This is a genomic window from Nitrobacter winogradskyi Nb-255, from assembly GCF_000012725.1.
In the GTDB taxonomy this organism is placed as follows: Bacteria; Pseudomonadota; Alphaproteobacteria; order Rhizobiales; family Xanthobacteraceae; genus Nitrobacter; species Nitrobacter winogradskyi.
On sequence record NC_007406.1, the window covers coordinates 2653211 to 2766279 of the forward strand.

Sequence of the window (113069 nt, forward strand, 5' to 3'; positions counted from 1 at the left end):
TATCGGGGCGTCGACTGTGCCGTGGGAACGGTTCGGCAGTCCCCAGACAAAAGCCAGGTAACCGCGTCGCATTGCTCCCGTGCGTCCGTGATCCGCGAATTGCGCGCCCAGCGACTTGTGGGCGGCATCATTCTTGGCGGCCACCATCAGGCCGGTGGTGTCCTTGTCCAGCCGGTGCACGATGCCGGGCCGACAGACGCCGCCGATGCCGGACAGAGTTTCCCCGCAATGCGCAATGAGTGCATTGACCAGCGTTCCTGTGTGGTGGCCTGCCGCGGGATGAACAACCAGACCCTTCGGCTTGTTGATGACGATGAGATCATCGTCTTCGTAGATGATATCCAGCGCGATGGCTTCCCCTTGCGGTTTGGCCGATATTGCCGGCGGCACGTGGATTGTGATCGTATCTCCCGGAGCAACATGATAAGCGGGGTCGCGAACAGGGACCGGGCCTTCCGTCCTCTCCGCAACAGAAGCTTTTTTCACAATACTGACGTGACCCGCGAGAATCAGGGACTTCAGGCGTGATCGCGACAGATCTGGGCTATGAACGGCAAGGACACGATCAAGGCGCACTGCCCCCTCGTCGCCGGTGACAACAACGTCCAGCCTCTGATCCGATGGTGAGCCCTTGAGAGCCGAGCCTTGCATGACCGAGCCTTTAAACCCTGAACCGACGCCGGAACAGGCCGCGCTATTCGCGCGGGTGCGGCGGATGATGTTGATCGCTGGTCTGACCACGGCCCTCGCCGTTGGCGCCGTTCTTGTCGCCATCGGCTATCGCTTTTTCCGCGTCGAGGGAAGCAGGCCGGCGGCCGACGTTACCGCGACCCTGCCGAAGGATGCCAGGATCACCGCGACCGCGGTCGCTGGCGACCTGCTCGTGGTGACCCTCGATCTCGGCGGCTCCGTCCAGATCCGAACGTTCAACCTGCGCACGTTGCAGTCGGCCGGAACGCTGAATTTCGCACGCGAGCCCTGATATCCAGAGGCACCTTGCGGCGTACCGATTTCGAGGTTATTGCCTGTCCGGTACGCTCCCTTCGTCTAGCGGTTAGGACGCGGCCCTCTCAAGGCTGAAACAGGGGTTCGATTCCCCTAGGGAGCGCCAGCTCAACCTAGAGCATGATCCGATCAGGTTGAATCGGACCATGCTCTAGAAACGGTTGTCTGGTCGCATTTTCTTGCGGCGAACCGGTATCCACTTCGCCGGAAAATGCTCTAAGACATTGAAAAGCTGAAATCTCTGAGCGATCATAAGCTTAGAGAAGCCGCCCTGCTACACAAACGTAGTCCACAAGGGTGGTCCACAGATGGCGGTGATGAGCTACATCCGATGAGCTACATCCAGAGACGACGTTCCGGTGTCTATGATTTTCGAAGGCGAATGCCGCAGGCATTGGCTGGCAAGCCCGCTCCGGCGCACATGCAGGGTAGATTCCCGACCTCATCAATTCCAGGACGGGATGCTTCAAGCGCGAATACGTGCACGGCACGAGGTGGCCTCGCGGACGGGGCACGAGGGAAAATGCAGTTGCAGCCGTCACGTCGGACAGACACGTCGCGTTGGTGACCCGTGAAACAATGGCATCTCCCATGCGCAACGATCCTTGGCAAAAAAGCCAAACCAAGGTTGAATGTACACGTCACAATGGAGCGTGTGATGTTGTTGTACCCGTGGCCCTTGTACGCTGATGCGGATGTTTTAAGCGAGGCGCTCGATATCGTAATGCGCTATCTGCTCTTCACGGGGCAAGCGATTCGGCGTGTAGAGATGCGCCATGTCGCGGCGCACGCCATGCTCAACGCGTGGCGCTCCGGTGTCAGGCACAAGATACAATTGGCCAACTGCGGCATTGCAGCAGTGGAGAAAAGCTCTTCAGCAGAGGAGACGCTTCCGTCTTATTCTCGCCGGGCTGGGTGCTGACCGATAGAAACCCCGCCGGAGCGCTCTGGCGCATTCTGATAATGCGGGAAGCGACGTGACGCGGCGGTTGGTTTTTGAGCAGTAAAAGCGGGGAGGAAGCTGGCTTTCTCGCCTGGCATGTAGGACCAGCGCGTCCTCTCCACGATAGCAGGGAAGAATTTATTATCGCGGGAACGGCTCCTTCGTCTCGTTCAAACAAATACTCCAAAAATCAAAAGAGCAACCTGACCCCGTGGCTTTGTACTCCAGAGTTCTCGTCGCCAAATCGACCGAAATGTCCGTCGTCAGATAATTTGAGACTGATCAGACATTTCTAGAAGAGAGGCTCTGGTTCATCTGTGGTTAGAGTTTAAGCGGCCTGCAGCTGATGCTGCAAGCGACGGTTTGCGATGGTGTCGCGCTTGATGCGGTGTCGTTCGGCGAGGATTGTCTCAGCCCTGCCGAAGTAGACGTCGGCAGGTGTAACGTTGCCGATGCTCTCGTGGTAGCGGTCATGATTATAGTGTTCGACGAACGCGGCGACCTGACGTTTGAGGTCGTCCGGTAAATAGTAGTTCTCAAGCAGGATGCGGTTCTTCAACGTTTGATGCCAACGCTCGATCTTGCCCTGAGTCTGAGGATGATACGGCGCTCCGCGCACATGCTGCATGTCCTTGGCCCTGAGCCACGTGGCCAGATCATCCGCGACGTAACTCGAACCATTGTCGCTGAGAAGCCGGGGCCGCTGCCTGACGCTGACGTGATCCAGACCAGAGGCGGCCAGTGCCTGATCGAGCGTAGCCGTGACGTCGGAGGCACACATCGTGGGACCTAACCTCCAGGCGACGATGTAGCGCGAGAAGTCGTCGAGCACCGTCGATAGATAGTACCAGCCCCAGCCGGTGATCTTCAGGTAGGTGAAGTCGGTCTGCCAGAGCTGGTTGGCGGCGGTGGTCTTGTCCTTGAACTCGTTCGCCGCCTTGATCACTACATAGGCCGGACTGGTGATGAGGTCGTGCGCCTTCAGCAGCCGATAGACCGAAGCCTCCGAGACAAAGTACTTTCTCTCGTCGGTAAACCGCACGGCGAGCTCTCGCGGCGATAGTTCCGGAAGCTCCAATGCCAGGTCGATGATCTGGCCGCGGACGTCATCCGGGATACGATTCCAGACCCGATCCGGTCGAGAGCGGTGATCTGCCAGGGCCTCAATGCCGCCCGCGCGGTAGCGATCGTACCATCTATAAAACGTGGCGCGGGGGATGCCGAGCTTGTCCAGCGTGCGTTTGGCCGGCAAATGCGACTGCTCCACCAACGCGATGATCTCGGCTTTCTCGGACGCAGGATACCTCATGCCTCGTTCTCCCCATCCCCGTTCATGCTTTTTTTTAGCAGACGGTTCTCCAGGGTGAGATCGGCGACGACTTCCTTCAACGCCGAGGCTTCCCGACGAAGATCTTTCACCTCGCCAGAGGTTGCGGCACGTGCCGTGTCGCCCGCCAACCGGCGCTTGCCGGCTTCCAGGAACTCCTTGGACCAACCGTAATACATCGAGGCGGCGATGCCTTCGCGGCGGCAAAGCTCGGAGATGTTCTCCTCGCCGCGCAGTCCTTCCAGCACGATACGGATCTTCTCCTCCGCCGAATAATGCCGGCGCGTCTGCCGTCGGATGTCCTTCAGCACCTGTTCTGCCGGCGCTTTGCCTGGTCCGGATTTCTGCTTCATCTTCGCTCCTTGCGGCTACGATGAACCAGAAATCCTCCCTTCGGAAAGTCCCTCAATTTGTCTCATGCGTGCTGACGGCGAACAGCTCAGAGCCGGATTTCGGAAGGTCCAATAGCGCAAGGCGGGTTTGCGATTCTATCGGCCCGGGTGAACTACGATTTCTCAAAGAATCTCCAAGCCTCTTTGACGGCAAATAACCTTACTGATCGGCATTACTACGCGTCGTTGCGCTCCATTAAGTCCAGAAATTATCCAGGCGAACCGAGGAGTATTATGCTGACTTTGCGGGCTCGTTTCTAAATAAGCGTTGCTGTTTTCAGTCGAACTTGATCTTGTTGATCAAACGGTTCTGACCGTCAAAATAATAGGCTTCATACGAGACACCTTTCAGGGCGTACACCTTTTCGATATCGACTTTCGGGGCCCCGCCCTGCAAGGATCGGACATGGCGTTGTCGATCAAGCGAAAGAGATGACAGCGGAACGACCGTTTCGATCTCCAAGCCTTCGTCGTAACTCACCTCTGCAAAGTAGGTCGAGGTATTCCAGGTCAATCTGGCGTTTAGTTCTTTCGCCTCGATGGTCACGCGGAGATCGGGGTTGTTTGCAACTTTGATATCGCCCACCGCGCTGTTCAGCACCAGCACGCCAGAAACCACCATGGCGCCATATCCAGCGCGCATCAACAGTCCCCTGGATATTCCCGGTAAGGCGAATTTCATGAAACCTGACGACAGCACAGCGGCCAGCGCGACGAGCACGCCGATCCCTATGGTTTTCAGCTGAAATAAACCCAGTGATGCATACAGGGAGAGCTTGAGCACATGGAGGAAGGCTTCGTTCGCGGCTCTGGTAGCGATGAGTTCCTGATTGTCCAGACCACAGCGAAAATAGAACCTGTTAAACAGGACGCCAACCGCACCAGTCAGACCAGAAATGAAGCCGGCTAAAAAGCCGACCGATCTGATCTGCCATGATGGAATAGCAAGCGACGCGGATGAGGCAGGTTTGGATTTCTGCTTTCTAAAAAGTAAAGGAAGATTGGAAATCAGAAACAGGCCCATGCACAACTCTAGATACATCGGCTCCAGATAGCTCAGCAGCTTCGCGCCTAGAACCACTCCCACTATTGCCGTCGGCAAGAACAGCCTGGCCATATCCCAACGGATGGCGTTGAAAAATATCCAAATTCTGGAAATTGAGCTTGTTGCTGTTCCAAGGGTCAGCGCCGCCGGCACCTGGCTGACCGGAAGATAATAGCCAAGAAGCGGGATCAGCAGTAATCCGGCGCCGCCGCCACAAATGACACTGAGAGAAAACGCGATAAACGACGCGGCAAAGAGAAATAAATAGATCATGGGATCGTCGACCTGCGAACCGTAAAATTGTACGTCAGGGGCACGAGACCTTCAACAAGGCCAAACCTTCAACAAGACCAAACCTTCAACAAGACCATGGGTAAGGTGTAAGGACCTGGGTTACCTTCATCTTGCGACAGGCCGGACACCGGACACGATGGGTCGGTCCGGGTGCGGGTCAACGCCATCACCTTCGGCGGACAACCGGTTCGCGCGAAGAAAACGCGCTAAGCTAGAGTCTTTTTGGGTTGATCTGACTCGTTTGAGGATTCACGGAGGGGTTTTTCTGGGCCAGGGTTTGGCTGTCTTGATTCGGAGGCAGCGATGACACGGGCCTATTCGTCTGATTTGCGCGAGCGGGTGATTGGTGCGGTTGCGGGCGGGCTTTCGGCAACCTCGGCGGCCAAGGTTTTTTCGGTGAGTGCCAGCAGCGCGATCAAATGGGTCCGTCAGTGGCGGCTTGACGGACGAACGGCGCCGAGCGGCCTTCGCGGTCATCGTCGCGCGGTTCTTGAGCCGCATGCCGCGTGGCTGCTCGACCTGATTGGGGCACAGTCGGATATCACGCTTGAAGAAGTCCGGGTCCTGCTGCGCGAGCGCGGCATTACGGTCAGCGTGGCAACGGTGTGGAGCTTCTACGACCGGCGCGGCATCAGCTTCAAAAAAAAGCGTTTACGCGACCGAGCAGGATCGGCCCGACGTGGCGATGGCCCGCGAGGTCTGGAAAGCGCAACAAGGGCTGCTTGATCCAGCCCGCCTCGTCTTCATCGATGAGACCGGCACCTCGACCAACATGGCGCGATTGCGTGGCCGCTGCCGCCGTGGCCAACGCCTGGTCGGCAAGATTCCACACGGTCACTGGAAGATCACCACCTTCGTCGCGGCACTGCGCCACGACGCTATCACCGCTCCCTTTGTCATCAACGAGCCGATGAATGGCGAGATCTTTCGCGTCTACCTGCAACGATGCCTGGTCCCGACCCTGAAGCCAGGCGACATCGTGGTGATGGACAATCTGCCCGCCCACAAGAACGACGATGTTCGACAAATCATCGAGGCCGCTGGCGCGCAGTTGCGCTATCTGCCGCCGTACTCGCCCGACCTCAACCCGATCGAGATGGCGTTCGCAAAGCTCAAGGCCCATCTGCGAAAGGCCGCCGAGCGATCGATCCCCGCACTCTGGAACAGGATCGGTTCTATCCTCGATCTCTTCTCTCCAGACCAATGCATCAACTTCTTCAATCACGCCGGTTATGCGTAATCTCAATCCAAAATGGCTCTAACAGGCTTCGCTTCTGTTTCGATCAGAAGAAAAATGCTACAGGAGCGCCAGAGGTCGAGCGGAAGCTACCGTCCCGCCAGCTTATCGGCGAAGTAGCCGATGGTCCTGCGGTAGATCTCGGAACGATTCCACTCCCGCATCACTTCGAAATTGGGTGAACCCTGATGATAGTCGCCGCCGGCCTTCCAGCCGTTGACCTTCAGCAGGTTCGCCGTCGAGGCCAGTACATCCGGTACTGAATGACGCAGGTCGACATGGCCGTTGCCGTCGAAATCGACACCGTACTTGATGTACGACGAGGGCAGAAACTGGGTCTGCCCGATCTCGCCCGCATAGGCGCCGACCATGTCGCTCAGGCGCAGGTCACCGCGCTGCACGATCCTGAGCGCCGCCAGAAGCTCGCGCTGGAACAGTTCGGTGCGTCGGCAGTCATGCGCCATCGTCGCGAGCACCCGGAACACCGGCAGCTTGCCCATGTCGCCACGGCCGAAATCCGTTTCCAGCCCCCAGATCGCAACGATGATCTCCGGCGGCACGCCGAATTGCTTCTCTATCCGCGACAGCAGCGAGCCATGACGCGTCAGCATCGCCTTTCCGCCCTTGATGCGGCCGCCGGTAACGCGGGTCGCGACATATTGCTCGAAGCTCTTGCGGAAGGTGCCGCGCTGCCGCCGGTCGAAGCTCAACACGGCCTGATCCTGATGCACGCCGCCGAGCGCCTGCGAAATCACGCCCTGCGATACTCCATTCGCGGCGGCTTCCCGCGACATCTCCGCTACGAACGTGTCGAAGTCGCCACCGCATTGCGCGGCGGACACGGCGGTCGATGCAATAGGGGCGGCGAGAACGGCGGCGGCGAAGGCGACGGCGAAACGGATTTTCATTGCAAACCCTTTTTGCTGAATCGTCGCGCCTTATAGCACGACTTTGGCGCGGGGCGGCATGGGCGCGGAGCCCGCCTCGTTCGCGCCGGAGAACAATCCTCAACGTGTTCTTACCAGAACACGAATCCGCTATGCTCCCCCAATGATCGACCCCGTCCCCCCGCCCTCGGCCTCGACGGCCTTCGACCTCTACTACCTGCAAAACGGCAAGCGCTTCTTCTGGCGTAATCCCAATCATGGCGTATCGCTGATCGACGACGGGCACGAGTCGGCCATTCTCTGGCACAATGAGGGTAAAGCGATCCGCAGGCTCTGGACTGACATCGTCTCCATCAACATGACCGCCGGCACCACGGGCAAGGAGATCGTCAACAACTGCCGCATCAATTTCCGCAACGGCCGCTTCCTCGTTGTGACCGATGGCGGCGCCTCCGGCGAGGTCGATCACGATCGCACGCCGGTCTATCGCGACTTCGTTCGCGCGCTGCACCGCCGCCTTGCCCTCGCGCCTCCAGGCGCCATCCGCTTTGTCGCCGGCGTTTCGCAGACACGCCACACCGTGATGCTGGTGACCGGCGTGATCGCGGGGCTACTATTCATCGTCACGCCGCTGGTGCTGACGCTCTTCCTGCGCGACTGGCGCGCGCTCGGCCCGCTGGCGGCGGGCACGGTGTTCGTCTGGCCGTTCTTCAAGGTGATCGGCGCCAACAGGCCGCGCGACTACGATCCGCGCCACCCGCCCGGCGAACTGATGGATTAGACACTTTCCGCCTCTGATGGAATCAGACGCGATAATGCTCTAATTATCCAGGAAGCTCCGCAGCTTGCGTGACCGCGAAGGATGCTTGAGCTTGCGCAGCGCCTTCGCCTCGATCTGGCGGATGCGTTCGCGCGTCACCGAGAACTGCTGGCCGACTTCCTCCAGCGTGTGATCGGTGTTCATGCCGATGCCGAAGCGCATGCGCAGCACCCGCTCCTCGCGCGGCGTCAACGACGCCAGAACCCGCGTGGTTGTTTCGCGAAGGTTGCTCTGGATCGCAGCATCAATGGGGAGCACCGCATTCTTGTCCTCGATGAAATCGCCGAGGTGCGAGTCTTCCTCGTCACCCACCGGCGTCTCCAGCGAGAGCGGCTCCTTGGCGATCTTGAGAACCTTGCGCACTTTCTCCAGCGGCATTCCGAGCTTTTCCGCCAGTTCCTCCGGGGTCGGCTCGCGGCCGATCTCGTTCAGCATCTGGCGCGAGGTACGCACGATCTTGTTGATGGTCTCGATCATGTGCACGGGAATGCGGATGGTGCGGGCCTGATCCGCGATCGAGCGGGTGATTGCCTGCCGGATCCACCAGGTCGCATAGGTCGAGAATTTATAGCCGCGACGATACTCGAACTTGTCCACCGCCTTCATCAGGCCGATATTGCCTTCCTGAATCAAATCAAGGAACTGCAGGCCGCGGTTGGTGTATTTCTTGGCGATGGAGATGACGAGGCGCAGGTTCGCTTCCACCATTTCCTTCTTGGCCTGGCGCGCCTCGCGCTCGCCCTTCTGCACCCCCTGCACGATCTTGCGAAACTCACCGATCTCAAGCCCGGTCAGCGCCGCGAGCTGCTGGATCTCACCGCGCAGTTCCTTGATGCGGTCCTTCTCGTGGTGAACGAAATTCTTCCAGCCTTTCGCGGAGAGTTTCGACACCCGGTTGAGCCAGCGAGGATCGAGTTCGGAGCCCTGATAGTTCCTCAGAAAATCCTCGCGGGCGACGCCATGGCTGTCACCGAGCCGCAGAAGGCGCCCCTCGAACGAGACCAGCCTTTTGTTGATGTCGTAAAGCTGCTCGACCAGCGAATCGATACGCGCCTGGTTGAGGCGCAGCGATTTCACCTCGACGATGATCTCATCCTTCAGCTTCTTGTAGCGGCGCTCCTGGTTCGGCGAGAGCGACTCGTTCTGAAGCTGGTTGGAGATGTCGGCTTCCTGCAGGCGGCGCAGCTTCTTGTAGCTGTCGGCGATCTTGTCGAATGTTTCGACCACCTTCGGCTTCAGCTCGGCTTCAATGGCCGCAAGCGACATCTGATTGTCGAAGTCGTCTTCCTCCATCTCGCCTTCCGCGGCCGCACCCGGAATCTTCTCCTCCCGGTCGGCAGCCCCCGCCGGCGCGGCGCGCGCCGCACGGAACGGCGTCGGAGATGGCGGGGCCGAAGGGGGCGCGTTGACCGTGGCTTCAGCGCCGCCCTCGCCCGAGGCGCCATCGGAAGCGTCGGCCGACAACGGCTGGCCGCCGGGGCCGCCCGGCGCGCCGAGCAAGGCCGGGTTCATGCTGCTCTTGGCCTCGGGTCCGGCATAGGTCGCCTCGAGGTCGATGATGTCGCGCAGGAAGATCTTTCCTTCGTTGAGTTCGTCACGCCAGATGATGATGGCCTGAAAGGTCAGCGGGCTTTCGCACAGCCCCGCGATCATCGCCTCGCGGCCGGCCTCGATGCGCTTGGCGATGGCGATCTCGCCCTCGCGCGACAGCAGCTCGACGGTGCCCATCTCCCGCAGATACATGCGCACGGGATCGTCGGTGCGCTCGCCGGGCTCCGACTTCTTGACCTCGGTAACGGCCTTCTGCGTGACCTCGACCAACTCGTTGTCGGTCTCCTCGTCAGCCTCTTCCTTGTTCTCGTCCTCGCTGTCGGCATCCTCGGATTCCGACACATTGATGCCCATGTCGGAGAGCATCGACATGATGTCCTCGATCTGCTCGGGCGAGGTGGTGTCGGACGGCAAGACTTCATTGAGCTGGTCGAAGGTGACGAAGCCGCGCTTCTTCGCCTGCTTGATCATCTTCTTGACGGCGGCATCGCTGAGGTCGAGCAACGGCGACGGCGCGTCCGCGGTATCCTTTTCGGGAGCATCCGCGGCCTTGTCATCTTTTTCCTTTTCCCTGACCTGCAGCGTCTTTGCCTTGCTCGCCATTCACAGCTCCTGAAACGCACTCATCCGGAAGCGCGCCCGCTTCCCCGTGAAATCCCGCGCCGCGCCCGGCGCTCTTGATTTGCGTCACTCACGACGCACAAAGGGCGGCGCAAGCCTCTCGCCACCCCGTCAACCCTCTTTCGAATGATCGTACCGCGTTGGACTACGTGTCGGATGACCTAGGATATTTTCGCTTCTGATTGAATCAGAAGCGAGTTCTAGATTATTGTTTTGACGCGTTTTCTTCACGCGAACCGGTATCCACTTCGCTCGAAAACGCTATAGCCTGCCAGCCCTTGACTTTCAATTAACCCTGTTTGCCGCCTAACCCCGGATTTGGCGAGTCTTTATCACAGTTCCGAGCGTCACCATCCCCGCATCATTTTGTTATTTCAAGGTTCCGCGCGACGCCCCATCCGCGCAGGCGGCGTTCCCTGACCGGCGGTTCGGCGAAATCCGGCTCCTGGAGTATTTCCTAAGTAAGAAGCGCGGCTGATGATACAAGCCGGTCCGCCGCAACTGCGACGAAAACGGCGCAGATGCTCGGCCTTTTGTTTCCCGCAGGCTCAAATGACGCCAAGCGGCTGCTTTTACTAAGTATTTCCAGTCTTTTCGCGGAGCGATGACCCGGTTTCGTGCGCCGGGAGCGTCGATCGCAAGGCACCAGCCAATTCGTGAGACGGCCGGATGAAGGCGACCCCATCCCGCGGCCCGATCAACGGTGGAAACGGAACTTGGCCCAGCGCCTGCCAAGGAGTGGTCATCCCCATAGCTCGCTCGCCATGAAAGTCGTCATGATCGGGTGTCCTGGGCTGCTCATGCGGCAAGATGCATCGTCCCCCCCTTGGGAGCCCAGACGCGAATGATGTCTTCCGCCCACTCCGATAAAGCCACTCCCTCGGCGCTGATGGCTTCCTGCTCGGCGTGACCTTCCCGAACCAGATTCAGCAGCCGCGCGACAGCCGTTTCGTCGCCCTCCCCGGCGTCGAGCCTGGCCCGCTCGATGTCCTCTTCCAGTTGATGCCAAAGCAGGATCCTGATGAAGTGGTCCAGGCACCCTGAGACAAAATCAGACGGCGGATCGTTCTTCAGGACCGGAAAGCGCTCGAACAGCCGGTGCCCGCGCGGTTTTCCCGCTCCCGCGTCTCCGTGAACGGTTTGCAGCGTTTCGTAAAATTCGTGATCCAGTCTCTCCCAGATCACCGAGACCGACAGCTTCGCTTCCGTCACCAACAACTGAAAAAGATGCGATAAAAATTGATCAAAGGCATCAGGAAACTGGAGGCGCAGAACGACATCCCGCTTATCCTCGAGCAATTCAGGATATTGGACCAGCATTCCGAGAAGCACCTTTTGCAGCCCCGAACGCTGATCCTCGCCGCGAATCCTGAGTTCGTTTCGAACAAATTTGGAGCCTGCTTCCTTCTGATTGCGGGACGGCCCTCGATTGACCTGCCAGAAAAGGTTGGCAAGCTGCATCCGTGACGTTCTGAAGAACGCCGTGTTGACGGCCGGATCCTGGATCGTCCGGACCAGAGCATAGAGCCTCTGCTCAAGCGCGGCCTGCTTGTCAGGCGTCCGCACGTCCTGACCATCGGTCTCGCGCTGCCAGAGCACATCCCAGAGCGGCAAGGAGCCCGACAGAACGTTTCGGAAAGCCTCGACCCCCTTTTCCCGGATCAGGTCGTCGGGGTCTTTCTGTTCGTCCATGAACACGAAGCGGAAGGTTTTTCCGACACGAAGCAAGGGCAGGATGCGGTCGATGGATCGATAAGCGGCAGCGACGCCCGCGCGATCGGAATCGAAGCAGACCACGGGCTCGGGAGACAGCCGCCACAAGGTGGCGATCTGCTCTTCCGTGAAAGCGGTGCCCATGGTGGCGACCACGGCCTTGATCCCCGCCTGATAGACCGCGATGGCGTCCATGTAGCCTTCGACGGCGACGACCGAATTGGCCTCGTGCGCCGGCTGGCGAGCGCGGTGAAAGTTGAAAACCACCGATCCCTTGTGAAAGATCGGGGTCTCCGGTGAATTCAGGTACTTGGGCTGAACGTCCTTCCTGAGGGCTCGCCCACCGAAACCTACGAGACGGCCGCGCTGGTCATGGATCGGAATCATGATCCGGTCGCGGAAGCGATCATAAGGAACGGGAATGTCGTCTCCGGCGATCAGCAGGCCGGCCTCGATCATGTCCGCGACCGGGACGCCTTTCGATCCCAGATATTCCTTCAATGCGAAGCGATCGGCGGTGGCGTAGCCGATCCGGAACTCGACGATGCTGGACGGGACGATGGCGCGGTCCGACAGGTAGCCGCGCGCCTGCGCTCCGACGCGCGAGGCAAGGTTCTGCTCGAAATATTTGGCCGCGAGTTCCATCACCTCGAACAGGGATTTCCGGCGCTGCTCCCGCTGCTCGTCCTCACGCGAGTTGCGCGGAAGCGGCAGCCCCGCCATCGCCGCAAGCCGCTCGACCGCTTCGGGAAAGGAAACGCCCTCTGTCTCCATCACGAAGTCAAAGATGTTGCCATGCTTGCCGGTGGAGAAGTCGTGATAGAACTGCTTCTGGTCGTTCACGGTGAACGAGGGCGTCTTTTCCTGCTGGAACGGCGACAGCCCCTTGAATTCGCGCCCTGCCCGCTTCAGCTTCACCCGCCGGCCGACAACTTCCGAAACCGGAAGGCGGGCCTTGACCTCATCAATAAAGCTGGGCGGAAACCTCATGCGCCGTCTCACTCAATCCAGGCGGCGGGTATAACTGCCTGCCGAATCAGCTAGGCACTTCATATTAATGTACTCTATATGTTCCGAGACATATCCCCTACTTCCGTAGTTGTCCACAGGCACCAGAAGTGAAATGACGTTCACAGTCTTCACCGGCGGCGACAGCGGCGCCTGGAGCATCCTGTCCGTCGCTCCCGTCATCGGCGAGAGCCTCATGGCGGCGTCTCATCTGGCGATCGCGCCAAGCCTGTCGCTGGGCGACACCTCCGCGACAACACCGTGGCAGCTTCGCGGCGTCGCCAGTCACGCGCGCTATGTCGAACGCGCCGAGAAGATTGCGCTAACCTCGGTGCAGGCCGGGCTGGGACGCAACGAGGCGACCCGCGCGGCGCTGATTCCCATCAGGAAGTCGGCCGCATGGTGGGAGATGACGCAGGATGAACGTCGAGCCATCTTCGAGGATAAGTCGCATCATATCGCCGCCAGTCTCAAATATCTGCCCGCCATCGCGCGACAGCTCTATCATTGCCGCGATATCGGCGAGCCCTTCGATTTCCTGACATGGTTCGAATACGCACCTGAACACGCCACGATGTTCGAAGATCTCGTCGGCGTCCTGCGCGCGACCGAAGAGTGGACTTATGTGGAGCGCGAGGTCGATATTCGATTGGCGCGCGCGATATGACAGCCCCTGATGCGCAGCCGGCCATCATCGCCCTGCATGAACCGCCCGTCATCGAGCGCAATGTCTCCGGCCTCTCGCCCTTCCTGTTCACCTGCGACCACTATGGGCGCCTGATTCCGGACGCGCTCGGCGATCTCGGTCTGCCGGAAAGCGAGCGGCGGCGGCATATCGCATGGGATATCGGAATCGCCGGCGTTGCCGAACGGCTTTCCGCGGCTCTGGGCGCGCATCTGATCGCGCAACGCTACTCGCGGCTGGTGATCGACTGCAATCGGCCGCCGCACGCCGCAAGTTCGATTCCGGCGCTCAGCGAAGCCACGGTCATTCCGGGAAACGAACGCCTTTCGCAAAGCGAAGCTGACGCGAGGCGGCACGCGATCTTTGAGCCCTATCATCGCCGGATCAAGGAGAGGATCGACGAGCGGCTGGCCAGGAGCCGTCCCACTATTCTGGTTTCGCTGCACAGCTTCACGCCGGTTTACGCCGGGGTCGCACGGCCGTGGCATGTCGGCACGCTGTATCACCGCAGCACGGAGTTGCCGCCGCTATTGCTTTCGCTGCTGCGCGCCGAGGGCGACCTCGTGGTCGGCGACAATGAACCCTATGCGGTGAGTGATTTAACCGACTACACCATTCCGGTGCATGGCGAGGCGCGCGGACTGATGAACAGCGGCATCGAAATCCGGCAAGATCTGATCGGTGACGACGCCGGGCAAGTTGCATGGGCGGATCGGCTGGCGCGCGCTCTGCGCGAGGTCGAGGCGACGCTGATCGCCTCGCAATCATCTTGTGCCTAAAAGTTCAGTCCGTTTTCGTTACCGTCTGAGGCTGATTCAACCACGTTGAATTCAGTCTCAGACGGAGTTCTCCTCGATTTTCGAAGCCGGTTGTCGTGGTCCCGTTATAGCGTTTTCGAGCGAAGTGGATGACCTGTTCGCGTGAAGAAGTAGAGCTTCGCTTCTGATTCATCAGGAGCGAGAGGGCTCTAGATACGTCCCATCAGGATCAGGATCAGGAGGATGACGATCACCAGCCCGAGGCCGCCGCCGCCGTAATAGCCCGTTCCGTAAAACGGCCCCCCGCCGACGCCGCTGAATCCGCCCAGCAACGCGATAATGAGAATGATCAGAATGATTGTGCCGATGCTCATCTCGTTCCTCGCTTAAGTTCAGTCGTCCATGAAAATGGCGAGGAGGATGATCAACGGAATCGGAATTCCCCGATAGTCAAAGCAAAGTCCGCGTCCGAAGCCCGTCCGCCTCCTGTTTACTGAGGCGATAACGCAAGCGCTCGCGCGTCGTTCCCGTGCAGGAACCGAGGTATTTCTTCGGGGGACTGGAACTCATTCAGTTGTGGACAGGATTGCAGGAACCGCGTCCGGGGTGAAGCTAACCCGTCAGCGCGGCCTTCACTACGCCGCTGGCCTTGCCGAAATCCATCTGACCGGCGTATCTGGCTTTCAGCGCGCCGATCACCTTGCCCATGTCCTTGATGCCGCTCGCGCCGGTGTCGGCAATGATGGCGGCGACGGCCGCCTTTACGTCTTCGTCGGACATCTGCTTCGGCAGATAGGTCGAAATGACGGCGATCTCGGCGCGCTCCTGCGCCGCCAGCTCCTCGCGGCCGCCCTTTTCGTAAAGCTCCACCGACTCCTGCCGCTGCTTGATCATCTTCTGCAACAGGCCGAGCAGGTCGCCGTCCGAGAGCGGCGGTTTGCCCTGCCCGCGCGCCTCGATATCGGCGTTCTTGATGGTGGAGTTGACCATGCGCAGCGTGGACAGCCTGCGCTCGTCCCTGGCCTTCATCGCCTCCTTGACGGCGTTGTTGATGTCATCGCGCAGCATCGGAAAGCCTCCCCCTAGCGGTGCCGGACACCGCCAAATCACGCATCGTTACGTTGCGTCGTTACGTTGCGTCGAAAGCAGATGTAGGCCGCGCCGGGGCGCGAGACAACCGGCGTTTGACGCGGTGCGGGAGGGGAGCTATGTCATGCGCTCATGACCTCATCGGAAAACGCTTCAGCCTGGCCGGACCTCAAGCCGACGGCGCTTCTCGTGCTGGCCGACGGCACCGTCATCGAGGGCTTCGGCCTCGGAGCCGAGGGTCAGGCGGTCGGGGAAGTCTGCTTCAACACCGCGATGACCGGCTACCAGGAAATCCTCACCGATCCCTCCTATGCCGGGCAGCTCATCACCTTCACTTTCCCGCATATCGGCAACGTCGGCACCAACGACGAGGACATCGAAACGGTGAACATGGCGGCGACGCCGGGCGCGCGCGGCGTCATCCTGCGCAGCGCTATCACCTCGCCCTCGAACTACCGCGCGGCCAGGCACCTCGATGCGTGGCTGAGGGCGCGCGGCATCATCGGCATCTCGGGCATCGACACCCGCGCGCTGACCGCGCTGATCCGCACCAAAGGCATGCCCAACGCGGTGATCGCCCACGCGAAGGACGGGCATTTCGACCTTTATGGATTGAAAAAGGAGGCGCGCGAGTGGCCCGGCCTCGAGGGCATGGATCTCGTGCCGATGGTGACATCGAGCCAGCGCTACACCTGGGACGAGACGCCGTGGGAGTGGGACAAAGGCTTCGGCCGGCAGGACAGGCCCGAGTTCAACGTCGTCGCCGTCGACTACGGCATCAAGCGCAACATCCTGCGCCTGCTCGCCGGCGAAGGCTGCAAGATCACCGTGGTGCCGGCGGCCACGTCGGCGGAAGACATCCTGGCGATGAAGCCGGACGGCATATTCCTGTCGAACGGCCCCGGCGACCCGGCGGAGACCGGCAAGTACGCCGTGCCGATGATCCGCAAGGTGATCGAGTCGGGCACGCCGACCTTCGGCATCTGCCTGGGTCACCAGATGCTCGGCCTCGCCGTGGGCGCGAAAACCAAAAAAATGCATCAAGGTCACCACGGCGCCAATCATCCGGTCAGGAATGAGACCACCGGCAAGGTGGAGATCACCTCCATGAATCACGGTTTCGCGGTGGACGAGACCACGCTGCCGAAGGGCGCGAAACAAACCCACGTATCGCTGTTCGACGGCTCCAATTGCGGCATTGAACTCGAAGGCAGGCCGGTGTTCTCCGTCCAATATCATCCGGAGGCCTCGCCGGGACCGCGCGACTCGCATTATCTGTTCAGGCGCTTCGCGGACCTGATGCGCGAGAACAAGCGGGCCTGAGAGCGGCCCAGAGCAGGTTTGCTTAGACGGAATCAGCACCCGCCATGCCCGGCTTTATGCTGGCCATGACTGATCCCAGAAGCGTCACGCCTCGTTGTCGCCTTCCTGCCGACTGGCCTCGAACAGGAACCAGACGCGCCGCTCGGTCGCGTCGATGAAATTCTCGATCAGGCTTGCGGTCGCAACGTCCTCGTACTTGTCGCAGATATCATGGGCCTTGCGCATGGCCGCGGCGACTTTCTTGTTGTCGTTCATCAGTTCGCGCAGCATTTCCCGCGGCGGCACAAAACTCTCGTCGTTGTCTTCCAGGGTCTGAAGCTTGGCGATCTGGCCGATCGAGCGCAACGTGGTGCCGCCGATCTTGCGAACCCGCTCCGCGATCTCATCGGTCGTGCCGAATATCTGTTCCGATTGCTCGTCGAGCAGCAGATGGTAGTCGCGGAAATGGCGGCCGCTGACATGCCAATGGAAGTTCTTGGTCTTCAGGTAAAGCGCGAAGGTGTCGGCGAGGATCGTGTTCATGGCCGTCGAAATCTTGCTGACGCCTTCCTCGGAAAGATCGGTCGGCGTGTCGAGCTCCGGGTTCACTTTCCGCAAGGCGGAACTTTTGGCTTGGGTCACGATGCACACTCCTGCTATGAAAAACCGCTACAAGCTGACGTCACAAGCTGACGATGGGACAATTCCGCTGCGCGGCCGAAAGCCCGTTTCGACCTCGGAAAACGCGCTCCACGACAAGTTCGCTAACGCCTGATTCCGCGAGCGGTTCCGGGCGTGGAACACAAAGGTTGCCTGGGCCGTCCATGGATGACTGGATCGCTTTTTACGACTCCGCCCACACCATCTACGTCAGCAAGCTGCATCGCGACGCTCATTTCCGGACCATCGCCCGGAACATCGTCAGCTATATTCCTTCGCGGGATTCCGTCGTCCTCGACTATGCTTGCGGCGAGGCGCTTTCCGCGGAAACGGTGGCCGATGCGTGCGGCCGGCTGATTCTCACGGAGCCCGCGCCCGGCGTTCGCGGCCGGCTGGTGACGAGGTTCACGCCCAACACAAAAATCGATGTGCGCTCGCTGGATGAACTCAGACACATGGATGAGGAATCCATTGATCTGGCGGTGATGAACTCGGTCGCGCAATATATGACGCCGGACGAACTCGATGCCGGCTTCGCCGTCGTCCGCCGCTTGCTCAAGCCGACCGGCCTGCTGGTGCTGGGCGATATCCCGCAGCCGCACATCGGGTTGGCCGGCGACGTGATCGCACTGCTTGGCTTCGCGGCAAAGCATGGCTTCGTGAAGGACGCCCTGCGCGGGCTGGTCCGCACGGCGATGTCCGATTACCCGCAGCTCCGCCTAAGGATCGGGCTGCAACGCTACAGCGAGGCCGAGATGCTGGCCAAGCTCGCCGCCGCAGGAATGACGGCGATCCGGGCGCCGGTCAATATCGGCCACAACGCTTCGCGAATGACGTTCCTCGCCGGGAGGCCCGTCAAGGCCGACCGCGGCGCGACCGCCGCGCGATAGACGTGCCCAGAGCATTTTCGCTTCTGATTGAATCAGAAGCGAAGCTCTGGATTGTAGTTCTGACGCGTTTTTTTCACGCGAACCGGTGTCCACTTCGCTCGAAAACGCTATAGCCGGGATTAACGTTAAGCCACGGTAAGACTCGCCGCCAGACGATTATTGCAGAATATTACTGGCGGCCCGGTGGCGGAAGTTCGACGCGGGAGCTGTGCAAAGCTTTTTATCCTGGTTCAAGTCCAGGCTGGGCCTCCAACTTTTCTTCACGGTTCATGAAAATCCGACGTGCCCCCCGGCCAGGGCATGTTTCTCCGCGACGGGAAAAAGCCCCGACCGCGCGCTTCAAGTTCTTACTTACCAGCGATGCCCGTGCCGATGATGCAGACGGTGGCGGGGACGCCATAACGGTGATGCCTGTAAAATCGCGGCGCACCAGGGCCGAGTTCTCGGCCCGGCGTAGCCGCCGCGGCTCCGCGTTTCCTAACGCGACGCGAGGGCGAGCGCGCCTTCCGGGAAATCCGCGCCAACGCCAAACCCGATCCAATCAGGCCAGATCCAATCAATGGGGAATGCGCGCTCCCGGCACGCGTTTGCGGCCGTGAGGAATGGAGCGGATTCGATGAATCGAACATCGGTCTGCGACCTGGAAGCCGCTGCTTTGCCACTAAGCTAAATCCGCGCAGGGGCTCATTAGCATATCACCACCCCTCATGCGCCTGAAACCCGTGATTAACCTTACAATGCACGATCACTCCCTTTAGCGGTACCCTGAGCTTTCCGGTTTCAACGGACCGCAATAGCCGGTTGATCGGCAGCCTGAAGGTCTTTTCCGCCTTCGAAATCTGGTCTATAGCGTTTTCGAGCGAAGTGGATGACCTGTTCGCGTGAAGAAAACGCGTCAAATCAAGCTCTGAGAGCCTCGCTTCTGATTCCATCAGAAACAAAAAGGCTGTAAAGACACCTCGCGCGCGAAGATCGCGCTCTTGTTCAAGGGACGCGCGGCTCGCGCGTCCTTTTTTTGTGCCCGATTTTCACCCTTTTGTGCCGATCTTCACCCCTGGAACTTGATGCCTAAACGCACCGACATTTCGACCATTCTCATCATCGGCGCCGGTCCGATCGTCATCGGACAGGCCTGTGAGTTCGACTATTCCGGCACCCAGGCGGTAAAGGCGCTCAAGGAAGAGGGTTACAGGGTTGTCCTGGTCAACTCCAACCCCGCCACGATCATGACCGACCCCGACCTGGCGGACGCCACCTATATCGAGCCGATCACCCCGGAAATCGTCGGTAAGATCATCGAAAAGGAGCGTCACGTCGTTCCCGGCGGTTTCGCGCTGCTGCCGACCATGGGCGGCCAGACCGCGCTGAACTGCGCGCTATCGTTGCGCCGGCAGGGTACGCTGGAGGATTTCGACGTCGAAATGATCGGCGCGACGGCGGACGCCATCGACAAGGCGGAAGACCGGCAACTGTTCCGCGAGGCCATGACCAGGATCGGCCTGGAGACGCCGAAATCGCGGCTTGCCAATGCGTCCGCGATGAAAAAGGCCGATCGCGACGCCTACCTAGCCGAGAAGGAAAAACTCTCGGGCGACGCGCTGGCCGAACTCGAGCGGCAATGGACGCTTGGCGAGGGCGAGCGGCGCAAGCGCTACCAGCAGCAGGCGATGGCCGAAGCGCTGATGGCGCTGTCCGAGATCGGCCTGCCGGCGATCATTCGCCCCTCCTTCACCATGGGGGGCACGGGCGGCGGCATCGCCTATACGCGCGACGAATTCCTCGACATCATCGAACGCGGCCTGGATGCCTCGCCGACCAACGAAGTGCTGATCGAAGAAAGCGTGCTCGGCTGGAAAGAGTACGAGATGGAGGTTGTCCGCGACAAGAAGGACAACTGCATCATCATCTGCTCGATCGAGAATCTCGATCCGATGGGCGTGCACACCGGCGACTCCATCACGGTGGCGCCGGCGCTGACGCTGACCGACAAGGAATACCAGGTCATGCGCGACGCCTCGCTGGCGGTGTTGCGCGAGATCGGCGTCGAGACCGGCGGCTCCAACGTGCAGTTCGGCGTCGATCCTGTCAGCGGACGCATGGTCATCATCGAGATGAACCCGCGGGTGTCGCGATCCTCGGCGCTGGCGTCAAAGGCGACCGGCTTCCCCATCGCCAAGGTCGCGGCGAAACTCGCGGTCGGCTACACGCTCGACGAGATCGCCAACGACATCACCGGCGGCGCGACGCCGGCATCGTTCGAACCCAGCATCGACTACGTCGTCACCAAGATTCCGCGTTTCGCGTTCGAGAAGTTTCCCGGCGCCTCGACCACGCTCACCACCTCGATGAAATCGGTCGGCGAAGTGATGGCGATCGGTCGCACGTTTCAGGAAAGCCTCCAGAAGGCGCTGCGCGGACTGGAGATCGGCCTCACCGGCCTCGATGAAATCGATATCGATGGCATGGGCAGGGGCGACGACAAGAACGCCATCCGCGCCGCGCTGGGCACGCCGACCCCTAGCCGCCTGCTGCAACTCGCGCAGGCGATGCGGCTCGGCTGGACCGACGAGGAAATCTTCAGCTCCTGCAAGATCGACCCCTGGTTCCTCGCCGAACTGCGCGGCATCGTCGAGATGGAGAACAAGGTCCGCTCCCACGGCCTGCCGGGTAACGCCTTCGGGATGCGTACGCTCAAGGCGATGGGTTTCTCGGACGCGCGGCTCGCGGTGCTCTCCGGCAGGACCGAGGCGGAAGTCAAAGCGCTTCGCCGCACCCTCGGCGTGCGCCCGGTCTACAAGCGCATCGACACCTGCGCGGCGGAATTCGCCTCGCCGACCGCTTACATGTACTCAACCTATGAAGCGCCGTTCGCGGGCGAGGCTGCCGACGAAAGCGCACCGTCGGACAAGACGAAGGTCGTTATCCTCGGCGGCGGCCCCAATCGCATCGGCCAGGGAATCGAGTTCGACTATTGCTGCTGCCATGCCTGCTTCGCACTGTCGGACGCTGGCTTCGAGACCATCATGGTCAACTGCAACCCCGAAACGGTCTCGACCGACTACGATACCGCCGACCGGCTCTACTTCGAACCGCTGACGGCCGAGGACGTGCTGGAGATCATCGACACCGAGCGGCAGAACGGCACGTTGCACGGCGTGATCGTGCAGTTCGGCGGCCAGACGCCGTTGAAACTTGCCCACGCCCTGGAAGCGGCCGATGTGCCGATCCTCGGCACTTCGCCCGAGGCCATCGACCTCGCGGAAGACCGCGACCGGTTCAAGCGCATTCTAGACCGGCTCAAACTGAAGCAGCCGAAGAACGGCATCGCCTATTCGGTGGAGCAGGCGCGACTGGTGGCCGCCGATCTCGGCCTGCCGCTGGTGGTGCGCCCTTCCTATGTGCTGGGCGGCCGCGCCATGCAGATCATCCGCGAGGAAAGCCAGCTCGGTGACTATCTGCTCGAAACCCTGCCCGAACTGGTGCCGGCCGACGTCAAGGCCCGCTATCCGAACGACAAGACCGGCCAGATCAACACCGTGCTCGGCACCAACCCGCTGCTGTTCGATCGCTATCTCTCCGACGCCACGGAGATCGACGTCGATTGCCTCGGCGACGGCAAGGACACTTACGTCGTCGGCATCATGGAGCATATCGAGGAGGCCGGCATCCACTCCGGCGACTCCGCCTGCTCGCTGCCGCCGCGTTCGCTCGACGCGGCCACGATCGCCGAACTGGAGCGGCAGACCCGCGAACTCGCGCTCGGTCTTGATGTCGTTGGCTTGATGAACGTGCAATACGCCATCAAGGACGGCGAGATCTACGTGCTGGAAGTCAATCCCCGCGCCTCGCGCACGGTGCCGTTCGTCGCCAAGGTGATCGGCCTTCCCGTCGCCAAGATCGCGGCGCGGATCATGGCCGGCGAGAAGCTCGCGGGCTTCGAGCTCAAGCCGCAACGGCTCGATCATGTCGGCGTCAAGGAATCCGTCTTCCCCTTCGCGCGCTTTCCGGGCGTCGACACCGTGCTCGGCCCGGAAATGAAATCGACCGGCGAGGTGATGGGCATCGACCGCTCCTTCGAGATCGCCTTCGCCAAGAGCCAGCTTGGCGGCGGCACGCATCTCCCGCGCAAGGGCACGGTGTTCGTCTCGGTCCGAGAGACCGACAAGATGCGCATCCTCGCGACGGTGAAGCTGCTGGCGTCTGTCGGCTTCAGGGTGATTGCGACGTCGGGAACACAACGCTACCTGACCGACAGCGGCGTTTCGGCCGAAAAGATCAACAAGGTTCTGGAGGGCCGCCCGCACATCGTGGACGCCATCACCAACGGCGAGGTGCAACTGGTGTTCAACACCACCGACGGGCCCCAGGCGCTGGCTGACAGCCGCTCGCTGCGGCGCGCCGCCCTCTTGCATAAAGTGCCGTACTACACCACTCTTTCGGGAGCCGTCGCCGCCGCGCAGGGTATCCGCGCCTATCTGGGCGGAGATCTTGAGGTGCGCACCTTGCAGAGTTATTTTTCCGAGACATAGTGTAAGGCTTCAATCGGGCCTGATCGGCCCATAATCGGTCTGTGGGAACCCTGACGAAGCGGAACCTGCCGGCTGCGGAGATTTTTTTGCCCGGCCGAGGCCGGTCGGTTACTGTAGCGGTCGAGACGGACGCTCATTGCGCATAGCGTTTTCGAGCGAAGTGGAAACCGGTTCGCGTGAAGAAAACGCGCCAAACAATCCAGAGCTTTCGCTTCTGATTAAATCAGCAGCGAAGCCCTCTGGGACGAGCCTGAAGCGATCTTCTGAGATCGCACTGGAATCTATAGAGTTTCGAACGCCCTTGATTCCGGATTCACACCAAAGAAGCCGCAAAGATAGGCGAGCGTCGGAATCGAATGTGAGGCGAATGCGGATTTCGCGGGCCGGACTCCGGACGGAAAGCCGCTTCGCGCAACGCGGCAGCGCTGCCGATGAAGCGAAGGACGAAGTGAGATGGTCGAGAAGGTTCCGATGACCCGAGGCGGGCACGCCGCCCTCGCAGACGAACTGAAGAAGCGCCAGTCGGTGGACCGGCCGCGCATCATCGAGCAAATCGCCGAGGCGCGAGCGCATGGCGACCTTTCGGAGAATGCGGAATATCACGCCGCGAAAGAAGAGCAGTCGCACAATGAGGGCCGCATCGCCGAGCTCGAGGACAAGCTGGCGCGCGCCGACATCATCGACGTCAGCAAGCTTTCCGGCGACACCATCAAGTTCGGCGCCACCGTCACGCTGATCGACGAGGACACCGACAAGAAGGCGGTGTGGCAGATCGTCGGCGAGGCCGAAGCCGACGCCAAGCAGGGCCGCATTTCAATCACCTCGCCGCTGGCGCGCGCCCTGATCGGCAAGAAGAAAGGCTCCTCCGTCGAAGTGGTCGCGCCCGGCGGCGCCAAGGCCTATGAGATCGCGAAGGTCGAATGGCGATAGCGCAGGATTGATTATGGTCTCCGCGCTGTTGTCGCGAATCCTAGCGGATTCCTAATGTTCCGAGTCCGGAACAATTCGACGGCGTAGGTGTTAGATATCGCCGGCCCTCGCCAGCGCGTGGCCGGCGCCGTTTTTCTGCGATGCCGCCAATCGGGGGAGCCACGTCATGGATCAAGTTTTCACCAAATGGCAGCCGATCGTCCTCAGTCTGCTTCGGTTCATGAGCGGACTTCTGCTCATGCAGCACGGCACCGCCAAGCTCCTGGGATTTCCGTCGCTGCCGATGTTCGCGGATCTTCAGGTGGCGTCGCTGGTCGGGGTTGCCGGAATCATCGAACTGGTCGGCGGCGGGCTGCTGGTCGTCGGATTGTTCACGCGGGCCGCGGCGTTCATTACATCAGGCATGACGGCGGTCGCCTATTTCCTGGTCCATGCCCCCAAGACCTTCATGCCCATCGCCAATGGCGGTGAACTGGCGGCGCTGTATTGTTTTGTTTTCTTCTACCTGGTGTTCGCCGGCGGTGGCCCGATCAGCCTCGATAAGGTGCTTTTCAACAGGAGTTGAAACCGATCCGGCCTTGTTCAGCCCGGCATCTTCAGCTCCAAGGGCACCGCAGGGGCGTATTTGGAACTGTGAAGCACCAGCGAGGTCCGCACGTTCCGTACATGCGGCGCCGCGGTGAGATGCGCGACGAAATCCTGAAATGTGGCCATGTCGGGCGCCACGCATTTCAGGATGAAGTCCACCTCGCCCGACAGCATCCAGCACTCACGCACGAGCGGCTCACCGCGCACGAACTCCTCGAACGCGCGCAAGTCGGCATCCGCCTGACTGGACAGATGCACCGATGCAAAAACCGTAACCTCGAAACCGAGCCGCTGCGGATCGAGCAGCCCGCGGTATCCCTGAATATAGCCCTCTTCCTCCAGCGTCCGGACCCGGCGCAGGCACGGCGGCGGCGAAATGCCGACCCGTTTCGCCAGTTCGACGTTGGTGATCCGGCCATCGGCCTGAATCTCGCTGAGGATTTTAAGGTCGATCTGGTCCAGACTCTTCGTCACGCCATCCAAATCCCGGCAGCCGGCCCATTGCATCCCCGGCAAGCCCCTCATTAACGCAGGTCGGGTGGCCTACGCAATTTTATTACGCCAATCCGCGCTTTCGCCTTTATAGCGTTTTCGAGCGAAGTGGATACCGCGGTTCGCGTGAAGAAAACGCGGCAGGTTCTTTTCCGAAAACCGGTCTCCACTTTCGGGATCATGCTGCGGAGGAATTTTTCCGGCGGAGGGTTGCATTTTTCGCATGGCGAGGCAGATATGCATAACGTCATTCAGACGCTCCATGTCATCGCTTCCCTGCCGCCCGTTCGCCATGCGGCCGGAGGCCGATTTCCACCAGAGGTCCGCCATCCATGCCTGCCCCCATCCACGCCAAGGTTGTCATCATCGGCTCCGGTCCGGCGGGCTATACGGCGGCGATCTACGCGGCGCGCGCCATGCTGGAGCCAGTGCTGATCCAGGGTATCCAGCCGGGCGGCCAGCTCACCATCACCACCGACGTTGAAAATTACCCCGGCTTCGCCGACGTGATCCAGGGGCCGTGGCTGATGGAGCAGATGGAGAAGCAGGCGGCGCATGTCGGCACCCGGATCGTAACCGACACGGTGAATTCTCTGGATGTGTCGCAACGGCCGTTCCGCCTGACCTGCGACAGCGGCGAGGTTTATCTTGCCGAAACCGTGATTCTCGCCACGGGCGCGCAGGCGCGCTGGCTGGGGTTGCCATCCGAGGACACATTCAAGGGATTCGGTGTCTCTGCGTGCGCGACCTGCGACGGCTTCTTCTATCGCGGTAAAAACGTGATCGTGATCGGCGGCGGCAACACAGCCGTCGAGGAAGCGCTCTTCCTGACCAATTTTGCCTCGCAGGTCACCCTTGTGCATCGCCGCGATCACTTCCGCGCCGAACGCATCCTGCAGGATCGCGCCTTCAAGCATCCCAAGATCAAGGTGATCTGGGACAGCGCCATCGATGAAATCTGCGGCAGCGAGGATCCGCCCAAGGTCACCCATGTGCGGCTGAAGAACGTCAAGAGCGGCGAACTCACCGAGGTCGAGGCCGATGGCGTATTCATTGCGATCGGCCACGCGCCGGCGACCGAACTGGTGACAGGCAAGGTCAAGCTGAAGCCATCAGGCTACGTCGAAGTCGCGCCGAACTCGACGGCGACGTCCGTGCCGGGACTGTTCGCCGCCGGCGATGTCGCGGATGAAGTCTATCGCCAGGCCGTGACGGCCGCCGGCCTGGGTTGCATGGCCGCGCTGGAAGCCGAACGGTTTCTCGCCGCGCACGCGGGTGACCGCGCGGCGGCAGAATAGCGCAGTCCGCGAACATGGATTGGGACAAGCTAAAAGTATTTCACGCCGCGGCCGAGGCCGGAAGCTTCACACACGCAGGTGAACAGCTCGGACTGTCGCAGTCCGCCGTATCGCGACAGGTCGGCGCGCTGGAGCAGGAACTCTCGGTACCGCTGTTTCATCGTCATGCGCGAGGGTTGATCCTGACGGAGCAGGGCGACTTGCTCTTCCGCACCGCGCATCAGGTCTTCATGCAGTTGCAGGCGGCGCGCGCCAAGCTCGCCGACAGCCGGGAACGGCCAAGCGGCGACCTCAAGGTGACGACCACGCTCGGAGTCGGCATCAACTGGCTGATTCCGCGGCTTGGCGAATTCACTTCGCTGTATCCGGATATCAGAATCTCACTGGCTTTGACCGACGAAGAGCTGGATCTGTCGATGCGGGAAGCCGATATCGCGATTCGCACATACAAGCCGACCCAGCCCGACCTGATTCAGCGCAAACTGTTTGCCATATGTTTTCATGCCTATTGTTCGACCGAATACGTCAAGCGCTTCGGCACCCCGCGAACGCTTGAGGAACTCAGTGGACATCGCATCATCCTGCTTAACGAGACGCAGGCCTCGCCCCATCTCCAGAACCGCAACTGGCTGATCGAGGCTGCCCGCAACCGATCGGGGCCGCACGAACCCTATTTCACGGTCAACAACATCGTGGGCCTGTTCAGCGCCTGCCAGCAAGGTCTCGGCATAGCCGCGCTGCCGGATTATCTGGTCGGCGAGAACAATCTCCTGGTGCAGCTGTTCGGCGAATCCGACTCGATTCAGCTCGACACCTATTTCGTGTATCCTGAAGAGTTGAAATCCGTCGCGCGGGTTCAGGTTTTCCGCGACTTCGTCGTCAGCAAGGCGCAACGCTGGCCGTCGTGATCAGGCGATCCCCTGCCCGTTCGGCGCCGCGCGCCCGATACGCACAACGCGGCGGGTCAAACCAAGGAGATGCCTGACGCGACAACGCGGCAGCGGACAAGACAAACGCGCGAAATCCGCGCGCTTTATCGTCGAGCATTGAGCGGCGGTCAGGCGGCGTGCTTGTGCATGGTTCCGCCCGAGGGCGCAGCCCCGCGGATCGCCTTGACGGAGCGTTCGATCGCCGCCCACAGGCGTCCGATCTCCGAAGCCGCGCGGCCCTGGGAATCGTACTCGCGCGCGCCTTCGCCATGCGCCAGAGCCAGCAGCAGGTCGGCGCGATTGGTAATCTGGCCACTCCAGACCGGAGCGCGGAATTTCGCCAGAGCCTCGCGCGCAATGGTAACGATCGGACTCTCGGAGCCGTCGCGCATCGCCGGCGCACCATTGATGACAACCGCATAAGGCTTGCGCGCGGATCGGCAGCTCTGAATGGTGCCCTGAACAGCGTTGACGTCGAACACGCCGGGCCGTGCGGGAATCACAACCATCGTCGCATTCCGGATGGCGTCATCGACGACGGCCGACAGGTTCGGAGGCGTGTCGATAAAGACCCACTCGACGCCGTCACGCTTCGCGGCGTTGATGATTTCGGTGACGGAGCGATTGGCTGTCCTGATCGGAGGTTCGTTGGTGCCGCGCAGCTTGTGCCAAAGCGTCAGCGACCCCTGCGGATCGGCATCCACCAGCAGGCAGGGCCTCGAGGCCTTATGAACTTGCGCAGCAAGATGCGCGGCCAGGGTACTCTTGCCTGAGCCGCCCTTACGCGATGCGAAAACAATAACGTTCATACCTTGGTCTCCCGATTGACCCAGGAGAATAAAATGAATCAGCATACTGATTCGTTAAAGACAAAATTTACCCTCAATCGCCGTCATGCGCCTGTTTTCGCGCGTTCCGGGCATTTGAACCACACCTCGTCGGATATCGGGCGCTCGCGGCGCAGGACGCCCCCGGAAAATGAACAGTTGCGGAAGCTTTACAGAAAGCGTTTCGCGGCTTTGCGCTCCAGCCATTTACGCTCGATCCAGCCGAGCATCCGCGCCATCGGTCGTTGCAGGAACGGCAGGTCCTGCGCGATCAGGATGAGGCCGAGCGGTAACATCCACAGCCCGAGAACCGGCAGGAAACTGAAGATTCCGCCGATGATCAGCAAGATCGCCAGCGGAATGCGGACCAGCCGCGAGGACGGCTTGCGCACCCAGCCTATGAATCTCGCGAATCGCCGCGGCAGTTTACCCTCGAACCAGGCAAGATGCCGATCCAGTTCCGCGCGGTGATCCTTGCTCACTGTTCGCTCCATGACAGAGAGTTGTTGACTTGTCACAGCGCAACAAGGCGGCGCGATGTCGCGCAAACGTCTCAGTGTCCAATCCTCATCATAAAAAAAGCCGTTTCTAGAATCCGAACGTCCAGACGACGCCCACCACCGACAGGGTCAGGAAAGCGCTGAGCGTCCAGCCAATGGCGTAGTTCTGCTCCTCGGGCACGATCCCGCGCATGTCCTCCACCCCGCCGCGGTTGGGACGCCCAAGATGTAAATCGGTCATGACAACCTCCCTTGCGGACATTGCCGCAAGACTCCAATGGCGGAAGGGCAAGAGGAGTTCCTTAAGGCTGCAAGCATATGAATTTTCCCTGCGGAGTTTCCTGCCCGATGCCGCATCGCTTGACGGCGCTGCATGCAACGGTCATGCGTAGCGTGTCAGTCGGCTGGACGGCCGCTCCCGCTCGGGCCGAAAGGCTTGCGGGAGAGGAAAGTCCGGGCTCCATCGACATACGGTGCCGGATAACGTCCGGCGGGGGCGACCCCAGGGACAGTGCCACAGAGAACGAACCGCCGCGTCCACTTCTATTCTCCGCTTGCCGGGGAGAGAACAGTGTGAGCGGTAAGGGTGAAAAGGTGCGGTAAGAGCGCACCGCGCCTCCGGCAACGGAGGCGGCATGGTAAACCCCACCGGGAGCAAAACCGAATAGGGACAGCATAGCGAGGGGTTCGCCTTGGCGATAACACCGCGGAGCCATGTCGGGCTCGCTGTCCGGGTAGGTTGCTTGAGGCAACGTGCAAACGTTGTCCCAGAGGAATGGCCGTCACGCACCGCGTGCGCAAGTGCGCGGTGCCCTACAGAACCCGGCTTACAGGCCGGCTGATATCCGCAAAGCGTTTCGAACCGATGTGAACTCGCGGTTCGCTTAGAAACGCGCACTCCCTGCGAATGAGGGGTTCGGCGCGCCGGACCCCTCGCCAGTTCCGGGCGCGCCCCCGCCGCCGCTACTCGTCGTAATCCGCCTCGCTGGCGTAACTGTGCGAACGGTTCCTGCTCGCGCCCAGCGATCCCGTGACAGCCGGCGCGCGGCCGGCATACGAACCGCGGCCTGCGCGCGCGGCCATTTCCTCGCCCGAAACCGGAGCGGGCTTGCAGACCGTGCGGCGACTGGCACGGCGCATCAGATCGACATGAATATGGTTGTAGTGGTAGATGTTGGAGCCCGGCGCCAGCACTGTGGTGAAACGCTGACAGGCCGACGCCGCCACGTCGCGAAGAAAACCCTGCTCTTCCGGCAAGCCCTTCCAGCCGCGCTGCACCGAAACATAGCGTCCATCCGCCAACGTGAACCCCGCGATATCCAGCGCATTGCCGAAGGCGTGCTCGGAAATGCGCGCGCGCGGATTGCCGTTCATGCCGCGGCAGGAATAGGCCGAGATCTGCTTGATCTCGGCTACGCGCGCGCCGAACCAGCGCATCGACGCCGGCTGCACCGCATCCGCCAGCCAGCGATCGAGCGCCGAGACGATCGGGCAGGCAAGCGTCGCGGAAGGCTTCACCGTGACAGGACCGACCGCGCTGGTGACAACCCCGCGCGCAGGTCCAAGACGCAGCGATGGATCCTGTGAAGGCGTTGCCGGATAGGCGGAGGGTTGCGCATAGCGATCATCCCCTGCCTCCGCCGGCTGCTCATCGGCTGACGAATACGTCCCCGGCGCGGCCAGCGAAACCGGATCGCCCGATCTCTCATCCGGGCCAGGCTGACGAGCGGATGTTTCCGGATATGACGGCGGCCGATAAGCCGGCTGCGCGATCGGCCAGCGCGGCTCGCGGCCGACGGACGCGGGCGGCCTGAGATTCTCGTCGGCAAAGCCGTACGCCGACCCCTCACCGAGCGCCGAGACCTTCAAGGGAAACTCCGCGCCGCAAATACCGGGACCATTGATCCGGCGGATGCGGACGAGATCGGAACTTTCCCTGACCGCGCCGGATTTCAAACAAGCGGCCTCAGCCTCGGTCCGCCAAGGTTCGCGCTCCGCAGTCTGAAAAAGGCCGCGCCCGCAACCGGCTAACGATACGAGGACGAGGGAGCCGAGAAGATACAAGGCAACTCTGCGCGTCATGCGCGCACGTTCGGCGAATTTACTTAAATCTTCTTCAACATCTTGTTTTCATTCATTTTTAACCACGCCGCCGCGCCGTGCGCGACGGTCCAGAACCGCGGGTTCGGAACGTAATTGCAGATGCCGCATTAAGAACCAAAGGCATGGGAGGTCGTCGTATGACTTTCGCAGGCCGCGTGAGCGTCATGATCGCCTATATCGCCTTCGCTTTCGTGGGCGCAATCGTGTTGGGCGTTTTCTAGACCGTTACGGCTCCCCTTCCTGCCGCGGACCTCATCCGCTGGAATCCGGTATCCGCTGCCTGTAGCCTTACCCGCGGGGCAACTTGAGTCGGAGAGCCAATGCGGTCCGGGTTCAAATTCAAGACCATCCTGCTCGGCATCGGGATTCTTGCTGTCTCGTTTTTTGTCAGCCTCAAGGCCATGGACTGGCTGTCGCCGCACGGAATCGACAAGCCCGCGCTTGCGGCCTTGCCGCCGCTGCCACCCGTCAACCGCAGTTCAAGCATCGTCGTGCCGGTCAAGATACCGCTGACGCTCATCCGCGACGCCGCCGAGCGCGCGGCTCCGCATCATTTCGCCGGCAAGGCCGACAACCCGGCGGCGCAGATTCTCCAGAACGCAGACATCGGGTGGACCGCATCCCGCGGCGCGATCAGCGCCACGGGCGCCAATAACGCACTGTCGCTGTCGACGCCGCTGACGGGCGCCGTGAAGGTGACCGGATCGCTGTCGGCCAACGCCCAGGATGCGGTCGGCAACGCGCTCGCGGGTGTGCTCGGCGGCGACATCGCCAAGCACGTCGGCCGCGTGAACATCAAGAACCTGAACGCCAATGCCGAGATCAAGGGCAATGTCGTGATGACGGCGCAACCGACGCTGGCCGGGAACTGGCGCATCGACCCCGGCATCACCGCACAGGTCAATCTTGGCGACACCAACCTCTCGGTCGCGGGCGCGCGCCTTAATGTCCCCTCACAGGTCAAGCCGGTCATCGACAAGGCGGTCAACGAACAGATCGCGGTTCTCCAGCAGCGCATTCGCGACGATCCCGCGCTGGAGCGGGACGCAAGGCGGCAATGGGCGCAAATGTGCCGCTCGATCCCGCTACAGGATCCGGCGGGGATGCCGCAACTCCATCTCGAACTGAAGCCGGTTCGCGCCATCGCGGCTCAACCGCGCATCGACGCCAGAAACGTCACGCTGACAATCGGTGTCGAGGCCGAAACGCGGATCACGACCGCGGCGACCAGGCCGGACTGCCCGTTCCCCGCAACGCTTGCCCTCGAACCTGCGACGACGGGCAGACTGAACATCGGCGTTCCGATCGACATGCCCTTCACCGATATCAATAAGATCATCGAGGCACAGTTCGCCGGCAAGACATTCCCCGAAGATGGCAGCGGCGCGGCTGATGTCACCGTCAAGCAGGTGAGTGTCGCGGCGGCCGGCGACCAGCTTCTGATCTCGCTTCTGGTTCATGCGAAGGAGAAGAAGAGTTGGTTCGGTTTCGGCGGCGAGGCCACGATCCACATCTGGGGCCGACCGGTGCTCGATCAGGCCCAGCAGATCATGCGTCTGAAAGACATCAGGCTCGCGGTGGAATCCGAAGCCGCGTTCGGCCTGCTCGGCGCCGCCGCGCAAACGGCATTGCCCTACCTTGAAAGCGCCTTGGCTGAGAGAGCCGTCGTCGACCTCAAACCATTCGTATCGGATGCGCGCGAAAAGATCGCCGCGGTGATCGCGGACTTTCAGAAAAGCGAGGACAGAGCCAAAGTCACGGCGGAGATCAGCCGCCTGAACCTTTCAAGCATCGCCTTTGATTCAACGACATTGCGCGTGATCGCCGAAGCGGCAGGCAGCGTGAATGTCGAACTCAAGACACTGCCGGCGCTGTAAGGCTCGCGAGTACCAATGCCCCCGAGCATTTCGCTTGTTTGAACCAGACGCAAAGCACTTTCCGATACCTTGCCCTAACCCTCGAACTTGAATGAGACCTTGAGCTTGGCGCGATAGGTCTCGACCTTGCCCTCCTCGTCCAATTGCATGTCGAGCTTGACGATTTCGGCGACGCGAAGGTCGCGAAGAGACTCTCCCGCTCGCTCGACCGCGCCCTTGGCCGCCTTCTCCCACGAATCCTTGCTGGTGCCGATCAGTTCGATGACCTTGTAGACACTCTCGGCCATGTCTTCCTCCATTCGATGACGGGATCAGGTGGCCGTGGACTTTTCATGCCAGCGCCAAGTCCACGGCCACAGGCGAACCAAACTCACACGCAACACGCCCGGCGAAACCGGGCGTGTTGTCATTCTGCCGTTTATTATCCGGCGGTTCAGGTCGAGTACTTGAATTCAGGCATCGACTCGAGCTGCTGCTTGGTCGCGCTGAAGACCGCGTGATCCGGGAACCATGGATTGCTGCTCGTCGTGGTCGTCGCCGGCGCGGATGTTGAAGAGCCGGTCGTGGTCCCCGTGCCCGCACCCTTTCCGGAGGCCGATTGCGCAGGCGTGTCGACAAACTTCAGCTTGTCGAAGGGCACCGCGACCAGTCGCTCGCCGACGCCAAGGAAGCCGCCCACGCCGATCACCGCAGCTTTGATCATTCCATTCTTGTCCAGAAGGAGATCGCTGATCGAGCCGAGCTTGTCATTGGTATCGTTATAAACGTTAAGACCGACCATCTTGGATGACCGCCAGGAGCCATGATATCCGGACTCTGACGATGTCGCGGCGGCCGGAGCAGTCATGTTGTTGTTCATCGTGGCGTTTGGCGTCTGAGCGATCGCAGCCGTCGCCAGCAGCGCGGAGCCAATCAACGCGGCCGTCATATGCTTCGAGATCATCAGTATGTCTCCTTCAGTTTAAATGGAGTAGCGAGAACCCACGACGTCCGGAGTGGTTCCTTTCGAACATGAGAGACATATTCAGGCCGCGGTCGCGCGCGACTCATGGTTCGCCTGTTTGAAGAACGCGATAGCTTCGAACTTGTAACCACATCGAACGCATCGCCAGAGATACGATGTCCGGCATGGTTCTTTCTCAAACCAGACCGGCGCGGCGATCAGGCGGCCGCACTGCGCACAAGGATTCTGGTGTGGCAGATCGTCGGATCCGGCAGCGAGCATGGCGCGTCTCCCATCTGTTTTTGATGTCTGCAATTGCAGGGCGCAACTCGCCGAAAATCCACGTTGTTCCTTAGCGGGATTTCCTCTCACGACAAGTTGACGGCGGAGCGCACGCGCGCGGCAGCAAGGCGCCGCACGTTGTATCAGTTCCATTCTCATCGCAGGGTCGGCGGCGTTTTCCGCTCTGACGAAATCGGACCAAGGGCTCTATGACCTTGATCTGGTGCGTTTCTTCACACCACCCGGCGCTCGTTCCCCTGAGTCAAGTCGGAGGTTATACGTTTTGAAACGCTATAAACCTGCGGGAGCCGCCAGTTTAACTGATCTTGCCATAGGAAAGGCACGATTGAGGCGATAGGAAAGGCCGATCATGAAGGGGGTTCCGTGACAAATTTCAGCAAATTCGGTCCGCTTCTTGTATTTGTTGCGATGGCATGGCCACAGCCATCGACCGCGCAACGCGCGGAGTACACGACGATGGTGACGGCGCACGCGCAAGCCAACGGTGTTCCTGTCGACCTGGTTCACCGCGTCATCATGCGCGAAAGCCGCTACAATCCGCGCGCGGTTCATCGCGGAAACTACGGCATGATGCAGATCAAGCTCGCGACCGCTCGCGGCCTCGGCTACACCGGCACCGCTGAAGGCCTGCTCGACCCCGAAACCAACCTCACCTATGCGGTGAAGTATCTCGCCGGCGCATACCGGCTGGCGAACGGCAATCACGATCGCGCCGTCGCCTATTATGCCGGCGGTTACTACTACGCAGCCAAGCGGCAAAGACTCCAGCGCGCCAGGCACGAGACCATGAGCGCTGACGCAAGACTCCCCGGCGCGCCGCTGTCGATCGCGCCGCGCTGAACCGCGGCCTGGCGCCGGGCTAACAGGAAAATCGTGGAACCGCTTCATATCGACGATTACGCCTGCCGCACGTTGACACCCTCACCTTTCGGTTTAGATTAGGGATGTTCCGAGGGGTGCTCCGTCAGGGAGCTGAGATACCGCAAGCGCGCAATCCAAGGCGGATTGCAAGGACCGCGGTGACCCTTTGAACCTGATCCGGGTCATGCCGGCGAAGGGACAGGGATGCTTCATAAGACGTGGGACAGGCGGGGAACGCCTCCGATCGCGGTCATCGGCGCAGGTATTGCCGGTGCATGGCAGGCGTTACTGTTCGCGAAAGCCGGGCACGAGGTCACGCTTCACGAACGCGACAATGATGCGATGACGCAAGCCACCAGCCACTGGGCCGGCGGCATGCTCGCCCCATGGTGCGAATCCGAGGTGTCCGAACCTCTCGTCACGCGCCTTGGCCTTCGCTCGCTCGCGCTTTGGCGCGAACATGCTCCCGATACGCCTTTCAATGGTTCTCTCGTGGTGGCGCATCCGCGCGATCGCAGCGATTTCGAACGCTTCGCGCGCATGACATCGGGACATCAGCGCCTTCAGCGCGATGACGTAAGCAAGCTCGAACCCTCGCTTGACGGGCGGTTTCGCGAAGCGCTGTTCTTTCCGGACGAAGGCCATGTCGAGCCGCGCCGCGTGTTGCCCGAACTGCACGCGCGCATCCGCGCCGCCGGCGGCCGGATCGAATTCGGCAGCGCGCCGGAAACGACCCACATCGACGGGCTGGAGATCGATTGCCGCGGTCTCGCCGCGCGCGACGCGTTTCCGGATCTGCGGGGCGTCAAGGGCGAGGAGATCATCGTCGAAACCGACGAGATCGTGCTATCTCGCCCCATCCGGATCCTGCATCCCCGGTGGCCGCTCTACATCATTCCGCGCGAGCGCAATCGCTTCATGATCGGCGCAACCTCGATCGAGCGCGAGGACGACGGCGTCAGCGTGCGGTCCACGCTGGAATTGCTGAGCGCGGCCTATGCGGTGCATCCGGCGTTCGGGGAGGCGCGGATCGTGGAGATCGGCGCCGGCCTGCGGCCTGCCTTTCCCGACAACCTGCCGCGCATCGCGATCGACAAGGATCATATTGCGGTCAACGGCCTTTACCGCCACGGCTTCCTGCTGGCGCCGGCGCTAGCCGAGCTGACGCTCGGCTATGTGGCGCGCGGGGAGATCGACAACGAGGTGATGCAATGCAAGTGACCGTCAACGGCGAACGGCGGGAGATCGCAGCGCGGACCGTGGACGCGCTGCTGAGCGAACTCGACTACGAGAGCACGCACGTCGCGATCGCCGTGAATTTCGACGTGCTGCCTAGAAGCCGCTGGGCGGATACCGCGCTCAGGAGCGGCGACGAGATCGAGATCATCACGCCGCGGCAGGGAGGGTAGAGCATAATCCCGAAAAGTGGGAACCGGTTTTCGGATCAGATCATGCTCAAACAAAGAGACGCATAATGGTTTCGTTCTACGATCGTGAATTCTCCTCCCGGCTGCTGATCGGCACGGCGCTCTATCCGTCGCCGAAAATCATGCAGGACGCGATCCGCGCCGCGGGCAGCCAGATTGTCACCGTATCGCTGCGGCGGGAGACGGCGGGCGGCAAGACCGGCGACGCGTTCTGGTCGCTGATCCGCGAGCTGGATGTCACGGTGCTGCCGAACACCGCCGGATGCAAAACCGTGCGCGAAGCCGTCACTACGGCGAAGCTCGCGCGCGAACTGTTCGGCACGTCCTGGATCAAGCTCGAAGTGATCGCCGACAACGACACGCTGCAACCCGATGTGGTTGGCCTCGTCGAAGCGGCCGCCATCCTCATCAGGGACGGCTTCGACGTGTTTCCCTATTGCACCGAAGACCTCGGCGTCGCCATGCGGCTGGTCGAAGCGGGCTGCAAGGTCGTCATGCCATGGGCCGCGCCGATCGGCAGCGCCAAAGGCATCACAAACCGCGACGCCTTGAAGCTGCTGCGCGAACGGCTGCCCGACGTCACGCTCGTCGTCGATGCCGGACTCGGCGCGCCGAGCCACGCCGCGCAGGCCTGCGAACTCGGCTACGACGCCGTGCTGCTCAACACAGCCGTCGCCAAGGCCGCCGATCCCGTTGTCATGGCGGGCGCCTTCAGGCTGGCGGTGGAAGCCGGCCGCAACGCTTATGAGGCGGGCCTGATGGAGGCCCGCGACTTCGCCTCGCCATCAACCCCGGTAGTAGGGACACCGTTCTGGCATGCAGTATCCTGATCGCTCCGCGTATCCTGATCGCAACGCGTACCCTGATCGCTTCTATCCTGTGGTCGACACGCTGGACTGGGTGCGCCGCCTGACCGGACTCGGCGTGGGGACGGTGCAGTTGCGCGCCAAGGACCTCAACGACGGCGAAGCTTTGCAACTGGTCAGCGACGCGCTGGAGATCGTCAAGGACACGCCGGTCCGGCTCGTGGTCAACGACTACTGGCGCGCGGCGATCGTGGCCGGGGCGAAGCACCTTCATCTCGGCCAGGAAGATCTGGCGACGGCGGATGTTCACGAGATCCGCAAGGCCGGGCTGACGCTCGGCCTCTCCACCCATGACGACGCCGAACTCGAAACCGCGCTCGCAGCCGAGCCGGACTATATCGCGCTCGGCCCGATATTTCCGACCACGCTGAAAGCGATGCGGTTCGCGCCGCAAGGCATTCCAAAGATCACCGAATGGAAGCAGCGCGTCGGCAACATCCCGCTGGTCGCGATCGGCGGAATCAAGCTGGAGCAGGCGCCGGAGATTTATGCCGCCGGCGCGGACTCGATCGCCGTGGTCAGCGACATCACGCAGAACCCTGATCCCGATGCACGGGTCAAAGCCTGGCTCGACCAGATGATTGAACCCGCATGAGACACCGTCATGCAGACATCCATCTTCATCGCGCGAGGCATCAACGCCGTCTCCCGCCCTATCGGCCATGCGCATTGAACCGCAACGCCCCGCCTCGAACCGGAGAAACGCCATGAACATTCGCTCCAATCCGGACACCACGCGCCCCGCCGTCACCACCGGTGCCCTGCCCTCGTCCCGCAAGATGTTCTCCGCGCCCGACGCCGCGCCCGATCTGCGGGTGCCGCTGCGTGAGATCCTCCTGTCCGAGGGCGCGGGCGAGCCGAACCTGCCGGTCTATGACACCTCCGGTCCGTATACCGATCCGAACGTCATCATTGATGTGAATGCCGGGCTGCCGCGCACGCGTCTCGCCTGGGTGAAGGAACGCGGCGGCGTCGAGGAATATGACGGCCGAGAGATCAAGCCGGAGGACAACGGCAATGTCGGCGCAAGCCACGCCGCGGCGGCGTTCAAGGCGCACCACAAGCCGCTGAGGGGCATCGGCGATGCGCCGATCACACAGCTGGAGTTCGCCCGCGCCGGCATCATCACCAAGGAAATGATCTATGTGGCCGAGCGCGAGAATCTCGGACGCAAGAAGCAACTCGAACGCGCCGAAGCCGCGCTGGCCGACGGTGAAGCCTTCGGCGCCTCCGTACCCGCCTTCATCACGCCGGAATTCGTGCGCGAGGAGATCGCGCGCGGCCGTGCCATCATTCCTTCCAACATAAACCACGCCGAACTGGAGCCGATGATCATCGGCCGCAATTTCCTGGTGAAGATCAACGCCAATATCGGCAACTCGGCCGTGACCTCCTCGGTTGAAGAAGAGGTGGACAAGATGGTGTGGGCGATCCGCTGGGGCGCCGACACGGTGATGGACCTCTCGACCGGCCGCAACATTCACACCACGCGCGAATGGATTTTGCGCAACTCGCCCGTTCCGATCGGAACGGTGCCGATCTATCAGGCGCTGGAGAAATGCGACGGCGACCCGGTGAAACTGACGTGGGAGCTTTATCGCGACACGCTGGTGGAGCAGTGCGAACAGGGCGTCGATTACTTCACCATCCATGCCGGCGTACGGCTGCCCTACATCCACCTCACCGCCGACCGCGTCACCGGCATCGTCTCGCGCGGCGGCTCGATCATGGCGAAGTGGTGCCTCGCCCACCACAAGGAGAGCTTCCTCTATACGCACTTCGAGGAAATCTGCGACCTCATGCGCAAGTATGACGTGTCGTTCTCGCTCGGTGACGGCCTGCGCCCCGGCTCGATCGCGGACGCCAACGACCGCGCGCAGTTCGCCGAACTGGAAACGCTCGGCGAACTCACGCAGATCGCATGGAAGAAGGGCTGCCAGGTGATGATCGAAGGCCCCGGCCACGTGCCGATGCACAAGATCAAGATCAACATGGACAAGCAGCTGAAAGAATGCGGCGAAGCGCCGTTCTATACGCTAGGGCCGCTGACCACCGACATCGCGCCTGGCTATGACCACATCACCTCGGGCATCGGCGCCGCCATGATCGGCTGGTTCGGCTGCGCGATGCTCTGCTACGTGACGCCGAAGGAGCATCTCGGCCTGCCCAACCGCGACGACGTGAAGACCGGCGTGATTACCTACAAGATCGCGGCGCACGCCGCCGACCTCGCCAAGGGCCATCCGGCCGCGCAACTGCGCGATGACGCATTGAGCCGCGCGCGGTTCGACTTCCGCTGGCAGGACCAATTCAACCTCGGTCTCGATCCTGACACCGCGGTCGCCTTCCACGACGAGACGCTGCCGAAGGACGCGCATAAGGTCGCGCACTTCTGTTCGATGTGCGGACCGAAATTCTGCTCGATGAAGATCACGCAGGATGTGCGCGACTACGCTGCGACGCTCGGCGATAACGAGAAGGCCGCGCTCTATCCGGACACCGCACCAAAGGCGAATGACGCCGCAGGCGTCCCCGAGCCGTCTTATCGCGACCAGGGCATGAAAGAGATGAGCGCGAGGTTCAAGGAGATGGGAGGTAACGTGTATCTAGATGCCGAGAAGGTGAAGGAGAGTAATCGGGTGTTGTGAATATGCATGGAGGCTCACGCGAAGCTGTAACCCACCCTGTCGCGCTGCTACGCATGAACCTCTGCCGCGCTTCGCGCGACCAACGCTGGGATTTGTCAGCATCGCGAGGGAAGAGAACCATGACGCCGTTTCGGGCGATTGCCCTGTTGTCCGCCGCAGCCTTCGGTCTTTCCCTCGCGCCCGCCGCGGCACAAGACAAGACGCCCCCCTCCTCGTCGCCCTCCCCGCTGGTCGGAAAGCTGAACGCCTATGTCGGCTGCATCAACCGCCTGTCGGAGCGCTCGTATGAGTCGCGCAACCGCTATTTCTCCTGGGCGAAGAAGACCGGCCCGACCGGCAAGGAGCGCATCATCTACGGCACCTACACCATCTACGACACGACCGACTGCAAGAAGAACGTCGAGATGGCCAACGCATCGGAGCCGCATGACGCCGAACTCGAATCCGCTGCGTCCGCCTATGCCGAAGCCGTCGGAAAGCTCGAACCGCTGCTGAAGGAGGCCGACGAGTACTACCAACAGGAGAACTACAAGGACGACAAGATGGCCAAGGGCAAGGAGATGCATCCGCGTCTCGTTGCAGCGTGGGACGCGTTCGCGAGCGCCGACAAGAAGCTGCGCGCCGGCGTCGAGGCCATCAAGGACAAGCAGGCGGAAGAACAGCTCGCCGCGATCGAGGCGAAGGAAGGCCGCAAAACGCACTATTACGCCGAGGCGTTGATGATCCACGCTAAACGCCTGCTGCGCGCGGAAGACACCAGCAAGCCCGATATCGCGGCGATCACGAAAGCACTGACCGAGTATGAGACCACGGTGAAGGCCGCCGAGGACGCATCGGGCAAGGACGGCGACACGAAGCTCGGCTCGTCCTTCCTGAGCAGCGCCAAATCGTACCTGACCTCGGCGAAGCAACTGATGCGCCGCATCCGCGACAAGGTGCCCTACAGCCAGGGCGACCGCATGATGCTCGGCAGCGGCGGCGGCTGGATGGTCGAGGGTTCACCGCCCCGGCTGCTCCGCGACTACAACCAGTTGATCGAGAGTTATAACCGCGGCGCGCGCATCTGAGCGAGTTGTCTCGCTAGCACGGGTTCGCCGCTCCGGGGCTGCCACTTCAGGACGAATCCAGCAGCCAGCGCGAACACCACTCCGCGCGAAAAACAGCGACGATAACGAGCCGAATCCCCGGGCGTTAAGAAAGTCGGGGAAGCGATTGGGGGCAGATCTGGAGCGGTCCCGATTCGTCCCCTGCCATGCAGTCATGCATCCTGCGGTTGCCGATTAACAGAAACACAATTCAGGTTAACATCATCCCGAACGTAACATTCGCCTGTTACGCGCATTTTTGGCGCGAAATCGGCCGTTCTCTCCGCGTTCGGGCTAAGAGTTCCGGCAACTCGGGTTTGTTAATGATCTGGTAACCATATCATTACAGCCTCGTCGCCGGGATGGGGGTCTCAATCCGTGGCTTGGATGGGAAGCCGCGCTTAGGGAGAGACCGATGAACCAGGAGATCCAGATCACAGATCAGGGTTCGATGAAGGATCAGGTTGCGCTCACACCTGATGAGGTGATTCCGTTGCTGGTCGGCTCCACGGTCGACGAGGTCGAACGGGAACTCGTGTTGCAGACGCTGGCGCGTTGCGGCGGCAACCGCACCCGCGCGGCGCGCGTGCTGGGCGTATCGGTCCGCACGCTGCGCAACAAGATACGGCAGTATACCTCCATGGGACTCGACGTGCCCGATCACGTCTGACGCCGTCACGATGCATCAGCGGAACATGCGCGACTGATGGCGCGCATCAGATCGAACTTCCCTGGACACATCTTCCCGCACGCACCGGCTTGCCGTGGCGCGCGCGCCCTCCTATGAACGAAACATCACGTTCCGTTCTCGCGCACGCTCAGCCCGCGCTTCGACCAGGCCTTTGTTTTCATGACATCGACACCGACACCTCCGAAAGCCGACCGCCGTTCACATACATATTCGCATCACGGTATCACCCTGACGGACGACTACGCCTGGCTGAAGGATGCGAACTGGCAGCAGGTGCTTCGCGAGCCTTCATTACTCGAACCGGATATTCGCGCCTACCTTGAGGCCGAAACCGCCTACTCGAACGCCGTGCTGGCGCAGACCGAGCCGCTGCAAAGGCAACTGGTCGCGGAAATGCGCGGCCGCATCAAGGAGGACGATTCCACCGTTCCCTCCCCCGACGGTCCTTTTGCCTACTTCACGAAGTACCGGGAGGGCGGCCAGCACCGGATGATCGGCCGGCAGCCGCGCGACGGCGGCGACGCCCGCTTTCTCATCGACGGCGATGCGCTCGCGGAAAACAAAAAGTTCTTTCAGCTTGGCGAGGCCGATCATTCTCCGGATCATCGCCTGGAAGCGTGGAGCTGCGACGATCGCGGTTCGGAATATTTCACGATCCGTATCCGCGACTGGGACAGCGGCGCCGATCTCGCCGACGTCATCGAGGAAACAGACGGCGGCGTGGTGTGGAGCGCGGACTCACGCGCGTTCTACTACGTCAAGCTCGACGACAACCATCGGCCGATGCAGGTCTATCGCCACCAGATCGGCACGGTTCAGGCCGATGATACGCTCATCTATGAAGAACAGGACATCGGCTGGTTCACGCATATTCATGAGAGCGCCAGCGGCCGTTTCTGCGTGATAGCAGGCGGCGATCATGAAACGTCCGAACAGCGGCTGATCGATCTGGCTGCGCCACAGGCCGTGCCGAGCCTGATCGCGCCACGCGAGGACGGCGTGCAGTATTCCGTCGCCGATCGCGGCGACGAACTGTTCATCCTCACAAACGCCGACGACGCGATCGACTTCAAGATCATGACGGCGCCGCTCTCGTCGCCCGACCGCGCGAACTGGCGCGACCTCATCCCGTATCGTCCCGGCACCTATGTGATCGACTTTGAGCTTTATTCCGGTCACATGGCGCGACTCGAACGAACCAATGCGCTGCCCTCGATCATCATCCGTGATCTGGCGACCGGCGATGAGCACGCAATCGCCTTCGACGAGGCCGCCTATTCGCTCGACACCCATGGCGGCTACGAGTTCGACACCACGACCTTGCGCTTCAGCTATTCGTCGATGACGACGCCGTCCGAGGTGTTCGATTATGACATGGCGAGCCGCTCGCGCACTTTGCGCAAGCGGCAGGAGATTCCGTCAGGGCATGATCCCGCGAACTATGTCACCACCCGCATCATGGCGAAGGCGGACGATGGCGCGGAGGTGCCGGTCTCGATCCTGCATCGCAAGGATTTCGTGCTGGATGGCCGCGCGCCGCTTCTGCTCTACGGCTACGGCTCCTACGGTCATTCCATGCCCGCCTCGTTCTCGGCCAACCGGCTGTCGCTGGTCGATCGCGGTTTCGCTTATGCCATCGCGCACATCCGAGGCGGCGCGGACAAGGGCTGGGGCTGGTATCTCGACGGCAAGCGCGAGAAGAAAACCAACAGCTTCGACGATTTCGCCGCCTGCGCCCGCGCGCTGATCGCGGCGAACTATACCTCAGCCAAGAGGATCGTCGGCCACGGCGGCAGCGCTGGGGGCATGTTGATGGGTGCGGTGGCCAACCGCGCCGGCGAGTTGTTCGCCGGCATCGTCGCGGAAGTGCCGTTCGTCGACGTGCTCAACACCATGCTCGACGACACGCTGCCGCTGACCCCGCCGGAGTGGCCGGAATGGGGCAACCCCATCGTGAGCGCGGAGGATTTCCGCACCATCCTGTCCTACTCGCCATACGAGAATGTCGCGGCGAAGGACTATCCGGCGATCCTCGCCTTGGGCGGACTGACCGATCCGCGCGTCACCTATTGGGAGCCGGCGAAATGGATCGCGCGGCTGCGCGCCACCATGACGTCAGGCGGCCCCGTCCTGCTGCGGACCAATATGGGCGCGGGGCACGGAGGCGCGTCGGGCCGTTTCAACCGGCTCGACGAGGTCGCACTCGCCTATGCCTTCGCTCTATGGGCTGTCGAATATGACAGTTGAAAGCCCGATTTCCGTCCCGCGCCTCGAATTGAAATGCGCGCAAGCCGCCTGATACATTCGCGGCAACGTCAGGATCGCGAGAGGATACAACGTGGCAGGCGAAAAGCGCGGCAAGCAGGGACCGCAGGGCATCCCCGGCATTCAGGGACCGCCGGGACGCACCGGTTCGCAAGGCAAACCGGGGCCGCGCGGCGCACCGGGAAAACCCGGCGCTCAGGGTGCAGCAGGAAAAGCGGGGTCGCAAGGCAAGCCCGGTCCCGACGGCAAACCGGGGCGCGACGGAAAGCCGGGAGCGGACGGCAAACAAGGCCCTCGCGGCGAACAAGGTCCACGAGGTGAACAAGGTTCGCCAGGTCCGCGCGGAGAACAGGGGCCACAGGGTCCACGCGGCGAACAGGGCCCGCCGGGGCGCCTGCCGTCGATCGAGGAGGTTCTACCCTGGATCGAAAAGATCATCGAAGCCTGGGGTGAGCATCAGCGCCGGCAAACGATCGAGGCCGAGAATCGGTTGCTCGCCGAACAGCAGCGTATCGAAGCCGAGCGCTCGCTCGTCCAGACGCTGCAGGATAATGACGTAACCAACGGCGGGCGGGAAAAAAGAAAAAAACAAAAACGTCGCCTGAAGGGCGGCGGCGGCGAATAGCGCGATCCCCAGGCGTGATGGCCGGCAAGCCGCCACGCCCCCGTTCTTGAAGGCGCCGGTTCTTTGCGCGATGCCTCAAACTGGAGCGTTTTCAAGCGAAGCATGTCCTCCGGCTTGACCCGAGGACAGGCACCGGTTCGCGTGAAGAAACCGCGTCAGAAGAACAATCGAGAACTTCGCTTCTGACGCGATCATCAGAAGCGAAAATACTCTATGGCGTTTTCCGGCTAAGTGGAATCCGGCTAGCCGTAAGAAAACACGTTCAATCAAAAACTTGCGCGTATTCTGATCGCAAAACCGGTATCCACTTTTGCGGAATACGCGCTAGGCCGGATCGACATTCACGGCAGCCAGATCAGGGCTGCGGCCAGGTGAACGAAGCCCGTGAAGTGAACGGTTCGCCTGTCGTAGCGGGTGGCGAAACGGCGGAAGTGCTTGAGACGGTTGAAGCAGCGCTCGATGCGGTTGCGGTGCTTGTAGAGACCGGCGTCATGCGGGATGATGATTTTGCGCGTCCTGTTTGAGGGGATCACCGCTTCGGCGCCCATGCCGGCGATGAGTGCACGCAAGGCGTTGCTGTCATAAGCCTTGTCGGCCAGCACGGCGTCCCCGGCCTGGGCTTCGAGCAGCGCGGGGGCTTGTGTGATGTCTCCGACCTGCCCGGCGGTGACGATGAAACGCAAGGGTCGGCCCAGCGCATCGGCGAGCATGTGGACCTTGGTGGTCAGTCCACCTCGGGAACGCCCCAGCGCCTGATCCTTGGCCCCCCTTTTCCGGTAGCCGCCTGCTGATGGGCTCGAACGATGGTTGAGTCGAGCATCAGATACTGGTTGTCGCGATCGGCTGTCAGGGTGGAGAACACCCGTTCCCACACACCGGCATGGCACCACCTGCTGAACCGCCGATGCACCGTCTTCCAGCGACCATAGCGCTCCGGCAGGTCACACCAGTGCGCGCCGGATCGCAGCACCCACAGGCAGCCGTTCACAAACAACCGATTATCCGATCCCGTCCGTCCCGGATCAGAGGCCTTGCCTGGCAGCAACGGTGCAATCTTCGCCCACTGATGATCGCTCAGCTCATACCGCTTGATCCCCATCGTGCAGCTCCGTGTCAGAATCACGGAACCCTATGAATCAGCGATCAGACCGCCTGGGAATCCTGAATGTCGATCCGACCTAGCCGTGATCCATTTCGCCGATGTGCTTCTGCGAGTAGAGCTCGACGCCGATCTTCTTGATGAGATCGATCTGGGTTTCGAGGAAGTCGATATGGCTTTCCTCGTCCTTCATCAGGCTCTCGAAGATATCGCGGGTCACGTAGTCCTTCACGGCGTGGCAGTGTGTCGCCGCCTCTTCATAGAGCGCGCGCGCCGAATATTCCGCCTTGAGATCGCAATCCATCACCTCACCGACGTTCTGGCCGATGTGCAGGGGATCAAGCACCTGCATGTTGGGAAATCCGTCGAGGAAGATGATCCGGTCGATCAACTTGTCGGCGTGCTCCATTTCCTCGATCGATTCCGCGCGCCATTTCTTGGCGAGATCCTTGATACCCCAATTATCCAGCAGCCGATAATGCAACCAATACTGGTTGACGGCCGTTAGTTCGTGGCGGAGCGCCTTGTTCAGGTAATCAATCACCTTCGGGTCGCCCTTCATGGAACAGCTCCTGTTTTATTTTTGAATGCTGACAGACAGGCCGTCGGGCCGGCCAAATCCAATTTAGAATACTTCTAAATCAGATTTGGCGGCGCGACAACCCCCAAGAAGGGCGGAACAGCTATCTGCCTCAAGAAAATGGGGAGGGATGCGCAAAAAACATCAAGCGATGATCTCGGCCTGACTAGTGTTTACTTTCGAATGTGCGGCGGAATGGGGACAACCGTCACAACACTGTCTGGCACAGGCTCCCAGCGCTTCCTTGATGATGGTTTTGATGGTCCGGGCACATCGCCCACATTCCGCGCTGCACCCCAGGCATCCGTAAACCTGCTTTGGCGAGCGCCGAAGGTCGTCTGTTGAGGTCACCGCGGAGCGGACGTCGTGATCGGTCAAAACGTTACAGGAACAAACGATCATGAAAACGAAACCCATTACGATACCTGGACACGGCAGAATATTCTTAAACCGGATCATGAAAGGCAAAGGGAAAACATGCTGTTTCAAGCTATTCCAAACTGGCGAAAAAGCAGCGTATCGGCCGACCTGCGCGTGATCCCGCACCCGCTCTTCGACGGCCCTGTAATCATCTGATATACATCGTGAATTCCTCTCGCCCGGACGCCGAATCCGTGGCGGGAATGGGCGCGCCCGTTCATTGAACGTTCAAACGCGAAGTGAGAATTTCTCAACCGGCGCCACACACTATGTTGCTGTCGAGGACGCAGGAGGAACATCGAACCATGAAACGAACGGTGATGGCGTTGGCAACGGTTGGCGCGCTGGTCACGGCATTGGCCGCACCTCAAGCGGCCGAAGCGCGTAACGGCCGGATCGCGGCGGGTGTTGTGGGTGGACTGGTTGGCGGCGCGATTCTCGGCGGCATGCTGGCCGGTCCGGGATACTACGGCCCCGGTTATGGATATTACGGAGGGGGGTACGGACCCGGCTACGGCTATTACGGCCCCGGATACGTCGCAGCCCCCGGCTGCTACTGGCAGCGCCAGCGCTTCTGGGACGGCTTCGGATGGCGGCTCCGGAATGTCAGGGTGTGCGGCTGATCAGGCCGTTCGGACGCACGATACCGACCGAAGGGTCGAGCCGACGCGAGAGCGGGAAACGATTATCGGGAAGAAAAGAAGAGTCGCGCTTCGTCAAATGGATCGGTTTCGTTCATCCCGCGAATGCGGTCCGGACAGTACGGTGCGATGGCGTGAAAAAGCCGCTTTTTCGAGCGACCGACCTTCGAACGTTTGCGTCAGGCTGATCAGACGGAACAGCCGGTCGGCCAGAACGACGGGCGAGTGCCTTGAACCCGGCGCCGATCGCGGCGCTATCCTTCAGGAGAAGATTCCAGAATGAAGAAAGCAGTTTTTGCCCTCCTCACGGCTGCGACAGTTGCGGCTGGTTCATTAGCGATGGCTCCGCAGGCCGAGGCTCGCGGCGGCGGAGCGGTGGCGGCAGGTCTTCTCGGCGGTCTGGCGGCCGGCGCCATCATCGGCGGCGCGATCGCCAGCACCCCTCCGGCCTACGCCGTGCCGGCTCCCGTCTACGCCGCGCCTCCCCCGGCCTATATGGACGGGCCGCCGTGCCACATGGTGCGCGAGAGGTTCTGGGACGGATATGGCTGGCGTTTCCGTCGCGTCCAGGTGTGCGACTGATCCGATCGTTTCAGAAACAAAAAGATAAGCGGCGAGTCTGATCCAACACAGTTGAAACAGACTCTGAGAAACCCGGCCGCGCGGCCGGGTTTGCGTTATAATGTTTCGGCGCAGCATGGCCTTGGGGCTTGCCCCTGGGAACTGGCAACAATGATTTTCAGCGCGCCGCGTTCATCGCGCGCAGCACCCCGTCGCTGGGCCAGCAATCCACCTTGAGGCCGGCCGACTTCTGGTAGGCGCCGAGCGCCGCTCGCGTGAGCATCCCGGCCTTCCCGTCAATCTTGTCCTTGTACAGGCCAAGCCGCGTCAAATGGCGTTGCATCGCCTCGACGTCGCGGCTGCGCAGTTGCGTCGATGACGACCATGGCGTCGCGAAAGGCAGCGGACTGGTCATGCGGTCAGCGAGATGGCCGACGAACAAAACATAGAGATCGGAGAAATTGTACTCCTTGATGACGAAGTAGTTCTTCGTGGTCAGGAATGATGGGCCATGGATGCCCTCCGGTTGCAGCAGAGACGCCGACTGTTCCCGCTCTGCCGCGCTCAGCTTCTGTCCGCGTACCGGTGCAAATCCTGCGCGCAGCCACTCCCCGATTGGTTTCCTCACCTCGGGCACGCCTTCCGTGCAATCGGCGTGCGCCGGCGCGCGCACCTCATAGGCCCAGTGCAGTCCAGGCTGCCAGCCTTTATTGACGAGTTGCTGCGCGGCCGAGGCCAGCGCATCGGGGACCGAAGACCAGATATCCACGCGGCCGTCGCCGTCAAAGTCGACGCCATGCTTGGCAAGTTCGGAGGGCAGGAACTGGGTCAATCCGACGGCCCCGCCCCACGACGCGCGGAAATTCCTGCGCGAGACAGCGCCGCGCTGCAGCAACAGCAGCCCTTCGATGAACTCGTTACGATACTGGTCCTTGCGGCGGCCGACATAAGCCTGGGTCGCCAGCACGCGCATCGCATCGTAAGGCAGCGCGTAGCGACCGTAATCGGTTTCCCGGCCCCAGATCGCAAGGATGATCGTGGCGGGGACGCCGAAGCGCTTTTCGATCGCTTTCAACGTCGATTCGTGTTTCCGCATCAGCCGCTGCCCTTCAGCCGCCAGCCGCGCGATACTGCCCTCCTTGAGATAATCCGCCGGCACCTGAACGAATTCCGCCTGCGACGGCGCGCCGGTCGCGGGCCGGCCGGGCAGGATGAGGTCGGGCAGCCGGTGGTCGGGCTCGAGTCCGGCTGTGACGGAGTCGAACGTCGCGCGCGAAACACCCGCCTGCTGTGCGTCAGGCCAGACCGAGGCGATGAAACGCGAAAAGCCCTCGTCCGCCGCATGCACCGGCGAAAAAGCGGCTCCGACGGCGAACGTCAGCAGAATAAGGATCGCCAGTTGCGACCGTCGCAGGATATTTGCGGCGGTCGCCGCCATGCTAGTGCCCCGTCTCGCCGTTCGACCCGTTCGATTCAGTTGCGATACGATCCGCCAGCGCAATGCCGATTGCCGAAAAAATGAAGACGACGTGGATGATGGTCTGCCACATGACACCGGTTTGCGTATAATTCATGGCGCGCTCGGTCCCCAGGTTTCCAGCCTCGATGAAGGTTCTCAGGAGATGAATCGACGAGATGCCGATGATCGCCATCGCGAGCTTGATCTTGAGAACACTGGCGTTGACATGACCGAGCCACTCGGGCTCGTCGGGATGGCCTTTGAGATTGAGCCGCGACACGAAGGTCTCGTAGCCGCCGACAATGACCATCACCAGAAGATTCGAGATCATCACCACGTCGATGAGGCCGAGCACCACCAGCATGATCTGCTGTTCGGAAAAGTCGAAGGAGTGCCCGATGAGATGCCATAGCTCCTTCAGAAACAGGACCACATAAACGCCCTGAGCGACGATCAGGCCGATATAAAGCGGAAGCTGAAGCCAGCGCGAGGAAAAGATCAGCATCGGCAGCGGGCGCAGAGTCGTGGCGGCGACCTTCGAGGACGGCGGAGTTTCAGGGATCGGGGACATCGTGGGGTCTCGTCGTGACGGGAGAGCGTTCTATTCGATTCCCTGTGACGGAATCGAGACGTCCTGCCGCGACAAAATGCAACGCGAAGCAAGGCGGCATAGCTCCCATCTGATTTCGCAATATCAGCCGCACCGGATATTCCGCGTCCAGCCTGAATCGCCTCGCGCTGATTACCTGATCGCGACGACGAAAAAGCGCGGAAAACGCAGCAGCACCTTGCCGTCCGCCTGGGGTTGATAAGCGGCTGCGACGCGCGCGGTATATTCGCGCAGAAACTCTTTCCTTTCCATCGGCTCCAGAAGATCGACGAAAGGCCGCAATCCCGTGCCCTTCACCCATTCGACGATCGCCGCGGTATCCTCAAGGGCATGATTATAAACCGTATGCCAGATCTCGATACGCTCGCACAACGGCCGCAATGCGTCATAGTAGGCGCCGGGCCTGGCCAGCAGGTCTTTCGCCCGCGCGGCCTCCGCAAGTCTTTCTCGCCACGGTCCGGAATGCGCCACCTCGCGCATCATCACATGACTTGGCTCGTCGAGATTGTCCGGCATCTGCATCGCCAGCACGCCGCCTGACGGCAGCGCACCGAGCAGACGCTGCAACTGCCTCAGATGATCCGGGACCCACTGGAAGATCGCATTGGCGAACAGAAGGTCGGCATCCGCCGGCGGGACCCAGTGCGCGACGTTGGCTTCGATGAACGTGTATCCCGGCAGCCGCTCGCGCGCCCGCCGCAGCATGTCGGCGGATGTATCGATCCCGATAACTTCGGCCTGCGGCCAGCGCGCGACCAGCAGTTCGGTGGAATTGCCGGGACCACAACCGATATCGACGACCTTGCGCGGCGCGCTCAGCGGGATCTGCGCCAACAGATCGCGCGACGGCCTGGTCCGCTCGTCCTCGAACTTCAGATATTGCTCGGCGCTCCAATCGTCCATCGCGTCCCGGTCCTCCTTTCGACATCAATCAACGACGGCGAGCCTATAATCCTTCACCGCGTCACGGAAGCGGCGATGGACCTCATCATGTGATCTGGCGCGTTTCCTGACACGAACCGGCCTCCATCCCGCATCAAGCCGGAAGATATGCTTCGTTCTGAAACGCTATCGTCACCGCCGATCATTCATGCCGTGACGTCCCTCCGCGGCCGGCTGCTTCTGCCTGGCAACCGGCAACGGCTGATGTCGCACGCGCGGAATGACGCCCGTCTCGTGCACGCCATCCTGTGCGACCGTTTGATCGACCAGCGACAGGCAATAGGCGGCGGCCTCCCCCAGATTCTCCGCGACCGCGTCGGCCTTGAGATGTTCCCTCGCCATTCCACTGTTGGTGCATCCCCAGCAGCAAACCAGTATGCGCGCCTGCGGCATCTTTCGGCGGAGCTTGCGCACGAGATGGCGCGTGTGCGCCGGACTGCCGTCATCGAGCGTCGAAATGCACACCAGCATCACGCCCGAGGCTTCAAGGTGGAAAATTCCACTTGTCGACGTCTCTTCCTTGCTCGCGGCTCGCGCCCCAAGACCGTGCTTCGACAGGATCTCGGCCAGGAACATCGCGGCCGCCTGATCGAGATCACTGCGCTCGGCGACGCAAAGCACGGGATGATCGGCTTGCCAGTCCGCTGGCAATCCCTCGCGGATGATGAACGGCAGTTCGGGCATCGGGGCGTCGGCCGTCACGTCCGACGCGTCATCGTCTTCTTTCGTTTGGGCATTCCCCAGGACATCGTCGAATTCGGAGGCCAGTCCCTCGATGACCTCTGCGACGCTGTCCCTGATTTCGGCCACACGATCCGGCAACAACCGCTCGCGCTTGAGATCTGCCTGCGCCAGCATCAAGCCCTTCAGCGCGACGTTCTCATAATACTCGGCAAGCGAGCGCTCCTTCAGAAACTTCTCCGCCATCTCGACCGCCTCCGCCGGATCGTCGGCGAGCATCCGCTGATAGAACAACTCCGGCGGCGACAGCGCGGGCCGATCACCGAGCAGAATGTCCAGAAACCTGAGTTGTTCGACATGGCGGCCGAGCACGACGAGACAGATCGTCAACGGGGTCGCGAGGACAAGCCCGATCGGTCCCCACAGCGCGGTCCAGAACGTCGCCGATACCACGACGGCGACCGGCGACAATCCGCTGCTGTGTCCCACCAGCAAGGGGTCGAACACCTGACCGACGATCAACTCCGTCAGCAGAATGAGCGCACCGCTCCACAGCAGCATCGACCAGCCCGGATCCACCGCAACGGCCAGCGTCAGGGGAAAAAACGCGGCGATGAACGGCCCGACATAGGGCACGAAACGCATGATCGCGGCCAGAATTCCCCATAGGATCGCGCTGGGAACGCCGATCAGCAACAGCCCGGAAGCCACGATCACCCCGAATCCGGTATTGAGCAGGACCTGCATCAGGAGAAGACGGCTGAGGCGGCCGGCCGCGTCGTCGATCGCCGCCGTCGCGGACTGCAAATCATTCGAGCCCGCCAGCTTGATGAACCGATTGCGCAGATCTTCCCGCTGGAACAGGATGAAGATCACGAACACCACCACGATGCCGATCGTCGCCAGCGGATGCAGCAACGGGCTGATGAGCGCGGAGATATTCTCAAGGGCGGACTGCGGCGGCGTGCGCACCTCGACGGGGATGGGTTTGACCGGCTCGGCCGTTCTGGACGAGGGCGAAATTTCCGCCGGTGGCGGGGGACTCTGTGGTCCGCTGATCTCCTTGCCGAGATTCTGAAGAATCTCCGCCGCGCGATCCAGCGGCCCTGTCGCCGTCAGCGCCCGCAGCGACTGGATCTTTTGCTGCATGGTCTGCTGGTAACTTGGCAGGCTGTCCGCGAGTCCTCTGACCTCCCTCACGATCAGGCCGCCTAGAGCGAAAATCGCGATGAAGGCAAGCAGGACCACGACGGGCACGCTGGCAAAGCGCGGGAAATGCCATCGCTCCAGGATATCCACCAGCGGGGCAAGCACGAAGCTCAAAAGCACGGCCAGCACGATCGGCACGAAAATCTCGCGCCCCACATACAGACCGCAGATCACGAGGGCCGCGATAACGGCCGAAGCCAGCGCCCGGTCGCCGAACCCTCCTCCCGCCATCGGCGGCGCCACCCTCGCGTCCAGATCCAAACTCACCGCCGCCGACCTCGATATTCGTGGTCCATCAATAGCCAGGGAGCGTTTTGGTTCCATCGTGTTCCGAAGATGGCGAACCGGAGATTCTTCTCTTGCTCGCGCGCTGAGTCTCCTTGACCTGCTGCTTCAATTTTTCTTTCCGCCGTCAAGGGCACGACGAGCGGCCTGCTTGTATTTCGTGTATATTATAGTAATATACACGAATGATCGACTTCGATCGGATCGCAGGGTTTGAATGGGACGACGGCAACCGCCGCAAGAACGCAGACAAGCACGATGTGAGTTCGGCGGAAGCCGAAAGTATATTCTTCAACGACCCGCTGATCGTTGCCGGGGACGAAAAGCACAGCCGAAGCGAACAGCGCTTCAACGCGCTTGGACAAACGACGGAACAGCGTCTGCTGCACGTCACGTTCACGCTGAGGAGAAGCGGAACGCTGATCCGTGTGATCTCTGCTTGCGACATGAATCGAAAGGAGCGGAAAATCTATGAGCAAGCCTAAGCCTGTTCCCGCCTTCAAGAGCGAGGCCGAGGAACGCAAATTCTGGGAAACCCACGACTCCACGGACTATGTCGACTGGAGCACCGCGCAGCGTATGCGCTTCCCGAACCTCAAGCCGTCAACGACGGCGATTTCGCTGCGGCTGCCGGTCAGTCTGCTCGAGCAGATCAAGATCGCCGCCAACAAGCGCGACGTGCCCTATCAGTCGCTGATCAAGATGTGGCTGGCGGAGAAGGTGGGATAGGTGATTATCCGATGGAATGGATCTTGCCGTTACTCGCGGGCCTAGGAATTGGCTCACTACTCAAGTCGATGGCCGACCATTTTATGGCGCGGCGAGCAAGTACAAGTGATCGTTGGTATCAGGAAAAACGAGAATCCTACTTAGGCTTACTTCAAGCGCTTCACGACGCAGCAATCCATCCCTCTGATAAAAACTCTATGGCATTCGCCCTATGGCAAACGCGTTGTGAATTGTTTGGATCGAAAGATGTCGCAATGTATGCGCAAGCGATGGTAGATACAAACGATGGTCCAGGTGAGCAGCGTGACGAAGCTTTCAAGAATCTGATTCAAGCAATGAAAGCAGATTGTGGGCCGGATAGATAATGCCCAGTATAGCATGATAAAAAGAGCAAGCTCGGATCGTTTCATCGCCTTTGTAAGCGAAGCAATCCATAAATTTCATCACGAGTAGCCGGATTGCTTCATCGGTTACGCTTCCTCGCACTGACGAGATAGCGATTTCGAGTAGAATGGAATTCGATTCGCGTGGACAAAACACATGAAAATAAAGATAGAGTCTTTTACCGCTCCTATAAAGCTGTGAACGACTCTACTAGTCACGCCCTAAGCACCGCTCACCTCGTCAACTTCTTGTACTTCACCCGGTGCGGGATGACGCTGTCCTGACCAAGCCGGCGCATCTTGTCCTTCTCGTAGTCCTGGAAGTTGCCCTCGAACCATTCGACGTGGCTGTCGCCTTCGAAGGCCAGGATATGCGTGGCGATGCGATCGAGGAACCAGCGGTCGTGGCTGATCACCACGGCGCAGCCGGCGAAATCCTCCAGCGCCTCTTCCAGCGCGCGCAGCGTGTCGACGTCGAGGTCGTTGGTCGGCTCGTCGAGCAGCAGCACGTTGGCGCCGGACTTGAGCATCTTGGCAAGATGCACGCGGTTGCGCTCGCCGCCCGACAGCGCGCCCACCTTCTTCTGCTGGTCCGCGCCCTTGAAATTGAAGGTCGAGCAATAGGCGCGCGAGTTGACCTCTTTCTTGCCGAGCAGGATCTGATCGGTGCCGCCGGAGATTTCCTCCCACACGGTCTTCGACCCGTCGAGCGCGTCACGGGACTGATCCACGTAACCCAGTTGCACCGTCTCGCCCACCGTGATCGTGCCCTTGTCCGGGGTCTCCTGCCCCGTGATCATACGAAACAGCGTGGTCTTGCCGGCGCCGTTGGGACCGATGACGCCGACGATGCCGCCGGGCGGAAGCTTGAAGGTCAGATCATCGATCAGCAGGCGATCGCCGAACGATTTCGACAAGCCCTCGAAGTCCACGACATTGGCGCCAAGCCGCTCGGAAACCGGGATGATGATCTGCGCGGTCTGGGTCTGCTTCTCGCTGGCCTTGGCGAGCAGTTCTTCATAACGCTGGTAACGCGCCTTGGATTTCGCCTGTCTGGCCTTCGGCGAGGCCGCGATCCATTCCTGCTCGCGCGCCAGCGTCTTCTGGTGCGCGGCGTCCTCGCGGCCTTCCTGCTCCAGCCGCTTCTGCTTCTGCACCAGCCACGAGGAGTAGTTGCCCTCGTAGGGAATGCCCCGGCCGCGATCGAGTTCGAGAATCCAGCCCGTGACGTTGTCGAGGAAGTAGCGATCGTGGGTGACGATCAGGATCGCACCCGGATAATTGCGCAGGTGACCCTCGAGCCACGACACCGACTCGGCATCGAGATGGTTGGTCGGCTCGTCCAGCAGCAGGAGGTCGGGCTGGTCGAGCAGCAGTTTACATAGCGCGACGCGGCGGCGCTCGCCGCCGGAGAGCTTGGTTACGTCGGCATCATCGGGGGGGCAGCGCAGCGCGTCCATCGCCTGATCGACCTTGCTGTCGAGATCCCACAGGCCGGCGGCCTCGATCTCGTCCTGCAACCGGGTCATCTCGTCGGCTGTCTCGTCGGAGTAGTTCATCGCCAGTTCGTTGTAGCGATCGAGGATCGCCTTGTGCTTGGCGACGCCTTCCATGACGTTCTCGCGCACGGTCTTGGCGGGATCGAGTTGCGGCTCTTGTTCGAGATAGCCGACGCGGGCGCCTTCCGCGACCCAGGCCTCGCCGGTGTAGTCCTTATCGAGGCCGGCCATGATCTTCAGCAGCGTCGATTTACCCGAGCCGTTGACGCCGAGCACGCCGATCTTGGCGTCCGGATAGAACGACAGGTGGATGTTATCCAGCACCTTCCGGTTCGGCGGATAGGTTTTGGACAAGCCCTGCATGAAGTAGATGAACTGGCGCGCCATCGTGACCCCTAAACTGCGTGATATCCAAAACGTCGCGGCGACGGCGTTCAGAACGCTCTCTTCCGGCTTGCGGGGAGATCGTCAGGAAAACCTCAACCAGGCCGCACGCCGACCGAAGGCTTGCGCCTCTTGAAGCCAAAGTCGCTGAACAAGCCGCAGGGACCGGACTTCGGATTCAGAGGCTGGTTTCTGGAAAGTTTGCTGCCGCTGATGTAGCCGCGCGGCGGCGAAAGGGCAACCTTGCCTTAACCACACAGAAAGGTTGACGAAAGCAATAGTCCGTTTCGTCTCATTCAAACCGCCTTTTAATTGAATCGGTGAAGGATGGCGAGACAGCGCGTCGTGGCGTCCGAAAGCTCGCCGCCCGATGTGGCAGCATCACGTAAGGCAGTAACATCATGGCGACCAGCGTATCGGCGTCAGCCTCCAACCGGACCGAAAAGCAGGATCATCAGCGCGGACGGCTTCACAGCCTTCGCGCGCGATGGCGCGAATTCATCGCGATTGCGTTCAACTCCTACCGGCCCGAACTGCACTACATGCGCGGACCCGGACCCGCCTGGCGGGCCAAGCACGGCGAGAAACCGCCGATCCGCTCCTAGAGCGGATTCAACGCCGTTGAACAGACTCTGATGAACAGGCCGCGCCCCCGCAGGTGGCGCCAAGCAACATCGCCCATCGTCGCGCCGATCGGCGAAGCAAGAGGAAGGAACATCCGATGGCCGATTTCAGACCCCATTCCTTCTCCCAGGGAACGCCACGCCTCGATCATCGGCTGCGTGGGCTGGATCGCCGCTCAAGGCCGCCACATCCCGGCTACGAGGTCACTGGCAGCTATAGCCATTATTACATCGAGATGGTCGAGACCATCGCCGCATGGCTCAAGGGCGCGCGGATACGCTCGCCGCGATGAATTGAAGCATTTTCGAGTGAAGGCATGTCCTGGGGCTTGACCCCGAGGATGAAATACCGAGCCCCGTCAGGAGAAGCCACGCAGGCGACATCGTTGTCTCCCCCGCGTCGTGCGCGGGGGTGGATCGGACGTTGCTTCTACCGGACCGTTACCGGTTCCGGCAGCGGCGGCACCGAGGTCGGCTGAGTTCCGGGCAGGCTCGCCGTCTGCGGCGGTTGCTGGGCCGGCGCCCCGCTGGACGCAGGCGTAGAAGCGGTCGTGTCCGTGCGCGGCGGACCGCCCGGCATCACGACAACGCGCGTACCGACCTTTACGCGATCGAACAGATCCGACACGTCCTCGTTGAGCATGCCGATACAGCCTGAGGACACGAACTTGCCGATCGTCGAAGGCTGGTTGGTGCCGTGGATGCGATAGACTGTCGAACCGAGATACATGGCGCGCGCGCCCAGCGGATTGCCGGGACCACCCGCCATGAAGCGCGGCAGATAAGGCTGGCGTTCGATCATTTCGGTCGGCGGATGCCAGTCCGGCCATTCCGCCTTGCGGCTGATCTTCTGCACGCCAGCCCAGGTGAAACCGTCGCGGCCAACGCGCACGCCATAGCGGATCGCGCGATTGTTGCCGAGAACGTAGTACAGATGCGTGTTCGACGTATCGACCACAATGGTGCCCGCCGGCTCCTTGGTGGAGAAACTGACTTCCTTGCGGCGCAGCCTCTCCGGAAGCTGCTTCTCACCGCCCTGATCGACTTCGGGCTGCTCGTCCGGCGGCAGCGCCGACATCGGGGCCGGCCTGCCGTCCGCGCCGACGGGAGCCGGCGGCCTGAGGCCCGCATCCGATCCGCCGGTGGAAGCGACTGTTTCCGGCGCGCGGGTCGGATACTGATACGGCGGGGGGCCGGGCTGCCCGTAACGGGGATCGTCGGGCGACATCACCGGGCCCGGCGAAGGGGCGCGATTCGAATAGGCCGGCGAGGAAACGGGGCTGCCGTAGCGCGGATCGTCCGGTGACATCACGGGACCGGGCGGTGGCAACTCGACCGAATTGTGCCGCTGCATCGATTGATCGTCGGCCGGATCGAAATTGGGAAGCGCATCGACCGCGCCTGAACGGTCGTCTTCACCCGGATAGGCGGAGGGCGGCGTGGAATAGATCGGGCTCGGCGGCGGATATCCCTGCGCCGAGGCTAACGAGATTCCCCCTGCCCCTGCCGCGATCGCCGCAAAAACCGTCAGAATGCGTTTGATCATCATCGCCCTTGTATAAATCCAACTAGACACCGGATCGTTAACGGCGACATCGCGCAGGATCGCGGCGCATTCAAGACGATTCCCCCAAAAGCCTCCCGGACCGGGCATAATTCGCAGATCGCGGCGAACCGTGACCTTCGGGCATCACCGGCTGGCCTCGGCCCGTTCCTGCCCACGTCCCCGCGACGATTGCGGGAGGTGGTTTTGGGGGCGCGCAAGCTGGCCCGTTGCTGTATTCTCAACAGGCTCTGATTCGGCGGTCTGCCCCGTAATTCAGTCGCGTTGATAGCCGATTATCGTCAGAAGACACGCGGGAAGGCGCAACCGTACCCATGCTACCCGGCTTTCGCTCCTTATTCGTCGCGGTTACGCTGACGATCTCAATGCTGATCTTCGGCCTGGGGGCCGCGGCTTTGCTGCGAGCAACCCACGAGGAATTCGCAAGCCTGTCTCCCAAACAGACGCCCGACCTTACGTTCGGAACTGGAGAAACCCAACAACCGACGCTGGCCGTGCTGCAGGTCGATAAACCCGCCGCAGAGCCTGCCCCGCCGGAAGCAAGCCAGCACGAAGCACAGAGCGCGGAGGCCGCCTCGCCTGACGCGCGCCAGGAAACCGGTGCGCCCGCAGCCAACACACCAACAACGGATGCGCCTCCGGCCACGCCTACCGCAGACACACCAGCGGCTCCGGCCGAAGCGGCAGCGGCCGACGAAGCGCCGGCAGCTTCGCCGCCGCCATCAGGCCCCGTCCCGTCAGCGGCCGACACGACGCCCGCCAACGCACCCGCGCCGGAACCAGCGACAGGCCCAGGCGACGAGCCCGTCAAAGCAGGCGAAGCCGTCAAGCCGCCGGGCGCAACCACGACCCCTGCCGCGAAAAGCGATGCCGTCCCAACTGACGGGAAAACATCCGAGGCCGAAGAAACCACGACATCTCCGGTCAAGGATGACTTCAAAACACCCCTGCCAGGCCAACGTCCCGCGGAGGCCGCCAAGACGGGCGATCCCGTGCCGTCGGCCAGCAAACGCTCGTCCGCGAAGACGCCGCGTGCCGCCAAGCGTCATTCCTCCCATCACCACCGCCACAAGAACCGCCACTCGCATCGCTGATCCCGTGGCCTCTATCTTTATGTTTGGCGCGTTTTCTTCACACGAACGGGTTCCATCCTTAGGGCTCAAGCCCCAGGACATGCTTCGCTCGAAAACGCTATGGCCGCGGGTCGTCCCAGCGGTTTTTCAGGCGGGTCCGGTGGCGATCGGCGGTCCCTCCACCAGACCCCACTCCGACCATGATCCGTCATAGAGCGCCGAGCCCCTCGCGCCGAGACGGTAGAGCGCAAGCGTTAGCACCGCGGCCGAAACCCCCGAGCCGCAGGTGGTGACGACCGGCTTTGCCAGATCCACGCCGGCGCGAGAGAACGCGGCGCGGATGTCGTCCAGCGGTTTCATGACGCCGGTCCCGGGATCGAACAACTCGGCGTAGGACAGGTTGCGGCTGCCGGGGATATGCCCCGAGCGCAAGCCCTGCCTCGGCTCCATCACGGCGCCCGTGAAGCGAGCCGCCGCGCGCGCATCGACAAGCTGCTCGCGACATGACGACAGGTTGCTCACGAGTTGAGCCTTGTCGCGTACAAACAGCGGATCGAAGGTCGCGGTGAAGTGGCCCGGCTCCGGCGAAACCTTGCCGGATTCGACCGGACGGCCTTCCGCGCGCCATTTCTTCAGGCCGCCGTCAAGCACCCGGACACCGGCATGGCCGAACGACAGGAACATCCACCACGCCCGCGGCCCGGCAAGCCAGCCACCATTGTCATAAACAACGACCGTATCCTTCGAGGAAATTCCGAGCGCGCCGACATCGCGCCCGAACTGCGCGGCATCCGGATACATATGCGGAAGCGGCGATGCGCGATCCGATACGGCATCGACATCGAAGAACACCGCGCCCGGAATATGCGCGGCATAAAAATCATCGACCGCCAGCGGCAGCACGCCGGGCATCTTGAACGAGGCGTCGATGGCCTTGACCTCACCGAGATGCGCGGCCAGCCATTCGGTGGAAACGAGAGGGTCGTCGAGGGTGGGGTTCATGGCGATGTCCATCATGAGGCTCATAGCGTTTTCGAGCGAAGCATGTCCTCGGGCTTGAGCTCTAAGGATGGTCCGGTTCGCGTGAAGAAAACGCGTCAAACATAAAGATAGAGTCCTTCACCGTTTCCATGAAGCGGTGAAAGACTCTTATCAGATGCCGGAAACTAAGATGCCGGCAACAGGTCCGCTCGCGTGATGAGACGGCGGATCTATCGGCGCTTTTCATTGAGTTCGTAGGAGAGATGCGCCTTCACTTTCGGCCACTCCCCGGGAAGGATGCTGTAGACGACGGTGTCCCGCAGCGTCACGTTCGGTGACATCTGCCGATTGCGCAGGGTGCCATCCTGCCTGGCGCCGAGCCGCTCGAGGCCACGCCGGCTGACGTGATTGAAAACGTGAGTACGGAACTCGACGGCGATGCAGTTCAACTTTTCGAACGCGTGGGTGAGCAGCAGCAGCTTGCACTGGGTGTTGACCGCCGTGCGCTGAACCCGCTTCGCATACCATGTCGAGCCGATCTCGACGCGACAGCTCGCAGAATCGACGTTCATGTAGGTAGTCATGCCCGCGATCCGTCCCTCCGCATCCCGCACCGTGAAAGGCAGCATGGTCCCGGCTGCCTGTAGCGACAGCCGCCGCTCGATCTCGGCCGCCATTTTTTCCGGCGCCGGAACGAAGGTGTACCAGATCTTCCAGATTTCGCCGTCTTTTACCGCGTCCACAAGGGCTTCGCGATGATCCTGCGACAACGGCTCGAGCCGCGCATGAGGTCCTTCGAGGGTGACCGGCTGCAGCCAGGGCATAGCATACTCCGTTCCTTGTACCGCCATTTGCGCGATCGCGACGAAATTTGCAAAAGCAATTTTGCCTGACTTAACGTCGTGCCCGCGCGGCGGGACAAATACGGGCGGCTAGAGCCTTTTCGCTTCTGATGTAATCAGAAGCGAGGCTCTATATTGTTGTTTTGACGCGTTTTCTTCACGCGAACCGGTATCCACTTCGCTTGAAAACGCTCTAAGAAGCTGGACACGTCGTCTGAACTACTTCGCCTCCTGCTTCGCCGGAGTTTTTTTGTCCTCCTTCACCGGCGATTGCGGTTGCTTCCTGCTCGCCGCCTGAAGCTCGGCCACCGCCTTCCGCAAATCCGCAACCGTGCTCTCAAGCACCTGTATCTGCCGGTTGGCCGCTTCGATCTTCCGGCTGCTGTCGGTGACCTGTCTGGTAAGTGAGGTCTGCAGGAAATTGATGTTGCTCTGCAGGCAGCTTGTTCGCCGCTCCATCTTCTTTTCGACGGTGCATATCTCAATGCCGGGAACATCCTGGGCCAGGGCGGCGCCGGAACCGGGCATACAGAGGGGTACCATCATCAGCATCAACGGAAGGCTTCGGTTATTCATTGGACCTCTCATCTCACAATGAGTCCCTGACAGCCGCCTTGCGGGACGCTCTCAAGGGACGGGACATTCGTTTCAAATCGCATTCCGCCTCGTTAGACGCCGTTAACGCTAGCGATAAAAATCCCGGGATCGTGCAACCACTTGTCATCGAACCGGATTTAATCTCGTTCGGTATCATGGAACGGTGATGCGCATCGACTGGCGAATGATGTTGGGACCGGCTCTCGCGATGCTGATCGCAGGCGCGTCCATCTATGCCGATCACGAGCTCGCCGCCGTTCCGAACCTGTCCGCATTGTATATCTGTGTCGTCGCCCTCGCCGGCTCGCTTGGTGGAACAGCTTCCGGCCTGATCAGCGCCGGAATAGCTGTTCTGGCCTCCGCAGGTTTTCTAGGGGATGACAACGCGGCGGTGGCTGAGGGTTCCACCCTTCTGCATCTCGGCTTGCTGGCCCCGGCCGCCGGCGGCGCCGCCCTGATCACCGGATTGCTGCGATCGCGGATGATGAACGCGCTCGAACGGGAGCGTGAGCGGCACGCGACAGCAGCAAGGCTGACCGCCGCCCTCGACCAGACCGGCATCGGGATCGTCATGCTCGACGCGGACACCCGGGCCGAGTTCATCAACCGCGCATTCCGGCATTACTTTTCGCTCCCGGATGAGAAGGCCGACAGCAGGCCGCCGTTTATCGCACTGATGTATCATGGCCGCGATACCGGCGCATATGAACTGCCGCAGGATGAACTCAGCCATTTCATCGCCGAGCGCGTCCGCATGGTGCGCGCGGGCGATCCGACCCCGATCAATATCAAGCTCAGAAATGGCCAGGTGCTGCGCTTCATCTGCACGGCGCTTCCCGACGGCGGCCGGATGCTCAGCTATACGCCGGTGACCGATCTGATTCGCCGCACGGACGATCCGGCGGATGCCGACTATTATCTGTCGCTGCGCGGCGGCGACCGCCGCCTCCCGGTCCATCGCCTTCGCGCGGCGGAATAATCTCGCCGCGGAAAGAATGCGCCTGCCGGGATTCCATCGGGTATGGATCCGGACGTATGGTTGCGCATCGATCCACCTGGCCTGAGAATGCTCCCATGACACGCCCGATCGGACAGCAAGCCGTTCGCCGCCTCATCTGTTCCGGGTGCGGAACGGAATTCAATTGCGATCCATCCGGGAACTGCTGGTGCGCCGAGGAGCCCGGACGGTTGCCAATGCCGACCGAAGGCGGCGACTGCCTGTGCCGCGATTGCCTGCGAAAGGCCGTGTCGAGGTCATCGCCCAAGACGTGACCCCGGCGTCGATGCGCATCGGTGTGATTGCGCCCTTTCGTGCGCGCTGGATTCGCCCCATATTGCCCGCATGGCGAAGGCTCCCAATCCCCCTGAAAAACCCGGTAAAGCGCCGGGCTCACGGAAGTCAAAAGCCTCGACATCGCAAACCTCGAAGCAGCAGACCTCGAAGCCGAAGGCGCATCGTCCCGAAGTGCAGCCGATCGGGCCGGCGTTGGCCGACCTGCTCAATCCCGCCATCAACCGCGGCGACGCCGGCCTTGGGTCGGGAACCGGACTGCAACCCCCGCCGGACAATTCGTGGGACCGTCGCTCCGGCGGCGAAGCCGCGGCGCATCGCGCGCGGAGGTCAACGCGCGGCAAGAGCGACGCCACCGCGAAACGGGATGCGGCGAGCGCAACGTTCGAGAATCCTCCCCCTTCCCAACCCTCGAAGAGCGAACTTCGCTCGTCTCGGCGGCCGGCAAGGGGAATTGAAAGCGGCTTCGAGGAAGCACCACAAGCAATTTACGGCACATCGGCCACGATCCCGACGCTCGATCCGGAACTGGCGCGACAGCTGGGCATGCCGACCGCCGAGGACGACGAGGATGCCCTGGCGCGGCCGCCGCGCAGCAAGATGGAGGGCCTCGGCGTCAAGGCGACGGCGGAATCGCTGGAGGCGCTGCTGCGCGACGGCCGGCCCGAATTCAAGACAGGCGACGGCTCGCTGAAACTCTGGACGCCGCATCGCCCGCCGCGACCGGAGAAGAGCGAAGGCGGCGTACGGTTCGAGATCAAATCGGAGTATCAGCCCAAAGGCGACCAGCCGCAGGCGATCCGCGAACTGGTGGAAGGCATCCGGCGCAACGACCGCACCCAGGTGCTGCTCGGCGTCACCGGCTCGGGCAAGACCTACACCATGGCCAAGGTGATCGAAGCCACGCAGCGCCCGGCTCTGATCCTCGCGCCGAACAAGACGCTGGCGGCGCAGCTCTACGGCGAGTTCAAGAGCTTCTTTCCCGACAACGCGGTGGAATACTTCGTCAGCTATTACGACTACTATCAGCCCGAAGCCTACGTCCCGCGCACCGACACCTACATCGAAAAGGATTCCTCGATCAACGAGCAGATCGACCGCATGCGCCATGCGGCGACCCGTGCCCTGCTGGAACGCGACGACGTCATCATCGTCGCCTCGGTCTCGTGCATCTACGGCATCGGCTCGGTGGAAACCTACACCGCCATGACCTTCGCGTTGAAGCGCGGCGAGCGCATCGACCAGCGCCAGCTCATCGCCGACCTCGTGGCGCTTCAATACAAGCGCACGAGCGCCGATTTCACCCGCGGCACCTTTCGCGTGCGCGGTGACACCATCGACATTTTTCCCGCGCACTACGAGGACCGGGCTTGGCGCGTCAACCTGTTCGGCGACGAGGTCGAGAGCATCGAGGAGTTCGATCCCCTCACCGGCCACAAGCAGGACGAACTCGATTTCATCAAGGTCTATTCCAATTCGCACTATGTGACGCCGCGCCCGACGCTGGTGCAGGCGATCAAGAACATCAAGGTGGAGCTGAAGCAGCGGCTCGACGAACTGCATGCTCAGGGCCGCCTTCTGGAAGCGCAGCGGCTGGAGCAGCGCACCACCTTCGACCTCGAAATGATGGAGGCCACGGGAAGCTGCGCCGGCATCGAGAACTATTCGCGTTACCTCACCGGCCGCCGACCGGGCGAGCCGCCGCCGACGCTGTTTGAATACGTCCCCGACAACGCGCTGGTGTTCGCCGACGAAAGCCACGTCAGCGTGCCGCAGATCGGCGGCATGTTCCGCGGCGACTTCCGCCGCAAGGCGACGCTGGCCGAATACGGCTTCCGCCTGCCCTCCTGCATGGACAACCGGCCGCTGCGTTTCGAGGAATGGGACATGATGCGGCCGCAGACGATCGCGGTCTCGGCCACGCCGGGCGCGTGGGAGCTGAACGAGAGCGGCGGCGTGTTCGTCGAGCAGGTTATCCGCCCGACCGGCCTGATCGATCCGCCGGTCGACATCCGCCCCGCGCGCACCCAGGTCGACGACCTCGTCGGCGAGGTGCGCGCCACCGCGGCGAAAGGCTACCGCTCGCTCGTCACCGTGCTGACCAAACGCATGGCGGAAGACCTCACCGAATACCTGCATGAGCAGGGCATCCGCGTCCGCTACATGCATTCGGACATCGACACCATCGAGCGCATCGAGATCATCCGCGATCTCAGGCTCGGAGCGTTCGACGCGCTGGTCGGCATCAACCTGCTGCGCGAGGGCCTCGACATTCCGGAATGCGCGCTAGTCGCCATCCTCGACGCGGACAAGGAGGGCTTCCTGCGCAGCGAGACCTCGCTGATCCAGACCATCGGCCGCGCAGCCCGCAACGTCGAAGGCCGGGTGATCCTCTATGCCGATCAGGTCACCGGATCGATGCAGCGCTCCATCGCCGAGACCGACCGCCGCCGCGAGAAACAGGTGGAGTACAACACCGCCCACGGCATCACGCCGGAGAGTATCAAGAAGTCCATCGGCGATATCCTCAACAGCGTCTACGAGCGCGACCATGTGCTGGTGGAAATCGGCGACGGGGGCAAGGGAAATTCCTGGTCGGACGACGCGATCGCGATCGGCCACAATTTCGAAGCTGTTCTCTCCGATCTGGAAACACGGATGCGCGAGGCCGCCGCCGACCTGAACTTCGAGGAAGCCGCAAGACTGCGCGACGAGGTGAAGCGGCTGCGCGCCACCGAGCTTGCCGTCGTCGACGATCCCACCATCAAGCAGCGCGGCGTCGCGGCGAAGGCTGGCAGCTACGCGGGCAAGAAGAAGTACGGCGACGCAGCGAACCTGCCGGCGCGTCTCGACAAGGCGGCGCAAGGCACGGCAGCCGGCAAGTTCGGCAAACGTGGCTCGTCAACCTCGAAAGTCCACAAGCCCTCGCTCGACGAGATGGGCATCGCCACCTGGCATGAGGTCAAACCGACCGGCGCGCGGCCGAAGCCGCGCAAGCCTACGCTGGATGAAATGGGCCCGGGAACGGAAAGCCGCATCTATCAACCAACCTCGACGCGTGAAGCCGGCCCGGAGTTCGGCCCCGGCCCCCGCTCGACCGGCGGCGCGCCGGGAAAACGAGGCGGTTGGAAGAACAATCGAAAGCGCTAGCAGAACAATCATTGCAGAGATGTTTCATGCTTTTTGACATACTCAAGCAGAGTGTTCACCCACCATGGGCTCAATCGTCCGAGGCCGTCCGGCATGGCTTTGTCATAAGCCTTATATCGCCGCGATCCAGCCTGACACTGTTATAAAAGTTCTCGACCGGGCCGGATCTCACAAGGCATAAAGAATAGCTCATCAAAAGCTTGCTCCACAGCTATCACTCCTTCACGTGAAGGTTTAGAGCGCCGGCACCCTATTCAAATTTCATCAAACAAGGATACCTTCATGGCGGACGCTGATCTCGACGTCATCATCCGGCGGCTCGCGAAGCAGCAGCACAAAAGCCTGATCGCCGCGGTCAAGGCGCGACGCGACCGCTATCTCGCCCTCGCCGCCAAGGCGAAGGATGCCGCCGGCAGGCAGCGATTACGGCAGATGGCGAAGCACGCGTTCGAGGAAGGCGCCGCCGCCGCAAGGCGAATGCAGATGTCCGCCGACAACGCCGCCGACAGCTATGCACGCGCGATGCGGCGGGCGGCCGACAGGCTCGCGACGGAACAGGCTGCAACGCCGAAGAAAAAATCCGTCAAAGCAACGAAACGGAAAGCCGGGAAGAGTTGAATACGCACGATGCTTCTCGCCGCGTCGGCTTCAACACCTTCAGTTCCGATTTCAGCACGCGTTTGACCGCTTGGCGTTCCGCGGCATCGATCGAGGCCGGCGTCACCGCGGTCGCGGGCGAGGCAGGATTCACCATAATGATCGTATAAGATAATGATCGTATAAGACTTCACGCTGACGTGTATTTTCCCACGCGCCATAATTTCGAACGAACGCGGCGGCAGTGTGCTTCTTCGGAATCGGCGGGCTGGCGGAACCATGGCTTCATTAATGCGACGTGCTGCTGGTTTACTGCTTCTGGTGGCCGCCGCCGGCTGGACGACCGGGACATTGCCGGCGCGATCGGAAGCACCTGACAATCGAGACAACCGGCCGGAGCAGGCCGCGTTCCCTGGCGAACAGCCCGTAGATTCCAACATCGACTGGAGCCAGCTCGATGTCGATGGCTTCACCCTGACCGAGGACATGCCCCCGCAAGTCCTTCGTTCGCAGCGTTCGGCCCCAGCCGCATCGGGCGAAGGTCTCGCCTGGACCTCACATGACAAGGCTGACGGCTCAGCCGCCCTTACCGCGAAACGTTCGGTTTCATCGCTCTGGAACGCGCAGGTCGGAACCGACCTGACCGTCATTCGCCAGCCGTCGCCGCTGACGGCTTCGGAACAGGCGGCGGGCAGACTTGCAGCCAATGCTCCCCCGTCGCGGTCCTCGGGGCAGGCATGGGCGGCCGTCACCGCGCCCGGCCTGGGGCGGATCTGGGACAAGACCGCGCTTGAAGCACGGATCGATCCCGCCCGCGATCAGACCATGCTCGATACCTCGCTCAGCAAATCGCTGCCCCTCAGCGATGGCCGTTACGCGCTGACCCTCCGGAACGGCTACAACATCATTCAGCAGGACGCGTTGTCGGTCCCGGGCATCAAGGGAACGCGACATTACAATACCGACCATTCTGCCAGGCTGAGCGTCACCGACACCGGCACCAGCCTGATCGCGGGGCAGTCGCTTTCATCGACCGATAGTAGATGGCTTCGCAGGATCGGCGCCGAGCAAAAGCTCTCCGACGGCCTCAGCATCACCGGCGCGGTCAGTGAAACGCCGCAAGGACCGCTGAACGCGAGCCTGACCGCAGCGTTCAGGCGCAAGTGGTGACCCCCGCCGGGCGGCCTGATTTCAGGAATTCAACGCTGCCCGCCGCAGATCGGCCCCGATGTCGTCAAAATCGGCGGTCCTGATAGCAGCACCCTAGAGCATGATCCGAGCAAGTTGAATCGGACCATGCTCTAGAAATGGTTGTCTGGTCGCATTTTCTTGCGGCGAACCGGTATCCACTTCGCCGGAAAGTGCTCTAGGCCGGATCGACATTCACGGCAGCCAGATCAGGGCTGCGGCCAGGTGAACGAAGCCCGTGAAGTGAACGGTTCGCCTGTCGTAGCGGGTGGCGAAACGGCGGAAGTGCTTGAGACGGTTGAAGCAGCGCTCGATGCGGTTGCGGTGCTTGTAGAGACCGGCGTCATGCGGGATGATGATTTTGCGCGTCCTGTTTGAGGGGATCACCGCTTCGGCGCCCATGCCGGCGATGAGTGCACGCAAGGCGTTGCTGTCATAAGCCTTGTCGGCCAGCACGGCGTCCCCGGCCTGGGCTTCGAGCAGCGCGGGGGCTTGTGTGATGTCTCCGACCTGCCCGGCGGTGACGATGAAACGCAAGGGTCGGCCCAGCGCATCGGCGAGCATGTGGACCTTGGTGGTCAGTCCACCTCGGGAACGCCCCAGCGCCTGATCCTTGGCCCCCCTTTTCCGGTAGCCGCCTGCTGATGGGCTCGAACGATGGTTGAGTCGAGCATCAGATACTGGTTGTCGCGATCGGCTGTCAGGGTGGAGAACACCCGTTCCCACACACCGGCATGGCACCACCTGCTGAACCGCCGATGCACCGTCTTCCAGCGACCATAGCGCTCCGGCAGGTCACACCAGTGCGCGCCGGATCGCAGCACCCACAGGCAGCCGTTCACAAACAACCGATTATCCGATCCCGTCCGTCCCGGATCAGAGGCCTTGCCTGGCAGCAACGGTGCAATCTTCGCCCACTGATGATCGCTCAGCTCATACCGCTTGATCCCCATCGTGCAGCTCCGTGTCAGAATCACGGAACCCTATGAATCAGCGATCAGACCGCCTGGGAATCCTGAATGTCGATCCGGCCTAGCGCGTACTCGGCAAAAGTGGATACCGGTTTTGCGATCAGAATACGCGCCGATCCGGTTCATGTGAAGAAAACGCGTCAAACAATCATCCAAGGCTTCGCTTCCGATTCAATCAGAAGCGAAAATGCTCTAGTATAAACTCGTCGTGCGGGGACTTCCGCGCTCGCTCAACGCGAAACAGGGAACAAGCCGATGAACGCCACTCCATCTGAAACAGCCGAAACAAGCGCGACCGAAACCGACTCGAACCTCGCCGCCGTCTCGGAGGTGGAAGCGGGTATTCGCGATTTCGTGCGCAACGATATCGCCTATCTGCGCCGGCCCGCCGCCGGGGCAGCGCCGGCCGCCGGCGCTCCACCCGCCGCCAGCGCTCCGAACGCCGACGTCAAGCTGGAGCCGAGCACGGAAGCGACGGTCAACAACGTCAATTCGCTGATCCAGCGCGTCGCCGGAACCTCGCTCGCCGAGATCGAGAACCTCGTCACCGAACTTGAGAGCCTCCGGGACCTGCTTCATGCGGAAGGACAAAGGGTTCAGCGCGAAATCTCGGGCTATGCCCAGTTGAGCCAGGCGGCGATGAAGTCGACCCGGATCATCGCGGACAACGTCGCGCAATGGAAGCGCACGGCGGAGAACCTGCGCAGCGAGTAGCGCCTATCCGCTCAGGAATCATGCTCCTGCGGCGATGACATTAAAGTTTGATCCAGATTGTGTTTGGATCAGACTTTAGAGCGGCGGCCGGTCAAATGGAACCAGCGCCGCCGCTCCAGTTAATTGATTGAGCATCGGATTTATCCCGAAACCGGTTCCCACTTTCGGGTCCGATGCTCTAATGTCCGTGTTCGGCTTTGCCGTTCAGTCGAACAGGCTGGATACCGATTGCTCGGCAGCCGTGCGGCGGATCGCTTCACCGATCAATCCGGCGATCGACAGCAGCCGGATGTTGCCGGTCTTGTTCACGGCGTCGGTCGGCTGGATCGAGTCGGTAATGACCAGCTCTTTCAGTTTCGAGCCGGCGATGCGCGCGGCTGCGCCGCCGGACAGCACGCCGTGGGTGATGTAGGCGTAGACGTCCCGCGCGCCGTTGGCGAGCAGCGCGTCCGCGGCGTTGACCAGGGTGCCGCCGGAATCGACGATGTCGTCGATCAGAATGCAGGTATAGCCCGCGACGTCGCCGATCACGTTCATGACCTCGGACTCGCCGGCGCGCTCGCGGCGCTTGTCGATGATCGCCAGCGGCGCGCTGATGCGCTTGGCAAGCCCTCGCGCGCGCACCACGCCGCCGACGTCGGGCGACACCACCATCAGGCTGCCGAGTTCGAACCGCTCCTTGATGTCGCGGACCATCACCGGAGACGCGTAAAGGTTATCGGTCGGAATATCAAAAAAGCCCTGAATCTGCCCCGCATGCAGATCGAGCGTCAGCACCCGATCCATTCCGGCGCGCGTGATCAGATTGGCCACCAGCTTGGCCGAGATCGGTGAGCGCGAACCGACCTTTCGATCCTGCCGCGCATAGCCGAAATAGGGAATCACCGCGGTAATCCGGCGCGCCGAGGCGCGGCGCAGCGCGTCCGTGATGATCAAAAGCTCCATCAGATGGTCGTTGGTCGGATACGAGGTCGACTGGATCACGTAGACGTCCGAGCCGCGCACATTCTCGAGAACTTCGACGAATATCTCGTTGTCAGCGAAGCGACGGACGCTGGCTTTCGTGAGTTCAAGCCCGAGCCATCTGCCGATTTCCCGCGCCAGCACCGGATTGGAGTTGCCGGCGACCAGCTTGACGGCGCCGTTCTTGGCGGACATCGACGCGTCTCCCCTCGATGTGGTGGATACAACGTTCAACATCCCGTCTCCAGGAGAACCTCTCCGATTCCGACGGAGGCGGTGTATCAAGGAGTAGCCAAGTCTGGCAATACGCCGCTCGCGGAATCCGGCGCGGATCCTGCGGAATCCGAAGGTCAGCGAAAAAAGCCCTGCCTACCCGGCCTCCAGCACGATCGCGTGGACGTGGCGGCCGAAATCCGGCTCCTTGCGATGCACCGAGCGGCGGTAGCTGAAGAAGCGCTCGCTGGAATAGGTATCAAGGCCGGTGTCGTCGATCGTTCGCACGCCGGCGCGTTCAAGCCGCATCCGGATGAAGCCGCCGAGGTCGAACATGGCATGGCCGTCGTGCCTTGACGGAATGAAGAACCGCGCATGGCCCGGATCAGCTTCCGTGAAACGGGTCACGAAGTCGGCGCCGACCTCGTAGCTTTGCTGTCGGATCAGCGGTCCGATCGCGGCGGCGATGTCATCGCGACGGCCGCCAAGAGCTTCCATCGCATCGATGGTTTGTTCCAGCACGCCCGTCAGCGCGCCCTTCCAGCCGGCGTGTGCCGCACCGATGACGCGCGCGCGCGGATCGGCGAACAGGACCGGCCCGCAGTCAGCCGCGGTCACGCCGATCGCAAGCCCCGGCGTTCGCGTCACGATGGCGTCCGCGCGTGGCCGCGACGCAACATCCCAGGCCCGGTCGGCGATCACGGCGTCGGGTGAGTGGACCTGGTAGAGCGACAGGAAGCTCGCCGGCTCGACCTCCATCACCTCGGCCATGCGCCGCCGGTTTTCGGCGACATGGGCGGGATCGTCCTGCGAGCCGATGCCGGCATTCAGACTTGCATAGATGCCTTGCGAAACGCCGCCCTCGCGAGTGAAAAAGGCGTGCCGGAATCCGGAAACCGTCGAAAGCAGGGTGGAAGCCAGCGTCATGGCGTCCTGATCCCACCGCCATGCGCCTGATCGCTCAGTCCCACCAGCACGCTGAGGCTGGGGTCGGACACGCCGATCACCTTGAACATCGAGCCCATGCCGCCGCGTCCGCCTTCGGTCAGACGCTTCAGCGCGGTCGCGATGTCATCGGACAGTTCAGGCGTTGCTTTCGCCATCAGGTTGACGGCGCGGGCCTCGATGCCAAGCCGGCGCAGAAATTCGCCCTGCGGCACCGGCCCATGCACCCGCGCCCCGACGTCCTCGGCGGCGCGGGCAAGCGCCTCGAAATCCACATGGGCTGTTACATCCACGCGGCCGGGATATTTCAGCGGATCGGCGAAGCTGTGTCTTGAGATGGCCTGAAAGGTATCGCCGGCGTCGCTGCGCACATGGCCGTAATCGATGATCAGCGCCGCGCCGCCGTTATCGCGGACGCGGGTTGCGATGGACATCATCTCGGCATCCGGACGCCACTCGAAAATGGCCCCGACCGGCGCCGCGCGCACCAGCGGCGGCAGCAGCACGTCGAAGCGCGGCGTCGGCTCGGCGCTGACGCCGAACACGAGCTGGCCGCTGCCGTCGATGTCGACAACGCGCTCGTGCCAGCCGCCGTCGCGCCTGACCATCTGATGGACCGGAAGCACGTCGAAATATTCATTGGCGAGAATGATCGCAGGTCCTTGCGGAACCTGGTCCAGGCTGGTGTGCCATTCGATGTTCGGCGCGTCGGACAGCGCCGCCATCTGTTTCTCCACCAGCACCGGATTGATTTCGACCATATGGACGCTGAGCGACTCATACATCGGTGGCAGCACCCGCAGCGCGCGAAGCGCATCCGCCATCAGGGTGCCGCGGCCGGGGCCAAGCTCGATCAGCCGCAGCGGGTCCGGAGAGCCCATCATGCGCCACACCGACGCGGCCCACAGTCCGAGCAGTTCTCCGAACATCTGGCTGACTTCGGGCGAGGTGACGAAATCCCCCTCGCGCCCCAGCGGATCGCGCGCGATATAGTAGCCATGCTCGGGATGGGTCAGACAAAGCTGCATATAGCGCCAGACCGGCAGCGGACCGGACGTCTTGATCAGCTTCTTGATATAGGTCAGCAGCGGAGCAGGTTCAGTCACGATCGACCTTGGTTGAAGCGCCCGAATTCGGGCTCGCCTGCGCATCTGACGCCCGCGAGCCGCGGGACCAGGCGGCGTAGACAATGGCAAGTCCGATGATAACCATCGGTATCGACAATAGCATTCCCATGGTCAATCCGCCCCACAGAAATCCGAGCTGCGGATCCGGCTCGCGGAAGAACTCGGCGACGATCCGCGCCATAGCGTAAAGCGCGATGAAGCTGCCGAGAACGAGGCCCGGCCGCTTCAGCGCGCCGAGGCGGATCATCAGCGCGAGGATCGTGAACAGCAGGATGCCCTCAAGCGCCGCCTCATAGAGCTGACTCGGATGACGCGGCAGGGGACCGCCGTTGGGAAACACCATGGCCCAGGGCAAGCCCGGGTCAGCCGGACGCCCCCACAATTCGCTGTTGATGAAATTGGCGATGCGGCCAAGAAACAGGCCGATCGGCCCGACCGCGGTGGCGACGTCACCGAGCGACAGGATCGGCAGGCCATGCCTGCGGCAGAACAGGATGACCGCCGCGACACAGCCCATGAAGCCACCGTGAAACGACATGCCGCCGTTCCAGAGCTGGAATATCTGGGCGGGATAGCGGATGAAATAATCCGGATTATAGAACAGCACATAGCCGACGCGACCGCCGACGATGATGGCGATCGTCACCCACAGGATGAAATCGTCGAGTTGCACCACCGAGATCGGCGCCGGTCCGCCCCACAGCTTCTCGCTCCGAAGCAGCGCCCGCGCATAAAGCCAGCCGAGCATGATCCCGCCGATATAGGCCAGCGCATACCAGCGGATCGCGATCGGACCGAGCGAAATGGCGACGGGATCGAAGACGGGATAGGTGATGAGGAGAAACATCGGATTCGTTCTATCCATAGCGTTTTTTTGAGCGAAGTGGATGACCTGTTCGCGTGAAGAAAACGCGTCAGAACAACAATCTGAAGATTCCGCTTCTGATTGAATCAGAAGCGAATCTTCAGGCGTCAGGCCCGCGCTCGCCGCGGACATCCAGGTCTCGAACGGTCCCGTAACGATTGCAAGGGAAATCAGGCCGGGCCAGACTTATGGCGGTTCAAGGCTAGCGATGGTTCAGGCGCTCGAGCGGGCTTGAACTGCCGTGCCGGGATCGCCATTCTCTTCCGGTGACGTGGCGATCTTGCCGCCCACCGGAGACAGTAGGATGACGCAGACCAGCAACCGGTTTTTCGATGAGATCGGCCGGCTTATGAACGATACCGCCGGGGTGGCTCAGGGATTCAAGCGCGAGGTCGACGCGGTGGTCCGCCATCAGGCGGAAAAGATCCTGAGCGATCTCGATGTGGTCAAGCGCGAGGAGTTCGAGGCGGTGAAGGAGATGGCGCGGCTTGCGCGCGAGGACAATGAGGCGCTGAAGGCCCGCATCGCGGCGCTCGAGGCCAAGCTCGGCCAAACCGGCTGAGCGGATCGCGTTCAGGCGAGATCAGCGAGGGGCGATGCGCGCGACCGCGGCGCTCTCGAATGAATAGACGCCGTCGGCATACCCCTTCACCACGGTCCAGGTGGCCAACGTAACCGCCAGCATCACCGTCGCGAACAGCACGCCGACGATCTTCAATCCGGTGCGATCTGCCATAGCGTCCCCTGCCTCATAAAGCGTCTTAGAAATCGCGTCTTCGAGAGAGCGTTCCGCGCGAAGCATGTCCTCGGGTTGACCCGAGAAATGGATGCCGTTTCGCGTGACGAAAACGCGTCAGATCAAAATCCGTCCGATTAAATCATGGCGCCCCGCTTCTGATCCTCATCTGAGACGAATGAAGGACCCGAGGACTCGACAAGACCGCCTGATGGTTCATAATCCCTTAAAAGGGACCGGTTTTCGAGTGAAATCTTGCCGAACTACGTCGATCGGCCAGCCGATCGTGCAATCGGGCAACACCTTAATCCTGGGAAGGATGCCGGCGCGGCACGAAAACCGATCCCAGGAAGGAAAACACCAGTTCGCCGCGCTGGTTCGTACCGGTGTTGCGCACTTGCATGACACCCCACTCCGGACGAGAGCCGGAAGCTCTCAGCGACTCGACTTCGCTGGCATAGCTGACCGTATCGCCCGCCAGCACCGGCTTCAGCCAGCGCATGTCACGAAATCCGGGCGAGGGTCCCCACATCCCCGGCTTTTCGCCGCGCGCGGCCGCTTCCGCCGCCTCACGCCGGCTGTCCGCGACCATCAGTTTCATCCAAACCGAAGCGACATGCCAGCCGGAAGCCGCCAGACCGCCGAAGAGCGATCTGCGGCCTTCTTCCTCGTCGAGATGAAAGGGCTGCGGGTCGAACTGCGACGCGAACGCCTTGATGCGTTCGCCGGTGAAGGTAAACGAACCGAGGTCGCGGCGCAGCCCGACCTCCATGTCTTCGAAATAAGCCATGAGTTCAACTCTGCGCCGGCTGTTCGGCGCGGCGCCTGATCATGATCGGTGACACCGCCTCCAGCAGAACCTGATCGGAAGCATTGCGCATGCGCATCGCGAAGGTCACGATCCCCATCTCTGGACGGCTGCGCGACACCCGCGTCGCGGCAACGTCGACGTCCAGCATCAGATCGTCGCCCGGCCGAAGCGACGACAGCCAGCGGACTTCATCAACGCCGGGAGAGCCGAGCGAAGCGGTCCGTCCGATATAGCCGTCGAACATCATGCGCATCATGAGCGAACATAGATGCCAGCCCGAACCCGCCAGCCCGCGCAGCATGGTGTGCTTCGCCGCCTCCTCATCAAGATGCATGGGCTGCGGATCGAACTCGGTCGCGAATGCGATCATTTCGTCACGGCTGACATGCCGCGGCCCGAAAGTACCGAACCGGCCGAGCGGAAAATCTTCAAATGTCAGGATCATGGCGCGACCTGTTGAAGGACGCCCGATTGTGGCCGCTATTTGCAGCAATCTCAAGCCGTACATCAGCATACCGCGGCGGGAGCACCGCTTGTGATTTCAGTCACAGGCAGAATGCCAAGGTTCAGCGCCGCCCGGCTTATGACGACCGCGCGACTCGCGAAGGAAACAGAAAATGTTTGAAGTCCGGGATCTGTTCCAGTGGGATCGCTTCATCACCCCCACGATCATCAAGGTGTTCTATTGGCTGGTCATCGTGCTGATCGTGCTGTCCGGATTGTCCGGCATCTTCGCGGGCCTCTCCTCGATGGCCGTCAGTCCCTTCAGCGGCTTCATCACGATACTTCTGAACGTCGCCGGCGTCCTCGTCGGCATCCTGTTTTCACGGATTGCAGCCGAATCCATCCTGATCGTGTTTCGCATCAACGAACATCTGGGCGCTATCCGGGATCAGGGCGCGACACGGCCGTAGAGCGATCCGATCCGAGAACCGGTTCCCACTTTTTCGGGATCACGCTCTGGAAATGGTTGTCTGGTCGCACTTTCTTGCGGCGAACCGGTATCCACTTCGCCGGAAAATGCTCTAGGTATTGAACCGGAAATGCATGACGTCGCCGTCGGCGACGACGTATTCCTTCCCCTCCAGCCGCAGCTTGCCGGCATCGCGCGCGCCGGCTTCTCCGCCGAGCGCCGCGTAGTCGGCATAAGCGATAGTTTCGGCGCGAATGAACCCCTTCTCAAAATCGGTGTGAATGACGCCCGCCGCAGCCGGCGCCTTGGTGCCGCGGGTGATGGTCCAGGCACGCGCTTCCTTCGGCCCGACCGTGAAATAGGTGATGAGATCAAGCAGCCGGTAGCCGGCACGGATCAGCCGGTCGAGGCCCGCTTCTTCCAGCCCCAGCGTCTCCAGGAAGTCGGCGCGCTCATCGCGGGACAGCGTCGCGATCTCGGATTCGATCTTCGCGGAGATCACGACCGCGATCGCGCCTTCCTTCGCCGCATGGTCGAACACGGCTTGCGAGAAAGCGTTGCCGCCCGCCGCCGAGCTTTCCTCCACGTTGCAGACGTAGAGCACCGGCTTTGACGTCAGGAGTCCGAGCATCCGGAAATTGCGCTCTTCTTCCGGCTTGCGCTCCATGCCGCGCGTCGGCTGGCCGTCGCGCAGGAGGCTGAGCGCGCGCTCGACCAGATCAAGCTGCTCCCTGGCCTCCTTGTCGTTGCCTTTCGCCTTCTTCGAGAGATTATCGACGCGCTTCTCGAGGCTTTCGAGATCGGCCAGCATAAGCTCGGTCTCGATGGTCTCGATGTCCGCGAGCGGCGCGATCTTGCCCTCGACGTGGGTGATGTCGGAATCCTCGAAGCAGCGCACCACATGCGCGACCGCATCGACCTCGCGGATATTGGCAAGGAACTGGTTGCCGAGTCCCTCCCCCTTGGATGCGCCGCGCACCAGGCCCGCGATGTCAACGAATGTCAGTTGCGTCGGAATGATCTGCGCGGACTTGGCGACCTCCGCGAGCCTGCCGAGGCGCGGATCCGGCACCGCAACGGCGCCGACATTGGGCTCGATGGTGCAGAATGGATAGTTCGCCGCCTGCGCCGCCGCCGTCTCCGTCAGCGCGTTGAAGAGGGTCGACTTGCCGACGTTGGGCAACCCGACGATACCGCATTTGAAACCCATTGCATCCTCAGCATCAATTTTCGTCCGGTATTCACGTCTTCCCTTAACCGGCGCATCCAGGACGCGGATGGCCGGGACAACAAGCGAGCAAAGCGACGCCGTTGTTCGAACGGCCATACGCGAGCAAAGCGACGCCGTTCTTCGAACGGCTATGCCCGGCCATGACGGCGTATTCTCCAGCTTTCCCGCGGCGAAGAAATCAGTTCTGCTTGTCTTCGCCGCCGTTATCCGCAAATCCCTTCGCCTGCATCGCCAGATGCACCTTGTTCTGGAACGCCGAGTCTTTGGCGGCAACGAGCAGCGCCGCATTCTCCGCGACAGTATCCACCAGCGCCTCGACCCAGGAGCGTTCGCTTCTGGCGAAGTCATTCAGCACATGCGCGTGCACCAGTTCCTTGACGCCGGGATGGCCGACGCCAAGCCGGACGCGGCGATAGTCGTTGCCGATATGCGCCGAGATCGATCGCAGGCCGTTGTGTCCGGCAATGCCGCCGCCGACCTTGACGCGAACCTTGGCCGGCGGGAGTTCGATCTCGTCGTGAAACACCACGACATCGGCTTCCTTCAGCTTGAAGAACTGCACTGCGTCCTGAACCGCGTTGCCGGAGTTGTTCATGTAGGTCGCCGGCTTGAGCACGATGACGCGCTCGCGATCGAGCGTGCCTTCGGAAGCCTCGCCCTGAAAGCGGCGGCGCCACGGTGCGAAACCGTGACGCCGCGCGATCTCGTCCACGACCATGAACCCGATATTGTGCCGATTCCCCTGGTACTTCGTGCCGGGATTTCCCAGTCCGACGAACAGGCGCATGATATCGGCTGTCGCTTACTTCTTCTTGTCGCCACCGCCCGCGGGCGCCTTTGCGCCGGCGGCCGCGGCAGCGGGAGCCGCACCCGCGGCGGGAGCCGCGGCGCCGGCCGCGGCAGCCGCCTTGAGTTCTTCCGCATAGCCTGACGGCGGCACGATGGTCACCAGCGTGACATCCTCTCGAGCCAGCGGCTTCACGCCGGGCGGCAACTGAAGATCGGACAGATGGAGCGAGTGGCTGATTTCCAGCGCGCCGACGTCGGCCTCGATGAACTGTGGAATGCTTTCAGCCGCGCACTCGACATCGATGGCGTGGGTCACCAGATTGACCGTGCCGCCACGCTTCACGCCGGGCGCGACGTCCGCCTTCAGCAGACGAAGCGGAACGCTGACGCGGATGGTGGCGCCTTCGCCGAGCCGCATGAAGTCGACATGGATCGGAAAATCCTTGACCGGATCGAGATGGAAGTCGCGCGGAATCACGCGGTGCTTCTTGCCGTCCAGATTGATGTCGAAGATCGTCGTCAGAAAGCGGCCCGCCAGAATGCGCTGACGCAATTCGGGCTCTTCGACCGAGATCGGCTGCGGGGGCTGCTTGTTTCCGTAGATCACGGCCGGCACCCGGCCGGCGCGACGCTCGGCCCGGGCGGCCCCCTTGCCGCTCTTCGGACGCGCGGTCGCCTTTAATTCCATGACGGTCGCCATCGATTAGTCCTTGCTTTTCAAAAAGTTAAAGGCCGCAATCGCGGCCCGTTGCACGTCGCCGGCAAGCCTCCAGGGGTGCGGGGGCCGTGAGACGTGGCGGCGTTCTAACCGTAAACACGCGAAATAACAAGGAATTGGGCGGTATTTTTCGCAACCGCATGGCTGTCGCGGAGCGCCGCCCTACGGCGTGCCCCCATTACGCATTTCGGGGGCGGCTCTCGTGAAGACACGTCGGACGAGCTCATTGTCGCGCGCCAGCGGCAAGCCAGGCGCACACCGGTCTCGATCGTCGAAGGTTATCATTTATCGGATGCTTTCCGGACTCGCGGCAAGCGAGTCGCCGCCGCAGGACTCGCACAGCGCGAGTCCTGGTTCGTTTGTTCACCGCGCAAGCCATCTTCTTTTTCGATCAGTTGTGGACGACGCGCGCTTTGCCTGTGGACGGACTCGAGGCGGCGTTGCGCCGATTCCGCAAATCACATCACTTGATCCGCGCAGGACATCATCCTCATTCGATCAGCGCGCTGCGACGGATCGTCTGAAAGATCGATGTCCGCCGCGTGCCAGCACCGGCCGTTATATGCGTGCGTATCAACACAAGTAAAAGCAAGGATCGGGACGGCATGCCGCTGCTCGAAGGCGCTATTGATTCCAAGAACAATCCGCTGGCGGTGGTCGAGGACATCGCCGCCACCAACGATTGGGCGTTCGAGCGTTCCGGCGAAGACGAGATCACCATCGTCTCCAAAGGAGACTGGACCGATTATCAGCTCACCTTCACCTGGATGGGCGAGATCGACGCGCTGCATCTCGCCTGCGCCTTCGACATGAAGATTCCGGTGGCCCGGCGCAACGAGGCTCAGCGCGCGATCGCGGCGATCAATGAGCAATTGTGGATCGGCCATTTTGATATCTGGACCCACACGGGGACGATTATGTACCGTCACGCCCTTATCCTGCCTGAGGGACTGACGGCATCGAATGCACAATGCGCGGAGATGCTGGCGAATGCGATCCACGCTTGCGAGCGCTACTATCCGGCGCTGCAGTTCGTGGTCTGGGCCGGAAAATCCGCCCCCGAAGCGATGACCGCCGCGATGTTCGACACCGCGGGTGAGGCGTAAAGACGTGGATGGCCGGAAGCAAGTCCGGCAATGACGCTGATCTCAGAGATCGTGTGGTGTCTGTTCGCCAAGTCCGGAATCCTGCCATGGTTGAATCACGAGCTTCTCTCGCAAACATCTCCGGCGCCGTCGTTCTCGCCGGCGCGGGCAAGATGGGCAACGCGTTGCTGACAGGATGGCTCGCGCGCGGACTGGATCCGAAGCGCCTCGTCGTGATCGAGCCATATCCGTCGGACGACGTCCGGGCGCTCGCCAGCAGGGGTATCCGCCTCAACCCCACGGAGGAAACCGGCGAGGCCGCGGCGCTGGTGATCGCGGTGAAGCCACAGACATTCGGCGATACCGGCCCGGCGTTGCGGCCGCTGCTCGGGCGCTCGACCCTGGTGGTGTCGATCATGGCGGGTACGACGATCGCCAAGCTCGATATGGTTTGCGGCGGCAACATCGTCCGCGCGATGCCCAATACGCCCGCCGCTATCGGACGCGGCATCACGGTCGCGATCGCCGCGACGAGCGTGAACGATAAACAGCACGCCATGGCCGACGCGCTGCTGCGCGCGACCGGGGCGGTGGAGTGGATCGATGACGAAGCACTGATGGACGCCGTCACGGCCGTCTCGGGATCCGGACCCGCCTACGTCTTCCTGCTTGCCGAGGAACTGGCGCGCGCCGGTGTCAGCGCGGGCCTGCCCGCCGATCTCGCCGCAAAGCTGGCCCGCGAAACCGTCGCCGGATCAGGCGAATTGCTGCATCGATCCGATCTCGACGCCGCGACATTGCGCCGGAACGTCACCTCGCCCGGCGGCACCACGGCCGCGGCGCTCGACATATTGATGGGCGAGCAGGGTCTGAAGGACCTGATGGCGCGCGCGGTCGCGGCCGCGACAAAGCGATCGCGGGAGCTGGCGAAGTAGCCTCTCTCCGCAGCCTGCCGCCGGAACGATCGAGCGGTCCAAAGGGTTATCTCGCGGCATATGCCCCGCCGACCGGTTATGCATCGACGAAAAACTTTCGAGAAAAGCCGCCGTGCTCGCCAGCGAAGTTTCATCCCTGCTCGATCATCTCGGGGTTTCGTCCGATCGCCGGCGCGGCGCGCACGCCGTACGCTCGCCTCTGACCGGCGAGACCATCGCGCACGTTCAGGATGCAAGCCCCCAGTATGCGGCCGAGGCCATCGCGCTGGCTGAAACGGCGTTCCGACGATGGCGCGAGGCGCCTCCGCCGCGGCGCGGCGAACTGGTTCGCCTGCTCGGTCATGAATTGCGCGCCGCCCAGGATGCGCTGGGCCGCCTGGTCACCATCGAAGCCGGCAAGATCGTCCCGGAAGGCCGTGGCGAGGTACAGGAGATGATCGACATTTGCGACTTCGCGGTCGGGCTGTCGCGGCAGCTTTACGGCCTCACCATCGCCAGCGAACGGCCCCATCACCGCATGATGGAGCAATGGCATCCGCTCGGCCCGACCGGCATCATCACCTCGTTCAATTTTCCCGTTGCGGTTTGGTCGTGGAACGCGGCGCTGGCGCTGGTCTGCGGCAATCCGGTGATCTGGAAGCCGTCGGAGAAGACCCCGCTGACGGCGCTGGCGGTGCAGACGCTGTTCGAACGCGCCGCCGCCAAGGCGGGCGAAGTCCCGGAGGGGCTTTCCACCGTGCTGATCGGCGGACGCGATGTCGGCGAAACCCTGGTCAACGATCCACGGGTGCCGCTGGTTTCCGCGACCGGATCGACCGCAATGGGCCGCGAGGTCGGAACGCAGCTTGCGCGGCGGTTCGGACGAAGCATCCTCGAACTCGGCGGCAACAACGGCTCGATCGTCTGCCCCTCGGCCAACCTCGACCTGGCGTTGCGGGCCATCGCCTTTTCCGCCATCGGCACCGCCGGCCAGCGTTGCACCACGCTGCGACGGTTGTTCGTTCATGACAGCATCCACGACGCGTTCATGGCAAAGCTCAAAGGCATCTATGCCTCGGTGCGGATCGGCGACCCGCTTACGAGCGACGATGTTCTGGTCGGTCCGCTGATCGACGCCACCGCTTTCGAGAGCATGCAGCGCGCGCTCGAGGAAGCGCGGGCGCACGGCGCGCACGTGCATGGCGGCGAACGTGTCGACAAGCGGCAATTTCCGGACGCGTATTATGTCCGGCCGGCGCTGGTGGAGATGCCGGCGCATACCGGCCCCGTGCTGCATGAGACATTCGCGCCGATTTTATATGTCATGAAATATACCGACCTCGATGCCGCGATCGAGCAGCACAACGCGGTCGCTCATGGTCTGTCGTCCTCGATCTTCTCGACCGACATGCGCGAGGTGGAGAGATTCCTCTCAACGACCGGCTCCGATTGCGGCATCGTCAATGCGAATATCGGGCCCTCCGGCGCCGAGATCGGCGGCGCGTTCGGCGGCGAAAAGGAAACGGGAGGCGGCCGCGAGGCCGGCTCCGACGCCTGGAAAGCCTATATGCGCCGCGTCACCAGCACCGTGAACTACGGCGACGACCTTCCGCTCGCCCAGGGCGTCCGCTTCGAGATATAGAGCATTTTCCGGCGAAGTGGATACCGGTTCGCGTGAAGAAAACGCGTCAAAACAGGATCATAGAGCCTCGCTTCTGATTCCATCAGAAGCGAAAAGGCTCTAGCGTTTTCGAGCGAGGCATGTCCTCGGCTTGACCCGAGGATGAATCCGGTTCGCGTAAACAAAACGCGTCAAATCAGAAGTGGGAATCTCGAGGTTAAAACGAAGCTCAGGGATGAGCGTCCGCGCGCGCGAGTTCGTTCAGCACTTCAGCGACCCGGTCCGTCACCCAGTCGATCTGGGTTTCCTCGATAATCAGCGGGGGCGCAAAACGAATGGTGTTGCGGTGAGTGTCCTTGGTAAGGACTCCGGCTCGCAACAGTTGCGTCGCGACCGTGGCGGCGCTGGCTGAATCGCGATCCAGTTCGACGCCGGCGAACAACCCGCAACCTCGCACCTCGCGGATGACGGGATTTTCGATCGCGCGGAGCCGTGCGAGCAGATGCGCGCCAAGGCGCGCGGATCGCTCGACCAGTCCCTCCTCGATCAGCGTATCAAGAGCGGCTAGTCCGACCGCGGCGGCAATCGGATTACCGCCGAAGGTGCTGCCATGGTCGCCGGGGCTGAACACCCGCATCACCTCGCGCCGCGCCAGAAACAGCGACACCGGCAAAAGTCCGCCGCCCAGCGCCTTGCCCAGCGTCACCGCGTCTGGCGTCACGCCGTCGTGCTGGCAGGCCAGCAGCTTCCCGGTGCGGCCGAGGCCGGACTGGATCTCGTCGCAGATCAGCAGGACATCGTGCTCCCGGCAGATGTGCGCGACCTCGGCGAGGTAACCGGACGGCGGCACGATGATGCCTCCTTCACCCTGGATCGGCTCGACCAGGAAGGCCGCGGTATTCGGCGTGATCGCGGCCCGAAGCGCCGCCGCGTCGCCGAACGGCACCGACCTGAAACCAGGCGGAAACGGTCCGAATCCGTCGCGATACTGCGCCACCGACGAGAAGCCGACGATGGCGATGGTGCGGCCGTGAAAGTTGCCGTCACACACGATGATCTCGGCGCGGCCGTCCGGCACGCCCTTGACCTTGTAGGCCCATTTGCGCGCGGCTTTCAGCGCCGTCTCCACGGCTTCGGCGCCGCTGTTCATCGGCAGCGCGAGGTCCATCCCGGTCAGACGACAGGCGCGGGCGAGAAAGACTCCGAGGCGATCGTTAAAATAAGCGCGCGAAACCGTGTCCAGTTGCCGTGCCTGGTCAGTGAGCGCCTGCACCAATCGGGGATGGGAATGTCCGAAGCTTGCGGCTGAATAAGCGCCCATCATGTCGACGTAGCGCCGCCCGCCGTCGTCCCAGAGATAGACGCCCTTGCCACGCACGATCGTGACCGGCAGCGGCGCATAGTTGGAGGCGCCGTAACGCATTTCCAGTTGAACCGAGCCGTCCATGTCACCTGCTCCTCGGTTCGCATGTGTCTCAGGACCATGGTCATAGAGCATCGCGCGCTCCTCTCCCGGCTGGTGAGACCGCAACAAGCCTCCACTTCATGTGGGAGTTCAAAAGGGCGAGCGCCAGATATGACCCGGCCCGAACGGCCGCACCGCCGCAAAGCGGAGACCGCCTCCCGACAGGATCAGCCTCGATCGAGACGGCTCGCGCCGACCGCATCCGTGCGACAGAACGACTGCGTTACACCGGCACCCGCACGGTCGCGCGCAGGCCACCCATCGGACTGTCACCGAGCGTGATGTCACCGCCGTGCGAACGCGCGATGTCCCGCGCGATGGCGAGGCCGAGGCCGGAGCCGCCCTCGTCCTGATTGCGCGCGCTATCGAGCCGCACAAACGGCTTGAAGACCTCCTCGCGCATATCCTGCGGGATGCCAGGGCCGTCATCGTCGACCATGACGGTGAGCCATCGATGATCGCGATGACCGATGATGGCGATGGTTTCGGCATATCGGGCCGCGTTCGACACCAGATTGCCGAGGCAGCGCTTGAACGCCGCCGGCTTGACGGTGGCGACGGGAAGCCCGTTGAATATCGCCGTCGCGGCGTGGCCGTTGCGTTCGGCATCGCCGCGCAATTCCTCGAGCGCGGCGGCCATGTCGGTCGGCTGCGCCTGCTCGCCGCTGTCGCCGCGGGCGAAGGCGAGATAGGCTTCGAGCATCCCATGCATCTCGTCGACATCCTTCCGCATTCCGTCGACGTCCGGACTGTCGCCGATCAGCGCTAGCTCCAGCTTGAACCGGGTCAGGATGGTGCGCAGGTCATGCGACACGCCGGCCAGCATCGCGGTGCGCTGCTCGATGCTGCGCTCGATGCGCATCTTCATCTCGATGAACGCCTGCGCCGCGCGGCGGACCTCGCGGGCGCCGCGCGGACGGAAATGCGGCGCCTCGCGGCCCTTGCCGAAACTCTCGGCCGCGTCCGCCAGCCGCAGGATCGGCTTGATCTGGTTGCGAAGGAAAAGCACGGCGACGAACAGCAGAATCGATGACGTGCCCAGCATCCAGAAAATGAAAATCTCCGAATTCGAGGCATAGGCGGCGCTGCGCTGCGCGAATACCCGCATCACGGCGTCATCGAGCTGGATCCGGATTTCCACCAGATTGGAGCGGCCGACCGTATCGATCCAGAACGGCTTGCCTATCTGCCTGCTGATCTGCACCGACAGCGACTGGTCGAGCAGGGAGAAGAACGGCTTCGGCCCCGGCGGCGGCATATCGCCCGGAGGCAGGAAATCGACCACCAGCCCGAGCCGCTGCTGCGCGATGCGCCGGATCGTCGTGCGGTCCTTGTCCTGCGGATAATCCTTGTAGACATCGATCAGCGCGGCGACATCCTGCACCACCGCCGTCGAGAGCCGCCGCGTCACCGTATTCCAGTGGCGCTCCATGAACACGAAGGCCACCACCGATTGCAGCACCACCATCGGAACGATCATGATCAGCAGCGCACGGGCATAGAGCCCCTTGGGCATCCACTTGTTGAAAGCGTGCCCGATCCGGCTATTGGCGACCAGCACACGCCGCAACGCCGTGCGGATCAGCGTCAGACCGGCATCGAGCGTGGCCGTGATCGAGGTCAAGGGGCTGCGACCAGACGATAGCCCACGCCGCGCACCGCCTGAAGGAACAGCGGATTGGCGGGATCGCGCTCGATCTTCCGCCGCAACCGGTTGATCTGAACATCGACGGCGCGCTCGTTGACGGTGCCGCCGCCGTTGAGGTCGCCGCGGCGAACCGTCTCGCCCGGCGTGGCCGCAAGCACGCGCAGCATTTCGCGCTCGCGATCGGTGAGATGAATGACGTCGTCGCCCTGCCGCAGCTCGCCGCGCTCCAGATGATAGACATACGGCCCGAACGCGATCGATTCACTTTGCGAGGTCGGCATCGGCATCGTGCGCTTGAGAATATTTCCGATCCGCAGCACCAGCTCGCGCGGCTCGAACGGCTTGGCGAGATAGTCATCTGCGCCGATCTGCAAACCCTCGATGCGGTTCTCGGCCTCATGCAAGGCCGTCAGCATGATGATCGGCACCGGAGACGAGGCCCGGACGGACCGGGCAAGATCGAAGCCGGTTTCGCCGGGCATCATGACGTCCAGGATCAACAGGTCGAAATACAGACCGAGCAGTTTCGAACGGGCGGCCTTGGCGCTCATGGCGGTGGTGACGCGGTACCCCTCCCCGGTCAGAAAACGCGACAGCAGATCCCGGATACGCCGGTCGTCGTCGACCAGCAGCAGATGCGGCGCGTCGTCGGCCAGCTTCACCCGCGCCCGCGCAATCCCTGCCATTTGCGTTTGCATTTGCATCACCGTCATGCCTTCACCATCTTGCCATCGGCCCGCAGGATCGCCTCCAGCACCTTGTCGGGATCATCGTGATCGATCATCCCGAGCAAAAACTGACGCACCACCTCGGCGTCGGATGCGTCGAGGCCTCGCAGCGCGCGTTTGATGCGATCGGTCTGAAGGCCCGCGAGCTGCGCTACCAGCGCCTCGCCTTTCGGGGTGGCGAAAAGAAGGCGCTGTCGGCGGTCGGCGGCACCGGCCTTCTGCACGATATAGCCTTCGTCGAGGAGTTGCTTCAGCACCCGCCCCAGCGATTGCTTGGTGATCCGCAGCACATCGAGCAGATCGGCGACGGTGAGCGAGGGGTAACGGTGGACGAAATGCATGACGCGATGATGCGCGCGGCCGAATCCGAATTCCTCAAGCACGTGATCGGGATCGCCGACGAAATCGCGATAGGCGAAGAACAGCAGTTCGATGATGTCCCAACGGGTCTCTTCCGATCGCCGGTCCGGCGCTTCGGGCCGGCCCGCCATTGCGGCGGCGGATCCTGCCGGAAAATTTATGTCAGCATTATTGCCATATTTTGATTTCAATGTTACAACCTGGCTACCAACTACGAAACATTATATCGCGCCCACGAACTACGGATGCGGTCTAATCGAACAGCGAACCAACGGCCACCGAGAGCGCTTTCTTACGGCTAACCGGATTCCACTTAGCCGGAAAATGCTCTAGTGCCGATGCGATTACCGAGCGGCATTGCGGCCAACATACTGGACTTCGCGCCATCCGCCAGAGCGGAAACCGGCCTTTCGAGGGGCGGTAACGACCCGAAACGAAGACCGTTTCAAGCTGGAGAACACCATGAGAGCTTCGTTCGAAAAAATCGAGGGTGCAAAGTCGCTGCCATTCGACGTTCAACCGGCGGCCGAACCGACGCCGGCGACCGTGCGCGCCGAAAAGCTCGCGAATCCAGGCTTCGGACGGGTGTTCACCGATCACATGGCCATGGTGAGCTACAATCAGGCGGAGGGCTGGCACGGGGCGAGGGTCGCGGCGCGCGCCAGCTTTCCGCTCGATCCGGCCACGGCCGTCCTGCACTACGCACAGGAGATTTTCGAAGGTCTCAAGGCGTACAAGCGTGACGACGGCGGCGTCAACCTGTTCCGACCCGACGCCAATGCGAGGCGCTTCCGCAATTCGGCCGAGCGCATGGCGATGGCGCCGCTGCCCGAGACCGTTTTCATCGAGGCCATCGAGCAGCTGGTGCGCATCGACCAGGACTGGATTCCGGGCGGCGAAGGCAGCCTCTACCTTCGGCCTTTCATGATCGCGAACGAGGTCTTCCTCGGCGTCAAGCCGTCCGCCGCGTACATCTTCGCCGTCATCGCCTCGCCGGTCGGCTCCTATTTCAAGGGCGGTCCCGCGCCCATCTCGATCTGGGTGTCCGAAGACTACACGCGCGCGGCGGTCGGCGGCACGGGCGCCGTCAAGTGCGGCGGAAACTACGCCGCCAGCCTGCGCGCGCAGGCCGAGGCCATTGATCGCGGCTGCGATCAGGTGGTTTTCCTGGATGCGATCGAGCGGCGCTACGTCGAGGAACTCGGCGGCATGAACGTGTTCTTCGTTTTCGATGACGGTTCCCTTTCGACGCCGCCGCTGGGGACCATCCTGCCGGGCATCACGCGCGATTCGATCATCACGCTCGCAAGGGATTCCGGCACGCCTGTGCGCGAGGAACCCTACACGATCGACCAGTGGCGCAGCGACGCCGCCAGCGGCAAACTCCGTGAAGCCTTCGCATGCGGCACCGCCGCCGTCATCTCGCCGATCGGCAAGGTGTGTTCGGCGCACGGCGACTTCACCATCAATGGCGGCGCCGCCGGCCCCGTCGCGATGGGCTTTCGCAAGAAGCTGGTCGATATCCAGTACGGCCGCGCGACCGACCCGCACAGGTGGACCCGCAAGGTGCTGTGACCGGCGCGAATTCGTCGCAAAACGAAAGCTGTCATGCCGTCACTCCAGTGAGTGGATCGCCCGCTTGCGCGGACGATGGCCGCTTGTTTCCGGGTCAGGTTCGCGACACCGCAGCTCTTTCAGCGGCACGAGGCCGAGCCGTTCGCGCCTGATCCAGCGCGACATCATCAGGATGGCCACGGCCACGAGGCCCGCCGCCAGGCCAATCCAGATGCCGGTGCCCTCGAACCCGAGCTTGAAGGCGAACAGCAGACTCAACGACATGCCGAAGCCCCAATATCCTAGGCCAGCATAGATCATCGGCACGCGGGTATCCTGCAAGCCGCGCAACATGCCGGCGCCGACCACCTGCGCGCCGTCGGCGATCTGAAACACCGCCGCGCAAGTGAGGAACGACACCGCCAGCCCGATCACCTCGGCGTTCGCCGCATCGTTGACGTCGACGAACGCGCTGATCAAGAATCGCGGCGCGGCGATCATCAGCACGCTGGTCGTGGCCATGAAGGAAATCGCCAGTGTAAACGACACCCATCCTGCGCGGGTGACGCCATCGACATCTTCCGCGCCGTAGGCGCGGCCGACACGCACCGTCGCAGCCTGCGCCAGCCCCATCGGGACCATGAAAGACACCGACGCGATCTGAATCGCAATGGCGTGGGCCGCGATCGAGGCCGTGCCGAATTGTCCCATCAGGAACACCGCGGCGTTGAAAACCGTGATCTCGAAAGCGAGCGCCGCGCCGATCGGCAGACCGACCCGCCATAGCGCGAGGAAACGCGGCCAGTCGGCGCGCCACCAGTTGCCGAACAGATGATAGCGGCGGAAGCTGCGGCCAAGACTCGCGACCAACGCCACCCCCGCGAACAGGAAAATGTTCGACAAGGTCGTTGCGATGCCTGACCCCAAGAGACCGAGCGGCGGCAGACCGAGATGGCCGAACACCAGCACCCAGTTGGCGGCAACGTTGAACAGGATCGCGGCCGCTGTCACCATCATCGCCGACAGCGGCCGCTCAAGCGCGGCGAAGAACGAGCGAAACACGATGAAACCGAGCGTCGGCAGCATGCCCCATTGCAACGCGCGCACGAACACCTGGGCGTCGGCGGCAAGCCGCGGCTCCTGATGAAACAGAAGCAGGATCGCTTCGGTATGCCAAAGCAGCAACCAGCTCGGCGCCGCGATCAGAACCGACGCCCACATCCCCTGACGGAACGTCCGCCGCACGTCGCGCACCGTATGCAGCTTGCGGCCAAACGCTTCGGCCATCATCGGCGACGACGCCGTGACGACGCCGATACCGAAAATCAGGATCGCGAAGTACAGATTGACGCCAAGGGTTCCCGCCGCCAGCGCGGAAGGACCAACCCGGCCCAGCACGATCACGTCGGTGGTGGTCAGCGCGATTTGCGCGACATTGGTGAGGACCAGAGGCCAGCCGAGCGCCAGCGTCACCCGGAATTCTCCGAGCCAGGCGTCACGCGAAGAGGCGCTGTGGCGGGCGTCAGGCAGCATGGCGCTCCGGCGGTCGACGTAAAATGGATCGGGCGAGAGCCGGACGATAACCGCGCGGGCTCTCCATGCCTCGTTGATCGAACCGCGCTTATAGCGAATTCGATGAAATCCGATACGGGCTCGCGAAAGATGCCGGACCGCCGCGGATCACGCCGCGCAGGCCATCACGCAGACAGACCGTCAAGACCCGCCGCATCGATCCAGAACACCTCGCCCTCGGACTCCTCGGTATCGAGCCAGAGCAAATCCGCGCGCGGATAGGCCTTCTCGATCGCCGGCTTGCAGCGCCCGACCTCGCACAACAGCCCGCCGCCAGGCGCGAGATGGGTTTCAGCGCGGTCGATGATCCGCCGCACCAGATCGATGCCCTCAGTGCCGCCGTCGAACGCCATCCGCGGCTCGACAAGACATTCCCGGGGCAGTCCAGCCATCCCCTCGGCATCGACATAAGGCGGATTGGAGATGATCAGGTCGTAGCGCCTGCCCCTGACCGCCGCGAAAAGATCGCCTTGCGCAAGTTGAATGCGATCGTCGAGGCCGTGCTCGCGGACGTTGCGCGCGGCGACGGCGAGTGCGTCCGCCGACAGGTCGGTCGCATCCACGGTCGCATTGGGAAAGGCGCGCGCCGCGAGAATGGCGAGACATCCCGAGCCGGTGCAGAGATCGAGCACGCGTGTTAGGGTCGCGGGATCGCGCAGACACAACACATCATCGCCGCCGAAATGCGAGTCCAGGATTTCACCGATGAACGAACGCGGCACGATCACCCGCTCGTCGACATAAAACGGCAGGCCTCGCATATACATCCTGTTGACGAGATAGGCGGCGGGCTTGCGGGTAGCGATGCGCTGTTCGATCCAGGCGAGGATGCGCCGGCCTGCCGCCTTCGGCACCCGCAGGGTGGCCTGCGGTTCGACCTCGTCCGGATGCAACTGCATGGCCTCGCCGACCAGGAAGGCGGCCTCGGCGACCGGATCGGTGGTGCCGTGGGCGAAAATGACATGTGCGCGCTGGAGCCGGTCGGCGGCATGGCGAACATAGTCGAAAATCGTCTCGAGTTCTGGAGCCGACGTTCCGGCAACAGCGGAGTTCGCAGCCTTTGCGGCGACCCGCGCCGTCGGGCGTTTTCGGCCTGAGCCGGAAGTCGCGGCTTTCGATCGCCCGCCGCGCGCGGCGGTCTTCGCCATCAGGGCTTGGCCCAACGCGCCGCAGCGGTGTCGTCGCGGTCGTGGGCGTCAACCCAACCGGAGCCGGAGGCGCCCTCCTCCCGTTTCCAGAACGGCGCTTTCGTTTTCAGATAATCCATCAGGAACTCGGCGCCCTGGAACGCGGCCTCACGATGAGAGGACGCGGTCACCACCAGAACGATGTTCTCACCCGGCACAATTCGGCCGTAGCGGTGAATGACGGTGATGCCGGTGAGCGGCCAGCGCGAAACCGCCTCCTCGGCATGACGCGCGATCTCGGCCTCCGCCATGCCCGGATAATGTTCGAGTGTCAGCGCGGCGATCGTCTCGCCATCCTCATCGCCCCGGCAGATGCCGCTAAAAGTCACGACCGCGCCGATATCGGTGCGGCCGCGCGACAGCGCGGCAACCTCATGCGCGAGGTCGAAGTCGGCTTCCTGCAGGCGTATGGTGATGGGAACGGTCATCGACGGAGCCGGAACTGACAAATCAGCCGCCGGTCATCGGCGGAAAGAAGGCGATCTCACGCGCGCCCGCAATCGCCGTGTCCTGGTTGACATGCATCCGGTCGATGGCGGCGCGGATCACCTTCGGTTTCTCGAAGGCGTAGGCATATTCCTCACCCCGCTGCGACAACCACGCGATCAGGTCAGCAACCGTCGCGACGGCCGGCGGCGGATCGAGCGCTTCCTCGGCCTTGCCGACCCGCTCGCGCACCCAGGCGAAGTAGAGCACCTTCATTTCTCATCCTCCTCCATGAGGTGGTGAATGCCGGCATGGAAATAGTCCCAGCCTGTATAGATGGTGAGGATCGCCGAAATCCATAACAACAGAAGTCCGATCTGGGTCACGAACGGGAATATCAGGTCGCCGGCCTCTCCCGCGAGCAGAAACCCGATCGCAACCAGCTGCACGGTGGTCTTCCACTTCGCGAGCTTGGTGACCGGCACGCTGACGCGCAGCGCTGCCAGATATTCGCGAAGCCCCGAAACGAGAATCTCGCGGCACAGGATCACGATCGCCGCCCACAGCGTCCAGCCGTGGATGATGCCGTCCGCGGCCAGCATCAGCAGGCAGGACGCAACCAGAAGCTTGTCCGCGATCGGATCGAGCATCTTGCCGAGGGCGGACTGCTGATCCCAGATCCGCGCATAATAGCCGTCGAAAAAGTCGGTCACGGCGGCCGCGACAAACACGCCGAGCGCCACCCAGCGCAACTGCAACGGCCCGTCCATGATCGATTGCGCATAGACGCAGCCCACCACCACCGGGATCGCGGCGATGCGGGCGTAGGTAAGGATATTCGGTAGCGACAGCATGTGCTTCGCGGTCGCCTGGCTGGTTGCAGTGTTCATTTCATCTTACCAATACCGTCCCGGCGTGAACGTCAACCGCCGCGCGGCGCAATTTTCCGGCTTCGCGACCTGCCCGGATCTTACTCATTGATCTTAGTACAGAAAGATGACCGAACATCACAACAAACCCCGTCACGCCGGCCGGGCGTGAAAAAAGTCGAAGATCCGGCGGGCGCTTTCGGCGCTTATGCCCGGAACCTTGCCAAGATCCGCCAGCGATGCCCGCTCGATCTCCTTCAACGTTCCGAAATGATGCAGCAGCGCGCGCTTGCGCGCGGGGCCGATACCGGGAACCTCCTGCAATCCGGCTTCCCGGATGTCCTTTCTACGCAGCTTACGATGCGATCCGATGACAAACCGATGCGCCTCGTCACGCAATCGCTGGATAAAATACAGAACGGGATCCCGAGGTTCGAGCTTGATGGCCGGCCGGTCCGGCAGAAACAGGGTTTCGCGGCCAGCGTCACGGTCCGGCCCCTTGGCGACCGCCATCAGCGACACCCGGCTCAACCCCAGCGCATCGACGACACCGCGGGCGGCGTTGAGCTGGCCGAGACCGCCGTCGATGATCACGAGATCCGGCCACTGCGGCGCGGAGTCCTGCTCCGCCGCGGCGCGCGAATCGGCGGCTTTCTGCGTCAGCAACCTTTTGAAACGCCGCTCCAGCACCTCGCGCATCATCGCATAGTCGTCACCGGGCGTCAGGCTCTCTGACCTGATGTTGAACTTGCGGTACTGATTCTTGAGGAAGCCCTCGGGGCCGGCGACGATCATCGCCCCGACCGCATTGGCGCCCTGGATGTGGCTATTGTCATAGACTTCGACGCGTTGCGGGGGCTGCGGCAGGCCGAGCAGCGCCGCCAGGCCCTGCAACAACCGCGATTGCGTCGCGGTATCCGCCAGTTTACGGCCCAGCGCTTCGCGGGCGTTGGTCAGTGCGTGCGCGACCAGTTCCTTCTTTTCGCCGCGCTGCGGCGTCGAGACCACGACCTTGCAACCGGCCTTGATCGACAGCGCATGGGCGAGCAATTCGCTTTCCTCGATCCGGTGCGACAGCAGGATCAACCTTGGCGGAGGCTTGTCGTCGTAGAACTGGGCGAGGAATGATCCAAGCACCTCCTCCGGCGTAAACGACTTCTCCGCGCGCGGAAAATAGGCCCGGTTGCCCCAGTTCTGTCCGGTGCGGAAGAAAAAGACCTCGACGCAGAAATAGCCGCCCTCCTGATGGATGGCGAACACGTCCGCTTCTTCCACCGTGCGCGGGTTGATGCCCTGCTGCGACTGGATCGCCGATAGCGCGGCCAGCCGGTCGCGATACAGCGCCGCGCGCTCGAAAGCGAGGTCGGCCGCGGCCTGCTCCATCGCGCGGGCCAGATCTTCCTTCACCGCGCGGCTGCGGCCGGACAGGAAATCAGTCGCCTCGCGAACCAGGGCCGTATAGCCGGGAAAATCGATCTCGCCGGTGCAGGGACCGGCGCAACGCTTGATCTGGTACAGCAGGCAAGGACGCGTGCGGCTTTCGAAAAAGGAGTCGGTGCAGGAGCGTACCAAAAACGCCCGCTGCAGCGCGGTTATGGTGCGGCCGACCGCCCCCGCGGAAGCGAACGGTCCGAAATAGCGGCCCGGCCGCGATTGAGCGCCGCGATGCTTGAGAAGCTGCGGCGCCCAGTGGTCGCCGGTGATCAGAATATAGGGAAACGACTTGTCGTCGCGAAGCTGCACGTTGAAGCGCGGCCGCAACTGCTTGATCAGATTCGCTTCGAGCAGCAACGCCTCGGTCTCGGTCCCGGTCGATACGATCTCGACGGCGGCCGTCGCCGCGATCATGCGCGCGATGCGCATCACCTGGCCTGTCGGCCGCGCGTAGGACGACAGGCGCTTGCGCACGTTCTTGGCCTTGCCGACATACAGGACGTCGCGGGCGGCGTTCATCATGCGGTAGACGCCGGGCGAGGTCGGCGCATGGCGAACCGCATGTTCGATCGCCGCACGTCCAATCGCGAGCGGCGCCTCCGCGACCGCATCCACGGGCTCATCCGGGAGATCGGGCAACCGCGCCTCGTCGTCCTCGTCGGTCTCAAGGCTTGCGGGATCGACCTCCTGTTCCGGAGCCACGCCGTCGCGCCGCCGCATGTCCGCCGGGGAACCTGAAGGCTGCCCGGACCCGATCTGCTTCGCAGTATCGGAAGAATCGCTCGTCATGTTCCTCAGCTAAGCGATGAAACCGGCCGATGCCAGCGGATGCCAGCGATCGTTCTTCGGGGACGGCGTGGCCTTTGACCCCGCGCAAAGCACGGCAAGACCGGTTCCAGAGCCAATTCGCTTCTGATGGAACCATCAAAAGCGGGCTCTCGGATCTTTTAGTCCGACGCGTTTCCTCACGCGCCCCGGTACCCACTTCGCTCGAAAACCGCGAGGCGCCGCCACGCCGGTAACACTTTCTTAAGGACAAGAGTCGGCGGGGGCGCCGTCTTAAGAACCGTTTAACTTAAAACTTTCGATAAATCCTACGTATCGAATTCAGCATTTCGTAGCCATACGGCCCTGGCTCGCGATGTCACGATGAGAAACGGTAAGGGGTTGGAGTGCCGGAGATGACCAGGATAACGATCGCAGCATTGGCAGCCATGGCGTCAACCGCGCTGATCGGCGCCGCTCACGCGGCCGATTTCTCTTACCGGGCGCCCTACACCGTCAACCAGCCGCTCGATGCCTTTAGCTGGGCGGGCCCCTATCTGGGCGGCAACCTCGGATATGCCTGGGGTAGCGTCCAGAACAGCCTCACCAGGCCGGACGGCGTGTTCGGCGGCGTGCAGGCCGGCTTCAACTGGCAGAGCGGCCCGGTGGTGTTCGGCCTCGAAGGCGACATCCAGGCCAACGCCGCGAACGACACTTTCGCGGCCTGGAAATTCTCAAATCCCTGGTTCGGCACCGTGCGCGGCCGCATCGGCTACGCGTTCAACAACGTCCTGGTTTACGGAACCGGCGGTCTTGCCTTCGGCAAGCTGCGCGCCGAAACCTTCGGCCTGTCGGAATCCCACACCAGCGCGGGCTGGACGGTGGGAGTGGGAGCCGAAGTCGGCATCTACCAGAACTGGACGGCGAAGGTCGAGTATCTCTATGTCGATCTGTCGAGCAGCAGTTTCACGATTACGGGCGCGCCCCACAGCTACCAGTCCGGAATGGTCCGCGCCGGCATCAACTATCACTTCTAGAGTCTGCTGCTGCAGCCGGTTTCCACCGGATCATGCTCCAATAACGAGAACAATAATCATCGCTCTCGACTTCCGGCCGCTCACGCGGCCGTTTTTTTGTTCAGCCGGCGATCGCCCCGAGCTTGAAGCGGGCCGCGCCGCCCTGGCCCAACGGTTTCTCCAGTTCGGGAAGAATGGACCTGAGTTCGCCCCTCAACGTCCATGGTGGATTGACGATCAGAAGGCCGGCCGACGTGAGCGGTCCGTCCGCGGTCTGCGGCGCGACGCTGAATTCCAGCCGCAGGCATTTGTCAGCCTCGCCTCCCGCGACGGCGCCGACCCTGCGAGCGAGATCGTCCGTCGCCCGGCGTCGCTTTGCCGGATACCATAGCAGGTAGCAGCCGGTCGGCCATTTGGCGAAGGCTCCGGCGAACCCGCCGGCGAGGCGTTCGAACTCGTCCTCGCGCTCGAACGGCGGGTCGATCAGCACCAGCCCGCGCCGCTCCTTCGGAGGCACGAAAGCAGTCAGCGCCATCCAGCCGTCGAGATCGACCACGTTGGCCTGGGTGTCGCGGCGCAACGCACCGATCAAATGCTTGCGTGCAACGGGCTCGATTTCGCAGGCGACCATCCGGTCCTGCGGCCGCAGCAAGGCGCGCGCGATTAACGGCGACCCCGGATAGCATTGCAGCCCGCGCTGGGGATTGTAGGCCCTGACGATATCGAGATAGGGCGCGACCAACGGAGCAACCGCCTCCGAAAAACGCGCCTGCATCAGCCGCGCGATGCCGGTCAGCCATTCTCCGCCGCGACCCGCCTCCTCACCGGTCAGATCATAAACGCCAGCGCCGGCGTGAGTATCGATGACACGGAAGGCCGCCGGTTTCTCATGCAGATAGGTTAGGACGCGGACCAGCACGATATGCTTGATGACGTCGGCGAAGCTGCCGGCGTGAAAGGCGTGGCGGTAATTCATGGGCGGAAGCCTTTACGCTACTCGCCTCACGCCGCAAAGCGTTGCGTCCTGCCGGACGCACCACGCGCCATTGCGACCCGGTGCAAGCAGCCGCCGCTCAGCCGCCGCGCACAGGCGGCATCACCACCTGATCCCGGCGGCAGGCGCGCCGATCGATTTCCTCACAGGCGCGGAATTGCAGGTCCTTGTTCATGCAGATCCGCACCTCGCTGAGCCTGGTCCGGTCGCACATCACCGCGATCGCCGAACGGCTGAGGCCAGGATTGTCCTTGACGAAGGCCTCCTCGATGGCGTCCGCCGTGACGCTTTTCGGTGCGGCGAGATCGACGAATTCCGCCGGGATCTTCACGGCGGCGCGCGCCTTGCGGACGGTCTCGAAATAGGCCTGCGCGCTCAGCCCGGAGCAGGTGCCGTGCTTGTCCCACTGGCTGTAGATCAGTCCCGGCGCCGGCATCAAATCCAGCATCGAGGCCATGATGCGGCGATCGAGCCGCGGCGCGGGACGCTGGCAATAATCAGGAAAGCCGTGCTCATATTGCGGCCAGAGGCCATGCACCACGAACGAGAATGACCGCCCGCCGCACTGGGTCTGCTGCGATCGGCTGGCATTGCCGCGTTCCTCCGCGGCGGCGCAGAACGAAGGAGACCATGACAGCGACAGCACATAGAAATCGAACGCGCCCGGCGCGTTCTGCCGCTGGTCCGCCGCCGCATCGGCCGTCCACCCCGCAAGCAGGATCAGCCACGACAAAACAGACGCGGCCGCCGCGCGAGACACCCATCTCATGACGCCAACTCCTCAGCCCAGCCGGAATCAGGTTCTCATGCGAGATCAGAGAACGAGAACCAGCCATCATAGCATAGCGACCAGAGGTCAGGATATCTCCAGAACCTTTCCGCTTCCGGAATCACAATCGGACTTAATCTTTTTGGGTGACGCGCTCTCTATGACGCGAAATGGCCGTTCTGCTCGAAAAACAATATAGTATCGACGGCGAGCATCTTCATGCGGCGAATTCGCCGCCGGAATCGCCTTGGATCACGATGATTTCCGGATCGAATTGATTTCAGTATCTTGAGAAGCGGGACGCGGGCGGAAAACCGCTGCACGCTTTTCGTTGTCGCGCTTTACGGTTGGGCGGTGAGACAGCCCGGATTGTAGGCCCAGTTGCGATCGAGGCCGACCACGCACCACTCGACGCCCTGTCCCATGCTGGCGATCCCGCCGTCCTCGACAATGGAATAATGCACCGTGCGGACTATGCCGTCGCTGACCATCGCCTCCGCGGTGCAGTAGCGGCGCGGGATGTTATCGGACTCCCTCGGCCGGAACGCCCTTTCATGGACATTGCCATAAGCGGTGATTCGCAGCGGGGAATTCCAGAACTTCCGTTCCTTCTCCCAGAATTGCGTCGTGATGGTCGGCAGCCCCGCCTCACAGCGTGGCAACTGACCTTCATAGCTCGGCCCGAACACAGGAAAATTGAACGCATGCGCATCCGGCATGGTGGAGCCCAGGCCCAACGCCGCGCCGAGCGTCACGCCGACGGCGCATTTCTTCAATGATGTGATGAGGTTACGCATGCGAGGTCCGCCAATGATCCGAACCCCGCGACGGTGCCGTGAAGCAGGCGCAAGGTCAAGTGCGGCGACGCAACACCTGTCTACTAACTCCGGGATGAGCGGCCAGGCGTTCTTTTCACGGCCCGCTCCGCGTTCTAAGGTCGGACCGCAACAAATGGAGATGAGGATGAGACTGTTCGGAGCGGCCTTGCTGGCGGCGATGACCGGCTCGCTGGTTTTCGGACCGGCGCGGGCCGACTGGGTGCCGCCGCTCAAGGGCAACGACACCGGGGGAATCATCTCCTATTCGCTGGCCGGCGCCAGCGATGTTCGCGTGATTGCGGCCCATCACTGCGCGCACTACGGTAAGGTGGCGAAATTTCTCGGCGTCCAGGCCTATCCCGGCGGCTACGTCTCGTTTGCTTGCCGCTGGGTGCCCTATGGTCCGGACCAGCCTCCGCTGCAAACCCGCTACTGAACTGTTACGCCTTCACGGAGCCTGCGATGCGAAAATCATCCCGTCACTTGATGTTCCTCCTGCCGCTGGTTCTGCTTTCCGCCGCTCCGGCGCTCGCGGAGGTTCAACTGCCGCTGCGCAAGGCCGGGCTTTGGGACGTCAAGGTGGACCATGAAGGCGGCCGAATGCCGGGAGTCGCGGTTCAGCAATGCACCAGCGAGGCCGTGGACCGCGAATTCACCTCGGATTTCGCGCCTTCCGCCAGGCAGAACTGCTCGAAGGCCGACGTTCAGAAAACCGCGACCGGCTATGTGATGGATTCAGTCTGCACCATGGGCGGCACAACGGTGACATCGCACGCCGAGGCCACTGGCGACTTTGACTCCGCCTACACGGTGAAGGTCGCCGCGCGCAGCAAAGGCGGCAAGTTTGGAGACCGGAACAGCAAGATCACCATCGCGGCGAAATGGGTCGGCCCCTGCAAGGAGGGACAGACCCCCGGCGATGTCGTGATGCCCGGCGGCTTCAAGATGAACATGCGCGACTTTGAAAAGTTCAAGTCGATGGCGCCGCATTAGATGTGGGGGTAGGCGTTTCCAAGACGTCACGGCTGCGCATAGCCGTTCGAAGAACTGCTAATCCCACCTCACGTCATGGCGCGCGAGCAACTTCCGCACCTCGGCGACGAGATTGCTCTCGGCGGCTTCGACCTGCGCCTCGGCCTGTTTCTTCAGATACTCAGCGCGGTCCTCGATCGAGGTCAGCCCGGCGCCGGCGATCAGGTCCTTGATCAGCACCTTGCCGTTGGCTTTCTCATCCGTGCCCTGAATAATGGCGCAAGGCGAATTACGCTTGTCGGCGTACTTCATCTGCTGGCCGAGCGAATGCTTGGGATTTCCGAGATAAAGCTCCGCACGGATACCGGCATTGCGTAAGTCGGCGACCATCTTCTGGTAGCCCGCGATGTCGCCGCCGAACACCGTGACGACCACAGGACCGGGCTGCGGCTTGGTGTCGAGCTTGCCGAGCATGGTGAGCGCCGCCTGCAACCGCGACACGCCGATGGAGAAACCTGTCGCGGGCACCGGCTCGCCGCGAAAGCGCGAGACCAGATCGTCATAACGTCCGCCGCCGCCGACCGAACCGAAACGAACCGGGCGGCCCTTTTCGTCCTTTGTTTTGAGCAGCAGTTCAACCTCGAAGACCGGGCCGGTGTAGTATTCGAGGCCACGCACGACGGAGGGATCGATAATAACTCGCACGTCGGGATTTCGCGACGTTGCGCCGTAACCGCCAGCTTCGAGCAATTCTGCGATTTCCCATAGCTCGTCGCAACCTTGCCTTAAAATTTCGGCTGGCGCGATAGAGCGCAAAAGCTCAACAGTGTCTCGATTGTTTACACCACCGCTGCCATCGGCATTGAAGCGGCCAGCGACATTAGCTGGTGAGGTCGCGCGAAGGATAACTTCGCTTTGCCGTTCATCAAGGCCCGCGCCCTTCGTGAAATCGCCTTTACCCTCTTCACCGCCATCCCATCGGCCAGTTCCAAGGAGCTTTCGTATTTCATATTCAGGAAACTTGTCCGTCTTATCAATCGCACGCAGCACCGTCAGTCTTCGTCCCGCATTCTCCTCGCCGCCGAGCCCGATCGACTCCAGCACCCCATCAAGCACCTTGCGGTTGTTCACCTTCACCACGTATTGCCCGCGCGGAATACCCAGCGCTTCCATGGTGTCGGCGGCCATCATGCACATCTCGGCGTCGGCGGCGGGCGACGCCGAGCCGACCGTATCGGCATCGAACTGCATGAACTGGCGGAAGCGGCCGGGGCCGGGCTTCTCGTTGCGGTAGACATAGCCGGCGCGATAGCTGCGATAGGGCAGCGCGAGGTTCTGGAAATTCTCCGCCACATAGCGCGCCAGCGGCGCGGTGAGATCGTAGCGCAGGCTGATCCACTGCTCGTCGTCATCCTGGAACGAGAACACGCCCTCATTGGGACGGTCCTGATCGGGCAGGAATTTGCCGAGCGCGTCGGTGTATTCAAACGCGGGCGTCTCGACCGGCTCGAATCCGTAACGCTCATAGACCGCGCGGATTTTCTCCACCATCCGCCGCGTGGCGGCGATGGCGGCGGGACCGCGATCCTCCAGCCCGCGCGGCAGGCGGGCGCGAAGTTTCTGCGGCTTTTTCGGTTTCTTTCCGATGTTGGACGTATCTCGCATGGCGCGCGTGGTACCAGCGGAGAAGCGGACGAGCAAGGCGCTCTTGTCTGCCAGCACCCTCCACTCCGATTTGCGAACAGCCCCTCACCCCGACCCTCTCCCCGCAAACGGGGAGAGGGAGAATAAGGGAACGCCGATTACAAGCTATCCTAACCTCTCCCTGCTTGCGGGGAGAGGTCGGATCGTGAAACGATCCGGGTGAGGGGCAATTCGCATGCGTGGTCCAAAGCCAAACGTCACGGGTTTCGCGCGACATCTACGCATCAGCCAGACTCAAGCGGAAGCGAAACTTTGGAGCCGCATTCGCGCCCGACAGATCGATGGCCGCAAATTTGTGCGACAGGTACCGGTAGGACCCTACTTCTGCGATTTCGTTTGTCGCGAGCAAAAACTCGTCGTCGAGGTAGATGGCGGCCAGCACGCGGATTCACAAGGAGATCATATCCGCGATCGATATTTGACTATGAACGGATATCGCGTCCTTCGATTCTGGAACAATGATGTCCTCGGCAATATCGAGGGCGTCGTTTCCGTCATTCATGCCGAGCTGATCGGATAGCCAAGGAAGCGTCCCCTCTCCGTTCCCGCTGCTAGTTCACCAGCACCGCGCCGTCGCAGCGGATGCCGGAGACCCAGACATCCGCCTGCCCGATGCCGATGCCGAGCGTCGCCAGAACCTGCGCCAGCACCTGATCGATCGACCCGGTGGCGCCGCTGATGATTCCCGCCACGGCCGGCCCGAGGCCGGGAATCGGCAGGCCGAGCGGCCCCACATTCACCTTGAGCGAGAGATCGCCGAGCAGGCTCGCGGTCAGCGACGAGGTGAAATCGGTGGTGGTCACGGTCTTCTTCGTCCGCGCGACGATATCGGAATAGCTGAAAGACACAGCCGTCGGCTGGGTGTTGCCCATGCCGGCATGGGCGCGGCCGGTCACCGTGATCGCGCCGAGATTGACCAGCGTCGCCGCGCCCGGATCCGGCTTGCTGGTGAAGTTGGTCATTTCGGCCACTGAGACGTCCCCGATCCAGGCATCGACGATGCCGGGAGTGACGCCGAGCGTGACGCTGGAAGTCGCGATGTCCGGCCGGCCGCAACTCACGCCATCGAGCGTTGCGGTGCCGGAGGCGACCTCGACATAGAGCGGGAGATTGACGGCCGACACCGCGCCGGCGCCGATCAGCTTGATCGTCACCAGCACGCGGGTCTGCGCGGTGTGCACGCTCGCGCCTTCGGTCCCCACCGTCATCCAGCTTTTGCCCTGCGGACGCTCGCCGATCGTCGCCCTGACGGAGACGGCGGCAATGCCGGGCAATCCGAGATCGGCCGCGGCCGCGATCTGGTTGGTCCCGTTGGCGATGGCGCCGGTCGCCGAGAGCAGATCGAACACCGAGACGCCGACGCCTGTTTTCGGTTTCGAGCCAACCGTCATCGGCATATAGGGGCCGACGTCGAGCAGCTTTCCGGGCACAATCGTGGTGGACAGCCCGGCCAGCGCCAGCGAGACGTTCGACAGCGCGGCGGTGGCGGCGTTGATGCCGTTCGCCGCCTGCTGCGCGCTCAGCATCGCAGCCACGATGTCGGCGACCTTCACCTCGCCTGAGAGCATCGAGTCGTAGGTGACGCCGGTCAGGTCGAGACGGGTCGCCAGCGCGTTGAGGAAGTCGAAGGCGTCGATGCGGGCGTCGATCAGCGCCTGGTAGTCCATCACCGAAAGCGACAGCGTCGTTCCCAGCATCCGGCCGAGAACCGCGTTGAGCAGACCGCCATTGAGCGCGAGCAGGCGCGAGCCGATCGCGAACGAGGCAAGCGCGGTGCTCGCGGCCGTCGCCCTCGTGGTGATGTCGAAGTGGTTGACGCCGCCCGCGAACATGCGGGCGAAGTAAAGCGGCGTCTCGGTACGCAGCGTCACCCGCGCCGCGTTGGGCGCGCCGGTCGCGGGGGTGACGAAGCGCGCCTGCGGCGTCAGCGCCGCGTTCGCTGTGAAGGTGCCGAGTTCGACGGACAGCAGCGCGCGCGCCGGATAGCCGTTGGCCGTGACGGTGGCGGCGGCCGCGCTCGCGGCCTTGCCGAGGTTGCCGGCGGCGACAATAGCCGCGAGGTCGGCGGCGCTCTGCGCCTTGCGGCGATCGGCATAGATCGCGCCGACATCCACGCCGAGCGCGGTGCAGCCGAGCACCAGCACCATGCACCCGGCTCCCATGATCGCGAAATTGCCGCGCGTGTCCGAGATGAAGCGCCGAAGCAGGTTTCGCACAGCAATTCTCCTCAGAAGCCGCCGAACGGAATCGCCGCCGACCGCACGATGGTCGAGGGCGGCGCCGGCACGAACGGCAGGGTAAAAATGATGCTGTCGGATGCGTCGTAATTAACCGTGACGACGAAAACGCCGCCGCCGGACGTCGCCGCGCTCATGGTGAGATGGCCGGGCTGCAAAAGAGGATAAGACCCGGCGTTGGTCGTGACGTAGTTTTCAGCGAGGCTCGTGCGTTCGGTCTCGCTCAGGCCCGCGACCGATGACCGCGCGGCTTCCGCGGCCAGTTGCTGCACGCCATGCACCATGGTGAGGTAGGCGCCGAACACCACGATGCCTGCCACCAGCACCAGGAACAGCGGCAGAAGCATCGCGAACTCGACCGCGGACGCGGCGCGAGCACAGCGCGCGAAGCGCGGAAGGGACGAGGCGTGGCATATGGATAAACCTGTCATGCGGCCTACTGAGCCACACAACCATTAAGTGTATATTAATCTGAAATATACTTCAGGTGGTAGAAAATCACCGTCACACAGGGCTGCCGCGGCCTCGTGGGTTCTCCCCGCATTTTCAACACACACGTCGTCCAGGCTGGTCATCCGAGCCGGATCGTCCGAGTCCGGAGTTACACCTTCAACGACGCAAACTGCATTCCACAAGCGCGCTTTCTCGCGCTAACCGGTGCCCACTTCGCTCGAAAACACGTAGATTGTTATTCCTGACGCGTTTTCTTCACGCGAACCGGTGCCCACTTCGCTCGAAAACGCTATGGTGTAATTCAAGCTCGGACATTCGCTGCCTTTTCGAATCCCCGGCATCGCCACGGAAGGCGCAGCAACATCATGAAACGACTTCCGACGCCCGGATCGCGCCGCCGGCGGCAGCGCCGAACCTTATCCGCAACGCGCTGAAACCAAGTGAGGGGATCCCCGATGTCAGACAAGAACCTTGCCCTCAACATCCCGAACGATCTTTCAGCGTTCTGGATGCCTTTCACCGCGAACCGCGCCTTCAAAAAAGCCCCGCGACTGATCGCCGGCGCCAAGGACATGCATTACATCACCACCGATGGCCGCAAAGTCCTCGACGGCGCGGCCGGCATGTGGTGCTGCAACGCCGGCCACGGCCGCACGGAGATCGCGGCGGCGATCACCAGACAGGCCGACGCGCTGGACTTCGCGCCGCCGTTCCAGTTCGGCATCCCGCAGGCTTTTGAACTGGCGAACCGCGTCTCGGAACTCGCGCCGGAGGGTCTCGATCATGTGTTCTTCTGCAATTCCGGATCGGAGGCCGCGGACACCGCGCTGAAACTGGCGCTGGCCTACCACCGGATCGCCGGCCAGGGGAGCCGCATCCGCCTGATCGGCCGCGAGCGGGCTTATCACGGCGTCGGCTTCGGAGGCACCGCGGTCGGCGGCATCGTCAGCAACCGAAAGATGTTCGGCTCCCTGCTCACCGGCGTCGACCATCTGCAATCCACCTACAACCGCGAGAAGCAGGCGTTCAGCAAAGGCGAACCGCAATGGGGCGCGGAACTCGCCGACGAACTGGAACGCCTCGTCGCCCTCCACGGCGCAGAAACCATCGCCGCCGTGATCGTCGAGCCGATGGCCGGGTCAACCGGCGTGCTGCCCGCGCCGAAAGGCTATCTCAAGCGGCTGCGCGAGATCACCCAGAAGCACGGCATCCTCCTGATCTTCGATGAGGTTATCACCGGCTTCGGCCGTCTCGGTCACGCCTTCGCCGCCGAGCGCTACGGCGTGCTGCCCGACATGATCACCTTCGCAAAGGGCGTGACCAACGGCGCGGCCCCGATGGGCGGCCTGCTGGTGCACAAGGCCATCCACGACGCCTTCATGACCGGCCCCGCGAACGCGGTGGAGATATTCCACGGCTACACTTATTCAGCGCATCCGCTGGCCTGCGCTGCGGGGCTCGCCACGCTCGACATCTACCGCGCCGAGGAACTGTTCGAGCGCGCGCGCAATCTTGAACCGAAGTTCGCGGACGCGGTGATGAGCCTGCGCGAGGAACCTAACGTGGTGGACATCCGCACCGTCGGCATCACGGCGGGCATCGAGCTCGCGCCCAACGAGAACGGACCAGGCGACCGCGGCTTTACCGCGCTGAGAGCCGGCTTCCACGATTACGATCTGATGATGCGCATCGCGGGCGACACGCTGGCGCTTACCCCACCCCTGATAATCAGCGAGGATCAGATAGGGGAGCTCGTCGACAAGACCGCCAAGGTGATTCGCGCCGTCGCCTGAATGATCGGTCCGATTTCGGCGGACAACGACAGAAGACCTATCCGCCGAATCAGCGATAATGGTAGTGAGAGGGACCGGAAGCGCAGGAGATCGCTCCGCGCCGGAAGCATTCACGCCAGATGATCCGCATTTCCACGATTTTCATTGCCCTCTGCATGGTGCTGGTCTCCATCTCGGTGGGCATCGTGCTCTATTCGCTGGCCGGCCTGCCCGCCTCGGAGTGTGCGGTCGTGACGCTGGCCGTCCTGACCGTCCTCATCCTCTACAACGCCGTCTCCATGCGGGTGCGCGGCCGCAGCACCGCCGAGGGCCAGATCGCGGATCTGTCGCGGGGCGTCGCCGACCTGGCCCGCCAGGTCTCCGATTTCGGACGCCGCCTCGCGGCAGCCGAAAGCAAGATCGTCCAGGCGAATTCCGCGGCCTCGAACCGCACTCAATCCGGACTTGAATCAGCGCTCGGTGAGATCAACGAACTCGGCGGGCTGGTCAAGCAGCTTGCCGCCATGGTCGCCGCTCATGATGACATGCTGACGGCCTTGCCGTCCGTCGCTTCCGCGCCCGCGATCGAACCGGCGCCACCGGCAAGACCTGCGGATCGCGAGGCCCTTGCGAGGGCGATTTCGGCCACGCCTGCGGTTATTCGAACGACCGCCAGTTCCGCGCGGTCCCAACACGACGCACAGACCCTGGCTACAATCAAAAACGCCATCGAGGCCAACGGCGTCGATCTCTTCCTGCAACCGATCGTCACGCTTCCGCAGCGCAAGGTGCGCTACTACGAAGCGATGACGCGGCTACGCAATGCCGGAGGCGCTTACCTCGCGGCCGACGCCTTCATCCCGGCCGCCGAATCCGCCGACTTGATGGGAAAGCTGGACAACACGGTCCTGTCCCGCTGCGTGCAGGTTCTGCAGCGCCTTCACGCGCGCAACAAGGATGCCGGCCTGTTCTGCAACATCGCCATGGCGTCGCTTGGAAATCCAGAGACCTTCAGACAGTGCCGCGACATCCTCGAAGCCAATCGTGCGTTCGCCTCCTCGCTGATCCTCGAATTCAAGTACGCCACGCTGCGCGGCCTCGGCATCACCGAAAGCGAGCACCTCGCGGCGCTGGCGAAGCTCGGCTGCCGATTCTCCGTCGACCATGTCACCACCCTGCGGATCGAGCCGCGCGAACTGGCCGACCGTGGTGTGCGCTTCATCAAGGCGCCCGCCTCGCTGCTGCTGGATCCGAAACAGTCGTCGACCTCCGATATCCATCCGGCCGACATGTCTGATCTGCTGGGACGCTTCGGCATCGACCTGATCGCGGAACGGATCGAAGACGAAAAAACGGTCGTCGATCTGCTCGACTACAATGTTCGCTTCGGCCAGGGTTTCCTGTTCGCCGTGCCGCGTCCGCTACGCCAGGAGGCGGCGGACGAGCCAGCCGATAAGGCGAAGCCCCGCGCCAGCGGTGCTGCCGGAACCAACACCCCGGGCGGCGCGATCAAAACCGAACATTCGCCTCGCATGACCGGCAACGCCGCCCTCGCGCGCCGCTCCGGCGACGCGGCCTGAAAGCATCCAGCCGCCATGACCACCCTTCGTTTCATCGACCATCTGCGCGAACTCGCCGCCGAAAGGGACGTGGTGCTGTGCGACGTCTGGGGCGTCGTCCACAACGGGGTCATGTCGTTTCCGGAGGCCTGCTCCGCACTGAAAACATTCCGCGACCGGGGCGGCGCCGTCATCTTCATTACCAATGCGCCGCGTCCGGCCGACGCCGTGCGGCGGCAGTTGCGCAGGTTCGGCGTCCCCGACGACGCCTATGACGGCATTGCTTCATCAGGCGACCTGACCCGGAGCTACGTCGCGGAGCATCCGGCCAAGGCGATTTTCTGGCTCGGGCCTGAGCGCGACAGCGCGATCCACGAAGGGCTCGATCCGGTATTCGCGCCGATCGAGCGCGCCGATTACATCATCTGCACCGGCCCCTTCGACGACGAGACCGAGACCGCGGAGGATTATCGCGCCCTGATGATGCAGGCGCGCGAGCGCAAGCTGCCGCTGATCTGCGCCAATCCCGATATCGTCGTGCAAAGCGGCGACCGGCTGCTCTATTGCGCCGGCGCCATTGCGGAGCTTTATCGCGAACTCGGCGGTGAGGTGGTGTTCTACGGCAAGCCGCACCGGCCGATCTACGAGCGCGCGATGGCTCTGGCGCGAGAACGGCGCGGCGAGGATACCCCGTTGAGCCGGGTGCTGGCCATCGGCGATTCCGTGCGCACCGACCTCATGGGCGCGCACGCCTTCGGCATCGACCTGGTGTTCCTGACGCGCGGCATCCACTCCGAGCAGTTCGCAGGCATCGACCAGCTCGATCCCACCTCGGTCAAGGAACTGTTCGGCCGGCCGCCGCGGGCGCTGATGCGCGAACTGAAATGGTAAGGCGTCACGACTTGAGAGCAGAAGTTGAAACGACATCAGTTCGAAAACACCGGCTATTCATGCCGGGACATTGTCCGGAAATACTGCTTCGATCTTGTTCTTCAACGTCGCCGCGTTGAACGGCTTGACGATGTAGTTGTTCACCCCGGCCTTCTTGGCGGCGATGACGTTCTCGGTCTTTGACTCGGCCGTGACCATGATGAATGGCGTCGTGGCGAGATTGGGATCGGCACGGACTTCCCTGAGCAGGTCGTAGCCTGTCATCGGCTCCATATTCCAGTCGGAGATCACGAGGCCGTATTTCTTGGTGCGCATCTTATTCAGCGCGGCCGAGCCGTCGCTGGCGTCGTCGATATTTTCGAACCCAAGCTGCTTGAGCAGATTCCGGATGATGCGGATCATCGTGTTGTAATCATCCACCACCAGAATGGACATCGAAAAGTCAACTGCCATGGTGAGCCCCCTGCACGCCAGATTCTGTGTGTGCCGAAATTCGTCCAGGGCCCGCTGAAGCGGGTCCATCCTCGAAGGAAATACCGGTATCTTCCGCCCGGTCACCCGCCTTGCGAGTAGACCCGCATGATTACCACCAGCCCTTAAACAGCGCGTTAACCGGATGCCGAAGTCCGGGCGTGGCCAGCCGAAAGGCACACCGACTTGACTTCGATCCGGCCGCGGCATCACGGTCCGCCGCCGAAACCGTTCAATGAATTCTCTCAAATGACTTCAGGATTCACGATTATCCGCGACACCGCTCCCGCCGACGTCATCCCCCGGGGAGGCGTGGTGGCGATGGGCAATTTCGACGGCGTTCACCTCGGGCATCGCGCGGTGATCGCAGCCGCGCTCAGGATGGCGCGCTTGCGCGCAAAGCCCGCCCTTGCGATGACCTTCGAGCCGCATCCGCGCAAATTCTTCAGCCCGAACACCCCGCAGTTCCGCCTGACCGACGAAACCGGCAAGCTACGGCTTCTGGCGGGCACGGGTCTCGCCGGCGCCGTGGTCATGACCTTCGACGCCACGCGGGCCGGCACGACGGCGCAAGATTTCATTCACCATGACCTGATCGAACGTCTCGGGGTCAGCGCCGTCGCCGTCGGGTATGATTTCCATTTCGGCAAGGGCCGGGTGGGATCGCCGAGCCTGCTCGTCAGCGAGGCCCCGCGCCTCGGGATCGAAGTGGACGTGCAGCCCCATGTCGACTTTGAAGAGCGGCCGGTCTCGTCCAGCGCCATCCGCATGGCGTTGGCGGAAGCCCAGATCGCCAACGCCACCGCGATGCTCGGCGGACCGTGGTTCGTGACCGGCGAAGTGATCCACGGCGAGAAGCGCGGGCGCGGTCTCGGCTATCCCACCGCCAACATCCACCTCGACCGGGATTGCGGCCTCAGGCATGGCATCTATGCGGTGCGCGTCGGCCACGGCAAGGGAAAGGATCATCGGCGCTTCGACGGCGTGGCGAGTTTCGGCCGCCGTCCGACATTCGATAACGGCGCGCCGCTGCTCGAAGTGTTCCTGTTCGACTTCCAGGGCGACCTCTACGGCGCCATACTGGACGTCGCCTTTATCGGCTTCATCCGCGATGAGCTGAAGTTCGATGGCGCCGAGGCGCTAGTGCGTCAAATGGACGACGACGCAGCCTGCGCCAGGATCCAGCTCGCGGCCGCGCCTGATGCATTTCCGAAGCTGGGGGAGATCGGCTGAACTGCACCTCTTCGCCTCCTTGCGGGAGCCGGGACGAGCGAAGCACGCTCCCAAGGGAGAGAGGAAGAAAGAGACCCCAAAACCGGTTTCCCCTCCCCGCCAAAACACGCTATTCACCCCGCATGACCGAAAAGAAGAAAAATTCCGACGCCCCCGATTACGCCAAAACCCTGTTTTTGCCGCAGACGGAATTCCCGATGCGCGCCGGGCTGCCGCAGCGCGAGCCGGACATCCTGAAGCGCTGGACCGATATCGATCTTTACGGGCAGTTGCGCGCGTGCGCGAAAGGGCGGCCGAAATTCGTGCTGCACGACGGCCCGCCCTACGCCAACGGCAGCATCCATATCGGCCACGCGCTCAACAAGATCCTCAAGGACGTCGTCACCAAGAGCCAGCAGATGCTGGGCCACGATTCCAACTACGTACCGGGATGGGATTGCCATGGCCTGCCGATCGAATGGAAGATCGAGGAGGAGAACTACCGCTCCAAGGGCAAGACGAAGCCGAACTTCAAGGACCCCGCGGCGATGGTCGCGTTCCGCAAGGAATGCCGCGCCTATGCAGAGCACTGGCTGAACGTGCAGCGCGAACAGTTCAAGCGTCTCGGCATCATCGGCGACTGGGATCATCCCTACGCCACCATGACCTATCCGGCCGAGGCACAGATCGCGCGCGAACTGATGAAGTTCGCCGCCAACGGTACGCTCTATCGCGGCTCCAAGCCGGTGATGTGGAGCGTGGTGGAGAAGACCGCGCTGGCGGAAGCCGAGGTCGAGTACGAGGATCACACCTCGGACACGGTGTGGGTGAAGTTTCCGGTGACCTCGCCGGCGCACGGCGCATTGTCGCAAGCGAGCGTCGTGATCTGGACCACCACGCCGTGGACGCTGCCGGGCAATCGCGCCATCAGCTTCTCGAACAAGATCGCCTATGGTCTTTACAAGATCACCGATGCCCCCGCCGACAACTGGGCGAAGACCGGCGATGTCCTGATCCTGGCGAACAAACTCGCCGGCGAGGTGTTCAAGCAGGCGCGGGTCACGGCCTACGAGAAGGTTCGTGACATTCCCGCCGACACGCTGGACGCGGTGGAATGCGCGCATCCGCTGAAAGGCCTGTCCGGCGGCTATGAATTCACTGTCCCCCTGCTGGACGGCGATCACGTCACCGACGACACCGGCACCGGGTTCGTTCACACCGCGCCCGGACACGGCCGCGAGGACTTCGACATCTGGACGGCGAATGCCCGCGAACTCGAGGTGCGCGGCATCAGTTCGACCATTCCCTACACCGTCGACGAGAACGGCGCGCTGACCGCGCAGGCCCCCGGCTTCGAAGGCAAGCGCGTCATCGACGACAAGGGCAACAAGGGCGACGCCAACGAGGCCGTCATCAAGGCGCTGGTCGAACGCAATAGGCTGCTGGCGCGCGGGCGCTTGAAACATCAGTATCCTCATTCGTGGCGCTCGAAGAAGCCGGTGATCTTCCGCAACACGCCGCAATGGTTCATCGCGATGGACCGGGACATCGCTGATGACGGCAAGGCGAATCACGGCGACACCCTCCGCGCCCGCGCGTTGCAAGCCATCAGCGTCACCCGATGGGTGCCGCCGGCCGGGCAAAACCGCATCACCGGCATGATCGCCAACCGTCCCGACTGGGTGATCTCCCGCCAGCGCGCCTGGGGCGTGCCGATCGCGGTGTTCGTGCGCGAGAAGGGCGACGGCTCCGCCGAAGTTTTGATCGACGACGCCGTCAACCGGCGCATCAGCGACGCCTTCGAGAAGGAAGGCGCGGACGCCTGGTACGCCGAGGGCGCTCGCGAGCGTTTCCTGGGTGATCGCGCGGGCGAGGACTGGAGCAAGGTCGACGACATTCTCGACGTCTGGTTCGACTCCGGTTCGACCCACGCCTTCGTGCTGGAAGATCCGGCGCATTTTCCCAGCCTCAGGGACATCAAGCGCAAGGCCGATGGCGGCCGGGATACCGTGATGTATCTGGAAGGCAGCGACCAGCATCGCGGCTGGTTTCATTCCTCGCTGCTGGAAAGCTGCGGCACCCGCGGCCGTGCGCCTTATGACATCGTGCTGACGCACGGCTTCACGCTCGACGAGAACGGCCGCAAGATGTCGAAATCACTCGGCAACACCGTCGATCCGCAGAAGGTCATCAAGGATTCGGGCGCCGACATCCTGCGGCTGTGGGTCTGCGCGACGGATTATGCCGACGACCAGCGCATCGGCCCCGAGATTCTTAAGAACACCATCGAGACCTACCGCAAGTTACGCAACACCATCCGCTGGATGCTCGGCACGCTGCATCACTTCGATCGCGGCGAGGCGGTCGCGTTCACCGAGATGCCCGAGCTTGAGCGCCTGATGCTACATCGGCTTGCGGAGCAGAGCGCGCTGGTGCGCAGCGCTTACGCGGAGTTCGACTACAAGACCGTGGTCGCTAGCCTCGCGGCCTTCATGAACACCGAACTGTCGGCGTTCTATTTCGATATCCGCAAGGATACGCTTTATTGCGATCCGCCGTCGTCGCCGGCGCGCAAGGCGGCGCTGACCGTGATCGACAAGCTTTGCGACGCGATCCTGAAATGGCTGGCGCCTGTGCTTTCGTTTACGACCGAAGAGGCGTGGCGGCTGTACCGGCCGGATGCGGAGCCGTCCGTGCATCTGACGCTGTTCCCGGAGAGCTTCGACAATTTCCGGGACGACTCCCTGGCCGCGAAATGGGAGACCGTCCGCGCCGTGCGCAGCGTCGTCACCGGCGCGCTGGAACTGGAACGGGCCGCCAAGCGGATCGGCTCCTCGCTCGAGGCTTCGCCGATCGTCCATGTCGCCGACCGCGCGATGCTTGGCACGTTGTTCGACATCGATCTCGCCGAGGTCTGTATCACGTCGAATTTTGAAGTGCGCGAAGGGGACGCACCGGACGGCGCTTTCCGCTTGCCGAACGTCCAGGGCGTCGCCGTGGTGGTCGAGAAAGCCGCGGGCACCAAGTGCGCCAGGTCGTGGAAGATCCTGCCGACCGTCGGCAGCGACAGCGAGTACCCGGATGTATCGCCGCGCGACGCGCAGGCGTTGCGGGAGTGGAAGGCGCTGGGAGTCACCGTGTGACCCCGGCGGTTCGCGCTGGCATCGCGGCGGCCGTCGCGGCGCTGATTGCCGATCAGGCGTCCAAACTCTGGCTGCTGTTTGCATTCGATATCGGCCGCCGCGGCGCCGTCAGGGTCACGCCGTTCTTCGATCTGGTTCTCGCCTGGAACACCGGTATCAGCTACGGCTGGTTCCAGACCGACAGCCCGGTGGGCGCCGCGGTCCTGCTCGTGGTCAAGGCTCTCGCGGTGGTGCTGCTGGCGGTCTGGATGGCGCGGTCCCATACCCACATGGCCACCATCGGCCTCGGCCTGATCATCGGCGGGGCCATCGGCAACGCCATCGACCGCTTCGCCTATGGCGCGGTGATGGATTTCGCGCTGTTCCACCTGCAATACGCCGGTCAAACCTATAGCTGGTATATCTTCAACCTTGCTGATGTGGCGATCGTTGTCGGGGTGATAGCCCTGTTGTATGATTCCTTCATCGGGACTTCCGCCGCAAAAGCGCCCTGATCACGGACGATAGGAGCTTGCCCGGATGTAGCGCGGCTTTTGCTGCGATCCGCTGAAAAGCTGAACAGGATGAACGCGATGCGCAACACCGAACAAAACGGTTGGGATGTGCTCGGGGCCGCGGCAACGCTGCTGCGCGGCGCTCGTCTGGCGACGGTTGCCGCGGGGCTCGCCGTCGTGCTGTCGGCCGGCATGGCGCATGCCCAGGACGACGACAACACCTTCGAGGAAGGCATCATCAAGAAAGTGATGCGAGGCCTCGGCGCCACCAGCATGGAGAACTCGGATATCGAGTACCGGGAGCGGTCGCCGCTGGTGATTCCGCCCAGCACCCAATTGCCACCGCCGGGCTCGGGCTTGGCCGCCACCGAAGCCAATGATCCGAACTGGCCGAAGGACCCCGACGTTCAGCGTCGCAGGGAGGCGGCCGCCGCCAGGAAGGATCGCACGCTGCTGTTGCCTTGGGAAAACGGACAATCGATCCTGCCCAGCAAGCTCGCCAAGGGTTCGGCCGCCTCGAAGCGGGCCGAGACGAACC

112 protein-coding genes, 3 tRNA genes, 1 other RNA gene, 1 pseudogene and 1 riboswitch (2 of these 118 running past the window's edge) are annotated in these 113069 nt (G+C 62.4%); of the genes and pseudogenes, 59 read left to right on the forward strand and 58 right to left on the reverse strand.

The genetic code is table 11. The features are described 5' to 3' along the window. On the reverse strand, positions 1-651 hold the 5' portion of the coding sequence (locus tag NWI_RS12645; protein ID WP_011315643.1) for an RluA family pseudouridine synthase. Its footprint begins 405 nt before the window's first position; 651 of the gene's 1056 nt are visible here — the first part of the coding sequence; it begins with the start codon at positions 649-651; its stop codon lies off the left edge, out of view. On the opposite strand from NWI_RS12645, the gene NWI_RS12650 reads away from it, so the two are divergent. After that, entirely contained in the window at positions 650-982 is a 333-nt protein-coding gene (locus NWI_RS12650; protein WP_011315644.1) for a hypothetical protein, read from the forward strand. The two genes, NWI_RS12645 and NWI_RS12650, sit on opposite strands and share 2 nt — an antisense overlap. Positions 983-1036: 54 nt before the next feature. Then, positions 1037-1111 (forward strand) — tRNA-Glu (locus NWI_RS12655). Positions 1112-2276: 1165 nt separating this feature from the next. Here NWI_RS12655 and NWI_RS12665 read toward each other — a convergent pair. Together NWI_RS12665 and NWI_RS12675 are read right to left on the reverse strand one after the other, a co-directional pair. Next, a protein-coding gene (locus tag NWI_RS12665) for an IS3 family transposase (RefSeq protein ID WP_148203862.1) occupies positions 2277-3628 on the reverse strand; the annotation gives its coding sequence in 2 pieces (ribosomal slippage) (positions 2277-3295 and positions 3295-3628; 1353 coding nt in all). 316 nt (positions 3629-3944) lie between these two features. Beyond that, positions 3945-4985: a sulfite exporter TauE/SafE family protein gene (locus NWI_RS12675; RefSeq protein ID WP_011315645.1), complete on the reverse strand. Its 1041-nt coding sequence runs from the start codon at positions 4983-4985 to the stop codon at positions 3945-3947. A gap of 324 nt (positions 4986-5309) precedes the next feature. On the opposite strand from NWI_RS12675, the gene NWI_RS17105 reads away from it, so the two are divergent. Beyond that, a protein-coding gene (locus NWI_RS17105; RefSeq protein ID WP_148203782.1) for an IS630 family transposase occupies positions 5310-6246 on the forward strand; the annotation gives its coding sequence in 2 pieces (ribosomal slippage) (positions 5310-5645 and positions 5647-6246; 936 coding nt in all). 86 nt (positions 6247-6332) lie between these two features. Here NWI_RS17105 and NWI_RS12690 read toward each other — a convergent pair. Next, entirely contained in the window at positions 6333-7151 is an 819-nt protein-coding gene (locus NWI_RS12690) for a lytic murein transglycosylase (protein WP_011315646.1), read from the reverse strand. 142 nt (positions 7152-7293) lie between these two features. Between NWI_RS12690 and NWI_RS12695 the strand changes: the two genes are divergently transcribed. Further along, positions 7294-7911 (forward strand): hypothetical protein, encoded by a 618-nt coding sequence (locus NWI_RS12695; protein ID WP_148203863.1) that lies wholly within the window; start codon positions 7294-7296, stop codon positions 7909-7911. A 39-nt stretch (positions 7912-7950) separates the two neighbouring features. On the opposite strand, the gene rpoD is transcribed toward NWI_RS12695, so the two are convergent. Both rpoD and dnaG read right to left on the reverse strand, forming a co-directional pair. Next, positions 7951-10104 carry an RNA polymerase sigma factor RpoD gene (gene rpoD / locus NWI_RS12700; RefSeq protein WP_011315648.1) on the reverse strand — a complete coding sequence of 718 codons (2154 nt, stop codon included), beginning with the start codon at positions 10102-10104 and terminating at the stop codon, positions 7951-7953. A gap of 816 nt (positions 10105-10920) precedes the next feature. Then, the gene (gene dnaG, locus NWI_RS12705) at positions 10921-12825 is read right to left on the reverse strand and encodes a DNA primase (RefSeq protein WP_011315649.1); all 1905 of its coding nucleotides are present in this window, start codon (positions 12823-12825) and stop codon (positions 10921-10923) included. A gap of 133 nt (positions 12826-12958) precedes the next feature. Between dnaG and NWI_RS12710 the strand changes: the two genes are divergently transcribed. Continuing rightward, complete coding sequence (locus NWI_RS12710; RefSeq protein WP_011315650.1) at positions 12959-13510, forward strand: chlorite dismutase family protein; 552 nt, start codon at positions 12959-12961, stop codon at positions 13508-13510. Next, entirely contained in the window at positions 13507-14307 is an 801-nt protein-coding gene (locus NWI_RS12715; RefSeq protein ID WP_011315651.1) for an N-formylglutamate amidohydrolase, read from the forward strand. Before NWI_RS12710 ends, NWI_RS12715 begins: the two co-directional genes overlap by 4 nt. A 188-nt stretch (positions 14308-14495) precedes the next feature. Here the strand turns inward: NWI_RS12715 and NWI_RS17110 are convergent, their stop codons facing one another. Together NWI_RS17110 and NWI_RS12720 are read right to left on the reverse strand one after the other, a co-directional pair. After that, positions 14496-14660: a DUF3309 family protein gene (locus NWI_RS17110; RefSeq protein WP_011315652.1), complete on the reverse strand. Its 165-nt coding sequence runs from the start codon at positions 14658-14660 to the stop codon at positions 14496-14498. A 238-nt stretch (positions 14661-14898) separates the two neighbouring features. After that, positions 14899-15354, reverse strand: a complete 456-nt coding sequence (locus NWI_RS12720) for a GatB/YqeY domain-containing protein (RefSeq protein WP_011315653.1) — start codon at positions 15352-15354, stop codon at positions 14899-14901. Between the two features lie 153 nt (positions 15355-15507). On the opposite strand from NWI_RS12720, the gene carA reads away from it, so the two are divergent. Further along, a complete protein-coding gene (gene carA, locus NWI_RS12725; RefSeq protein WP_011315654.1) occupies positions 15508-16698 on the forward strand; it encodes a glutamine-hydrolyzing carbamoyl-phosphate synthase small subunit in 1191 nt (396 codons plus the stop codon). A gap of 84 nt (positions 16699-16782) precedes the next feature. Here carA and NWI_RS12730 read toward each other — a convergent pair whose 3' ends face one another. Beyond that, a complete protein-coding gene (locus NWI_RS12730) occupies positions 16783-17319 on the reverse strand; it encodes a Dps family protein (RefSeq protein WP_011315655.1) in 537 nt (178 codons plus the stop codon). 182 nt (positions 17320-17501) lie between these two features. Here NWI_RS12730 and NWI_RS12735 point away from each other — a divergent pair, with 182 nt between their 5' ends. Next, on the forward strand, positions 17502-18227 hold the full coding sequence (locus NWI_RS12735) for a class I SAM-dependent methyltransferase (RefSeq protein ID WP_041345080.1): 726 nt from the start codon (positions 17502-17504) through the stop codon (positions 18225-18227). 177 nt (positions 18228-18404) lie between these two features. Then, positions 18405-18479, forward strand: a tRNA-OTHER gene (locus NWI_RS12740). A 351-nt stretch (positions 18480-18830) separates the two neighbouring features. Here NWI_RS12740 and NWI_RS12745 read toward each other — a convergent pair. After that, positions 18831-18903: transfer RNA gene (locus NWI_RS12745), tRNA-OTHER, on the reverse strand. 388 nt (positions 18904-19291) lie between these two features. Here NWI_RS12745 and carB point away from each other — a divergent pair. From carB to NWI_RS12765, 3 genes are all read left to right on the forward strand, one after another. Further along, on the forward strand, positions 19292-22756 hold the full coding sequence (gene carB / locus NWI_RS12755; RefSeq protein ID WP_011315657.1) for a carbamoyl-phosphate synthase large subunit: 3465 nt from the start codon (positions 19292-19294) through the stop codon (positions 22754-22756). A gap of 453 nt (positions 22757-23209) precedes the next feature. Beyond that, a complete protein-coding gene (gene greA, locus NWI_RS12760; protein WP_011315658.1) occupies positions 23210-23686 on the forward strand; it encodes a transcription elongation factor GreA in 477 nt (158 codons plus the stop codon). Between the two features lie 166 nt (positions 23687-23852). Then, entirely contained in the window at positions 23853-24251 is a 399-nt protein-coding gene (locus tag NWI_RS12765; protein WP_011315659.1) for a DoxX family protein, read from the forward strand. A gap of 17 nt (positions 24252-24268) precedes the next feature. Here NWI_RS12765 and NWI_RS12770 read toward each other — a convergent pair whose 3' ends face one another. Next, complete coding sequence (locus tag NWI_RS12770) at positions 24269-24748, reverse strand: Lrp/AsnC family transcriptional regulator (protein ID WP_041345635.1); 480 nt, start codon at positions 24746-24748, stop codon at positions 24269-24271. 69 nt (positions 24749-24817) lie between these two features. Then, positions 24818-25096 (reverse strand): hypothetical protein, encoded by a 279-nt coding sequence (locus tag NWI_RS12775; RefSeq protein WP_041345082.1) that lies wholly within the window; start codon positions 25094-25096, stop codon positions 24818-24820. Positions 25097-25098: 2 nt separating this feature from the next. Here NWI_RS12775 and trxB point away from each other — a divergent pair, with 2 nt between their 5' ends. After that, positions 25099-26064, forward strand: coding sequence for a thioredoxin-disulfide reductase (trxB, locus tag NWI_RS12780; protein ID WP_011315661.1), 966 nt, complete (start codon positions 25099-25101; stop codon positions 26062-26064). 14 nt (positions 26065-26078) lie between these two features. Then, positions 26079-26972: a LysR family transcriptional regulator gene (locus NWI_RS12785; RefSeq protein WP_011315662.1), complete on the forward strand. Its 894-nt coding sequence runs from the start codon at positions 26079-26081 to the stop codon at positions 26970-26972. A 149-nt stretch (positions 26973-27121) separates the two neighbouring features. Here NWI_RS12785 and NWI_RS12790 read toward each other — a convergent pair whose 3' ends face one another. The 3 genes from NWI_RS12790 to NWI_RS18000 all read right to left on the reverse strand — a co-directional run bounded on the left by NWI_RS12790 (position 27122) and on the right by NWI_RS18000 (position 28561). Next, the gene (locus NWI_RS12790) at positions 27122-27802 is read right to left on the reverse strand and encodes a ParA family protein (protein WP_011315663.1); all 681 of its coding nucleotides are present in this window, start codon (positions 27800-27802) and stop codon (positions 27122-27124) included. Between the two features lie 188 nt (positions 27803-27990). After that, positions 27991-28302 (reverse strand): hypothetical protein, encoded by a 312-nt coding sequence (locus NWI_RS12795; RefSeq protein ID WP_011315664.1) that lies wholly within the window; start codon positions 28300-28302, stop codon positions 27991-27993. 106 nt (positions 28303-28408) lie between these two features. Continuing rightward, complete coding sequence (locus NWI_RS18000) at positions 28409-28561, reverse strand: hypothetical protein (protein WP_011315665.1); 153 nt, start codon at positions 28559-28561, stop codon at positions 28409-28411. 155 nt (positions 28562-28716) lie between these two features. Here NWI_RS18000 and rnpB point away from each other — a divergent pair. Beyond that, an RNA gene (rnpB, locus tag NWI_RS16555) (RNase P RNA component class A) lies at positions 28717-29166 on the forward strand. 117 nt (positions 29167-29283) lie between these two features. Here rnpB and NWI_RS12800 read toward each other — a convergent pair. Beyond that, entirely contained in the window at positions 29284-30402 is a 1119-nt protein-coding gene (locus NWI_RS12800) for an extensin-like domain-containing protein (RefSeq protein ID WP_011315666.1), read from the reverse strand. Positions 30403-30743: 341 nt separating this feature from the next. Here NWI_RS12800 and NWI_RS12805 point away from each other — a divergent pair, with 341 nt between their 5' ends. Beyond that, positions 30744-32300: a DUF4403 family protein gene (locus tag NWI_RS12805; protein ID WP_011315667.1), complete on the forward strand. Its 1557-nt coding sequence runs from the start codon at positions 30744-30746 to the stop codon at positions 32298-32300. Positions 32301-32374: 74 nt separating this feature from the next. On the opposite strand, the gene NWI_RS12810 is transcribed toward NWI_RS12805, so the two are convergent. Beyond that, positions 32375-32587: a dodecin family protein gene (locus NWI_RS12810; RefSeq protein ID WP_011315668.1), complete on the reverse strand. Its 213-nt coding sequence runs from the start codon at positions 32585-32587 to the stop codon at positions 32375-32377. 146 nt (positions 32588-32733) lie between these two features. Next, positions 32734-33243 (reverse strand): PRC-barrel domain-containing protein, encoded by a 510-nt coding sequence (locus NWI_RS12815; protein WP_011315669.1) that lies wholly within the window; start codon positions 33241-33243, stop codon positions 32734-32736. A 105-nt stretch (positions 33244-33348) separates the two neighbouring features. Between NWI_RS12815 and NWI_RS18005 the strand changes: the two genes are divergently transcribed. From NWI_RS18005 to NWI_RS12870, 11 genes are all read left to right on the forward strand, one after another. Then, complete coding sequence (locus NWI_RS18005) at positions 33349-33549, forward strand: hypothetical protein (protein WP_187147979.1); 201 nt, start codon at positions 33349-33351, stop codon at positions 33547-33549. A 405-nt stretch (positions 33550-33954) separates the two neighbouring features. Then, positions 33955-34386: a transglycosylase SLT domain-containing protein gene (locus NWI_RS12825; RefSeq protein WP_148203864.1), complete on the forward strand. Its 432-nt coding sequence runs from the start codon at positions 33955-33957 to the stop codon at positions 34384-34386. Positions 34387-34488: 102 nt separating this feature from the next. Continuing rightward, positions 34489-34623, forward strand: a riboswitch (TPP riboswitch). Beyond that, positions 34612-35628, forward strand: a complete 1017-nt coding sequence (locus tag NWI_RS12830) for an FAD-dependent oxidoreductase (protein ID WP_011315672.1) — start codon at positions 34612-34614, stop codon at positions 35626-35628. It overlaps the preceding riboswitch by 12 nt. Further along, a complete protein-coding gene (thiS, locus tag NWI_RS12835; RefSeq protein WP_011315673.1) occupies positions 35619-35816 on the forward strand; it encodes a sulfur carrier protein ThiS in 198 nt (65 codons plus the stop codon). The genes NWI_RS12830 and thiS overlap by 10 nt, the downstream gene beginning before the upstream one ends. A gap of 65 nt (positions 35817-35881) precedes the next feature. Next, positions 35882-36664: a thiazole synthase gene (locus NWI_RS12840; protein WP_011315674.1), complete on the forward strand. Its 783-nt coding sequence runs from the start codon at positions 35882-35884 to the stop codon at positions 36662-36664. Further along, on the forward strand, positions 36651-37295 hold the full coding sequence (locus NWI_RS12845) for a thiamine phosphate synthase (RefSeq protein WP_011315675.1): 645 nt from the start codon (positions 36651-36653) through the stop codon (positions 37293-37295). The genes NWI_RS12840 and NWI_RS12845 overlap by 14 nt, the downstream gene beginning before the upstream one ends. A gap of 112 nt (positions 37296-37407) precedes the next feature. Beyond that, positions 37408-39348 (forward strand): phosphomethylpyrimidine synthase ThiC, encoded by a 1941-nt coding sequence (gene thiC, locus NWI_RS12850; protein ID WP_011315676.1) that lies wholly within the window; start codon positions 37408-37410, stop codon positions 39346-39348. Between the two features lie 119 nt (positions 39349-39467). Then, a complete protein-coding gene (locus NWI_RS12855) occupies positions 39468-40415 on the forward strand; it encodes a YiiG family protein (protein WP_041345085.1) in 948 nt (315 codons plus the stop codon). Positions 40416-40848: 433 nt separating this feature from the next. Further along, on the forward strand, positions 40849-41103 hold the full coding sequence (locus NWI_RS12860; protein WP_011315678.1) for a helix-turn-helix domain-containing protein: 255 nt from the start codon (positions 40849-40851) through the stop codon (positions 41101-41103). A 180-nt stretch (positions 41104-41283) separates the two neighbouring features. Further along, the gene (locus tag NWI_RS12865) at positions 41284-43371 is read left to right on the forward strand and encodes a S9 family peptidase (protein ID WP_011315679.1); all 2088 of its coding nucleotides are present in this window, start codon (positions 41284-41286) and stop codon (positions 43369-43371) included. Positions 43372-43462: 91 nt separating this feature from the next. After that, entirely contained in the window at positions 43463-44014 is a 552-nt protein-coding gene (locus NWI_RS12870; protein ID WP_011315680.1) for a collagen-like protein, read from the forward strand. 341 nt (positions 44015-44355) lie between these two features. Here the strand turns inward: NWI_RS12870 and NWI_RS17115 are convergent. The 3 genes from NWI_RS17115 to NWI_RS17120 all read right to left on the reverse strand — a co-directional run bounded on the left by NWI_RS17115 (position 44356) and on the right by NWI_RS17120 (position 46095). Further along, a protein-coding gene (locus NWI_RS17115) for an IS5 family transposase (RefSeq protein WP_430691788.1) occupies positions 44356-45107 on the reverse strand; the annotation gives its coding sequence in 2 pieces (ribosomal slippage) (positions 44356-44777 and positions 44777-45107; 753 coding nt in all). Between the two features lie 85 nt (positions 45108-45192). Then, on the reverse strand, positions 45193-45675 hold the full coding sequence (gene bfr / locus NWI_RS12885; RefSeq protein WP_011315681.1) for a bacterioferritin: 483 nt from the start codon (positions 45673-45675) through the stop codon (positions 45193-45195). A 162-nt stretch (positions 45676-45837) separates the two neighbouring features. Further along, complete coding sequence (locus NWI_RS17120) at positions 45838-46095, reverse strand: (2Fe-2S)-binding protein (RefSeq protein ID WP_011315682.1); 258 nt, start codon at positions 46093-46095, stop codon at positions 45838-45840. Between NWI_RS17120 and NWI_RS18010 the strand changes: the two genes are divergently transcribed. From NWI_RS18010 to NWI_RS12900, 3 genes are all read left to right on the forward strand, one after another. Then, positions 46060-46269, forward strand: a complete 210-nt coding sequence (locus tag NWI_RS18010; RefSeq protein ID WP_187148051.1) for a hypothetical protein — start codon at positions 46060-46062, stop codon at positions 46267-46269. The genes NWI_RS17120 and NWI_RS18010 overlap by 36 nt on opposite strands. Positions 46270-46418: 149 nt before the next feature. After that, complete coding sequence (locus tag NWI_RS12890; RefSeq protein WP_011315683.1) at positions 46419-46736, forward strand: hypothetical protein; 318 nt, start codon at positions 46419-46421, stop codon at positions 46734-46736. Positions 46737-47033: 297 nt separating this feature from the next. Next, complete coding sequence (locus NWI_RS12900) at positions 47034-47336, forward strand: hypothetical protein (RefSeq protein WP_011315684.1); 303 nt, start codon at positions 47034-47036, stop codon at positions 47334-47336. Positions 47337-47493: 157 nt separating this feature from the next. On the opposite strand, the gene NWI_RS12905 is transcribed toward NWI_RS12900, so the two are convergent. The 4 genes from NWI_RS12905 to NWI_RS12920 all read right to left on the reverse strand — a co-directional run bounded on the left by NWI_RS12905 (position 47494) and on the right by NWI_RS12920 (position 52447). Next, a complete protein-coding gene (locus NWI_RS12905) occupies positions 47494-48753 on the reverse strand; it encodes a lytic murein transglycosylase (protein WP_011315685.1) in 1260 nt (419 codons plus the stop codon). Between the two features lies 1 nt (position 48754). Continuing rightward, positions 48755-49345: a TIGR00645 family protein gene (locus tag NWI_RS12910; RefSeq protein ID WP_011315686.1), complete on the reverse strand. Its 591-nt coding sequence runs from the start codon at positions 49343-49345 to the stop codon at positions 48755-48757. 171 nt (positions 49346-49516) lie between these two features. Then, a complete protein-coding gene (gene tam, locus NWI_RS12915; RefSeq protein WP_011315687.1) occupies positions 49517-50287 on the reverse strand; it encodes a trans-aconitate 2-methyltransferase in 771 nt (256 codons plus the stop codon). A gap of 171 nt (positions 50288-50458) precedes the next feature. Beyond that, a complete protein-coding gene (locus NWI_RS12920; RefSeq protein ID WP_011315688.1) occupies positions 50459-52447 on the reverse strand; it encodes an AI-2E family transporter in 1989 nt (662 codons plus the stop codon). A 239-nt stretch (positions 52448-52686) separates the two neighbouring features. Between NWI_RS12920 and NWI_RS12925 the strand changes: the two genes are divergently transcribed. From NWI_RS12925 to NWI_RS17705, 3 genes are read left to right on the forward strand one after another with little or no spacing between them, the layout of a single operon-like run. Continuing rightward, positions 52687-52986 (forward strand): BrnT family toxin, encoded by a 300-nt coding sequence (locus tag NWI_RS12925; RefSeq protein ID WP_011315689.1) that lies wholly within the window; start codon positions 52687-52689, stop codon positions 52984-52986. Then, the gene (gene brnA / locus NWI_RS12930; RefSeq protein WP_011315690.1) at positions 52973-53230 is read left to right on the forward strand and encodes a type II toxin-antitoxin system BrnA family antitoxin; all 258 of its coding nucleotides are present in this window, start codon (positions 52973-52975) and stop codon (positions 53228-53230) included. The genes NWI_RS12925 and brnA overlap by 14 nt, the downstream gene beginning before the upstream one ends. An 11-nt stretch (positions 53231-53241) precedes the next feature. After that, complete coding sequence (locus NWI_RS17705; protein ID WP_148203866.1) at positions 53242-53595, forward strand: hypothetical protein; 354 nt, start codon at positions 53242-53244, stop codon at positions 53593-53595. Positions 53596-53846: 251 nt separating this feature from the next. On the opposite strand, the gene ettA is transcribed toward NWI_RS17705, so the two are convergent. Further along, positions 53847-55499, reverse strand: coding sequence for an energy-dependent translational throttle protein EttA (gene ettA / locus NWI_RS12935; protein WP_011315691.1), 1653 nt, complete (start codon positions 55497-55499; stop codon positions 53847-53849). 398 nt (positions 55500-55897) lie between these two features. Between ettA and NWI_RS12940 the strand changes: the two genes are divergently transcribed. Continuing rightward, a complete protein-coding gene (locus NWI_RS12940; protein WP_011315692.1) occupies positions 55898-56101 on the forward strand; it encodes a hypothetical protein in 204 nt (67 codons plus the stop codon). A gap of 116 nt (positions 56102-56217) precedes the next feature. Beyond that, a complete protein-coding gene (locus NWI_RS12945; protein ID WP_041345088.1) occupies positions 56218-56412 on the forward strand; it encodes a hypothetical protein in 195 nt (64 codons plus the stop codon). A 137-nt stretch (positions 56413-56549) separates the two neighbouring features. Here NWI_RS12945 and NWI_RS12950 read toward each other — a convergent pair whose 3' ends face one another. After that, positions 56550-57668 carry a L,D-transpeptidase gene (locus NWI_RS12950; RefSeq protein WP_041345089.1) on the reverse strand — a complete coding sequence of 373 codons (1119 nt, stop codon included), beginning with the start codon at positions 57666-57668 and terminating at the stop codon, positions 56550-56552. 329 nt (positions 57669-57997) lie between these two features. Between NWI_RS12950 and NWI_RS12955 the strand changes: the two genes are divergently transcribed. Beyond that, on the forward strand, positions 57998-58777 hold the full coding sequence (locus NWI_RS12955) for a hypothetical protein (protein ID WP_011315695.1): 780 nt from the start codon (positions 57998-58000) through the stop codon (positions 58775-58777). Positions 58778-58903: 126 nt separating this feature from the next. On the opposite strand, the gene sseA is transcribed toward NWI_RS12955, so the two are convergent. From sseA to NWI_RS12970, 3 genes are all read right to left on the reverse strand, one after another. Continuing rightward, a complete protein-coding gene (gene sseA, locus NWI_RS12960; RefSeq protein WP_011315696.1) occupies positions 58904-59782 on the reverse strand; it encodes a 3-mercaptopyruvate sulfurtransferase in 879 nt (292 codons plus the stop codon). Positions 59783-59967: 185 nt separating this feature from the next. Beyond that, positions 59968-60561: a GNAT family N-acetyltransferase gene (locus NWI_RS12965; protein WP_011315697.1), complete on the reverse strand. Its 594-nt coding sequence runs from the start codon at positions 60559-60561 to the stop codon at positions 59968-59970. A gap of 237 nt (positions 60562-60798) precedes the next feature. Then, a complete protein-coding gene (locus NWI_RS12970) occupies positions 60799-61155 on the reverse strand; it encodes a hypothetical protein (protein WP_041345090.1) in 357 nt (118 codons plus the stop codon). Positions 61156-61342: 187 nt separating this feature from the next. On the opposite strand from NWI_RS12970, the gene NWI_RS12980 reads away from it, so the two are divergent. From NWI_RS12980 to NWI_RS12995, 5 genes are all read left to right on the forward strand, one after another. Then, positions 61343-62155 carry a PAS-domain containing protein gene (locus NWI_RS12980; RefSeq protein ID WP_011315699.1) on the forward strand — a complete coding sequence of 271 codons (813 nt, stop codon included), beginning with the start codon at positions 61343-61345 and terminating at the stop codon, positions 62153-62155. 95 nt (positions 62156-62250) lie between these two features. Continuing rightward, complete coding sequence (locus NWI_RS18305) at positions 62251-62448, forward strand: hypothetical protein (protein WP_081431774.1); 198 nt, start codon at positions 62251-62253, stop codon at positions 62446-62448. Positions 62449-62518: 70 nt separating this feature from the next. After that, on the forward strand, positions 62519-65617 hold the full coding sequence (gene uvrB / locus NWI_RS12985) for an excinuclease ABC subunit UvrB (RefSeq protein ID WP_011315701.1): 3099 nt from the start codon (positions 62519-62521) through the stop codon (positions 65615-65617). 282 nt (positions 65618-65899) lie between these two features. Continuing rightward, positions 65900-66235 carry a hypothetical protein gene (locus tag NWI_RS12990; protein WP_011315702.1) on the forward strand — a complete coding sequence of 112 codons (336 nt, stop codon included), beginning with the start codon at positions 65900-65902 and terminating at the stop codon, positions 66233-66235. Positions 66236-66505: 270 nt separating this feature from the next. Further along, positions 66506-67384: a hypothetical protein gene (locus NWI_RS12995; protein ID WP_244374914.1), complete on the forward strand. Its 879-nt coding sequence runs from the start codon at positions 66506-66508 to the stop codon at positions 67382-67384. A gap of 213 nt (positions 67385-67597) precedes the next feature. Here the strand turns inward: NWI_RS12995 and NWI_RS17130 are convergent. After that, positions 67598-68349 (reverse strand): IS5 family transposase gene (locus NWI_RS17130; protein ID WP_430691788.1). Its coding sequence is split into 2 segments (ribosomal slippage): positions 67598-68019 and positions 68019-68349, totalling 753 coding nucleotides; the frame shifts between segments, so codons are not numbered across the junction. 279 nt (positions 68350-68628) lie between these two features. On the opposite strand from NWI_RS17130, the gene NWI_RS13010 reads away from it, so the two are divergent. Continuing rightward, positions 68629-69087, forward strand: coding sequence for a hypothetical protein (locus NWI_RS13010; protein ID WP_011315704.1), 459 nt, complete (start codon positions 68629-68631; stop codon positions 69085-69087). A gap of 204 nt (positions 69088-69291) precedes the next feature. On the opposite strand, the gene NWI_RS13015 is transcribed toward NWI_RS13010, so the two are convergent. The 4 genes from NWI_RS13015 to lgt form a co-directional block, all read right to left on the reverse strand. After that, positions 69292-70245, reverse strand: coding sequence for a ribose-phosphate pyrophosphokinase (locus tag NWI_RS13015; protein ID WP_041345096.1), 954 nt, complete (start codon positions 70243-70245; stop codon positions 69292-69294). 174 nt (positions 70246-70419) lie between these two features. Continuing rightward, entirely contained in the window at positions 70420-71190 is a 771-nt protein-coding gene (pgeF, locus tag NWI_RS13020; RefSeq protein WP_011315706.1) for a peptidoglycan editing factor PgeF, read from the reverse strand. Then, positions 71187-72314 carry a class I SAM-dependent methyltransferase gene (locus NWI_RS13025; RefSeq protein WP_041345098.1) on the reverse strand — a complete coding sequence of 376 codons (1128 nt, stop codon included), beginning with the start codon at positions 72312-72314 and terminating at the stop codon, positions 71187-71189. Before NWI_RS13025 ends, pgeF begins: the two co-directional genes overlap by 4 nt. Beyond that, positions 72307-73182 (reverse strand): prolipoprotein diacylglyceryl transferase, encoded by an 876-nt coding sequence (lgt, locus tag NWI_RS13030; protein ID WP_011315708.1) that lies wholly within the window; start codon positions 73180-73182, stop codon positions 72307-72309. The genes NWI_RS13025 and lgt overlap by 8 nt, the downstream gene beginning before the upstream one ends. Before the next feature lie 322 nt (positions 73183-73504). Between lgt and NWI_RS13035 the strand changes: the two genes are divergently transcribed. Further along, entirely contained in the window at positions 73505-73762 is a 258-nt protein-coding gene (locus NWI_RS13035) for an accessory factor UbiK family protein (protein ID WP_011315709.1), read from the forward strand. Between the two features lie 21 nt (positions 73763-73783). On the opposite strand, the gene NWI_RS18015 is transcribed toward NWI_RS13035, so the two are convergent. The 3 genes from NWI_RS18015 to NWI_RS13050 form a co-directional block, all read right to left on the reverse strand. After that, positions 73784-73936 (reverse strand): hypothetical protein, encoded by a 153-nt coding sequence (locus NWI_RS18015; protein ID WP_041345100.1) that lies wholly within the window; start codon positions 73934-73936, stop codon positions 73784-73786. Positions 73937-74240: 304 nt separating this feature from the next. Continuing rightward, complete coding sequence (locus NWI_RS13045) at positions 74241-74726, reverse strand: MaoC family dehydratase (protein ID WP_011315711.1); 486 nt, start codon at positions 74724-74726, stop codon at positions 74241-74243. A 4-nt stretch (positions 74727-74730) separates the two neighbouring features. Next, on the reverse strand, positions 74731-75192 hold the full coding sequence (locus NWI_RS13050) for a MaoC family dehydratase (RefSeq protein WP_011315712.1): 462 nt from the start codon (positions 75190-75192) through the stop codon (positions 74731-74733). Positions 75193-75364: 172 nt separating this feature from the next. Between NWI_RS13050 and NWI_RS13055 the strand changes: the two genes are divergently transcribed. Further along, a complete protein-coding gene (locus tag NWI_RS13055; RefSeq protein ID WP_011315713.1) occupies positions 75365-75661 on the forward strand; it encodes a DUF4282 domain-containing protein in 297 nt (98 codons plus the stop codon). Between the two features lie 111 nt (positions 75662-75772). Here NWI_RS13055 and ychF read toward each other — a convergent pair whose 3' ends face one another. The 3 genes from ychF to NWI_RS13070 all read right to left on the reverse strand — a co-directional run bounded on the left by ychF (position 75773) and on the right by NWI_RS13070 (position 78380). Further along, positions 75773-76870: a redox-regulated ATPase YchF gene (ychF, locus tag NWI_RS13060; protein WP_011315714.1), complete on the reverse strand. Its 1098-nt coding sequence runs from the start codon at positions 76868-76870 to the stop codon at positions 75773-75775. Positions 76871-77069: 199 nt separating this feature from the next. Next, positions 77070-77678 (reverse strand): aminoacyl-tRNA hydrolase, encoded by a 609-nt coding sequence (gene pth, locus NWI_RS13065; RefSeq protein WP_011315715.1) that lies wholly within the window; start codon positions 77676-77678, stop codon positions 77070-77072. A 15-nt stretch (positions 77679-77693) separates the two neighbouring features. Next, positions 77694-78380, reverse strand: coding sequence for a 50S ribosomal protein L25/general stress protein Ctc (locus tag NWI_RS13070; protein WP_011315716.1), 687 nt, complete (start codon positions 78378-78380; stop codon positions 77694-77696). A 623-nt stretch (positions 78381-79003) separates the two neighbouring features. Here NWI_RS13070 and NWI_RS13075 point away from each other — a divergent pair. From NWI_RS13075 to amaB, 3 genes are all read left to right on the forward strand, one after another. Next, complete coding sequence (locus NWI_RS13075; protein WP_011315717.1) at positions 79004-79504, forward strand: YbjN domain-containing protein; 501 nt, start codon at positions 79004-79006, stop codon at positions 79502-79504. 86 nt (positions 79505-79590) lie between these two features. Next, positions 79591-80418: a pyrroline-5-carboxylate reductase gene (proC, locus tag NWI_RS13080; RefSeq protein WP_041345103.1), complete on the forward strand. Its 828-nt coding sequence runs from the start codon at positions 79591-79593 to the stop codon at positions 80416-80418. Positions 80419-80530: 112 nt separating this feature from the next. Beyond that, on the forward strand, positions 80531-82039 hold the full coding sequence (gene amaB / locus NWI_RS13085) for an L-piperidine-6-carboxylate dehydrogenase (RefSeq protein ID WP_011315719.1): 1509 nt from the start codon (positions 80531-80533) through the stop codon (positions 82037-82039). A 208-nt stretch (positions 82040-82247) separates the two neighbouring features. Here the strand turns inward: amaB and rocD are convergent, their stop codons facing one another. The 4 genes from rocD to NWI_RS13105 form a co-directional block, all read right to left on the reverse strand. Beyond that, positions 82248-83465 carry an ornithine--oxo-acid transaminase gene (gene rocD / locus NWI_RS13090; protein WP_041345105.1) on the reverse strand — a complete coding sequence of 406 codons (1218 nt, stop codon included), beginning with the start codon at positions 83463-83465 and terminating at the stop codon, positions 82248-82250. A 241-nt stretch (positions 83466-83706) separates the two neighbouring features. Then, positions 83707-85107 carry an ATP-binding protein gene (locus NWI_RS13095; RefSeq protein ID WP_011315721.1) on the reverse strand — a complete coding sequence of 467 codons (1401 nt, stop codon included), beginning with the start codon at positions 85105-85107 and terminating at the stop codon, positions 83707-83709. Then, positions 85104-85817: a response regulator gene (locus NWI_RS13100; protein ID WP_430691773.1), complete on the reverse strand. Its 714-nt coding sequence runs from the start codon at positions 85815-85817 to the stop codon at positions 85104-85106. The genes NWI_RS13095 and NWI_RS13100 overlap by 4 nt, the downstream gene beginning before the upstream one ends. Before the next feature lie 23 nt (positions 85818-85840). Continuing rightward, on the reverse strand, positions 85841-86350 hold the full coding sequence (locus NWI_RS13105; protein ID WP_011315723.1) for a MarR family winged helix-turn-helix transcriptional regulator: 510 nt from the start codon (positions 86348-86350) through the stop codon (positions 85841-85843). Positions 86351-86681: 331 nt separating this feature from the next. Here NWI_RS13105 and NWI_RS13110 point away from each other — a divergent pair, with 331 nt between their 5' ends. Next, a complete protein-coding gene (locus NWI_RS13110; RefSeq protein WP_011315724.1) occupies positions 86682-87794 on the forward strand; it encodes a branched-chain amino acid aminotransferase in 1113 nt (370 codons plus the stop codon). Positions 87795-87833: 39 nt separating this feature from the next. Here the strand turns inward: NWI_RS13110 and NWI_RS13115 are convergent, their stop codons facing one another. From NWI_RS13115 to uvrC, 6 genes are all read right to left on the reverse strand, one after another. Next, positions 87834-89306: an MATE family efflux transporter gene (locus NWI_RS13115; protein ID WP_011315725.1), complete on the reverse strand. Its 1473-nt coding sequence runs from the start codon at positions 89304-89306 to the stop codon at positions 87834-87836. Positions 89307-89470: 164 nt separating this feature from the next. After that, positions 89471-90493 (reverse strand): 50S ribosomal protein L3 N(5)-glutamine methyltransferase, encoded by a 1023-nt coding sequence (prmB, locus tag NWI_RS13120; protein WP_011315726.1) that lies wholly within the window; start codon positions 90491-90493, stop codon positions 89471-89473. Next, positions 90493-90960, reverse strand: coding sequence for a molybdenum cofactor biosynthesis protein MoaE (locus NWI_RS13125; protein ID WP_011315727.1), 468 nt, complete (start codon positions 90958-90960; stop codon positions 90493-90495). The genes prmB and NWI_RS13125 overlap by 1 nt, the downstream gene beginning before the upstream one ends. Positions 90961-90982: 22 nt before the next feature. Further along, the gene (gene moaD / locus NWI_RS13130; protein WP_011315728.1) at positions 90983-91234 is read right to left on the reverse strand and encodes a molybdopterin converting factor subunit 1; all 252 of its coding nucleotides are present in this window, start codon (positions 91232-91234) and stop codon (positions 90983-90985) included. Then, positions 91231-91848, reverse strand: coding sequence for a CDP-diacylglycerol--glycerol-3-phosphate 3-phosphatidyltransferase (gene pgsA / locus NWI_RS13135; RefSeq protein ID WP_011315729.1), 618 nt, complete (start codon positions 91846-91848; stop codon positions 91231-91233). Before pgsA ends, moaD begins: the two co-directional genes overlap by 4 nt. A 132-nt stretch (positions 91849-91980) precedes the next feature. Continuing rightward, complete coding sequence (uvrC, locus tag NWI_RS13140; protein ID WP_041345109.1) at positions 91981-94050, reverse strand: excinuclease ABC subunit UvrC; 2070 nt, start codon at positions 94048-94050, stop codon at positions 91981-91983. A gap of 392 nt (positions 94051-94442) precedes the next feature. Between uvrC and NWI_RS13145 the strand changes: the two genes are divergently transcribed. Then, entirely contained in the window at positions 94443-95063 is a 621-nt protein-coding gene (locus NWI_RS13145) for an outer membrane protein (RefSeq protein WP_011315731.1), read from the forward strand. Between the two features lie 100 nt (positions 95064-95163). Here NWI_RS13145 and NWI_RS13150 read toward each other — a convergent pair whose 3' ends face one another. The 3 genes from NWI_RS13150 to NWI_RS13160 all read right to left on the reverse strand — a co-directional run bounded on the left by NWI_RS13150 (position 95164) and on the right by NWI_RS13160 (position 97602). After that, the gene (locus NWI_RS13150) at positions 95164-96018 is read right to left on the reverse strand and encodes a 23S rRNA (adenine(2030)-N(6))-methyltransferase RlmJ (protein WP_011315732.1); all 855 of its coding nucleotides are present in this window, start codon (positions 96016-96018) and stop codon (positions 95164-95166) included. A gap of 97 nt (positions 96019-96115) precedes the next feature. Continuing rightward, a complete protein-coding gene (locus NWI_RS13155; protein ID WP_011315733.1) occupies positions 96116-96805 on the reverse strand; it encodes a ribonuclease T2 family protein in 690 nt (229 codons plus the stop codon). Positions 96806-97146: 341 nt separating this feature from the next. Then, positions 97147-97602, reverse strand: a complete 456-nt coding sequence (locus tag NWI_RS13160) for a hypothetical protein (protein ID WP_011315734.1) — start codon at positions 97600-97602, stop codon at positions 97147-97149. Between the two features lie 166 nt (positions 97603-97768). Between NWI_RS13160 and NWI_RS13165 the strand changes: the two genes are divergently transcribed. Both NWI_RS13165 and NWI_RS13170 read left to right on the forward strand, forming a co-directional pair. Then, positions 97769-98059 carry a hypothetical protein gene (locus NWI_RS13165; RefSeq protein ID WP_011315735.1) on the forward strand — a complete coding sequence of 97 codons (291 nt, stop codon included), beginning with the start codon at positions 97769-97771 and terminating at the stop codon, positions 98057-98059. A gap of 26 nt (positions 98060-98085) precedes the next feature. Next, entirely contained in the window at positions 98086-98616 is a 531-nt protein-coding gene (locus NWI_RS13170; protein WP_011315736.1) for a DUF3617 domain-containing protein, read from the forward strand. A 188-nt stretch (positions 98617-98804) separates the two neighbouring features. Here NWI_RS13170 and hisS read toward each other — a convergent pair. Continuing rightward, positions 98805-100242, reverse strand: a pseudogene (hisS, locus tag NWI_RS13175) (histidine--tRNA ligase); the annotation flags it as partial. Between the two features lie 232 nt (positions 100243-100474). Between hisS and NWI_RS13180 the strand changes: the two are divergent. Continuing rightward, on the forward strand, positions 100475-100819 hold the full coding sequence (locus NWI_RS13180; RefSeq protein ID WP_011315738.1) for an endonuclease domain-containing protein: 345 nt from the start codon (positions 100475-100477) through the stop codon (positions 100817-100819). Between the two features lie 31 nt (positions 100820-100850). On the opposite strand, the gene NWI_RS13185 is transcribed toward NWI_RS13180, so the two are convergent. Next, complete coding sequence (locus NWI_RS13185; protein WP_011315739.1) at positions 100851-102515, reverse strand: pilus assembly protein TadG-related protein; 1665 nt, start codon at positions 102513-102515, stop codon at positions 100851-100853. An 11-nt stretch (positions 102516-102526) separates the two neighbouring features. Continuing rightward, positions 102527-102967 carry a TadE/TadG family type IV pilus assembly protein gene (locus NWI_RS13190; protein WP_011315740.1) on the reverse strand — a complete coding sequence of 147 codons (441 nt, stop codon included), beginning with the start codon at positions 102965-102967 and terminating at the stop codon, positions 102527-102529. 477 nt (positions 102968-103444) lie between these two features. Between NWI_RS13190 and NWI_RS13195 the strand changes: the two genes are divergently transcribed. The 3 genes from NWI_RS13195 (at position 103445) to NWI_RS13205 (ending at position 107211) form a co-directional block, all read left to right on the forward strand. Beyond that, the gene (locus tag NWI_RS13195) at positions 103445-104782 is read left to right on the forward strand and encodes an aspartate aminotransferase family protein (RefSeq protein WP_011315741.1); all 1338 of its coding nucleotides are present in this window, start codon (positions 103445-103447) and stop codon (positions 104780-104782) included. Between the two features lie 119 nt (positions 104783-104901). Further along, positions 104902-106341: an EAL domain-containing protein gene (locus tag NWI_RS13200; RefSeq protein WP_011315742.1), complete on the forward strand. Its 1440-nt coding sequence runs from the start codon at positions 104902-104904 to the stop codon at positions 106339-106341. 15 nt (positions 106342-106356) lie between these two features. Then, a complete protein-coding gene (locus tag NWI_RS13205) occupies positions 106357-107211 on the forward strand; it encodes a TIGR01459 family HAD-type hydrolase (protein ID WP_011315743.1) in 855 nt (284 codons plus the stop codon). Positions 107212-107268: 57 nt separating this feature from the next. Here the strand turns inward: NWI_RS13205 and NWI_RS13210 are convergent, their stop codons facing one another. Next, on the reverse strand, positions 107269-107664 hold the full coding sequence (locus NWI_RS13210; RefSeq protein WP_011315744.1) for a response regulator: 396 nt from the start codon (positions 107662-107664) through the stop codon (positions 107269-107271). A gap of 267 nt (positions 107665-107931) precedes the next feature. Here NWI_RS13210 and NWI_RS13215 point away from each other — a divergent pair, with 267 nt between their 5' ends. The 4 genes from NWI_RS13215 to NWI_RS13230 all read left to right on the forward strand — a co-directional run. After that, positions 107932-108915 (forward strand): bifunctional riboflavin kinase/FAD synthetase, encoded by a 984-nt coding sequence (locus NWI_RS13215; RefSeq protein ID WP_011315745.1) that lies wholly within the window; start codon positions 107932-107934, stop codon positions 108913-108915. A gap of 122 nt (positions 108916-109037) precedes the next feature. Then, positions 109038-112037, forward strand: coding sequence for an isoleucine--tRNA ligase (gene ileS / locus NWI_RS13220; RefSeq protein ID WP_011315746.1), 3000 nt, complete (start codon positions 109038-109040; stop codon positions 112035-112037). After that, a complete protein-coding gene (gene lspA / locus NWI_RS13225; RefSeq protein WP_011315747.1) occupies positions 112034-112531 on the forward strand; it encodes a signal peptidase II in 498 nt (165 codons plus the stop codon). Before ileS ends, lspA begins: the two co-directional genes overlap by 4 nt. 78 nt (positions 112532-112609) lie before the next feature. Next, a protein-coding gene (locus NWI_RS13230) for a hypothetical protein (RefSeq protein ID WP_011315748.1) crosses the window boundary here: on the forward strand, positions 112610-113069 show its 5' portion. 260 nt of this gene lie beyond the right edge of the window; only the first 460 of its 720 coding nucleotides appear in the window; it begins with the start codon at positions 112610-112612; the stop codon falls past the right edge of the window.

Excerpts from the sequence above, each read along its gene's own strand:
- NWI_RS12650 (WP_011315644.1), top strand. The coding sequence starts at position 650 with ATGACCGAGCCTTTAAACCCTGAACCGACGCCGGAACAGGCCGCGCTA.
- NWI_RS12675 (WP_011315645.1), bottom strand. The coding sequence starts at position 4,985 with ATGATCTATTTATTTCTCTTTGCCGCGTCGTTTATCGCGTTTTCTCTC.
- NWI_RS12690 (WP_011315646.1), bottom strand. The coding sequence starts at position 7,151 with ATGAAAATCCGTTTCGCCGTCGCCTTCGCCGCCGCCGTTCTCGCCGCC.
- NWI_RS12695 (WP_148203863.1), top strand. The coding sequence starts at position 7,294 with ATGATCGACCCCGTCCCCCCGCCCTCGGCCTCGACGGCCTTCGACCTC.
- rpoD (WP_011315648.1), bottom strand. The coding sequence starts at position 10,104 with ATGGCGAGCAAGGCAAAGACGCTGCAGGTCAGGGAAAAGGAAAAAGAT.
- dnaG (WP_011315649.1), bottom strand. The coding sequence starts at position 12,825 with ATGAGGTTTCCGCCCAGCTTTATTGATGAGGTCAAGGCCCGCCTTCCG.
- NWI_RS12710 (WP_011315650.1), top strand. The coding sequence starts at position 12,959 with ATGACGTTCACAGTCTTCACCGGCGGCGACAGCGGCGCCTGGAGCATC.
- NWI_RS12715 (WP_011315651.1), top strand. The coding sequence starts at position 13,507 with ATGACAGCCCCTGATGCGCAGCCGGCCATCATCGCCCTGCATGAACCG.
- NWI_RS17110 (WP_011315652.1), bottom strand. The coding sequence starts at position 14,660 with ATGAGCATCGGCACAATCATTCTGATCATTCTCATTATCGCGTTGCTG.
- NWI_RS12720 (WP_011315653.1), bottom strand. The coding sequence starts at position 15,354 with ATGCTGCGCGATGACATCAACAACGCCGTCAAGGAGGCGATGAAGGCC.
- carA (WP_011315654.1), top strand. The coding sequence starts at position 15,508 with ATGACCTCATCGGAAAACGCTTCAGCCTGGCCGGACCTCAAGCCGACG.
- NWI_RS12735 (WP_041345080.1), top strand. The coding sequence starts at position 17,502 with ATGGATGACTGGATCGCTTTTTACGACTCCGCCCACACCATCTACGTC.
- carB (WP_011315657.1), top strand. The coding sequence starts at position 19,292 with ATGCCTAAACGCACCGACATTTCGACCATTCTCATCATCGGCGCCGGT.
- greA (WP_011315658.1), top strand. The coding sequence starts at position 23,210 with ATGGTCGAGAAGGTTCCGATGACCCGAGGCGGGCACGCCGCCCTCGCA.
- NWI_RS12765 (WP_011315659.1), top strand. The coding sequence starts at position 23,853 with ATGGATCAAGTTTTCACCAAATGGCAGCCGATCGTCCTCAGTCTGCTT.
- NWI_RS12775 (WP_041345082.1), bottom strand. The coding sequence starts at position 25,096 with ATGGCGGACCTCTGGTGGAAATCGGCCTCCGGCCGCATGGCGAACGGG.
- trxB (WP_011315661.1), top strand. The coding sequence starts at position 25,099 with ATGCCTGCCCCCATCCACGCCAAGGTTGTCATCATCGGCTCCGGTCCG.
- NWI_RS12785 (WP_011315662.1), top strand. The coding sequence starts at position 26,079 with ATGGATTGGGACAAGCTAAAAGTATTTCACGCCGCGGCCGAGGCCGGA.
- NWI_RS12790 (WP_011315663.1), bottom strand. The coding sequence starts at position 27,802 with ATGAACGTTATTGTTTTCGCATCGCGTAAGGGCGGCTCAGGCAAGAGT.
- NWI_RS18000 (WP_011315665.1), bottom strand. The coding sequence starts at position 28,561 with ATGACCGATTTACATCTTGGGCGTCCCAACCGCGGCGGGGTGGAGGAC.
- NWI_RS12800 (WP_011315666.1), bottom strand. The coding sequence starts at position 30,402 with ATGACGCGCAGAGTTGCCTTGTATCTTCTCGGCTCCCTCGTCCTCGTA.
- NWI_RS12805 (WP_011315667.1), top strand. The coding sequence starts at position 30,744 with ATGCGGTCCGGGTTCAAATTCAAGACCATCCTGCTCGGCATCGGGATT.
- NWI_RS12810 (WP_011315668.1), bottom strand. The coding sequence starts at position 32,587 with ATGGCCGAGAGTGTCTACAAGGTCATCGAACTGATCGGCACCAGCAAG.
- NWI_RS12815 (WP_011315669.1), bottom strand. The coding sequence starts at position 33,243 with ATGATCTCGAAGCATATGACGGCCGCGTTGATTGGCTCCGCGCTGCTG.
- NWI_RS18005 (WP_187147979.1), top strand. The coding sequence starts at position 33,349 with ATGGTTCGCCTGTTTGAAGAACGCGATAGCTTCGAACTTGTAACCACA.
- NWI_RS12825 (WP_148203864.1), top strand. The coding sequence starts at position 33,955 with ATGGCATGGCCACAGCCATCGACCGCGCAACGCGCGGAGTACACGACG.
- NWI_RS12830 (WP_011315672.1), top strand. The coding sequence starts at position 34,612 with ATGCTTCATAAGACGTGGGACAGGCGGGGAACGCCTCCGATCGCGGTC.
- thiS (WP_011315673.1), top strand. The coding sequence starts at position 35,619 with ATGCAAGTGACCGTCAACGGCGAACGGCGGGAGATCGCAGCGCGGACC.
- NWI_RS12840 (WP_011315674.1), top strand. The coding sequence starts at position 35,882 with ATGGTTTCGTTCTACGATCGTGAATTCTCCTCCCGGCTGCTGATCGGC.
- NWI_RS12845 (WP_011315675.1), top strand. The coding sequence starts at position 36,651 with ATGCAGTATCCTGATCGCTCCGCGTATCCTGATCGCAACGCGTACCCT.
- thiC (WP_011315676.1), top strand. The coding sequence starts at position 37,408 with ATGAACATTCGCTCCAATCCGGACACCACGCGCCCCGCCGTCACCACC.
- NWI_RS12855 (WP_041345085.1), top strand. The coding sequence starts at position 39,468 with ATGACGCCGTTTCGGGCGATTGCCCTGTTGTCCGCCGCAGCCTTCGGT.
- NWI_RS12860 (WP_011315678.1), top strand. The coding sequence starts at position 40,849 with ATGAACCAGGAGATCCAGATCACAGATCAGGGTTCGATGAAGGATCAG.
- NWI_RS12865 (WP_011315679.1), top strand. The coding sequence starts at position 41,284 with ATGACATCGACACCGACACCTCCGAAAGCCGACCGCCGTTCACATACA.
- bfr (WP_011315681.1), bottom strand. The coding sequence starts at position 45,675 with ATGAAGGGCGACCCGAAGGTGATTGATTACCTGAACAAGGCGCTCCGC.
- NWI_RS17120 (WP_011315682.1), bottom strand. The coding sequence starts at position 46,095 with ATGATCGTTTGTTCCTGTAACGTTTTGACCGATCACGACGTCCGCTCC.
- NWI_RS12890 (WP_011315683.1), top strand. The coding sequence starts at position 46,419 with ATGAAACGAACGGTGATGGCGTTGGCAACGGTTGGCGCGCTGGTCACG.
- NWI_RS12900 (WP_011315684.1), top strand. The coding sequence starts at position 47,034 with ATGAAGAAAGCAGTTTTTGCCCTCCTCACGGCTGCGACAGTTGCGGCT.
- NWI_RS12905 (WP_011315685.1), bottom strand. The coding sequence starts at position 48,753 with ATGGCGGCGACCGCCGCAAATATCCTGCGACGGTCGCAACTGGCGATC.
- NWI_RS12910 (WP_011315686.1), bottom strand. The coding sequence starts at position 49,345 with ATGTCCCCGATCCCTGAAACTCCGCCGTCCTCGAAGGTCGCCGCCACG.
- tam (WP_011315687.1), bottom strand. The coding sequence starts at position 50,287 with ATGGACGATTGGAGCGCCGAGCAATATCTGAAGTTCGAGGACGAGCGG.
- NWI_RS12920 (WP_011315688.1), bottom strand. The coding sequence starts at position 52,447 with ATGGCGGGAGGAGGGTTCGGCGACCGGGCGCTGGCTTCGGCCGTTATC.
- NWI_RS12925 (WP_011315689.1), top strand. The coding sequence starts at position 52,687 with ATGATCGACTTCGATCGGATCGCAGGGTTTGAATGGGACGACGGCAAC.
- brnA (WP_011315690.1), top strand. The coding sequence starts at position 52,973 with ATGAGCAAGCCTAAGCCTGTTCCCGCCTTCAAGAGCGAGGCCGAGGAA.
- NWI_RS17705 (WP_148203866.1), top strand. The coding sequence starts at position 53,242 with ATGGAATGGATCTTGCCGTTACTCGCGGGCCTAGGAATTGGCTCACTA.
- ettA (WP_011315691.1), bottom strand. The coding sequence starts at position 55,499 with ATGGCGCGCCAGTTCATCTACTTCATGCAGGGCTTGTCCAAAACCTAT.
- NWI_RS12940 (WP_011315692.1), top strand. The coding sequence starts at position 55,898 with ATGGCGACCAGCGTATCGGCGTCAGCCTCCAACCGGACCGAAAAGCAG.
- NWI_RS12945 (WP_041345088.1), top strand. The coding sequence starts at position 56,218 with ATGGCCGATTTCAGACCCCATTCCTTCTCCCAGGGAACGCCACGCCTC.
- NWI_RS12950 (WP_041345089.1), bottom strand. The coding sequence starts at position 57,668 with ATGATGATCAAACGCATTCTGACGGTTTTTGCGGCGATCGCGGCAGGG.
- NWI_RS12955 (WP_011315695.1), top strand. The coding sequence starts at position 57,998 with ATGCTACCCGGCTTTCGCTCCTTATTCGTCGCGGTTACGCTGACGATC.
- sseA (WP_011315696.1), bottom strand. The coding sequence starts at position 59,782 with ATGAGCCTCATGATGGACATCGCCATGAACCCCACCCTCGACGACCCT.
- NWI_RS12965 (WP_011315697.1), bottom strand. The coding sequence starts at position 60,561 with ATGCCCTGGCTGCAGCCGGTCACCCTCGAAGGACCTCATGCGCGGCTC.
- NWI_RS12970 (WP_041345090.1), bottom strand. The coding sequence starts at position 61,155 with ATGAATAACCGAAGCCTTCCGTTGATGCTGATGATGGTACCCCTCTGT.
- NWI_RS12980 (WP_011315699.1), top strand. The coding sequence starts at position 61,343 with ATGCGCATCGACTGGCGAATGATGTTGGGACCGGCTCTCGCGATGCTG.
- NWI_RS18305 (WP_081431774.1), top strand. The coding sequence starts at position 62,251 with ATGACACGCCCGATCGGACAGCAAGCCGTTCGCCGCCTCATCTGTTCC.
- uvrB (WP_011315701.1), top strand. The coding sequence starts at position 62,519 with ATGGCGAAGGCTCCCAATCCCCCTGAAAAACCCGGTAAAGCGCCGGGC.
- NWI_RS12990 (WP_011315702.1), top strand. The coding sequence starts at position 65,900 with ATGGCGGACGCTGATCTCGACGTCATCATCCGGCGGCTCGCGAAGCAG.
- NWI_RS12995 (WP_244374914.1), top strand. The coding sequence starts at position 66,506 with ATGCGACGTGCTGCTGGTTTACTGCTTCTGGTGGCCGCCGCCGGCTGG.
- NWI_RS13010 (WP_011315704.1), top strand. The coding sequence starts at position 68,629 with ATGAACGCCACTCCATCTGAAACAGCCGAAACAAGCGCGACCGAAACC.
- NWI_RS13015 (WP_041345096.1), bottom strand. The coding sequence starts at position 70,245 with ATGTCCGCCAAGAACGGCGCCGTCAAGCTGGTCGCCGGCAACTCCAAT.
- pgeF (WP_011315706.1), bottom strand. The coding sequence starts at position 71,190 with ATGACGCTGGCTTCCACCCTGCTTTCGACGGTTTCCGGATTCCGGCAC.
- lgt (WP_011315708.1), bottom strand. The coding sequence starts at position 73,182 with ATGTTTCTCCTCATCACCTATCCCGTCTTCGATCCCGTCGCCATTTCG.
- NWI_RS13035 (WP_011315709.1), top strand. The coding sequence starts at position 73,505 with ATGACGCAGACCAGCAACCGGTTTTTCGATGAGATCGGCCGGCTTATG.
- NWI_RS18015 (WP_041345100.1), bottom strand. The coding sequence starts at position 73,936 with ATGGCAGATCGCACCGGATTGAAGATCGTCGGCGTGCTGTTCGCGACG.
- NWI_RS13045 (WP_011315711.1), bottom strand. The coding sequence starts at position 74,726 with ATGGCTTATTTCGAAGACATGGAGGTCGGGCTGCGCCGCGACCTCGGT.
- NWI_RS13050 (WP_011315712.1), bottom strand. The coding sequence starts at position 75,192 with ATGATCCTGACATTTGAAGATTTTCCGCTCGGCCGGTTCGGTACTTTC.
- NWI_RS13055 (WP_011315713.1), top strand. The coding sequence starts at position 75,365 with ATGTTTGAAGTCCGGGATCTGTTCCAGTGGGATCGCTTCATCACCCCC.
- ychF (WP_011315714.1), bottom strand. The coding sequence starts at position 76,870 with ATGGGTTTCAAATGCGGTATCGTCGGGTTGCCCAACGTCGGCAAGTCG.
- pth (WP_011315715.1), bottom strand. The coding sequence starts at position 77,678 with ATGCGCCTGTTCGTCGGACTGGGAAATCCCGGCACGAAGTACCAGGGG.
- NWI_RS13070 (WP_011315716.1), bottom strand. The coding sequence starts at position 78,380 with ATGGCGACCGTCATGGAATTAAAGGCGACCGCGCGTCCGAAGAGCGGC.
- NWI_RS13075 (WP_011315717.1), top strand. The coding sequence starts at position 79,004 with ATGCCGCTGCTCGAAGGCGCTATTGATTCCAAGAACAATCCGCTGGCG.
- proC (WP_041345103.1), top strand. The coding sequence starts at position 79,591 with ATGGTTGAATCACGAGCTTCTCTCGCAAACATCTCCGGCGCCGTCGTT.
- rocD (WP_041345105.1), bottom strand. The coding sequence starts at position 83,465 with ATGGACGGCTCGGTTCAACTGGAAATGCGTTACGGCGCCTCCAACTAT.
- NWI_RS13100 (WP_430691773.1), bottom strand. The coding sequence starts at position 85,817 with ATGGCAGGGATTGCGCGGGCGCGGGTGAAGCTGGCCGACGACGCGCCG.
- NWI_RS13105 (WP_011315723.1), bottom strand. The coding sequence starts at position 86,350 with ATGGCGGGCCGGCCCGAAGCGCCGGACCGGCGATCGGAAGAGACCCGT.
- NWI_RS13110 (WP_011315724.1), top strand. The coding sequence starts at position 86,682 with ATGAGAGCTTCGTTCGAAAAAATCGAGGGTGCAAAGTCGCTGCCATTC.
- NWI_RS13115 (WP_011315725.1), bottom strand. The coding sequence starts at position 89,306 with ATGCTGCCTGACGCCCGCCACAGCGCCTCTTCGCGTGACGCCTGGCTC.
- prmB (WP_011315726.1), bottom strand. The coding sequence starts at position 90,493 with ATGGCGAAGACCGCCGCGCGCGGCGGGCGATCGAAAGCCGCGACTTCC.
- NWI_RS13125 (WP_011315727.1), bottom strand. The coding sequence starts at position 90,960 with ATGACCGTTCCCATCACCATACGCCTGCAGGAAGCCGACTTCGACCTC.
- moaD (WP_011315728.1), bottom strand. The coding sequence starts at position 91,234 with ATGAAGGTGCTCTACTTCGCCTGGGTGCGCGAGCGGGTCGGCAAGGCC.
- pgsA (WP_011315729.1), bottom strand. The coding sequence starts at position 91,848 with ATGAACACTGCAACCAGCCAGGCGACCGCGAAGCACATGCTGTCGCTA.
- uvrC (WP_041345109.1), bottom strand. The coding sequence starts at position 94,050 with ATGACGAGCGATTCTTCCGATACTGCGAAGCAGATCGGGTCCGGGCAG.
- NWI_RS13145 (WP_011315731.1), top strand. The coding sequence starts at position 94,443 with ATGACCAGGATAACGATCGCAGCATTGGCAGCCATGGCGTCAACCGCG.
- NWI_RS13150 (WP_011315732.1), bottom strand. The coding sequence starts at position 96,018 with ATGAATTACCGCCACGCCTTTCACGCCGGCAGCTTCGCCGACGTCATC.
- NWI_RS13155 (WP_011315733.1), bottom strand. The coding sequence starts at position 96,805 with ATGAGATGGGTGTCTCGCGCGGCGGCCGCGTCTGTTTTGTCGTGGCTG.
- NWI_RS13160 (WP_011315734.1), bottom strand. The coding sequence starts at position 97,602 with ATGCGTAACCTCATCACATCATTGAAGAAATGCGCCGTCGGCGTGACG.
- NWI_RS13165 (WP_011315735.1), top strand. The coding sequence starts at position 97,769 with ATGAGACTGTTCGGAGCGGCCTTGCTGGCGGCGATGACCGGCTCGCTG.
- NWI_RS13170 (WP_011315736.1), top strand. The coding sequence starts at position 98,086 with ATGCGAAAATCATCCCGTCACTTGATGTTCCTCCTGCCGCTGGTTCTG.
- NWI_RS13180 (WP_011315738.1), top strand. The coding sequence starts at position 100,475 with ATGCGTGGTCCAAAGCCAAACGTCACGGGTTTCGCGCGACATCTACGC.
- NWI_RS13190 (WP_011315740.1), bottom strand. The coding sequence starts at position 102,967 with ATGACAGGTTTATCCATATGCCACGCCTCGTCCCTTCCGCGCTTCGCG.
- NWI_RS13195 (WP_011315741.1), top strand. The coding sequence starts at position 103,445 with ATGTCAGACAAGAACCTTGCCCTCAACATCCCGAACGATCTTTCAGCG.
- NWI_RS13200 (WP_011315742.1), top strand. The coding sequence starts at position 104,902 with ATGATCCGCATTTCCACGATTTTCATTGCCCTCTGCATGGTGCTGGTC.
- NWI_RS13205 (WP_011315743.1), top strand. The coding sequence starts at position 106,357 with ATGACCACCCTTCGTTTCATCGACCATCTGCGCGAACTCGCCGCCGAA.
- NWI_RS13210 (WP_011315744.1), bottom strand. The coding sequence starts at position 107,664 with ATGGCAGTTGACTTTTCGATGTCCATTCTGGTGGTGGATGATTACAAC.
- NWI_RS13215 (WP_011315745.1), top strand. The coding sequence starts at position 107,932 with ATGACTTCAGGATTCACGATTATCCGCGACACCGCTCCCGCCGACGTC.
- ileS (WP_011315746.1), top strand. The coding sequence starts at position 109,038 with ATGACCGAAAAGAAGAAAAATTCCGACGCCCCCGATTACGCCAAAACC.